Origin of the sequence: uncultured Stenotrophomonas sp., from assembly GCF_913778665.1 — a bacterium.
Classification (GTDB): domain Bacteria; phylum Pseudomonadota; class Gammaproteobacteria; order Xanthomonadales; family Xanthomonadaceae; genus Stenotrophomonas.
The window spans coordinates 332,369-444,447 of the sequence record NZ_CAJYVQ010000002.1; the positions used below are offsets into that span (position 1 = coordinate 332,369).

A 112,079-nucleotide genomic window follows, 5' to 3' on the forward strand; every position below is an offset into this window, starting at 1 on the left:
CCTGATCCACGGCGGCCCGCAGGGCAGCTTCGGCAATGGCTGGAGCTACCGCTGGAACCCGCAGACCTACGCGGGCCAAGGCTACGCGGTCGTGATGATCGACTTCCACGGCTCCACCGGCTACGGCCAGGCCTTCACCGATGCGATCAGCCAGCACTGGGGCGACCGCCCGCTGGAAGACCTGCAGAAGGGCTGGGACGCAGCGCTGAAGAAGTATTCCTTCCTCAACGGTGACAAGGCCTGTGCGCTGGGCGCCAGCTACGGCGGCTTCATGGTCAACTGGATCGCCGGCAACTGGAACAGCCCGTTCAAGTGCCTGGTCAACCACGACGGCGTGTTCGACCAGCGCATGATGGGTTACGCCACCGAAGAACTGTGGTTCACCGAGTGGGAGCAGGGCGGTACCCCGTACCAGAAGGCGGCGAACTACGAGAAGTTCAACCCGGTCAACCACGTGGCGGACTGGAAGAAGCCGATCCTGGTGATCCACGGCCAGCAGGACTTCCGCATTCCGGTCGAGCAGGGCCTGGCCGCGTTCACCGCCGCCCAGCGCCAGGGCATCGAGTCGAAGTTCCTGTACTTCCCGGACGAAAACCACTGGGTGCTGAAGCCGAACAACAGCATCCTGTGGCACGACACCGTCAATGCCTGGCTGAAGCAGCACATCGGCGAATAAGCCGGTCTGGCGCCGCCCCCCCACCGGGGCGGCGCTCTGCCTTTTGTAGAGCCGAGCCATGCTCGGCTGCTTTGTGCTTCCCTTCCCGCCAACAGCAGCCGAGCATGGCTCGGCGCTACATGAGCGCATGCATGCCTTCGACTGCCCTGATCCAGAACGACATCGTCGTCTTCGGTTTGATCGCCGCCACCCTCGGCGCCGTGTTCTGGACCGCCTCGCGCGAGCAGGGCCTGTGGAAGCGCTTCTACACCTTCGTGCCGGCACTGCTGCTGTGCTACCTGATTCCCGGCATCTACAACACCGTCGGCCTCATCGACGGGCAGAACACCAAGCTCTACAACCCGGTCGCGCGCGACATCCTGCTGCCGGCGGCGCTGATCCTGCTGACCCTGGCAGTGGACATCAAGGGCATCCTGCGGCTTGGCCCAAAACTGGTGCTGATGTATCTGGGCGCTTCGGCCAGCATCATGCTGGGCGCGGTGGTGGCCTTCCTGCTGATGCGCGCGGTGCATCCGGAAACCGTGGCCGGCGACACCTGGGCCGGCATGGCCGCGTTGGCGGGCAGCTGGATCGGTGGCGGTGCCAACATGCTGGCCATGCGCGAAGTGTTCGACGTCAATGCCACCACTTTCGGCCAGTTCGCGGTGGTCGATGTCGGCGTGGGCTATGTGTGGATGGCCGCACTGATCTTCCTCGCTGGGCGCGCGGCGAAGATCGATGCACGCAGTGGCGCCGACACCTCGGCCATCGATGAGCTGAAGGAGCGCATCGCGCGCTTCCAGGCCGAGCACGAGCGCATTCCCAGCCTCACCGACCTGATGCTGATCGTGGCGGTGGCCTTCGGCGGTGTCGGTCTTGCACACGCGATCGGGGCGCCCCTGGCGGCCTGGTTCAAGGCGAACGTCAGTTGGGCCGCGCAGTTCAGCCTGGACGCACCGTTCGTGTGGGTGGTGGTGCTGTCGACCACGTTGGGCCTGGGCCTGAGTTTCACCCGTGCGCGCACCCTGGAAGGCGCGGGCGCCTCGCGGCTGGGTTCGCTGCTGCTGTATTTCCTGATCGCCTGCATCGGCATGCAGATGGACTTGCTTGCGTTGCTGGATCGGCCGTGGCTGTTCCTGCTGGGCATCGTCTGGATCAGCGTGCACATTGTGCTGCTGTGGTGCCTGGGCAAGCTGCTGAAAGTGCCGTTCTTCTACTTCGCCATCGGTTCGCAGTCGAACATCGGTGGCCCGGCCTCGGCCCCGGTGGTGGCGGCGGCGTTCCATCCGGCACTGGCGCCGGTCGGCGTGCTGTTGGGCACGATGGGCTACGCCACCGGCACCTATCTGGCCTATATCGTCGGCATCACCCTGCGCGCACTGGCGGGGCAGGGGTGATGGGAGGGTGCCGGCCAGCGGCCGACACTGCCGGCTTTACGCTACCGGCAATCCGCGCTCGATCAACCACGCCTTTGCGTCTCCGGCATCCTGTTCGAACCATGCCTGGGTAGACCCCAGCCGGTACGTGTAGCCCCACGCATCCATGTCGGCCATCAGCTGCTGGCTGCCGACACCGGGCAGCCGTGCGGCCAGCACGATCTGCAGGTAGCAGGTGGCATCTTCTTCCGGCACTGAATCGGTGGCATCGGTGTGCACCTGCGCGCGCCGCTCCGGCGGCAATACGATCAGGTGGCAGGCTTCGTGCAGCATCGAATGCACGGGGGTGTCGTTGCGTACGTACACGTTGCTGGCGATGATGCCGGCCTCGGGCTCGCCCCAGTAGCTGCCGGGAATCGGCTCGCCGTCCGCCACGTGATGCAGCAGCAGGCCATGCGCGGCGAGCAGGCGCTGCGCATCGGCGAAGGCGATATCGCCGACGCGGGTGACGTTCGGTTCGGGCGTGGTGTCGGTCATGCGTCATGCGGCCCCGCCCATGCAGGCACGGGCGGGGCAGGGGATCAGGGTTTGTCCGGGCCTTCCGGCAGCGCCACGGAGATGTCCAGCACATCGTGCTGGCCATCCTTCACCAGGTCGACCTTCACTGCATCGACGTCGATGTTCACGTACTTCTTGATCACTTCCAGCAGCTCGCGCTGCAGCAGCGGCAGGTAGTCCGGGCCACCACGGTTGCTGCGTTCCTGCGCGATGATGATCTGCAGGCGGTTCTTGGCGGTTTCGGCGGTGGTCTTCTTCGCTTTGAGGAAATCAAACAGGCCCATGCTTACCCTCCGAACAGCTTGCTGAAGAAGCCCTTCTTCTCGACGTTGGTGAAGCGCATCGGGCGTTCTTCGCCGAGGATGCGCGCGACGGCGTCGTCATACGCCTGGCCGGCAGCGGATTCGACATCCAGGATGACCGGCTCGCCCTTGTTGGAGGCGTTGAGCACGTCGCCGGACTCGGGGATCACGCCGATCGCCTTCAGGCCCAGCACTTCCTCGACGTCGGCGATGCTCAGCATCTCGCCGCTTTCCACGCGCACCGGGGTGTAGCGGGTCAGCAGCAGGAAGGCCGGCACGTCCTGGCCGGACTCGGCCTTGTGGGTCTTCGAGTCGAGCAGGCCGATGATGCGGTCCGAGTCGCGCACCGAAGACACTTCCGGATTCACCACCACCACCGCACGGTCGGCGAAGTACATCGCCAGGAAGGCGCCCTTCTCGATGCCGGCCGGGGAGTCGCAGATGATGTAGTCGAAGCCGTCGGCGGCCAGATCCTTCAGCACCTTGCCCACGCCTTCCTGGGTCAGTGCATCCTTGTCGCGGGTCTGCGACGCGGCCAGCACGTACAGGTTCTCAAAGCGCTTGTCCTTGATCAGGGCCTGCTTGAGGGTGGCTTCGCCGTGCACGACATTGACGAAGTCGTACACCACGCGGCGTTCGCAGCCCATGATCAGATCGAGGTTGCGCAGGCCGACGTCGAAGTCGATCACCGCCACCTTCTTGCCGCGCCGCGCCAGGCCGCAGGCCAGGCTTGCGCTGGAAGTGGTCTTGCCGACGCCGCCCTTGCCGGAGGTGACTACGATGATTTCAGCCAAAGGACTTCTCCTGATGATTCTGTTGGGGGGCTGCGTCAGTCCAGCGCAGCGATCTTGACCTGGTCCTGTTCCAGCCACACCTGCACGGCCTTGCCGCGCAGGTTGTCCGGGACATCGTCCAGTACCTTGTAGTGGCCTGCAATGGCGACCAGTTCCGCATGGAAATCGCGGCAGAAGATGCGTGCCGCGGTGTTGCCCTGGGCCCCTGCCAGCGCGCGGCCGCGCAGGGTGCCGTAGATATGGATGCTGCCATCGGCGATGACCTCGGCGCCGGCGCCGACCGTGGCCATCACGGTCAGGTCGCAGTTCTCCGCGTACAGCTGCTGGCCCGAACGCACGTTGCCCAGCTGCATACGGCCCGGCTGCGGCGCTGCGGCATCGGCGACCTTGGCCACCGGTGTGGCTGGGGCCGGCTTCGGCTCGGCACGCACCGCGCGGCGCGGCTCCGGTGCGGGTGGCGGCGGCGCGGCTTCGGCCTCGGCGCGCTCGTACTGGGCGCGGAACTTGGCCAGCAGCGGCAGCCCGAGCTGCTGCGAGAGCAGGTCGACCGCACTGGTGCCGTAGGCCAGCGCTACCGGCAGCACGCCGGCGCTGCGCAGGCCGTCGACCAGCGCCTGTGCGGTGGTCACGTCCGGCACCTGGCTCAGGCCGCCGAAGTCGAGGATCACCGCGGCCCGGCCGAACAGCTTCGGCGCGCGGGTCACGCGCTCGCGCATTTCCTGCACGAGGCGTTCGACATCAAGGGTACGGATGCGAAGGTTGGCGATGCCCACCTGGCCGATCTTCAGTTCACCGGCCTGTTCGTAATCGAAATTCACCGCCACGCTCAGGTCCCCGTCGGCCGCTGTGCCTGCGCCGGCAGCTGCCGGGCGCGTGTCCATGCCACATCCGGCAGCTTGCCGCCGTAGGTCTCCTGCACCCACGGGTAGCTGCACAGCTCCTTGGCCAACATGCTGGCGCGCACGTCGACGTGGGGCATGGTGTTCTGGCCCAGTTCGCGGAAGCCGAAGCTGCCGTGGAAGAGCAGGGCGGCATCGGCACCATGGTCGAGGAACACTTCGCAGGTCATCTGCGGGTAGCGCAGTTCGGCAAAGCTCTGTGCATCGGCATAGAACGCACGGCCGACACCGCCGCCACGACGGCGGCTGGCGACCACGATGCGGTCGATGTAGAAGAACGGGGTGTCCAGCTGCTGCTTGAACCAGGCGAAGTTGCTGCTGTCGTGCTGGCTGGCGCTGCCGAAGCCGATCAGGAAACCGGCCAGGTTGCCGTCGCGCTCGGCGACGCGGAAATACTCAGCGGTCTCGTAGAACAGGCGCAGCCGGGCCGCATCCAGGGGAAGGATGGCCAGGCCAGCGTTGTTGTTCAAAGCCAGGACGGAATCGAGCTCGTGCTCGCGCACGTCGCGGATGACAATCGACATTGTGACTCCGTGGGGTAACGCGGTTGGTCCATCACAAGGACCCTGCGCACGATTATTGCATGCCCGGGGCGGGCTGCGGCATGAACAGGCAACCGCGCAGGCATGACTTCCGTGGGGTGCGGTGCACAGGCCGGGCCCGTAGAGTGCAGGCATGTTGGGAGCCCTCAGCCATACACGCGTCCTCCGCCTGGCCGGCCTGTTCACCTGGGTCATGGTCGGCCTGCCGCTGGCTTACTCGCAGTTCGAGAACCTGCACAGCCGCGGCGACATGGGCGGTTGGGCGGTCCTGCTGTTCCTGGCCTACCTTTCCTTCGGCACCTCTTATTACTGGCTGACGCGCATCCTGCGCAGCGACAGCCACACCAGCTGGCTGGACCGTGGGCTGCTGTTGCTGCTGACGATCTCGGCGCTGGGGGTCAGCTTCCTCAGCGGCTCAGGCCTGGGCAGCATCCTGATGATGGTCGCCGCCGGGGTCATTCCGTGGATGCTGTCGGTGCGCCTGGGTGTGCTGTGGCTGCTGGTCAGCCAGCTGGCGGTGGCCCCGGTCTACTACATGCTGCTGCGCTTCCCGTTGTTCGAAGCGGTGATGCAGTCGCTGCTGTACGGCGGCTTCTCCATGTTCATCTTCGTGACCAGCCTGGTTGCCCGGCAGCAGACCGAGGCCCGTGACGAGCAGCGCCGACTGAACTCGGAACTGCGCGCGACCCGCGCCCTGCTGGCCGAAAGCGCCCGGGTCAACGAACGCACCCGCATTTCCCGCGAGCTGCATGACCTGCTCGGCCACCAGTTGACCGCGCTGACCCTGAACCTGGAAGTGGCCGGCCACCTGGCCGAGGGCCAGGCGCTGGACCATGTGAAGCGCTCGCACGCGCTGGCCAAGCTGCTGCTGGGCAACGTGCGCGAGGTCGTCAGCCAGCTGCGCGAGACCGGCGCCATCGACCTGGCCGCGGCACTGCGCCCACTGACCGAGAATGTGCCCTCGCTGGACATCCAGCTGGAGATCGACGATCCGCTGAACGTGGAAGACCCGCAGCGCGCCCATGTACTGCTGCGCTGCACCCAGGAGATCATCACCAACACGGTGCGCCATGCCGGCGCGCGCCACCTGTGGATCAAGGTGTACCGTGAAGCCCCGGACCGGGTGGTGGTGGAGGCCCGCGACGACGGTGCCGGTGCAGAGATGGTCAATGTGGGCAACGGCTTGCGCGGCATGCGCGAGCGCCTGCAACAATGTGGTGGCCAGCTGCAGATCGAGACCCGCCCCGGCGAAGGCTTCCGGGTGCGCGCGACGGTGCCTGCAACGGTGCTGGTGGCCGCCCTTACCAAGGTTCCTGAAGGAGTACGTTGATGATTCGCGTCTGCCTGGTCGACGACCAAACCCTGGTGCGGCAGGGAATCCGCTCCCTGCTGGCGCTCGACGACGGCATCGAGGTGGTGGCTGAGGCCGGCGACGGCCGGCAGGCGGTCGAGCTGATACCGCAGGTGCGCCCCGACGTGGTCCTGATGGACATGCGCATGCCGGTGATGTCGGGGCTGGAGGCGCTGCAGGTGCTGTCGCGGCAGGAACAGCTGCCGCCGACCATCATCCTCACCACCTTCGATGATGACCAGCTGGTGCTGGCCGGGCTCAAGGCGGGGGCCAAGGGGTACCTGCTCAAGGACGTCACCCTGGCGCAGCTGGTCGGTGCCATCCGCACCGTTGCCGATGGCGGCTCGCTGGTGCAGCCGGCGGTGACCCAGCGCCTGCTGTCTGGCCTGGAGCACATGCGCAACGAGTTCGTCAGCCTGGACCGCCCGGACCCGCTGACCGACCGCGAGACCGAGATCCTGCGGTTGATGGCCAGCGGCTTCTCCAACAAGGAAATCGCCAATTCGCTGGGCGTGGCCGAAGGCACCATCAAGAACCACGTGTCCAACATCCTCTCCAAGCTGGGCGTGCGCGACCGTACGCGGGCCGTGCTGAAGGCGTTCGAACTTCAGCTGGTCTGAGGAAAACCTTTTCAGGACAACGACTTGGGTGGCATCCCTTGGCCCTTGCCGGGGTTGCCCTCTACTTCACGGGTATCGGTATGCGGTACCCTTCGAATTCTTTGTCCATACAAATACGCAGCCGGCACGGAAACCGGTGCGCCAATCCCGTAAACAATGCCCGCGAAGCCTGCTAGGATTGGCGCTTCGCTTCAATCAACCCGGCCGTGGGATCGGCCCCGGAGACTCTCTGAATGACCCGTATTATCGAGTTCCTGATCGCCTTGGGGATCGTGGCTGGCCTGTTCGTCATTATTGGCGTCTGTCTGCCGGGCGAGCGTCACATCACCGAAAGCATCGAGACCAACCGCAAGATGACGATCGTGTACGACACGGTCAGCAGCCTGCGCCGCTTCAAGGACTGGAACCCGCTGGTACTGCGCGATCCCGCCGTTGAACTGAAGCTGTCCGGCCCGGCCTCCGGCAAGGGTGCCACCCTCGACTTCACCTCCAAGGACCTGGGCACCGGTTCCTGGAAGATCACCGACGCCGAAGAGAACAAGCGCGTTGCGATCGCCATCGAAGACGCCACCAAGGGTCACGACAAGGTCACCACCTTCACCCTGGAGCCGACCGGCAAGGGCGGCCGTAACGTCAAGATCACCCAGGACTACTCGGTGAAGTACGGCTTCGACCTGTTCGGCCGTTACGCCGGCCTGTATGTCAGCCGCCAGATCGGCGATGACATCAAGATGGGTCTGTCGCGCATGGCTAACATGCTCGCCACCGTCCCCAACGTCGACTACCGCACCCCGGAAGCGCCGTTGACCGATCTGGCCATCGTCGATGTACCGGCCGAAGACCTGCTGGTCGTCAACGCCGGTAACGTGGACCGCGGTCAGGACACGATCACCAAGTCGATCAAGGACAACCAGGAGTGGATCAAGCGCGTGATGGAGGCCAATGGCCTTGAAGCCGCCGGTCCGTTCCGCATCATCACCACCGACTTCGGCCAGGAGAAGTACGCCTTCGACATCGCCCAGCCGGTGAAGAAGAAGGGTGCTGAAGCTGCGACCGGTGGAGAACTGACCGTCAAGATCGACGGTGGCGCTCCGGTCAAGTACGTGCACGTGGCTCCGCACCGTTCGGCGCATGCGGCCTACACCGGCCACATGGCAGGTCTGGACGTGGCCCGCAATGGCCTGCGTGCCTGGGCCGTGACCTCGGGCAACGAAGTCATCGACCGTCCGTACGAAACCTGGAAGGACGGCATCGACAAGTCGTTCACCCCGGAAGGTACCTACGACATCTACTGGGCCGTCAAGTAAGCCTCGGCTGACCCATGTAGTGTTGGACACGAAAACGCGCCGCTCATTGCGGCGCGTTTTTTTTCATCTGGCGCCCGGCAAGGGATGCCGCGCAAGGAGCCCTCATGTTCAATCTGGAACGCCGTGCACGTAAGCCTTCCCTGCTGGCCTGTGTTGGCGCGCTGCTGGCGGCCGCCTCGATCGGCCTGTCTGCCTACGCCTCGCACGGGGTGGCCGATCCGCTGGCGCAGCAGCATCTGAACACGGCCGCGCTGTATGCGTTCGCGCATGGCGCGGTGCTGGTGGCGCTCGGGCCGCGCGCGCAGGGCGCGATCGCGCACCTGGCGCTGTACGTGCTGCTGCTGGGCGTGCTGCTGTTTTCCGGCAGCCTGGTGGGCGGCGCGTTGTGGCAGTGGCCGACGCGGATGGCACCGATTGGCGGCACCAGCATGATGGCCGGATGGGTGCTGCTGGCGATCAATGCATTGAGGCGGTGACGGTAGCGGAGAGCCGCAAAGCACGACACCAGTGTGCTGTCAGATTCTGTAGAGCCGAGCCCTGCTCGGCTTCGAGCGAAGCGATCCGCACCTGCTTCGGGGCCAGGGGCAGTCGACTGACAGTCGACTCTACCGGGGGCGTGACGCGGATTCAGCCGTTGGCCGGCTTCCAGCACCAGTGCCACGGCTCGTAGACGATGCCGTGCGGGTTGTTGCGTGGGTAACTCAGGCTGAAACCATGCGTGCCTGCGTTCGCCTGCAGCCAGGCGAACGCGTCCGTGGCTTCGAAGGTTTCCTCGGCCGGCGCGTCGCCCGGCGTGCCGATGTCCAGCGCGTAGCCGCTGTGATGTTCGCTGAAGCCCGGCGCCGCATTGACCTTCAGGATCTCCGCCACGCTCAGGCCGCGAGCGCGCTTCCGTTCGAAAATGCCCAGTTGGTAGGCGTGGCTGCGGAAGCCGGAGATGGCGTCCAGTGCGATGCCATCCTGCGCTGCGTGCAGGCGCATGCGTCGCCAGCCCTGTGCGGCGTCGCGGCGCAGCCAAAGGGGGCGGGCGAAACGATCACGGCCGGCGAAGTGCAGCAGGCAAGGTTCGGGTTCGAGCGGCAGGCCACTGTCGCCGGCGTAACGCTGCGGGTCCAGGCCGAGCTGCTGCAGGCGCTGCTGCAGCCCGGCCAATGGCAGCCATTGATCTTCCAGCGACGCGGTGAACGGCCGTGCATTCCGCGCATCCAGCAGCGCCAGAGCGTCCTCGGCACCGGGCTCGCGCGGCAGGCGCGGCACCAGCGAATGCACGCCGCGCGCCAGCACCGCTGCCAGGTAGCGGCCATCACGCTTGCGCCGCAGCACCCATTGCGCCTGTGCCAGCAGGCGCGCATCGGTAGTGCTGCGTGCGCGCAGCAGACCAGCGGGCCACAGCTCGATGGCTTCGGTATTGATCAGCAGGGGCGGGCGTCGTTGCATCGCCTCAGCTTACTGCTGTGGTGCCGGTGCGGCCACCTTGCGCAGTGCCTCCAGCAGCGCCTGTGGCCGGTCCAGGCTGAGCAGCAGCGCGCTGCCATCGCGTACCGGCAGCACCAGGACGCGGCTGCGGTCGGTCACCAGGGCAAAGCCCTTGCCGCCGCCCATCAGGCGGAAGTGACCGGAATGGAAGCCGGGCATCGAATAGCCGTTGGTCTTGAAGCGTATGCCATAGCGCCGGTCGCGGCCGAGGTCGACCACCTCGGCCTGGTCCAGTCGCAGCTGCGCCACCGGCACCCGCCGCCGGTACAGCGTCGAGCGCACGTCCAGCACGCCGCCATCCAACTCGACCCGACGCCGGAAGAACGCCGCGCCGAGGCCGATGGCAAGCGCGGCGATCACCAGCAGGCTCCATGCCGCACTGCCGCCCATCCGGAACCACGGCGGCGACAGGGTCACTTCCATCCACGGCGCGTTGGCGCGGGCGGTGTGCAGCTGCGCGTAGACGCTGATGGCGAACGCCAGCAGCAATGGCAGCACCACCCACAGCACACGGAACGGCGAGCTCTCCGCCAGGTCGAAGCGCTTCGGGTCGCTGCCGCTCATGGCTCAGATTTCCTTCTTGAAGACCAGCATGGCCGGGCGCATCGGCGCCGGAATGATGATGTTGACCAGTTCCCAGCCCAGCAGGCCCTGTCGGGTCAGTTCACTCTGGATGTCCTCGGCCTTGAGGACGCCCATCATCGAGGTCTTCACTTCAATCGTCTGGTAACTCCAGCGCGTGCTCATTCCTTGTCCTCCGGCGATGGCGTGGGTTTCGGCAGGCGCCCTGCCTTGCGCAGGGCGTCGCGCAGCACGTATTCGATCTGCGCGTTGAGGCTGCGCAACTCGTCGTCAGCCCAGCGCTGCGCGGCGGCCAGGACATCGGCGTTGATACGCAGCGGGTAGGCCTTCTTCTCACTCATGCAAGCTCCTGGCGGGGCGGTGGGGCGCCCCGTTGCGAGGGTTCAGTACAGCGAACCAGCGTTGACGATCGGCTGGGTGCCGCGGTCCGAGCACAGCACGGTCAGCAGGTTGCTGACCATGTGCGCCTTGCGTTCCTCGTCCAGCTCAACCACGCCGTTCTTCTGCAGTTCGGCCAGCGCCATTTCGACCATGCCGACCGCACCGGCCACGATGCGCGTGCGGGCCGCGATCACCGCGTTGGCCTGCTGGCGCTGCAGCATGGCCTGGGCAATTTCGGCGGCGTAGGCCAGGTGGCTGATGCGCGCGTCGATCACCTGCACGCCGGCATCGGCCAGGCGCTCGGCCAGCTCGTTCTTCAGGTGCTGGGAAATCTCGCTGGCGTGGCTGCGCAGGGCCAGCTGGCCGTCCTCATGCTGGTCGTAGGGATAGCTGGTGGCCATCGCGCGCAGCGCCGATTCGGACTGGATGTGCACGAAGCTCTCGTAGTCATCCACGTTGTAGACCGCTTCGGAGGCGTCGACCACCTGCCAGACGATCACTGCGGCGATCTCGATCGGGCTGCCGTCCAGCTCGTTGACCTTCAGCTTGCCGCTCTCGAAGTTGCGCACGCGCTGGCTGACCCGGCGCTTGGCGTAGAAGGGGTTGTTCCAGCGCAGGCCGTTGTCCTTGACGGTGCCGACGTACTTCCCGAACAGGCTGAGCACCGCCGCCTGGTTGGGCTGGATGGTGTACAGGCCGGCCAGGATGAACACCGCGGCGGTGACGACCAGCACGCCCGCCAGCAACAGCAGCAGGTGGGGCGAGCCGGTGCTGGCCTTGGCTGCCACCCCCAGCACGAACAGCGCGCCACCGGCCAGCGCGGCCAGCAGGGATCCGGCCAGGGTGCCGAGGCCGTTGAGGGAGGCAAGCGACTTCTCTTTCATGGCGATACGTCCTTGAGGGTTCGCAGTGAAGATATCAAAATGATATCAACTGTCCACTACCGTTCGTCGGATGCCCTGGCCGTGCTGCCCGGCCAGCTAGAATGCCCACCCGCCTTCACATCGCTGCTGGAACTGCCATGGCCAAGCTTGGAACTCCGTTGTCTCCCTCCGCCACCCGCGTGCTGCTACTGGGCTCGGGCGAACTCGGCAAGGAGGTGGCCATCGAGCTGCAGCGGCTGGGCGTGGAGGTGATCGCCGCCGACCGTTACGCCGACGCCCCGGCGATGCAGGTCGCGCATCGCTCGCACGTGATCGACATGCTGGACGCGATGGCGCTGCGTGCGCTGATCGCCCAGGAGCAGCCGCACCTGGTGGTGCCGGAGATCGAGGCCATCCACACCGAGACCCTGGTCCAGCTGGAGCAGGAGCAGGGCCTGCGGGTGATCCCGACCGCGCGCGCCGCCCGCCTGACCATGGACCGCGAGGGCATCCGCCGCCTGGCCGCCGAAACGCTGGGCCTGCCGACCTCGCCGTACCGCTTCGTCGATACCGAGGCCGAGTACCGCGCTGCGGTTGCGGCGATCGGCCTGCCGTGCGTGGTCAAGCCAGTGATGTCGTCCTCGGGCAAGGGCCAGAGCACCCTGCGCAGCGAGGCGGACATCGCGCCGGCCTGGGACTACGCGCAGACTGGTGGCCGTGCCGGTGCCGGCCGCTGCATCGTCGAGGGCTTCATCGATTTCGATTACGAGATCACCCTGCTGACCGTGCGTCATGCCGGCGGCACCTCGTTCTGTGCACCGATCGGCCACCTGCAGAAGGATGGCGATTACCGCGAAAGCTGGCAGCCGCAACCGATGTCGAGCACTGCGCTGGCGCGTGCCGAAGAGATCTCGCGCGCGATCACCGACGATCTCGGCGGCTGGGGCCTGTTCGGCGTGGAACTGTTCGTGAAGGGCGACGAAGTGTGGTTCAGCGAAGTGTCGCCGCGCCCCCACGACACTGGCCTGGTGACGCTGGTATCGCAGGAGCTGAGCGAGTTCGCGCTGCACGCGCGTGCCATCCTCGGCCTGCCGATCCCGCTGATCCGCCAGAGCGGTCCGTCGGCGTCGTGCGCACTGCTGGCGCATGGTGAGGGCGTGCCGTACTTCAACAACGTGGCCGCCGCCCTGCAGGTGCCGGACACCGCCGTGCGCCTGTTCGGCAAGCCGAGCGTGCACGGCCACCGCCGCGTGGGTGTGACCCTGGCGCGCGCTGAAACGATCGACGAAGCACGCGCCATCGCGCGTGATGCCGCCGACGCCATCGGCGTCGAACTGCGCCCGTAAACCGATAGCGCCGGGCCATGCCCGGCGGCTTTCTCCGCGCTGTGCGAATCTACTGTAGAGCCTAGCCCGCGCTAGGCTGCTTTTGAATCCGCGCCGCGCGCGGGAGCCGAGCGTAGGAACGGCTCGGCAGAGCAGTGTGCCTTACGGCTTCACATCCACCCACACCAGGTGGTGGTCGCTGCCGTCGGCGATCTTCGCCTCCGGGCTTTCACTGGCCGGCCAGAACACGCCGCTACCGACATACTCGAAGCCGGTCGAGGGCAGCACGTAGTCCAGGCGCATGGTGCCGGACTTCGGGCCGAAATCGCCGGTGGCGTGGAACGGCGCGCCCTTGCGCTCGATGCCCTTGGCCGCATAGGCCAGGCTGGTCTGCTCGCCACCGACGCTGCGCGGGGTGGGGTAGCGCAGCACGCGGGCGTTCTCGATCAGCTCGACGATCGCTTCATGGCGGCCATCGCCGTCGGCAGGGTCGTTGTTGAGGTCACCGAGGATCACGAAGCGCGCGTCCTGCGCCAGGCCACCGCACTGGCCCTTGTCGTCGCACAGCCACGGCTTGTCACCCTCGGACAGGTATTCCTGCCACAGGCGCAGTTCGTCGTGGTTGCGCGCGGCGTTGCGCTTCTCCGGGCCGTCGAACACCGGCGGCGTCGGGTGCGAGACCAGCGCATGCACCACGCCGGCCGGGGTCTTCACCGGCACGTCCCAATGCGACTTCGAGGACAGGCGCAGCTGCGACCACACGTGGTCGTTGTAGAAGCTCTTGCCGGTGCGCGGATCGACCGGGCGGATCGCGCCGGGCATCGCGCTCCACTTCAGCAGCTGGAAGCTGCGCACCTTGGCTTCGTCGATCGGGTAGCGCGACAGCACCAGCATGCCGTACTGGCCCGGGTGCAGGCCGTAGCCCCAGGCATCGTTGCCGCGGCTGCGGCCTTCGCCGCCGACCACGCCGTTGTTGTCCAGGTCCAGGCCGCTGGGCACGCCGGTGTTGACCGGGGCCAGGTAGCGGTAGGCGAAGTGCAGGGGCTTGCCGCCGCCGGGCTGGGCCACTTCCAGGTAGCGCTTCTGGAACAGGTCGGCAGCGCGGTGGGCGTCGTCGAAGTCGAACTCGTTCAACAGCACCAGGTCGGGGCGCACCTGCTGCAGCACCGCGGCGATCTTGCGCGCGTGCTCGCTGTCGCCTTCCAGTTCCTTGATCAGGCCACCGGTCTCGTCGGAGTACAGCGAGGTGTTGTAGGTGGCCAGGCGCAGCGCAGTGGACGGCTTTTCGGTCATCGCGGGGGACGTGGCGAAGGCGGGGGCGGTGGCGCCGCAGAGCAGGGCCAGCGCGAGCATCAGGGGTTTGGCGTTCATCCCCCTATTCTGCACCCGGCCCGGTGTCAGTGGTTTGTCAGCGCCCGTCCAGATCCTTGTCGAAATCGTGCCAGCGACGGCCGTCGTAGGCTTCCAGCGGATGAAAGCGGCGCTTGTAGTCCATCTTCTGGTGGCCCCGGATCCAGTAGCCCAGGTACACGTGCGGCAGGCCCTCGCGGCGGGCCCATTCGATCTGCTGCAGGATCGCGAAGGTGCCCAGCCCGCGCGCGGCGTGGTCCGGGTCGAAGAAGGTGTAGACCGCCGACAGGCCATGCTCGGTGACGTCGGTCACCGCCACCCCCAGCAACCGGCTGGGCTGGCCTTCGTGGCCGGGCAGGCGCATTTCCATGAAGCGGGTGTGCGACCAGCTGCCGATCAGGAACTGCTCGAACTCGTGCGGCCCGTGGTCGTCCATGCCGCCGTTGGCGTGGCGATGGGTGAGGTAGCGGTGATACAGCGCGAACAGGTCGTCACGAGCAGTGGCGGCGGTGATCCGCACCTCCAGGTCTTCATTGCGGGCGGCACAGCGGCGCTGGCTGCGGTCCGGTGCGAAGCGGGCCACGGGAATGCGTACCGCCACGCAGGCCTGGCAATGCGCGCAGTGCGGGCGATAGACCAGATCGCCACTGCGGCGGAAGCCCCAGCTCAGGGCCATCGGGTACAGGCCACCCAGGCGGCGGTCGTGCGGGTCCAGCACCAGGTCGCGCGCGACCCGGTCCGACCAGTACCCGCAGGGGTGCTCGCCAGTCTGGAAAAGCCGCAGTTCGTCGTCTCTGTCGCCATGCATCGCCATGGGCACAGCATAGCCCCAGCCCGTCGCAGTGGCGGCGACTGTCCGCCGGATGAATGGAATCGGACGCGGCGTCAACCGATGTCGCGCCCGGGCGTTGTTGTCCCTGAGGGTGAAGTGATCACCCCGACGCAATTCCCATCCCCAGGAGTGACCTCATGATCCGTACCCCCCTGCTGCTGGCCTTGCTGCTCAGCACTTCCGCTTCCGGTATCGCGCTGGCGGCCGACACCCCGACCGCGCCGGCACAGCGCCCGGTCAAGCTGGATACCAACGGCGACGGCGTCATCGACCGCAGCGAGGCCGCTGCCAACCCGCGCCTGGCCGCGAAGTTCGACGAGCTGGACAAGAACAAGGACGGCAAGCTCTCGCGTGATGAGCTGCCCCGCTGGAAGCACGGCCGCCGTGGCCACGGGGGTGAGCGCTGGGCCAAGCTGGACGTCGACAAGGACGGCCGCATCAGCCGCGAGGAAGCCAAGGCCGATCCGCGCCTGGCCGCGCGCTTCGACCAGCTCGACCTCAACAAGGACGGCTACCTCGACAAAGCCGACCGCGAGCTGCGCATGAAGCAGATGCGCGACGCCTGGTTCGCCGCCGCCGACACCAACAAGGACGGCCAGCTGAGCAAGGCCGAGTTCGATGCAGCCAAGGGCCCGATGCACGGTGGTCCGCGCCACGGCGGCCCGCGCGATGGTGCTGCGCCGAAGCCGCAGCCGCAGCGCTGAGGTTCGAGGCAGTGATCTACGACAACGCCGGCGTATTGCCGGCGTTGTTCGTTACAGGTTTCCGCTGCGCATCAGCGAATACACCACCAGGGCGATCACGAACACGTTCGCGCCGATGATGCCGGTACGGCCATACAGGGATTCGAATTTCCAGTTGGTTCCACTGCGGCCGCGCCTCGCTGAATCACGTGCGATCATCGGTGCCATCAGGCGCTGCAGCGGCACCAGGCACTGGTAGTTGACCACGGCCAGACCCAGTGCCAACAGCAGCAACTGGCTCCACATCGGTACCTGCAGCAGCGTCGCCACCAGCATTACAAGGCACCAGGCCAGGCCGGTGCCGGTGTTGATGCGCACAAAGCGTCGCACCTGCGTACGTTCGCCTTCGGTTTCGGTGTAGGACATCAGGAAGCGCGCACCGAGGTAGCTGCCGATCGCACCGCCGATGACGCCACCGGCGATCGCGCCCCAGTTCTCGGCCGGGATCACGTGCAGCTGGCCCAGCGTAGCGGTCAGCGTGCCCATCGCGGTGCCGCCGGCAGCGCTGGCGCCGCCCAGGCCGAGCTTGCTGCCACCGATGCCGACACCGGTGCTGAGCAGGATCGCGGCACTGGCCGTACCCGGCGCTGCGACCAGCACCATCGACACCACGGCGGTGGCGAACGCGGCGCTCGGTGCACTGCTGCGGGCAAACTCGCCGAAGCGCTGCAGCAGGCCGTCACGCACCAGGGCGCGGGCGCGTGACAGGCGCTTGCGCACCGCCGCGTCGCTGAGCCCGAGCAGATCGGCCACCTGCTGCGAGCGCTGGCCCTCGCGGTAGTACAGCAACAGCACTTCACGGCTGTCGGCGGGCAGGGCGGAAATGATGTCCTCGGCGGCGATCTCCTCTTCCACCCGCTGCAGCCGGTCGGCCGCGCCCGGCGACGGGTCGGCGGCCATGCCCAGCGCGACCTCGGCGGCCTCGCCGGTCAGCGGCCGGCCACGTTGCGCACGCAGCCAGTCACGGGCCAGGTTGCGGGTGATCTGCCGCAGCCAAGGGAGGAAGCTGGTCGAGCTGCGCAGCTGGTGCAGTTGCTGCCAGCCCTTCACGAAGGCTTCCTGGGCGATGTCCTCGCTGGCCTGGCGGTCGCGGGTGATGGCCAGGGCGATGGCGGTGACCGTGTTCTGGCAGGCCAGCACGATGCGCCCATAGGCGTGCTGGCAGCCGCCGGCGGCCGCCGGCAGTTCGCGTTCCAGGGTCTGGTCGATCGATGCGGCGAACGTCGTCATGGCGGCGGCTCTCCTGCTGGGATTGTGTCCCAGGACGGCGCCGCGCGCGAAGTGTGACCGGCCCTCTGCACGGTAGTGCCGGCCGCTGGCCGGCAACCGCAGTCCGCCGGACGGGTTCATGAGGTTGCCGGCCAGCGGCCGGCACTACCCGTCCGTTATTTCGAGGGCTGGATGCGGACCCGGACTTCTTCCTCTTCCGGCGCGGCCTGCGGGGCCGGTTGCGCCTGCTGCGGCTGGGCCTGCGGGGCAGGGGCGGGCGCGGCCGGTGTCGGGGCACCGCGGTGGCGCAGGCCGATCACCAGCGCCACGCCGGCGATCACCACCAGCAGCGCGATGCGGATGCGCCAGGCCCAGCTGCGGCCGCTGCCGCCCGGTTCCGGTGCGTCGCGGAAGGCGAACTCGGCGGTCGGGTGGTCGCGACGGGTGGTGTCGAGCAGGCGTGCTTCGCGCAGGATCTCGCGGGCGCGCGGCTGGTCGTCGGCGCGCACGATCCACACCGCCGGGTAAGCGTTGGCGTTGCCCAGCTCGGTGTAGCTGAACTGGCCGCGGCGGCGGGTCTTGTACGAGCGACCGTTGGTGACCTTGACCTCGATGCCATGCTCGCGCAGGAGCTCGGCCACGCCTTCAACGGTTTCCACGCGCTGGCTGCTGAAAATCTGGCGCATGGGTTTACTCCTTGGCCGGCACGGCGGCGGCCGCAGCCTGGTCCGGAACGACGCGGATCAGGCCTTCCTGCGCGGTGCTGGCCACCAGCACGCCATCCCGGGTGAAGAACTGGCCGCGGGCCAGGCCGCGCGAGTCCTGCGCGCTGGGGCTGTCCAGCGAGTACAGCAGCCAGTCGTCGGCGCGGAAAGGGCGATGGAACCAGATGGCGTGGTCGAGCGAGGCCATCTGCACGTGCGGGTGGTAATAGCTGATGCCGTGCGGGAAGGTCGCCGTGCCCAGCAGATGGAAATCGGACGCGTAGGCCAGCAACGCCTGGTGCAGTTCGGGCGCATCGCCGACCGGCTCGCTCAGGCGCATCCACACCTGATGGTAGGGCGGGCGCTTGGGCGGGTTCAGTTCGTCACGCGGGTAGACATGGCGGAACTCGAACGGGCCACCGCGCGACAGCCAGCGCTGCACCTTGATCGGCAGGCGTTCCAGTACTTCGGCCGGCAGCGGGCGGTTCGGCTCGATGTCTTCCGGCTGCGGCACTTCGGGCATCTTGTGCTGGTGCTCGGCACCGGTCTCGGCCTGCTGGAACGAGGCCGCGCAGAAGAAGATCACCTTGCCGTGCTGGATCGCGGTGACCCGGCGCACCGAGAAGCTGCCGCCGTCGCGGGTGCGGTCCACGTCGTAGACGATCGGGTGGTCGATGTTGCCGGCACGCAGGAAATAGGCGTGCAGCGAATGTACGTGGCGGCCGTTGTCGACCGTGGCCTGCGCCGCGGCCAGCGCCTGGCCCAGCACCTGCCCGCCGAACACGTACTTGGTGCCGATGTCGCGGCTCTGCCCGCGGAACAGGTTGTCCTCCAGCCGCTCCAGCGTGAGCAGGTCGATCAGCTCGGAGACGACGGGTTCGGGCGTGTCGTTCAAGGGGGCGGCCACAGCAGTGAAAGAGGGCCTGATTATACCGGCCCGGGGTCAGATCCCTTCCGCCCGGCGAAAGGGATCTGACCCCGCTGTCGTGGACGGCGCCGACAACGCTCCTGCCGGCTGCTGGCCGGCAACCTCATGATCACTTGGGGCACTTGCGGTTGCCCGCCAGCGGCCTGCACGACCGCTCATTTGCCCAAGCGGGCGGCCAGCGCCTGCAGGGCGTTCTGCGCATCCGGGGCGAACCAGGCCTCGACGAAGCGGTCCAGCTGGATCAGGTCCGGGTGCAGCGCTTCGTGCAGGTCGGTGCGGGCGATGGCGCGGGTCAGCAGCATCGGCTGTCGCGGCTGCTTGAGCAGGTTCTGCAGCCAGGCCACCGCGCGCGCCACCACCAGGTCGCCCTCGGCCAGCTCATCGACCAGGCCGATCTGCAGCGCCTGTTCGGCCGGCACCAGCGAACCGGTGGTCAGCAGCACACCGGCGCGGTGCACGCCCACCACACGGCGCAGCAGGCGCTGGATGCCTTCCGGCGCGATCAGGCCCACCTGTACTTCGTTCAGGCCGATGGCATACGGACGCGACGGATCGGCGCTACGCGCCATCACCCGGTAGTCGCAGCACAGGGCCAGCACGCAGCCGCCCGCCGGCGCATGGCCGGTGATCGCCGCGACCACCGGGATGCGGCTCTCGGCCAGCGTGCGCACCGCGCCAAAGAACGCGTTCCAGGTGTCGAGCAGCTTGTGCTTGTCATCGCCGTGCGAGAGCAGGTGCGGTACGTCCATGCCGCCGGTGAAGATGCGCTCGCTGCCCGACAGCACGATGCCGTGCGCGTCTTCGGCCATGGCCTGCTCGATGGCGTGGATCAACTGCCGGCACAGTTCGGTATCCAAGGCATTGACCGGCGGCCGCGCCAGGCGCAGTTCGCGGATGGGGCCATGGTTGATCACCTCGATGAGCGTCGTCATGCTGCGGTCTCGTTGCGAAGAAGGAACCTGGGCGATGATAACCAAACCATTCGTTGGCGTATTGTTGGTGCTGTGTGCGGCCGCAGCATCGGCTTCCGCCACTGAGGTGAACTGCGTCACCGTCGAGCAGGGCTGGGCGCGGTTGCCGCCGAATCCGGCGATGCCGATGACCGCTGGCTATGGCGTGATCCGCAACGGCTGCGACAAGGCGGTGGTGATCACGGGTGCAAGCAGCGCGATGTTTGGCGATGTGTCGCTGCACGAAACGGCGATTGTTGATGGTGTCAGCCGGATGCGCGCGATCGAGCGCCTGCCGCTGGCACCGGGTGCGCGCGCCGAACTCAGGCCCGGTGGCCTGCACCTGATGCTGATGCAGGGCAAGGGCGCGCTGAGGGAGGGGCAGGCGCTGCTGCTGCGGTTGCAGCTGGAAGGGGGCGGCGAGGCCAGAGCGACGTTGACCGTGCGCAAGGCTGCGAAATGACGATCGGGCAGTGCCGGCCGCTGGCCGGCACTGCCAACGTGGCTTACGACCAGTCGTACGAGAACAGCACCGTGCGGCTCACCGGCTCGTACAACATCACGATCGCATCGGCGCCGGTCGCGCACCAGTTGTAGCCGGCCACGTCGGCCACGGCGAAGAATTTGTTGCCATTGCAGGTGATGATCACCGTTTCGGTATCGTCCGCTGCGTTGCGGTCATCGGCAGCGTCGGTAAAGCCCAGCTCGAATGCCGCGGGAATCTCTGCGGTCTCGGTCCAGTTGCCGAAACCGATCGGTCCCCCCAGCGTATCCAGGTAATCGCGCTCGCTGGGCTCGCCCTTACCGAAGCGCGAGTAGCAGGCGAGGCGACCATGGGTGGCATGGTAATCACGCGCCTTGGCATAGCTCTCGCGCATCTGCGCGATGTGTTCCTGCGCGTGCGTGTCCTGCACCTGGTCGCCGATGAAATAGCCCTCGTTGCCGAGGAAGCGCATGCGGTTGTCGGCGCTCAGTTCGAAGGCCATCCAGTTGGTGCCGGTGAAGTCGTTGTGGTGTTCTTCGGTGGTCTCGCCGATGCAGCCGTCATACGGCTCGATCGGGCACAGCATTGTTGCCACCTGGCCGGCCAGTTCCGGCCGCAGCACGCCCAGGTCGATCTTCAGCAGCGGCAGCAGGTGCTGGCCGAGCCACGCCTGGTCGGCAGGGAAGACATCGGTGGGGAAGGCGACCATGCCGGGCAGCAGGTCGCGCAGTTCGGTGTGGTGGATCATGTCAGTCCTTTGAACAGTGCTGGCCGCTGGCCGACAATCCGGTTGCCGCCGAAGCGTGCCGACCAAGGTCGGCACCTATCCGGAAATTTCAGGTGGACGCGCTGCGGATCGCGTCCGGCAGCGGTGCACTCTTGCCGGTCTGGGTATCCATCCAGACCACCACCACGTTGCCGTCCGAATACAGCTTGGACTCATCCTGCTGGTCGACGATGCGGTGGCCGATGGTCACGCTGCTGTTGCCCAAGCGCTCGACGAACAGTTCAACCAGGATGTCGTTGGGCCACACGATCGGCAGCCGGTAGTTGACGTTGGTCGCAGCCACCACCGGTGCGATGCGGTCGGTCATCGAGACCCCGTCCACGCCCAGCATCCAGCGCACGCGCGCTTCTTCCAGGTAGGAGATGTACTTGGCGTTGTTCACATGGCCCATGCTGTCCATGTCGCGCCAGCGCACGCTGATCGGAATGCGGGCCAGGATCTTGTGTTCGCTGTTCATCAGGCGTCCTTCTTTTTCTTGCTTGCAGTAGCGGTCTTGCTGGACTTGCCGGTGCTCTTGGCAGCCACCGCCTTCTTTGCCGGCTTCTCCGGCTTCACCTTGCGCGGCGGGCGGGCGTCGGGCTTGTTGGCCACGGCGGCCGGCTTGTCCGGGCGCGCGCTGGTCGACGGCAGCATCCGCGCCAGGAACTGGCCGGTATACGACTGCGGGCAGGCCGCCACGTCCTCCGGCGTGCCGGTGACCAGGATGGTGCCGCCGCGATGGCCGCCTTCCGGGCCCAGGTCGACGATCCAGTCGGCGGTCTTGATCACGTCCAGGTTGTGCTCGATCACCACCACCGTGTTGCCTTCGTCGCGCAGCTTGTGCAGCACGCCCAGCAGCGCCTCGATGTCGTGGAAGTGCAGGCCGGTGGTCGGCTCGTCGAGGATGTACAACGTGCGGCCGGTATCGCGCCGCGACAGTTCCTTGGACAGCTTCACGCGCTGCGCTTCACCACCGGACAGCGTGGTGGCGCTCTGGCCCAGCTTGATGTAGCTCAGGCCGACGTCGACCAGCGTTTCCAGCTTGCGGGCGATCGACGGCACCGGTTCGAACAGCTTCAGCGCATCCTCGACGGTCATTTCCAGCACGTCGTTGATGTTGAAGCCCTTGTACAGGATCTCCAGCGTCTCGCGGTTGTAGCGCTTGCCATGGCAGACATCGCACGGCACGTACACGTCCGGCAGGAAGTGCATCTCGACCTTGATCAGCCCATCGCCCTGGCAGGCTTCACAGCGGCCACCGCGCACGTTGAAGCTGAAACGGCCTGGCGAATAGCCACGCGCACGCGCTTCGGGCACCTGCGCGAACAGTTCGCGCAGCGGGGTGAACAGCCCGGTGTAGGTGGCCGGGTTCGAACGCGGGGTGCGTCCGATCGGGGACTGGTCGATGTCCACTACCTTGTCGAACAGGTCCAGGCCGTCGATCTCCTTGTATGGGGCGATCGGGTGCGAGGAACCGTTGATCTCGTTGGCGGCCAGCGAGAACAGGGTGTCGTTGATCAGGGTCGACTTGCCCGAGCCGGACACGCCGGTCACGCAGGTCAGCAGGCCCGACGGAATCGCCAGGTCCACGCCCTTCAGGTTGTTGCCGCTGGCCCCGCGCAGGTGCAGGGTCATCTTCGGGTTCGGCTTGTGCCGGCGCGTCGGAATCTCGATCGCGCGCTTGCCTGACAGGTACTGGCCGGTCAGCGAACGCGGCGCCTCTAGGATGTCCTGCAGCGTACCCTGGCCGACGATCTCGCCGCCATGCACACCGGCGCCCGGGCCGATGTCGAGCACGTAGTCGGCCAGGCGGATCGCATCCTCGTCATGCTCGACCACGATCACCGTGTTGCCGAGGTCGCGCAGGCGGGTGAGGGTGCCGAGCAGGCGCTCGTTGTCGCGCTGGTGCAGGCCGATCGACGGCTCGTCGAGCACGTACATCACGCCGACCAGGCCGGCGCCGATCTGGCTGGCCAGGCGGATGCGCTGCGCTTCGCCACCGGACAGGGTGTCGGCCTTGCGCTCCAGGGTCAGGTAATCCAGACCGACATCGACCAGGAAGCCGAGGCGTTCGCCGATTTCCTTGACGATCTTCGAGGCGATCTCGCCGCGCCAGCCCGGCAGGCTCAGTTCGCTGAAGAACTTCAGTGCCTCGTCGATCGGCAGCACCACCAGGTCCGGCAGCGGGCGATCGGCCACGAACACGTTGCGCGCGGCCCTGTTGAGGCGGGCGCCATGGCATTCCGGGCACGGCTGTTCGCTGATGTACTTGGACAGCTCCTCGCGCACCGCCGGCGATTCGGTTTCCTTGTAACGGCGTTCGAGGTTGGGAATGATGCCCTCGAAACGGTGCTTGCGCTGGGTGCGGCCACCGGCTTCGGTGAAGTAGGTAAAGGTGATCGCCTCATCGCCGCTGCCGTACAGCACTGCCTGCTGCACGGTTTCCGGCAGCGAATTCCACGCCGCGTCGACGTCGAACTTGTAGTGCTTGGCCAGCGAGGCGATCAGCTGGAAGTAGTACGCATTGCGGCGGTCCCAGCCGCGCACCGCACCGGCGGCCAGCGACAGCTCGGGGTGCACCACCACGCGCGAGGGGTCGAAGAACTCGGCCATGCCCAGGCCATCGCAGCCCGGGCAGGCGCCCATCGGTGCGTTGAACGAGAACAGGCGTGGCTCCAGCTCTGGCAGCGAGTAGTCACAGACCGGGCAGGAGTACTTGGACGAGAACAGCGTCGGCGCGGTGTCGGCGTTGTCCAGGCTCTGCACCGAGGCCATGCCGTCGCCGAGCTTCAGCGCGGTCTCGAAACTCTCGGCCAGGCGCTGCTTGATGTCCTCGCGCGGGCGGAAGCGGTCGATCACCGCTTCGATGGTGTGCTTCTGGCGCAGGGCCAGCGGCGGCACAGCATCGATTTCATGCAGTTCGCCGTCCACGCGCACGCGCACGAAACCCTGCGCGCGAAGCTGGTCGAAGACCTGCGCATGTTCTCCCTTGCGGTCGCGGATGACCGGCGCCAGCAGCATGTAGCGCTGTTCCGGGTCCAGGGTCAGCACCTGGTCGACCATCTGGCTGACCGTCTGCGCTTCCAGCGGGTAGCCGTGGTCGGGGCAGCGCGGGGTGCCGACGCGGGCGTACAGCAGGCGCAGGTAGTCGTAGATCTCGGTGATTGTGCCGACCGTCGAACGCGGGTTGTGCGAGGTCGACTTCTGCTCGATCGAGATGGCCGGGGACAGGCCTTCGATGTGGTCCAGGTCCGGCTTTTCCATCACGCTCAGGAACTGGCGCGCATAGGCCGACAGCGATTCGACGTAGCGACGCTGGCCTTCCGCATAGATGGTGTCGAACGCCAGCGAGGACTTGCCCGAACCGGACAGGCCGGTGATCACGATCAGTTTGTCGCGGGGCAGGTCGAGGTCGATGTTCTTGAGATTGTGCGTCCGCGCGCCGCGGATGCGGATGAAATCCATCGCCATGGGGGATCCGGTTGTGGGGGCGTTGGCTGGGTGCCGGGCCAGCAGGGAACGGCAATCGGTCAGCCTACCGAGGTGACCAGATGGGGGCAATGGGCGACAATGCCAGCCCGGCGTCTCACCTATTGAGACCGCCCGACAGGCAGGGGTCAGATCCCTTTTCACAACGTGAAAAGGGATCTGACCCCGCTCCGACCGGGCCGCCCCGACCGTTCAGGGGTTGACTTGACCCGTGCCCGCTGATCTGCGTACAATCCCGCTCCTGTCCGCCCTCGACGGCGGCAGTCCATAGACCACAATAACTACAGAGGAAGTCTGGTCATGTACGCAGTACTGGTCACCGGCGGTAAGCAATACCGCGTGGCGCAGGGCGAAAAGCTCCGCGTCGAAAAGCTCGAAGTCGAAGTCGGCAGCGAGATCAAGTTTGACAACATCCTGATGCTGGGCGACAGCGATGGCGTGAAGCTGGGCGATGCGCTGAAGGGCGCCGCCGTCACCGCCAAGGTCCTGTCCCAGGGTCGTGCTGACAAGGTCCGGATCATCAAGTTCCGTCGCCGCAAGCACCACATGAAGCGTCAGGGTCACCGTCAGTACTACACCGAAATCGAGATCACCGGCATCGCCGGCTAAGCATCAGGAGAAGCAGTCATGGCACATAAAAAGGGCGTAGGCTCCTCGCGCAACGGTCGCGACTCCAACCCGAAGTACCTGGGCGTCAAGATCTTTGGCGGCCAGGCCATCGAGGCCGGCAACATCATCGTGCGTCAGCGCGGCACCCAGTTCCACCCGGGTTCCGGCGTTGGCCTGGGCCGTGACCACACCCTGTTCGCCCTCGTGGACGGCAAGGTGGAGTTCTCGGTCAAGGGCGCCAAGAAGCGTCGTACCGTCAGCATCGTCTCGGCCGACGCCTGATCCAGGCATCGCCGGCACCCATGCCCCGGCATGGTCGTGCGGGAAGAAGAGCACGCTGCATGGAGAGCCCCGCTTCGGCGGGGCTTTTCGTTAGAGTGAACGCAAGACCGGCTGTGCCGGGTTGCCGGCCCGCGGCCGGCATGACATTCAAGGCGACGGCAGGCAGGCCTCGCCCATCGCAGGCATCGAAACAATGAAACTGGTAGACGAAGCAGAAATCGAAGTGTTCGCCGGCAACGGCGGCAACGGCTGCATTGGCTTCCGTCGCGAGAAGTTCATTCCGCTCGGCGGCCCGGACGGCGGCGACGGCGGTGCGGGCGGCAGCGTGTACATCCGCGCCGACGAAAACCTGAACACCCTGGTCGACTTCCGCCATGACCGCATCTTCAAGGCGCAGCGCGGCGAGAACGGCATGGGCCGCCAGGCCTATGGCAAGGGCGGCGAAGACCTGACCATCACCGTGCCGGTCGGCACCGTGGTGATCAACGTCGCCACCGATGAAGTCATCGGCGACCTGACCCAGCACGGCGATCGCCTGCTGGTGGCCAAGGGTGGCCGCGGCGGCCTGGGCAACATGCATTTCAAGAGCTCGACCAACCGCTCGCCGCGCCAGGCGCTGCCGGGTGAGCCGGGCGAGGAGCGCACGCTGAAGCTGGAGCTGAAGCTGCTGGCCGACGTCGGTCTGCTGGGCTTCCCCAATGCCGGCAAGAGCACCCTGATCCGTGCCGTTTCGGCGGCAACGCCGAAGGTGGCCGATTACCCGTTCACCACGCTGTACCCGAACCTGGGTGTGGTGAAGGTGGAGAACTACCGCAGCTTCGTGATCGCCGATATTCCGGGCCTGATCGAAGGCGCGGCGGATGGTGCGGGCCTCGGTGCGCAGTTCCTGCGCCATCTGCAGCGCACCCGCCTGCTGCTGCACCTGGTGGATATCTCGCCGATGGAAGGTGGCGTGGACGGCATCTCGCCGGTGGAGCAGGTGCGTGCGATCGAGCGCGAGCTGGAAAAGCACGATCCGGAGCTGCTGCAGAAGCCGCGCTGGCTGGTGCTGAACAAGGCTGACCTGATGTTCGAGGATGAGGCCAAGGCCGCGGCCGAGCAGATCGTCGCTGAGCTGGGCTGGAAGGAGCCGTGGTTCCTGGTCTCGGCGCTGGGTCGTGAAGGTACCTTCCCGATCATGAGCCGGATCATGGCCTTCTTCGATCGCCAGAAGGAAGACGAGTTGGAAGCCCGCAGCGCGCAGTAGAGTCGACGGTCAGTCGACTGGCGTTGGTAGAAACCCGGCTTCGGCCGGGTTTTTGTTCATCGGTCGTGGGGGCCTCGTGGATCTCACGGATTGCAGGCAACAAAAAACCCGGCCAAGGCCGGGCTTTTGTCTGCTGCCCCAACCCCGAAGGGCGGGGCAGCAACGCCGGATCAGGCGGCCTTGAGGGCCTTGATGCGGTCGTTCAGGCGGCTCTTGTGACGAGCAGCCTTGTTCTTGTGGATCAGGCCACGCGCGCTGAAGCGATCCAGGATCGGCTGGGCAACGGCGAAGGCGGCTTCTGCGCCGGCGGCATCGTTGGCGTCCAGCGCCTTGATCACTTTCTTGACAGCGGTGCGCAGCATCGAGCGCTGAGCCACGTTGCGCGCGTTGCGCACGACGGTCTGCTTGGCGCGCTTCTTGGCGGACTTGATATTGGCCACGGTGGTGGTTTCCTGAAAAAATCGGTGTTATGGGAACAGCAAGCTAGCTAGTATGATGGCGCAAGAAATGCACGTCAAGTCGATTGTCAAGAGGGACGCTGAGTGAGTTCACCCAAGTTGTTGCGGGGCCTGCTGTCGTTCAGCAGCATGACCATGGTCTCGCGCGTTCTCGGACTTGTCCGGGACTTCGTGGTGACCACCACGTTCGGCACCAACGCCATCACTGATGCTTTCTGGGTCGCCTTCAGGGTACCCAATTTTCTGCGCCGGTTGTTCGCCGAAGGCTCCTTCGCCACCGCTTTCGTGCCGGTGTTCACGGAAGTGAAGGAAACCCGCAGCCACGCCGAACTGCGCGAGCTGATGGCCCGCACCGCCGGCACCCTGGGGGGGGTGCTGATGCTGGTCACCGCGCTGGCGCTGATCTTCGCGCCGCAGCTGGCCTCGGTCTTCTCAAGTGGCGTTGATACCGACCCGGTCAAGCAGGGCCTGCTGGTCGACCTGTTCCGCCTGACGTTCCCCTTCCTGCTGTTCGTCTCGCTCACCGCCCTGGCCGGTGGCGCGCTGAACAGCTTCCAGCGCTTCGCGATGCCGGCGCTGACCCCGGTCATCCTCAACCTGTGCATGATCGCCGGTGCGCTGTGGCTGGCGCCGCGGCTGGGCGGTACCCCGGAGAAGCAGATCCTGGCGCTGGGCTGGGCGGTGCTGGCCGCCGGCATCCTGCAGCTGCTGTTCCAGCTGCCCTCGCTGAAGGGCATCAACCTGTTGACCCTGCCGCGCTGGGGCTGGAGCCATCCGGGCGTGCGCAAGGTGATGACGCTGATGGTGCCGACCCTGTTCGGCTCGTCGGTGGCGCAGATCAACCTGCTGCTGGACACGGTCATCGCGGCCAAGCTGACCGATGGCTCGCAGTCCTGGCTGTCGCTGGCCGATCGCTTTCTGGAGCTGCCGCTGGGCGTGTTCGGGGTGGCGCTGGGCACGGTGATCCTGCCGGCGCTGGCCCGTCACCATGTCAGCACCGACCGTGAAGGCTTCTCGCGCTCGCTGGACTGGGGCCTGCGCATGACCCTGCTGATCTCGGTGCCGGCGATGCTGGGCCTGCTGCTGCTGGCCGAGCCGCTGATCGCGACGATCTTCCAGCATGGCCAGTTCAGCGCCTTCGATACGCGCATGACCGCGCTATCGGTGTACGGCCTGAGCTTCGGCCTGCCGGCGTTCGCCCTGCTGAAGGTGGTGTTGCCGGCGTTCTACGCCCGCCAGGACACCAAGACCCCGGTGCGCGCCGGCGTCGCCGCGCTGGTGGCCAACATGGTGTTCAACTTCGCGCTGCTGGCGGTGCTGTACCAGGTGATGGTGCCGGACGAGCTGAAAGCGCAGGGCGTGATGGCGGCCATCGGCAAGCAGCCGGGCCTGCACCTGGCGCTGGGCATCGCCAGCGCGCTGTCCAGTTACCTGAACCTGGGCCTGCTCTGGTACTGGCTGGGCAAGACCGACGTCTACCAGCGCCGGCCGGGCTGGGGCGGCTACCTGCTGCGCCTGCTGCTGGCCTGCGTGGCGATGGTAGCCGCGCTGCTGGCCCTGCTGCACTGGCTGCCGGCGTTCTCGGCGATGGGCGTGTGGGAGCGGATCGGCAGTCTGTCGCTGCTGGTCGGCAGTGGCGGCGCCACCTACGCGGTGGCCATGCTGGCGCTGGGCTTCCGTCCGCGCGACCTGCGCGGGCATTGATCACCGCTTGTGGCGGCTATACTTCAGGGTTACACCATTGAAGCGGCGGCCCCGGGTGGGCCGGAACGAGAGTTGATGAGCAGGCTGTTCAGAAGCGTCGAGGGCGGGGAGCTGTTCCCCAACGGAAGCGTGGTCTGTATCGGTGCATTCGACGGCCTCCACCTGGGGCATCGTGCGCTGGTCCGCCACGCGGTCGCCCGCGCGCGCGCCTTGGGCGTGGCCGCGGTGGCGGTGGCCTTCGAGCCGCTGCCGCGTGAATTCTTCGCCCAGGGCACGCCGCCGCCGCGGCTGACCCTGGCACGCAGCAAGGTCGAGATCCTGCGCGAACTCGGCGTCGATGCGATCGGCCTGCTGCGCTTCGACGCGGCGATGGCGGCGATGCCGGCCGAGGCCTTCGTGCGCCAGCTGCTGGTGCACCGGCTGGGCGCGCGTGAAGTGTGGATCGGCCCGGAGTTCTGCTTCGGCAACCGCCGCCGTGGCGATCTGGCCCTGCTGCAGGCGATGGGCGCAGAGCTGGGGTTCAGCGCCGGCGAGATCGAAGCGGTCGACCTGCACGGCGAGCGCATCTCCAGCACCCGCATCCGCCAGCTGCTGCAGGACGGCGACTTCGCCCGCGCCAGCGACCTGCTCGGCCGTCCGTACGCGATCAGCGGGCGAGTGGTGCGTGGGCGCCAGCTCGGCCGCACGCTGGGCTTCCCCACCGCCAACCTGCGTTTCCCGAAGACGCCGGCGCTGTCGGGTATCTACGCGACCTGGGTGCACGGCGTGTTCGACCAGCCGTGGCCGTCGGTCTCCAGCTTCGGCACGCGGCCGACGGTGGACGGCGTAGAGCCGCTGCTGGAAGCCCACCTGTTCGATTTCCAGGGCGACCTGTACGGCCGCCACATCGACGTGGAGTTCGTCGCCAAGCTACGCGACGAAGAGAAATTCAACGATCTGGCGGCACTGACCGACCAGATGCACCGCGACGCCGAACAGGCGCGCGCCCTCCTTTCCGAACATAGATTGCGAGCCACTGCGTGAGCCAGGACTACAAGACCACCCTGAACCTGCCAGCCACCGAATTCCCGATGCGCGGCGACCTGCCCAAGCGCGAGCCGGGCATTCTGGCGCAGTGGGAAGCGCAGGGGCTCTACCAGCAGCTGCGCGACAACGCCGCCGGCCGCCCGCTGTTCGTGCTGCATGACGGCCCGCCGTACGCCAACGGCCGCATCCACCTCGGCCACGCGGTCAACAAGATCCTGAAGGACATCATCGTCAAGTCGCGCTACCTGTCCGGCTTCGATGCGCCCTACGTGCCGGGCTGGGACTGCCATGGCCTGCCGATCGAGATCGCGGTCGAGAAGAAGTGGGGCAAGGTCGGCACCAAGCTCGACGCCGTTGAATTCCGGCAGAAGTGCCGCGAGTTCGCCGAAGAGCAGATCAACATCCAGCGCGTGGACTTCAAGCGCCTGGGCGTGACCGGTGACTGGGACAACCCGTACAAGACCCTGAGCTTCGACTTTGAGGCCAACGAGATCCGCGCGCTGGCCAAGGTCGTGGCCAATGGCCACCTGGTGCGTGGCGCCAAGCCGGTGTACTGGTGCTTCGACTGTGGCTCGGCGCTGGCCGAAGCCGAGATCGAGTACCAGGAAAAGGAATCGCCGGCGATCGACGTGGCCTACGCCGCGCGTGATGCACAGGCCATCGGCCAGGCGTTCGGCGTGAGCGTGCCGGCCGACGTTGAAGTGGCGGTGCCGATCTGGACCACCACGCCGTGGACGCTGCCGGCCTCGCTGGCGGTGTCGCTGGGTGCGGAGATCAACTACGTGCTGGCCGAAGGCCCGGCCCACAACGGCAAGCGCCGTTGGCTGGTGCTGGCCGCCGCCCTGGCCGAGCGCGCGCTGCAGCGCTATGGCGTGGATGAGGTCGTGCTGCACGGTGAAACCACCGGCGCGGCGCTGGAGAACCAGCTGCTGGCGCACCCGTTCTACCCCGAGCGCGAAATCCTGGTGCTCAACGGCGACCACGTCTCCGACGAGGACGGTACCGGTGCGGTGCACACCGCCCCCGGCCACGGCCAGGACGACTTCGTGGTCAGCCAGAAGTACGGCCTGCTGGACAAGTACAACGCCGGTCAGGTCACGCCGATCGACGGCCGTGGCGTGTACCTCGAATCGACCCCGCCGGCCGGTGACGTAGTGCTGGCCGGCCAGCACCTGTGGAAGGCGCAGGACGCCATCGTCGGCGTGCTGCGCGACAACGGTGCGTTGCTCGCCTTCCACCCGATCCGCCACAGCTACCCGCATTGCTGGCGCCACAAGACGCCGGTGGTGTTCCGCGCCACCCCGCAGTGGTTCATTTCGATGGACAAGGCCCACCTGCGCCGTGATGCGCTGGCCGCCATCGACACCGTCGGCTGGTTCCCGGGCTGGGGCAAGGCGCGCATCCAGAGCATGGTCGACGGTCGCCCGGACTGGACCATCTCGCGCCAGCGCACCTGGGGCGTGCCGATCGCCCTGTTCACCCACCGCCAGACCGGCGAGATCCATCCGCGTTCGGTGGAGCTGATGCAGCAGGTCGCCGACCGCGTCGAAGCCGAGGGCATCGACGTGTGGTATTCGCTGGACGCCGCCGAACTGCTGGGCGCCGAAGCGGCCGACTACGAGAAGGTCACCGACATCCTCGACGTCTGGTTCGATTCGGGCGTAACCCATGAAGGCGTGCTCGCCGCGCGTGGCTTCGGCAAGCCGGCCGACCTGTACCTGGAGGGTTCCGACCAGCATCGCGGCTGGTTCCAGTCATCGCTGCTGACCGGCGTGGCGATCGACAAGCGTGCGCCGTACAAGCAGTGCCTCACCCACGGTTTCACCGTGGACGAGCACGGCCGCAAGATGTCCAAGTCGCTGGGCAACGGCATCGAGCCGCAGGACATCATGAACAAGCTGGGCGCGGACATCCTGCGCCTGTGGATCGCCTCTGCCGACTACAGCAACGAGATGTCGCTGTCGCAGGAGATCCTCAAGCGCAACGCCGACGCCTACCGTCGCCTGCGCAACACCGCACGCTTCCTGCTCGGCAACCTGGACGGCTTCGACCCGGCCCAGCACCTGCGCCCGCTCGACCAGATGGTCGCGCTGGACCGCTGGATCGTGCATCGCGCATGGGAGCTGCAGGAGAAGATCAAGGCAGCCTACGACGGCTACAACATGGCCGAGATCGTGCAGCTGCTGCTGAATTTCTGCAGCGTGGACCTCGGCTCGCTGTACCTGGACGTGACCAAGGACCGCCTGTACACGATGCCGACTGATTCGCACGGTCGCCGTTCGGCGCAGAGCGCGATGTACCACATCGCCGAAGCGTTCACCCGCTGGGTCGCACCGATCCTGACCTTCACCGCCGACGAGCTGTGGGGCTACCTGCCGGGCGAGCATGCCGGCCACGTGCTGTTCACCACCTGGTACGACGGCCTGGCGCCGCTGCCGGCCGATGCCCAGCTCAACGCCGCCGATTTCGACCAGCTGCTGGCTGTGCGCGAGCAGGTGGCCAAGGTGCTGGAACCGATGCGCGCCAACGGTGCGATCGGTGCCGCGCTGGAAGCGGAAATCACCATTGCCGCCAACGAGGAGCAGGCCGCGAAGTGGCAGCCGCTGGCCGATGAGCTGCGCTTCCTGTTCATCAGTGGCGACGTCCAGGTGCGCCCGGCGACCACCGACGAGGTGTTCGTCAGCGCCCAACCGACCGGCAAGGCCAAGTGCGTTCGCTGCTGGCACCATCGCGCCGATGTCGGCAGCAACGCCGACCACCCGGAACTGTGCGGCCGCTGCGCGGGCAACATCACCGGTGCCGGTGAAGTGCGGAGCTGGTTCTGATGGCCACGCCCCGTCCGCATCCGAACGCCCTGATCTGGCTGCTGCTGTCGGTGGTCATCATCGGGCTGGACCAGTGGTCCAAGGCCTGGGTTCTGTCGAGCCTGCCGGAGTTCCAGCCGGTGGTGGTCATCGATGGCTTCTGGAACTGGTACCGCACCTACAACACCGGTGCGGCGTTCAGTTTCCTGAGCGACGCCGGTGGCTGGCAGAAGTACTTCTTCACCGCGCTGGCGATCGCCATCAGCGGCCTGATGGCCTGGTGGCTGCGCGGCACTGCCCGTGGCAACTGGAAGGCCGCGGTGCCGTACGCGCTGATCATCGGTGGTGCCATCGGCAACGTGATCGACCGCCAGGTGCACGGCCACGTGGTCGATTTCATCCAGTGGTACGTGGGCAGCTACACCTGGCCCTCGTTCAACATCGCCGATTCGGCCATCGTGGTCGGTGCCATCGGCATCGCCCTGTTTGGCCTGTTCGACGGCAAGTCCGCCAAAAAGGCGGATAATGCCAACCCGAAACCGTAAGCCGGCCGCCGCCGGGAGACTGAACTGATGGATGTGCTGCTCGCCAACCCGCGTGGTTTCTGTGCCGGTGTCGATCGTGCGATCGAGATCGTCAAGCGCGCGATCGAAACGCTGGGCGCGCCCATCTACGTCCGCCATGAAGTGGTGCACAACCGCTTCGTGGTCGACGACCTGAAGCAGCGCGGCGCGATCTTCGTCGAGGAACTGGACGAAGTGCCGGACAACAACACGGTGATCTTCAGCGCGCATGGCGTGTCCCAGGCGGTGCGCCAGGAGGCCGAGCGCCGTGGTCTGAAGGTGTTCGACGCCACCTGTCCGCTGGTGACCAAGGTCCACTTCGAAGTGGCCCGCCACTGCCGTGCCGGCCGTGACGTGGTGCTGATCGGCCACGCCGGTCACCCGGAAGTGGAAGGCACCATGGGCCAGTGGAACCGCGAAGCCGGTACCGGCCAGATCTACCTGGTCGAGGATGTCGAGCAGGTCGCCACGCTGCACATCAGCCAGCCGGAAAACTTCGCTTACACCACCCAGACCACGCTGTCGGTGGACGACACGCGCGGCATCATCGATGCGCTGCGCGAGCGCTTCCCGGCGATGCAGGGCCCAAAGAACGACGACATCTGCTACGCCACGCAGAACCGGCAGGATGCCGTGCGCGACCTGGCCAAGCGCTGCGACCTGGTGCTTGTGGTGGGTTCGCCGAACAGCTCCAATTCCAACCGTCTGAGCGAACTGGCCCGCCGCGAAGGTGTGGAGTCGTACCTGATCGACGGCGCACACGAGATCGATCCGCGCTGGGTGGAAGGCAAGCAGCACATCGGCGTGACCGCCGGCGCCTCGGCGCCGCAGGTGCTGGTCGATGGCGTGCTGGCGCGCCTGGCCGAGCTGGGTGCCACCGGCGTGGGCGAGCTGGACGGCGAACCGGAATCGATGGTGTTCGCGCTGCCGAAGGAATTGCGCCTGCGTCTGGTCGACTGACCGGACCTGATTCTGGTGGGTGCGAACCTGGGTTCGCACTGCTTCTGGGTGCATTTCATCCACGCATGGCGTGGATCTACCGCTCACGGCCTTGTTGCCGGGTTTGCCGCTTCTGGTGGGGTTCGCGCGCTCCATGACCTTTGGCCATGGGGCAGTGCACGCGACAGGCCTAGCATCGGAGCATTCTCCGTTGTTGGATGCAGCCCGATGAAGACCCGTGCCCTGGTGATGTCCCTGCTGTTCGCGCTGGCGGCCACGCCTGCAATGGCGCAGACCTCACCACCCGCCAACACCATGGCGACCAGCGTGCTGCGCATCGATGTGGACGCGCGCGACCTGGCCCGGCGTATCTTCAAGGTCACCGCCACCGTCCCGGCCAAGCCCGGTCCGATGACCCTCCTGTACCCGCAGTGGATTCCCGGCAACCATTCGCCGACCGGCCCGATCGACAAACTGGCGGGACTGCGCGTCACCGCCAACGGCAAGCCGCTGGCGTGGCAACGCGACCAGTACAACGTGTATGCGTTCAAGGTGGACGTGCCCGAAGGCGTGAGCGAGATCGTCGCCCACTTCGATTTCCTGTCCTCGCAGGGCGGCAGCCAGGGCCGGGTGGTGATGACCCCGGAGATGCTCAACCTGCAGTGGAACGCCAACTCGCTGTATCCGGCCGGTGTCGATGCGCGCCAGCTGCAGGCGCAGGCCAGCGTGACCCTGCCCAAGGGCTGGTCGTTCGCCACCGCACTGGAAACCGCGCGCCGCGACGGTGACACCGTGGTGTTCAAGCCGATTTCCTATGATCACCTGGTTGATTCGCCCCTGTTCGCCGGCGAACACTACCAGCGCATCGATCTCGATCCGGGCGCGAAGGTGCCGGTGCACCTCAACGTGTTCGCCGACGAGGCCAAGTCGCTGAAGCCGACCGACGCGCAGATCACCATGCATCGCGCGCTGGTCCAGCAGGCTGACAGGCTCTACGGTGCGCGCCACTACAACCGCTACGAGTTCCTGCTGGCGCTGACCGACCGTCTCGGCGGCATCGGCCTGGAGCATCACCGCTCCAGCGAGAACAGCGCAGATCCGGGCTATTTCACCGAGTGGGACAGCAACGCCTGGATGCGTGACCTGTTGCCGCACGAGTACACCCATTCCTGGAACGGCAAGTACCGCCGTGGCGCCGATCTGGCGACCGCCAACTTCAACGTGCCGATGGGCGACAGCCTGTTGTGGGTGTACGAAGGCCAGACCCAGTTCTGGGGTCAGGTGCTGGCGGCGCGCTCGGGGCTGTGGTCGGTCGCGCAGGCGCGCGACATGCTGGCCAATGTAGCGGCGACCTATGACCGTGGGCGGCCCGGCCTGGCGTGGCGCCCGCTGCAGGACACCACCAACGACCCGACCATCGCCCAGCGCCGCACCCTGCCGTACCGCAACTACCAGATGAGCGAGGACTACTACTCCGGTGGCCAGATGCTGTGGCTGGAAGTGGAAGGCAAGCTGCGCGAGCTGAGCGGCAACCGCCGCAGCCTGGATGACTTCGCGCGCGCGTTCTTCGGCGTCGGCAACGGCGACTGGGACGTCAACCCGTACACCTTCGACGACGTGGTGGCGACGTTGAACGGTATCGCGCCGTATGACTGGGCGACCTTCCTGCGCGGCCGCCTGGATGGGCATGGTTCGCTGACCGGCGGCCTGGCGCTGGCCGGCTGGAAGCTGGCCTACCGCGATACCCCGAACGATGCCTACAAGGCGCAGGAGAAGCGCGCCAAGGCGGCATTGCTGGCCTACTCGCTGGGCGCGACGGTGCTCGACAGCGGCACGGTCGGTGATGTGATCTGGGACAGCCCGGCGTTCAACGCTGGGCTGGCGCCGGGCATGAAGGTGATCGCCGTCGGTGGCCGCGAGTACAGCAGCCAGCGGCTGAAGGACGCGGTCGCCGGCGCGGCGAAGGACAAGGCGCCGATCGTGCTGCTGGTGAAGCAGTTCGACCGCATCGAGACGATGAACATCGATTACCACGGTGGCCTGCAGTACCCGGTGCTGGAGCGCATTGCCGGCAAGCCCGACCGCTTGGCGGACCTGTGGAAAGCGCGATGAAACCGCGCGTGCGCGACGGCGTGGTCCTGCTGATGGCGGTCCTCGCCATCGTCGGCGCGTTCCTGGAGGGCGACGGGCGCTGGCTGCACTGGCTGGCCAAGCCCGCGACCACACTGCTGATCGTCGCCATCGCCTGGCAGGTGCGTAATCCCGCGCGGCCGTTCTACCGGCGCGCGGTGCTGGCCGGCATGCTGCTGTCGTGCGTGGGCGATATCGCGCTGATGCTGCCGGTCGACGCGTTCGTGCCCGGGCTGGTCGCTTTCCTGCTGGCACACCTTTGCTACATCGTCGCCTTCCGCGACGGTCTGCGCGGGGGCCGTGGACTGCTCGCCGCCGTCGTGCTGCTGAGCGCATTCGCCGTGCTCAACGTGACGGGCCTGTGGCCGCACCTGCCGGTGCCGATGCGTATTCCTGTGCTGGCGTATGTGGTCGTGCTGGCATCGATGGCGGTACTGGCACTTGCACGCGCATGGGTGCGTCCTCGGGCGGCCGCGCCGGAACCGTGCAGTGCACGCTGGGCGGCGACCGGTGCCGTGCTGTTCGTCGCCAGCGATTCGCTGCTGGCCTGTGCCGTGCTGTTCGTCGCCAGCGATTCGCTGCTGGCCTGGGACCGATTCGCCGGTGGCCTGCCGCTGGCCAGCCTGCTGGTGCTGTCCACCTACTACGCCGCACAGTACGCTATCGCCCGCTCGGTGAAATAGCAAAGAAGGTGCTTCGCTCAGCGGAACTGCAGGGTGAGCAGGTAGTAGCGGCCGAGGGGATCGTCCAGGCCGGGCATCTGGCCGCCATTGCCGTCCAGGTAGTTCACCGGTTGTGCGTCCAGCACGTTGTGCACGTCCAGCGCGGCAACGATGCGCGGGCCCAGCCGGCGGGCCAGATGCAGATTCCAGCGCAGCTGTCGCGGATTCATGCAGTGGTTCTGATCAACTTGTGCCTGCGGACACTCGGCGCCCGGCAGCCATGCGCGCGTGCGGCCGACCTGGTTGCCGCGCAGGGCAATGTCCCAGTTGCTGTTCTGCCACTGCACGTTCAACACCGCCGCCATGCTGGGTGTCACATGCCCGCGCAGGTCGATGGCCGGCTCATGGTCACGCTGGCGGCGCAGTTCCTGCTGCTTCAGCGCGTCCAGTGAGAACAGCCACTGGCCGGTGTTGCCGCTGTCGATGCGGTACTCGCCGCGCAGCACCCAGTTGCGGGAGGTGGTGCGGCCGATGTTGTCGAACGACAGACGCACGCTGCTCAGGTTGCCCTCTTCATCCAGCTGCCAGGTGGTGCGGTTCCACACCGCATCGGCCGGCTGCAGCGCAAGGATCTCGTTGCGCAGCTCGACGATGTTGTGGGTCAGCGACAGCGAGAAGGCGTCGTTGGGCGACCAGGTTGCCGCCAGCGAATGGCTGCGCGAGCGCTCGGCCTTCAGTGCCGTGTTCTCCTCCACGTCGGCAGTCACCACGCAGCGGCCGTCGGCGGTGCCCTGCGCGCACGGCGGCAGCATGCTGGAGGCGGGCAGGGTCACGCTGCCGAACTGGCCGGGCGGCCGACGCTGCTCGAACAGGCTGGGTGCGCGGTAACCGCGGCCGCTGGCCAGCAGGAACGACCAGTACGGTGTGGGTGTCCAGCGCAGCCCGGCGCGTGGCGAGAAGGCCGTGTAGCCGCCGTCGTGGTCGCCGCGTGCGGCCAGGTCCATGCGCAGCGCCGGCGTGAGCGGCAGCCCCAGCTCGGCGTAGGCGCCACCGCTCTGCCGCGACAGGCGCCGTTGCTGCTGCGGCAGCCCCAGTGCGAGGTCGCCCTGGCTCAGCAGCGCGTCCGGGTGCGAGGTCCAGCGCTCGTGGCGCAGATCGATGCCGGTGGCCAGTTGCGCAGCGCCGCCCGGCAGCGCCATGAGTTCGCGCTGCAGGCCCCACCACCCCTGCCACTGTTCGGTGACGCCACGGTTGCGGATGGAGGGGAACAAGGACGTTGCTTCCTCGGCCGGCAGGGTGTTGAACCCCGGCAGGAACCGCAGCGATTGCGCGGCCTCGATCAGCGGCGTGGCGCGCACGGTACCTGATGTGGACAGGCTGACGTCGCTGCGCTGTGCGCTGAGGCCGGCATCCCAGCTGCGCCGGCCCTGGTCGCGGCCGATGCCGACGGTGAAATCGGCATCGGTCGCGCGCACGCGTGGCCGCACGTTGCCGGCTTCGCGCAGGACGCTGTTGAAGGTGTAGCCGTACAGGCCGAGCGCAACGGCAGTCGGTCCCAGGTCGAAGCGCTGCCGGTTGTGGCTGGCACGGGCTTCGGCATACACGTAGCGTCCTTCGCCGCGCTCGTGCCGATAGCGCAGGTAGGCCGAGGCGGTGTCGGAGGCGGGTTGCAGTGAGCGTGGGCGCGAGCTGTCGAACCAGCAGGCGCCATTGCGTCGCTTCAGCGGGCCTTCGCAGCGCGAGGCAGGCCAGTAGCGATCATCGCGGAAAGCACCGATCAGGTACTGCGACGTTTCCGCATGCCAGTCGCGCTGGTCGCCGGCCAGATGCTCGATGCGATGCAGGTCGAGGCCGGCGAACCAGCGGTCGCCGCCCTCGCGCAGGCCACCGCTGGCCGCCTGCACGCGGTATTGCGCGGCGTCGCCGCGGCTGCTCAGGCCGGTCTGCAACGTGGCTTCGGGACCGTCGGCCTGGTCGCGCAGGATGATGTTGACCACGCCGGACATCGCGTCGGCGCCATAGATGGCCGAGGCGCCGCCGCGGACCAGTTCGATGCGTTCGACGAAGCTGAGAGGAATGCCACCCAGATCGGTGAGGCCGCCCTGTTCCAGCGACACCATCGGATAGCGTGGCAGGCGACGTCCATTGACCAGGAACAGCGTGGCGCGCGGTCCCATGCCATCGAGGCTGGTGGTGGCCGCGGCACCGACCGGCAGGTACTGCGAATCGCCGCTGCGGGCGCTGCTCATCGCCGGCAGTCCGTTCATGCCGGGCAGGTGCCGCAGCAGGTCGAACAGGCTGCCGTAGCCGCTGCGAAGGATGTCGGCGCGATCGATCGTGGTCACCGGCAGGGTGGTCTGCACCGAGGTGCGTGGCAGGCGGCTGCCGGTGACATGGATCGGCGCCAGGTCCACCTGCGGCAGTCGCGCGGGTGCGGCGCGGGGGCGTGCCGGTACCGTTGCCGGCAGCGGCGGTGCAGGGGGGGCTGCGACGCGCACGCGACGGACGACGAAGCCGCCGGATGGCGTGCGCAGGACGGTGACCGGCATGCCGGCCACCAGCTGCTTCAATGCAGCGGCGGGATCGGCCTGTCCGTGCACGCCGCCGGTGTCCAGCCCGGCCAGTTCGCGGGCATCGAACACCAGCGCGATGCCACTCTGCCGTGCCCACTGTTGCAGCGCGGTCGGCAGCGGCCCGGGATTGATGTGGTAGTTGCTGGCGACGCCGTCTTCAGCGGCAGCGGTGGCTGGCCACATCGTCAGTGGCAATACCAGGCACAGCAGGAGTCGGAGCAGCCCCCACTGCAGCGCGCCCGGTCCTGCCATCACCGCAGGCCTCCTCAATACGTGCGGCGCAGTTCCAGCGCGCCATCCGGGCGCGTCTGGCCAGCGACAGACCAACCCAGTTCCAGCGCGGACAGCAATTCCTGTGCGTCGCCTGCGCGGAACGTTCCGCTGACCGCCAGGTTGGCGATCTCCGGATCGATGATCACCAGCGGTGCATGGCCATAGCGGTTCATGCGTTCGACCACGATCGACAGCGGCGTGGCATCGAACACCAGCTTCCCGTGCAGCCAGGCCTCGGCCGCGACGGTGGACGAGAGCGCCGGGCCGGGCTGGATACGTCCGGACGGCAGCACCTGCAGTTGCTGGCCTGGTGCGAGCGTGTGCTGGGTGGCGCCGTTGCTGACTTCCACTGCACCTTCCAGCAGCGAGACTTCGACCAGGCCGTCGTGCAGGCGCTCGACCTGGAAGGTCGTGCCGATATCACGGATCGTGCTGGTGCCAGCCTTCAGCTGCAGCGCCTTGCTCGACGGTGCAACCTGCAGCTGCAGGCGCCCGCGCTCAAGGTCCAGTTCCCGGTGGCGCCAGCCGAACCGCGCATGCAGCGTAGTGCCGGCATCGAGCGTTGCCACGCTGCCATCGGCCAGGGTCAGTTGCTGCGGCTGGTGGCTGTCGTTGGCGTAGCGTTGCGGGGTGGGATTGCCATCCATAGCGACCATCCAGCCCACGCCGATGGACAGGCAGATACCGGCTGCAGCAGCCACTGCGGGCAGCCAGCGGCGCCGCGCCGGCCGCGCAGCGCGTGCCGCCGCCGTGCGCAGCCAGGGGTCTGCGGCCAGACCCTGGCCCTGCTGGAACAGGTTCTCCGCCTGCACCCAGGCTTTGACATGGGCAGGATCCTCGGCAAGCCAGTCTTCGAACGACTCGCGTTCTTCTGGCGTGCAATCCGGTGCTTCAAGACGTGCCACCCACAGGCTGGCGCGTTCGAACAGCGGGGCGTCTTCCGTGTGCCGTTGGCTGTTCATTCCGTATCCCTGTCGTTGTGCAGTGGTTCCGGTCCCAACTCCTGGCGCAGGCCCTGCAGGGCACGGGCGATATGTTTTTCCACGGTCTTGGCAGTAATTCCACAGTGCCGCGCGATCTGTGCATAGCTCATGCCGGTGATCCGGTTGAGCAGGTACACCTCGCGCGCGCGCTCGGGCAGTTTGAACAGGGCCTGCCGCAGCAGGGTCAGCATCTGCCCGGACTCGGCCTGGCGCAATGGATCCGGCGACGGGCTGGCAGGCTCGTCGCGGCCGTCGTGCTCGGCCAGAGGCAAATGCGGTCGGGACTGCGGCGAACGGCCGCGATCCGCCAGGCGGTTGCGGGCGATACGATACAGCAGCAGGCGCAGCTCGTCGGTGCCGTGCGCGCGATAGCGGATCAGTCGCTCCATGCAGTCCTGCGCGATGTCCTCGGCATCCTCCGGCCCGACCCCCCGCGTGCGCAGGAACGCGCACAGCGGCGCACGTTCTTCGCGCACGAACGCGATGAACGCGTCCGCAGGCACGGACGGCTCCGGCGCGCGATGGATCAGGGGGGACGGGGCGGACAGGGCTGGCCTCGGCTGACATTGGCGGTTGCGTCATCGAGTTTTACGCGACGATGACCCGATGGGGAAGAGTGTGCGTCGGCGTCACATCCATTGTGAATTTGTTCATTTTTCGTGCAGCGGGGCACTGGGGGTGATCACGTCGTTCCAACGTTTGGCTTTTCACCCGCGTGTTGCGGGTGGAGAGAGAGAACGTATGAAGCATTCGAAGTTGAGCCTGGCCCTGGCCGGGCTGATCGGCATGGGCACCATTGCTGCAGCTGATGACGTCATGGCAATGAATTATCACGTGCAGGGAGATCGCATCTTCCTCAGCGGCGGGGTGACCTACGCCGACGTGGTATCGCTGCCGGCGTTGCTGGCCAAGGCGCAGGCCGAGGGCCGGCCGATCCGTGAGGTGGTGCTGCGCACGTCCAATGGTGGTGCGTTGATCGCCGGCGAGTGGCTGCAGGGCATCATCCGCACCTCCGGACTGAACACCATCGTGTCCGGCAATTGCATTTCGTCCTGCTCGATCATGCAGTCCGGTGGCGTCGAGCGCTATCTGGCCGGCGACCTGCCGATCATCGATTCGGTTCAGATCCACGCGGCCAGCAGTGGCGGCAAGGTGATCTACACGCCGTCGCCGCGCATGACCCAGATCTATACCGGCAACTACGGCGGTGGCATGGATGCCGGCCTGCTGCACAAGGCCATGTACGAAGTGGTGCAGCCGAACGGCCTGCTGGTGTTCCGCGATCCGGCGCGTACCACTGGCGCCTCGGTCACCTTCGATCCGGACGGCAGCGGCAGCAAGCTGGAGTCGTTCCCGGGCCAGGACATATACAGCAACCGCATCATCACCGCGAAGGGCTACCGCGATCCGGGCGACACGTTGAACGTCACCGCCAACGTGAGCGGTGACATCAACCCGGGCTATCTGCGTACCGGCCGCCAGCTGCAGACCTTCGTCGATGATGATTTCGCGCGCTGGAATACCAACTGGCAGTCCAGCTACATCAATCTGGCGCAGAGCATCTACAACGCCTCCAGCAACGGTCCGCAGGGTATCGGTGCGAACTCGGTGCAGGACTACCAGAACGATCCGATGTACAAGGCCCTGCTGCTGTCCAAGCTGCGCCTGGCTGACCTGGATGTGTCCACGCTGGACAACTCCATGGGTGTGATCCGAGTAACCAACGGCGCCACCTGGCGCACTGCTGCCACCACCGGTGCGGACTTCATGCTGGTCGACAATGGCACCATCGCCCTGGAAGGGGGCGCGTTGCGTGCTTCGGAGGTGCGGGTGATGGGCGCGGGCATGCTGGTCGGCCATGGTGACGTAGCCGGCACCGCGATGGACCTCAGTGCACTGGCCGGCGGCACGCAACCGTCCTGGCGCGAGGATGGCTTCAACCGCCTGCGCGTGTACGGCACGCTGATGCCGCGCGGTGGCGATCTGGTCACCCACGGCTACGTCAACATCATGCCGGGCGGCAAGGTGTTGTTCGACGTGACCGAGAACGGTGGCGCCGCCAGTGGCCGCATCCGCGTGGGCAGCTTCTTCGACAGCAAGCCGACCGACGGCGCGCTGGTGATCTCCAAGGGCGCCTTCCTCGAACTGAACGTGGCGCAGGGATACTACGGCCAGGATTTCCGTCGCGATCTCGTGCAGGGCCCGATCTACCAAGGCGGATTCGAAGAGGCCGTGCGCCTGGGCGATACCGGCTACAGCGCCAGCATCACCGGGGGTGAGGTGTTCCGGCCGCGCCACAACTCGCTGCTGAGCTTCAACGTGAAGCAGACCGCCGATGGCCTGTGGCTGACCGCCAATCCGGGCTTCGACCAGCTGGGGCTGTTCGCCAACGGCAGCTCCGGCGATGGCCTCGGACGTGCGCTGGCGACCGCGTCCGATCGCAAGGACACGGGACTGAAATCGCTGCTCGGCGCGCTGCAGTTCGCCGACCGTGATGTGATCGCGCAGCAGGCCGGTGCCCTGCGTGGTGACGCGCATGCCAGCCTGCGCCTGGCCGACAGCGCGCTGGTGGGCAGCATCGGCAACGTGGTGCAGCAGCACCAGGCCGCGCTGCGCAGCGGTGGCGACGCCGACGGCCTGGCCGCGCAGGCCGCACAGTCGGCGTCGACGCAGCCGGGCATGCGCCATGGCAGCCTGTTCAACCAGCTGGCCATGCACCTGGTCGAGCCGGCGGCGGGTGGCGGTGAAGGCAGCGGTGATGCGGGACGCAGCCATGGCATCTGGGCGCGAGGTTTCGCCAGCCACGGCCGCATCGATGCCGACGGTGGCGTGGCCGGCTTGAGCCATAACATCGGCGGCGTCGTCGTCGGTGCCGATGCCCGCGTTGCCGATGACCGTGTCACCCTGGGCGTCAGCGTGGCAGCGGCAGATATGTCGACCAAGGGCCGCGACGGCTCCGACTTCAGCGGTGACGTGCGCGCGCTGGACGTGGGCGGCTATCTGGACGCGACCTATTCGCGCGGCTATCTGTCGGCGGCGGTGCGCTATACCGACCTGCGTCATGACACCCGGCGCAGCGTCAGCGGTATCGATGGCCTGCAGCAGCCGCTGCGCGCCAAGTACAACAACGATGCGCTCTCGGCGCGGGTCGAGCACGCGTTCTCGTTCACCACCGGCAAGGGCCTGGTGATCCAGCCGTTGTTGCCGGTGGTGGACTACGCGCGTACCTCGGCCACGCGCTTCAATGAAGGGCAGGGCGCGGGTGCACTGGTGGGCCGCAGCGGCAGCCTGGAGAGCATCCGCGTGGGTGCCGGCCTGCAGCTGTTCAGGACCTTCGAAGGCAACAACGGCGAGCGCATCACCCCGCGCGCGCGCGTGGTCTGGCAGAAGGAACTGGGCGATTCGCAGGCCCGCTACAGCACCGGCTTCGCCGCCGCCCCGGACCTGGTGTTCGGCGCCAGCAGCCAGGCGGTGGGTGAGCAGGTGCTGGCCTGGAACCTGGGCGTGACCAGCCGCGCCAGCGAGCGCCTGTCGATCATGGCCGACTACGTGGGCGAGCGCCGCGACGGGCAGATCCAGAACGGCGTGATGCTGGGCCTGGGCTACCGGTTCTAGGTTTCAAGCGGTAAAAGCACCGGCGATGCCTGCATCGCCGGTGCCATCCCCACAGGCGCGTGGCTGCGGTATGGTCGGCAGGGCATTCCACCCAGGTCCTTCCATGCAGATCGCCGTCTTCAGCGCCCGACCCTACGACCGCCGCTTCCTGGACGAAGCCAACCAGCGCGACGCGGTGGGGGAGGGTTATACGTTCGTCTACTTCGATGCCGCGCTGGATGTGCATACCGCAGCACTGGCACAGGACTGTGCGGCCGTCTGCGTGTTCGTCAACGATCGCCTGGATGCAGCGGTGCTGCACGCCCTTCATGCGATGGGCGTGCGGGCCGTGCTGCTGCGCTGTGCGGGTTTCAACAACGTGGATCTCGCCGCCGCGAAAGCGCTGGACCTTTTCGTCGCGCGGGTGCCTGCGTATTCGCCCGAAGCCGTGGCCGAGCATGCACTGGCGCTGGTGATGACCCTCAACCGGCAGACCCACCGCGCCTACAACCGCGTGCGCGAAGGCAACTTCATGCTCGATGGCCTGCTCGGGCGCACCCTGCATGGCCGCACCGTCGGCATCGTAGGTACCGGCAAGATCGGGCTGGCCACCGCGCGCATCTTCAAGGGCATGGGCTGCACGGTGCTGGGGCATGACCCGTATCCGTCGGCCGCCTTCGCAGGTATCGGCGAGATGGTGGCGCTGGATGAACTGCTGGCGCGCGCTGACATCGTCTCGCTGCACTGCCCGCTGACGCCCGATACCCAGCACCTGATCAATGACGCCTCGCTGGCGCGGATGAAGCCGGGCGCGATGCTGGTCAATACCTCGCGCGGCGGATTGGTGGATACCCATGCAGTGATCCGCGGGCTGAAGTCGCGCCGGCTCGGCCACCTGGCCATCGACGTGTACGAGCAGGAAAGCGCGTTGTTCTTCCAGGACCTGTCCGGCGAGATCATCGACGACGAGGCCTTCCAGCGCCTGATGACCTTCCCCAACGTGCTGGTGACCGGCCACCAGGGCTTCTTCACCGTGGAGGCACTGCAGGAGATCTCGGCGATCACGCTGGGCAATCTGGCCGATTTCGCCGCCGGCCGGCCCTGCGCCAACCGGGTCGAGGCGGGCTGATCCGGGTGGATTGACCGCCGGGGCGCTCAGCCCGTAAAATTGCGCGCTCCGCCGGAATAGCTCAGTTGGTAGAGCGGCGCATTCGTAATGCGTAGGTCGTAGGTTCGATTCCTATTTCCGGCACCAGTTGGATGAAAAGCCCCGGCCCTGGTCGGGGCTTTTTGTTTGTGCGGAATTCGGAACCCATTGATTGGTCAGGAGTTCGTCTCCTCCGGTCACTGAGTGCGCATCCTTGCGTAAAGCTGCGGATGGTTCGCGTCCGTACGGAATGTGGAGCTTTGTCTGGTGGACCGGTTTCAATTTCCCTTACGGTCACCTCGATCCACGAGAGTCGGCGACTCTCAGTGCGGCCATGAATGAGTAGAACTAGCGTGCTGGGGGCTTACGCATCCACCGCATGTTGGCAGGGATAGGCTGCGGACCGGCTCGCAGCACAGCAGCGTTGGTGATGTGCTCCGCATAAAGCGTTGCAAGCTCGGGTTGCTCCAAGGCGGAAAGCTCTTCGCGGACGAGGCCAGGCTCGGGTGCCATGAATCCCAACAGCTTTTCCTTGGGGGTCTGCGAGTAGATTTGCAGCATTCGATCGAAGAACTCCATCGGATCGTCTATCCGACCTTGACGCTGCCTGACATCACCAAAGAAGGTCTCTGGGTATCGTTTCCATGCAATGAACTCATCTTCGGAGAGTAGATTCTGATAGATCGCTCTGCTGCCATCCTCCATTTGCAGGGCAAGCGACACCTGACCGTCTTGCTCATGAACGCTAACGTCTTCCAGTAGCCCGATTTGCCCGTCGTCCATTTGATAGCGATGGCCGATGAGAAGTCGAGAGGTGTCTTGTAGGCCCGGAATCTCACCTTCGAAGGTCGAAGGAACTTCGCTATGCTCGACCATCGAAGCAAAAAGTGTCTCTACTTCAGGGAGACGTTCCCGCAGCTGGATCTTCTGGCGAATAGTAGTGGGCTCCCCAGTTCGGTAGTCGGCGGTCTTAAATCCTTCCAAGATGGCGCCGGCGTCGGCGACAGACTCATCCAGATGATGGTGATCAGGGAAGTTGGTAATAAAAATCAGGGCGCTGGGCAGTCCTTCTGCTTGTTTGCTGCCTTCGAAGCGCCGCAGGTGACTTACCGCCGCCGTCCGCCAGTCATAGGGGCTGTCGGGGGCTCGTGCTTTGGCTGGGGTGTTGATGTCGACAAACACCAAACGGTCAATGTCTGTGTCCTTCAATAATGCGTCACCGACCAGCCCGACGAATTTTCCGAAACCTGATTGTGACTTCGCCCCCATGCTCTGGTTACGCATCTTGCATTCTACTGCGAAGCTTCTTCCAGTCTTGGGATAGGTCGCCGTGAACTCGCAGTGACGCGAAGTGCCGTCGGTTTCATCCTCCCAAATCAAATCAAAGCCAGCTCTCAGGAACATTGCCGCGACGCGGACCTCGTACCGAACGCCTACGAACTGGTCCGGGTGCTTTAGACGATGGAAAAGCCGCTCCTTAATTCCGGGGGTGTGAGCCTGACTTGCATTGTGCTCTAGCGTGTAGAGGTCATAGGCTAGGGTGAGATACGCATTGATTGCTCCCGTGAGCGGAATCCGTTTTATGTGATCGCTGACGCATTGGCTGGCCTTAGCCAAGGTCATCAGTCGCGCATGCCAGTTGAAGATAGGATGGCGAACGGCAGCAGGTTTATCCGCTTCGGCTCGAAACCAGTCTTGACCGATAACGTCCATTGCATAGGTATACAAAAAGTCGTGGAACGTCTTCCAGTCGCCCCAGAGCTTACGAGCTCCGACAACGACCAAGCGCATCTCGCTGGAAACCGCAGAAATGATGCCACGTCCCAAGCCTTGCTGGCGCTCAAGCTGGATGCGGTGGATCGCCGCAAACTGTCGCGCCTGCTCGGCGCCGCTGGACAGTAGTTCCTCTTGCGTTGCATTCGGGCCACCATGGCATCGCTTGAACTTCTTGTTGCTGCCGCATGGACATGGTTGATTTCTCCCGACTCTGCTGTTCATTGACCTAGCACGGATGCACTACGCGATTGGGCCTGTCCACCAAGAGCTTGGTCGGAAGGATGAGTGGATAGTGTCACTGGATAGTTTTGGTTCCAATACATCAGGGGCTGGTTGTCTTTAGGAGGGGTTGATGGTGATTCACTCCAATGCCTGTACTTTTTTCCATGCTTTTTGGCCAATGATTCGGAGCGCATCAAATGCCTCAGACTTAAGTTTGGAGCAATGAGGGACATCGCGTTTGACGGGGCCGTGCTCCGTCTTTGAGAACTGGTCATTCATGTATTTCAGCCAATTGTTAATGCTTTCCGCTAGCTCGCGCTGCCCATCTTTCTCAGTATCTAGTATGAGGAGTATGGCGTTGCCATCTGCTGCGACCTGCTTGGACATATCGTCAAGTGACTGCTGAACTGACGCTCTGCTTTCATTACTATGAGGACGTGAGAGTAGGTCCAATTGAAGCTCGACGTGAGTAAAGAATGAGGCGATTTTAGAGCGCAGATCCTGGAGCCAGCGGAGGCGCTCCGCAGTGACGAGAGTGGCTTGAAGTTTGGCGCGCTCGATTTCCCCCTGACTCTTCGCGCTCCTTGACATACCGATGAAACCCGCCCATGCGGACACCAGTGCACCCAGAAGCGCCGCGACTGCTGTTACGACTGCTACCCAAACGCCAGAGGCGCCCTTGGTGTTTTCGGCGATCTGCCTCAGTAGTTCCAACTCACTCTGGTTTCGACCGACGGTTGGAGCTGCGGATATGGTTGCAATCACTGCATGACTTGATGCCACTGAATTGGTGCCAATGCCTCCGTGAAGCGTGATTGCAAAATATGTCAGAGTAAGTATTCCGAGAATAAATGTAATGGCAAGCGACCAAAATGAAACGTCCAATATTCTTTCAAGTACTTGCGCTGACAGGGTTGTAGGCGCCCCGGCGGAATTTTTGATCCATTTGGCAGAGATGTACTGGAAAGTCAAGGTGATGAACGTGGAGGCGAGAAGTAGGCTCCAAGCCAAGTAAGCTGGCCACGTAAGATAGCTAGTCAAGGGTAGTCCGTTATCCGCGCGGTAGATCTCGCGCAGGAAAACTAAAGGGAGTACCAGTGCGGCTGTCGATAGCCCAGCGATCGAAGTGGCAACTCTCTGATACTGCGCATTGACTGTGTGCTTCCATTCTGTAGACATTTCGTAGCCTCGTTTGTCCTGGTGTGCTGGGTTATATAGGGGAGGGATTGTTAGCTGCATTGTTTGATCATGCTGAAGAAGTGCAAGTCAACAAGACAATCTTGCCCATTGTGTTCTTATCGGGTTACGTTTGGATAGATAAATCCTGCTAGTCGAGGTCTGTCATACGGGTTCGGGTACTCTTCAGTACTAGTGGATCCGACGCGAGGGCAACGAATGGTCGATCTTCCATGGCGGACGATCCGCATCCAGACATCCCCTCGCATCCTGTCCTAAGTTGGCTCTATCGCCACTTATGGACAATCCGTCTGATGTCATTAGCGCTCACCAAGCGCATCGTTCCCACAGCTGAGCCCCGAGAGCGCCCCTATGAGCTCAGGGACGCTCAGGTTCGCGGCCTGATCCTGCGTGTGCAGCCTTCAGGGCATAAGGCTTGGATCGTGACCTGGGCGCACGGTAAGCGCCGTACATTGGGTTCGGTCGAGCACCTGACGCTTGACCAAGCCCGAGATCAAGCCCGGCAGGCGGTAGCTGAATATGTTCATTCTGGTCTGCCTGCCCTCGCGAAGTCCAAGCCTACGAGTTGCACACTCGAGACGCTCCTCAACGATCACTTCGAACCTTGGGCTGTGGCTGAGCTCAAGGGTGGTCGTCAGTACCCGGACCGCATCCGATCGGTGTTCCCGTGGCTGTTACGCCGTCAGATCGTAGAAATAGACGTGCCCACCATGGAGCGATGGTGGCGCGGGCGCGTCATTGGCCCTGACGCCGTCACCAAGGCTACTGCAGCGCGCGACTTTGCTTGCCTGCGGTCTGCCTTGTCGCGGGCCGTTGAGTGGAAGCTGATCGAGACTAACCCCCTCATGGGCATGCGCCGGCGATCAGCGGCGAGCCGTAAGGTCGTCCGGTTCCTGTCCCCTGACGAAGAAGCGATGCTCCGGGCCGCGTTGGTAGCGCGATCTAGCCGTCAAGGAACGACACGAACGTCACGGCGCAGCCAACCGCCTGCCGCTCTTTGCACGCTCAATCGGGAGATTGTAGGAGATTCCCCGGCACGGCTCGCTGTCCCAGATTGCTTCATGCAACTATTGGTAAGCGGAGAACGTCACGGGTCTCAAAAGTCTCCGGGTCATTTGCGGCGCTGCATGTCGTCACCGTCTAAGCATTAGCGCGCTCGCGTCTTCTCGTGTCACTTCCGCCATCTATCGCGTATGCAACAATTCGTGCCGCACCTTCGATGCATCCGAGCCTTTCGGATTTTTCTCATTGAATCGAACGTGCGGGCGTAAACAACATGGCGCGCCACCGAAAGCGGGTGGCCGGGCGTGCAAACCCGAGACAGATGTTACTTACGCTTGCCAGCCGGCGCCGTCCTGAAACGGTGCCGGCTGGCAATCCGTCGGCCTTTATGGCGGGCGGTGCGTGGGGATCTTCGGATCCGCCGGTCAATGGTAACTATCTGCCCCGGTTTGCAACCCGCACCGTCCGCCACCCGCTTTCGCGCGATGGCGCTGTTAAGTACAGCCACGGAAGCCGACGCCATGACCACTCGCAAGAATCCGCCGTTCTCCGTCGATGAACCCATCAACGACAGCAACAATCCCTCCGATGAGTTCAGCACCTTCCAGGGCTGCCTGAAGCGCATCCGCGATGGCGAAGGTTCCGATGGGATGCTGTGGCCGGAAGAGAATCTGTCTGACGGCCGTCGTCAGTCCTTGGCCAGGATCGACCGCGCAGCCGTCGGCATGCTGACGGCGGTGGAAATGCTGCATGCGGCGAGTCGCTGCGAATCCGTGGCGACGCCCGACCGCCATATGGATGAGGGCGTCGTTGAGGGGCTGTTCTTCGCATGCCGCGAACTGGCTGAACTGGTGTGCAGGGAAGTCCGGCCGTCCTGACCTGCCGCGCTTGCGCAACCGCTCACGCCATCCCGCAGTGAATGGCTGTTGCTGAACGCGTTCAGCAGACTTTGCCGGTCCGGTGGCTTTGGCGCGACCAAGCCCGATGCTACGCTGCGTGCCCGCGCTGCCGGACACCCCGCACAGGCGCGGTGCGACAACGTGTCGCAGCCAGAATCGGGCCTTTCCTGCGCTCGATCAATGTCAATGCCTTTCTTAAATGGTGGGTGACGGCCTAAAATTGAAAGGCTGACTCGACCCCACCTCCCTACCTGTCTTCCGGACCGGTGGGACCGGCTTTGGCTGGAACAGGCAGGACGGGGAACGGCATTCCCTCGCAATTGGATCGACCGATGATTCCGTTGAAAACCCTTGGGCGCTGGTTGCGCCCGGGCCTGCTGCTGTCGTTGCTGGTGATGCTCACCGGCTGCGATGCCGTGGCCATCCTCAGTCCGAAGGGCCAGATCGGCCAGGATGAGAAGACCCTGCTGATCACGGCCACCGTGCTCATGCTGCTGGTCGTCATCCCGGTCATCATCATGACCCTGACCTTCGCGTGGAAGTATCGCGCCTCCAACACCAAGGCCCGTTACGAGCCGAAGTGGTCCCACTCGACGGCGATCGAGGTGGTGGTGTGGTCCATTCCCTGCATGATCGTGCTGGTGCTGGCGGTCCTGACCTGGCGTTCGTCGCACGCGCTGGACCCCTACAAGCCGCTGGAATCGGACGTCAAGCCGGTCACCATCGAGGCGATCTCGCTGGACTGGAAGTGGCTGTTCATCTATCCGGAAGAGAAGGTGGCGGTCGTCAACGAAATCAAGTTCCCGGTCAACACGCCGCTGAACTTCAAGATCACGTCCGACACGGTGATGAATGCCTTCTTCATCCCGCACCTGGGCAGCATGATCTACTCGATGGCCGCGATGGAGACCAAGCTCCATCTGATCGCCAACGAGACCGGTGAATTCCCGGGCATGTCCTCGCACTACAGCGGCGCGGGCTTCGCCAAGATGCACTTCACCGCCTACTCGGTCACCGATGCCGAATACCGCCAGTGGCTGGACCAGGTCCGCGCCGGCGAGCAGACCCTGGACAAGGCTTCGTTCAAGGCCCTGGGTGAGGCGCGCAACGCCGAGTGGTACCCGGTCACCTACTTCGGCAAGACCGAAGAGGGCCTGTTCAACTGGGTCATCGCCAAGCACATGGGCGACAACAAGCACTACGGCATGAAGCACGAACATGCCGGTGCCGCCGCTGCCGATGCCGCCAGCCATGAAGCGCACGAGGGCCACGCCCCCAGTGACGCGCATGATTCCAAGGAATCGGGTGAAAACCTGGATGCCACCGAACACGAACACGCTGGCCACGCTGGCCACGCGGGTTCGGGAGAATGAACATGTTGGGAAAACTCTCTCTTGAGTCGATCCCCCACGATCCGATCGTGCTGACCACCCTGGTCGGCGCGGTGCTGGGTGGCCTGGGCGTCATGGCCCTGATCACCAAGTTCAAGCTGTGGGGCTATCTGTGGAAGGAGTGGTTCACCTCGGTGGACCACAAGAAGATCGGCGTGATGTACCTCATCGTCGCCTTCGTCATGCTGCTGCGCGGCTTCTCCGACGCGATCATGATGCGTACCCAGCAGGCGCTCGCCGTCGGCGGGTCCGAGGGTTACCTGCCGCCGCACCACTACGACCAGATCTTCACCGCCCACGGCGTGATCATGATCTTCTTCGTGGCGATGCCGCTGATCACTGGCCTGATGAACCTGGCCGTGCCGCTGCAGATCGGTGCGCGCGACGTCGCGTTCCCGTTCGTCAACTCGCTCAGCTTCTGGCTGTTCGTGTCCGGTGCGGTGCTGATCATGCTGTCGCTGTGGATCGGTGAGTTCGCTGCCACCGGCTGGCTGGCGTTCCCGCCGTTGTCGGGCATCGAATACAGTCCAAGCGTCGGCATGGACTATTACATCTGGGGTCTACAGGTCGCAGGCCTGGGTACCACGCTGAGCGGTATCAACTTCTTCATCACCATCCTGAAGATGCGTACGCCCAGCATGAAGCTGATGCAGATGCCGGTGTTCACCTGGACTGCCCTGGTGACCAACGTGCTGATCGTCGCTGCCTTCCCGGTGCTGACCATCACCCTGGTGCTGCTGACCCTGGACCGTTACCTGGGTACGCACTTCTTCACCAATGACGGTGGCGGCAACGCCATGCTGTACATCAACCTGATCTGGATCTGGGGTCACCCGGAGGTGTACATCCTGGTCCTGCCGGCGTTCGGTGTGTTCTCCGAAGTCATCGCGACCTTCTCGCGCAAGGCGCTGTTCGGCTACAAGGGCATGGTCTACGCCACCGCCTGCATCGGCGTGCTGTCGTTCATCGTGTGGCTGCACCACTTCTTCACCATGGGCTCGGGTGCCAACGTCAATGCCTTCTTCGGCATCACGACGATGATCATCTCGATCCCGACCGGCGTGAAGATCTTCAACTGGCTGTTCACCATGTTCCGCGGCCGCGTGCACTTCACCACTCCGGTGCTGTGGACCATCGGCTTCATGGTCACCTTCGTCATCGGCGGCATGACCGGCGTGATGCTGGCGATCCCGGCCATCGACTTCGTGCTGCACAACAGCCTGTTCCTGATCGCCCACTTCCACAACGTCATCATCGGCGGCGTGGTGTTCGGCATGTTCGCCGGCATCACCTACTGGTGGCCGAAGATGTTCGGCTTCCGCCTCAATGAGTTCTGGGGCAAGTGCGCGTTCTGGTGCTGGTTCATCGGCTTCTACGTGACCTTCATGCCGATGTACGTGCTGGGCTTCATGGGCATGACCCGTCGCCTGCAGAGCACCGTCAACCCGGCCTACGAGCCGCTGCTGCTGGTGGCTGCCTGCGGTGCCTTCATTGTCGGCGCCGGCATCCTGTGCCAGATCATCCAGGTGGCCGTGTCGATCCGCGACCGCAAGAAGACCGTCGACCTGACCGGCGACCCGTGGGATGCCCGTACGCTGGAGTGGGAAACCTCTTCGCCGCCGGCCTTCTACAACTTCGGCACGCTGCCGGAAGTCACCGAACTGGACGATTTCTGGGAGCGCAAGCAGCGTGGTGAAGCCTGGCCGAAGCCGGCCAAGTACACCGACATCCACATGCCGCGCAACACCGGCACGGGCGTTGTCATCGGTGCCTTCAGCCTGGTGTTCGGCTTCGCGATGATCTGGCACATCTGGTGGCTGGCCATCGTCGGCTTCGTCGGCATGATCGCCACGTTCATCTACCGCACCTTCGACCAGGACGTGGACTACTGGGTCCCGGCCGCCGAGGTGGAACGCATCGAGAACGAACACCGCAAGCACCTGGAAGCCCAGGGCCTGGTGAAGTCGGAGCTGAAGGCATGAGCACCAATACCTCGACCCTGAGCCACGGGCACGCCGCGCATGCGGCGGCCCATGGCCATGACGACCACGAGCACCACGACACCGGCGGCAACACCGTCTTCGGTTTCTGGGTGTACCTGATGAGCGACTGCCTCATCTTCGCCTCGCTGTTCGCCACTTACGTGGTGCTGGCAGGCGGCACCGATGGCGGCCCCGGCGCGAAGGACCTGTTCGAGCTGCCGTTCGTGGCGTGGGAAACCGCGCTGCTGCTGACCTCGTCGCTGACCTTCGGCCTGGGCATGATCGCCATGCACCGCAAGCAGATGGGCCAGATGTACCTGTGGCTGAGCATCACCTGGCTGCTGGGCTTCGGCTTCATGTGCATGGAAGTGTGGGAGTTCCAGCACCTGATCCACCAGGGCTACGGTCCGGACCGCAGTGCCTTCCTGTCGGCGTTCTTTGCCCTGGTCGGTACCCACGGCCTGCACGTCAGCGCCGGTCTGCTGTGGCTGCTGGTGATGTTCGTGCAGCTGAAGAAGTACGGCCTGACCCCGACCAACAAGACCCGCATGGCGTGCCTGAGCCTGTTCTGGCACTTCCTGGACCTGATCTGGATCGGCGTGTTCTCCGTCGTCTACCTCAATGGAGCGCTGTAATGGCACATGACAACCATGCACACGACCACGGCACCGGCGGCGAAAGCCATGGCACCGTGAAGTCGTACCTGATCGGCTTCGTGCTGGCGGTGGTGCTGACCGTCATCCCGTTCTGGATGGTGATGTCGGGTGATTTCTCGCGCACCGTCAACGGTGTGGTCATCGCCATCACTGCGGTGCTGCAGATGCTGGTCCACCTGGTGTTCTTCCTGCACCTGGACCGCTCTTCGGAAAGCCGCTGGAACGTCAACGCTGCGGCCTTCACCGTGGTGGTGATCGGCATCATCGTGATCGGTACCCTGTGGGTCATGCACAACATGAACGTGCACATGATGCACTGACGTCCTCGCGACGTTGCCACGCAGAAAGGCCGCCTTCTGGCGGCCTTTCTGTTTTCCTGCGGACGGGCGGTGCCGGCCGTTGGCCGGCAATTGCGGGAAGCCGGCCAGCGGCCGGCTCTACCGGTAGATCCACGCCATGCATGGATGGGGTCAGAGCCCTTGCCTTGGGCAAGGGATCCGGCCTCAACGCAAACCTCATCCCACCCGGCGCAGGAACTCTCCGGCTTCCATTGGCCGGCCCAGGTGGTAGCCCTGCAGCTGGTCACACCCCAGTTCGCTCAGGTACTCGCGCTGCGCCTGCGTCTCCACGCCTTCGGCCACCACCTGCAGCTGCAGGGTGCGGCCCAAAGCAATGATCGACGACACGATGGCGGCGTCCTCGTCATTGCATTCCAGATCGCGCACGAACGCGCGGTCGATCTTCAGTTCGGTCGCCGGCATCCGCTTCAGGTACAACAGGCTCGAATAGCCGGTGCCGAAATCGTCGATGGCGATGTGCACGCCCATCGCGGTCAGGTCGTTGAGGATCGCGAGGCTGGCATCGACGTCCTTCATCGCCGTGGTCTCGGTGATCTCCAGGGTCAGCCGCGCCGGTTCGATCCGGTGCCGACGCAGCACCTCGCGTACGCTGTGCAGCAGCGCCGGCGAGGCGAACTGCAGCGGCGACAGGTTCACCGCCATTGTCCATTCCGCATGCCCGGCATCGTGCCATGCCCGCAGCTGCGCGCAGGCCTGGTCCAGTACCCAGTCACCGATCGGCAGGATCAGGCCGCTGCGCTCGGCGATGGGAATGAAGACATCCGGTGCCAGCAGCCCCAGCTCCGGATGCTGCCAGCGCAGCAGGGCCTCGGCGCCGGTGGCCGGTGCGTCCGCGGCCGGGAACTTGGGCTGGTAGTGCAGGATCAGCTCGTTGCGGGTGATGGCCTTGCGCAGGTCCTGCAGCAGCCGCAGCTGCCGATTGGCGCTGAGCTGCATCGATGCGGTGAAGAAGGTGTAGCCGTTCCGCCCGGTGTCCTTGGTGTGGTACATCGCCGCATCGGCATGTGCCATCAGCTCGCGCTCGTTGCTGGCGTCATCCGGATACAGGGCGATGCCGAGGCTGGCACTGACCTGCAGTTCGGCTGCGTCCAGCGTGAAAGGCTCGCCGGCAGCGGCGATGATGCGCTCGGCAACGACCACCGCGTCATCCGGGGTGTCGATGGCCAGCACGATCACGAACTCGTCGCCGCCCAGCCGCGCAAAGGTGTCCTGCGGGCGCAGCAGCCCGCCGATGCGCTGGGCCACGGCCACCAGCAGGCGGTCGCCGAACTGGTGGCCGTAGGCGTCGTTGACCGCCTTGAAGCCGTCCAGGTCGCAGAACATCACCGCGACCGCATGATGCCGCCGCCGCGCCTTCTCGATGGCCTGTTCGATACGGTCCTGCAGCAGCATCCGGTTGGGCAGCTGGGTCAGAGGGTCGTGCAGGGCGGCCTGGATCAGCTTGTTGTTGGCCTGCGCCAGCGAGTCAGCCAGCAGGCTGGTGCGCACACGCATCTGCCGGTCGAACAGCGACGCCACCAGCGCGATGCCCAGCGTCGCCACGGTGGTGACGATCACCAGGACCGCCAGCCAGCGCGTATCGATGCCGCCGCTGCCGACCGCGCCACAGATGCTGCCGGCCGGGAAGCGCGCGGCGGCCATGCCGGTGTAATGCATGCCGACGATGGCCAAGCCCATCACCAGCGAGGCGAGGGCGCGCAGCAGCAGCGTGTTGCGCTGCTCGGTGCGCAGGCGGAAGGCGATCCACAGGGCGGCACCGGCGGTACCGATGGCCACCGCAATCGAAGCGGCGAACCAGCCCGGGTGATAGTCGATGCCCGGCTGCATGCGCATCGCCGCCATGCCCAGGTAGTGCATGGTGGCGATGCCCAGCCCCATCAGTACGGCGCCGGCCAGCAGCCGGCGCCAGGGCAGGCTGGGGCGGGACACCAGCCACAGCGCGTAGGCAGAAGCGCCAATCGAGACTGCCAGCGAGTACAGGGTGATGCCGAGGTCGTAGCCGACCGGGATCGGCAGGTCGAAGGCCAGCATGCCGATGAAGTGCATCGACCAGATGCCCAGGCCCATTGCCGCCGCGCCCCCGGCCAGCCACCAGCGGGCCACGCGCCCCTCGGCCGTGGCCAGGCGTCCGGCCATGTCCAGCGCCGTGTACGAAGCAAGAATGGCCACCAGCAGGGAGATGATGACCAGGCTCTGACTGTAACTGCCAGTCATGTTGAATCCAGTGGGGGGGAGGAAGGGGCGCCCGCAAGGCGCACGCCCGCGACCCCTATCGGCGCAGGTGGGCAGGACTTGAGTGGTCGCAGCACCTGCGACCCGGCTCGGCTATCCTGCCACGCCTGTTCCCGTTGCTGGAAATCATCCGATGGCAAAAGCCCGCACCGCCTACGTCTGCAATGAATGCGGCGCCGAATTCAGCAAGTGGCAGGGCCAGTGCACCGAGTGCAACGCCTGGAACTCGCTGTCGGAAATCGTGCTGGAGAGCGCGGCGGCGGCCAAGGCGCCGGCGTCGCGCCGGGCCGGCTGGGCCGGCAAGATCGATCCGCCGAAGATCACCGCGCTGAAGGACGTGGAGCAGACCGAGCACCGCCGGGTCAGTACCGGTATCGGTGAGTTTGATCGCGTGCTCGGCGGTGGCCTGGTCGAAGGTGCGGTAGTGCTGGTCGGTGGCGATCCGGGCATCGGCAAGTCGACCCTGCTGCTGCAGGCGGTGGCGAAGATGGCCGCCGAGCTGCCGGTGCTGTATGTCACCGGTGAGGAATCGCTGGCCCAGGTGGCCGGCCGCGCGCACCGGCTGGAACTGCCGCTGGATGGCGTCAACGCCCTGGCCGAGACCGGGGTCGAGTCGATCCTGCAGCACGCTTCCAAGGCTGGCCCGCGGCTGATCGTGGCTGACTCGGTGCAGACCCTGTGGACCGAGAGCCTGACCGCCGCGCCGGGTTCGGTCAGCCAAGTGCGCGAGAGCGCTGCGCGGCTGGTGCGCTTCGCCAAGGAGACCGGCACCGCGGTGTTCCTGGTCGGTCACGTCACCAAGGAGGGCGGCATCGCCGGCCCGCGCGTGCTCGAGCACATGGTCGATGCGGTGTTGTACTTCGAGGGTGAGAGCGGCAGCCGTTTCCGCCTGTTGCGTGCGTTCAAGAACCGCTTCGGCGCGGTCAACGAACTGGGCGTGTTCGCGATGGGCGACAAGGGCCTGAAAGAGGTCTCCAACCCTTCGGCGATCTTCCTGTCCGGCGGCAGCACCCACCAGCCAGGCAGTTGCGTGATGGTCACCCGCGAAGGCACCCGGCCGCTGCTGGTCGAGGTGCAGGCGCTGGTGGATGCCTCGCCGCTGTCGAATCCGCGCCGTGTCGCGGTTGGCCTGGAACAGAACCGGCTGGCCATGCTGCTGGCGGTGCTGCATCGTCACGGCGGCGTGCTGGTCGGCGACCAGGACGTGTTCGTCAATGTGGTGGGTGGCATCCGTGTGCAGGAGACGGCCGCCGATCTGCCGGTACTGCTGGCCGTACTGTCCTCGTTGCAGGACCGCCCGCTGGCGGAGAAGACGATTGCTTTCGGCGAAGTCGGCCTGTCCGGCGAGATCCGCCCGGTGCCCAATGGCGAAGACCGCCTGCGCGAGGCGGCCACCCACGGCTTCAAGCGCGCCATTGTACCCAAGGCCAATGCCCCCAAGGGTGGCTCGGTGAAGGGCATGGAAGTGATCGCAGTGGAGCGCCTGTCCGAGGCCATCGACGCGGCGTGATGCCGGTACCGTAGAGCCGAGCCCATGCTCGGCTCTGCACGTTCCAATGCAGTAACGGTCAGCTTCACTGTGCTAGTTTTTCCCGCTCGACGAAGGCGCCCTCTGGCGTCTTTCCGTGCCCAGGAGTAAACGATTACATGCAGGACACCGCGCTCACCGCCCCCGCCGCCGAAATCCGTCGTGCCGGGGTCGATCTCAACGGACTGATGACGGTGCTGGGCAAGCACCTGTATTCCACCCCCATGGTGGCGCTGCGTGAACTGGTGCAGAACGCGCATGATTCAATCATCCGCCGTCGCATCGAACAGTCCGGGGGCGAGGTGCCTTCGCGCATTTCGGTGCACGTCGATGCCGCTGCCGGCGTGCTACGCATCACCGATACCGGCGCCGGCCTGACCCGCCAGGAAATCCATGACTACCTGGCCACCGTCGGCGTCGGCTATACCCGCGGCCTGCGCCAGGGCGGCGAGGATGACGAAGGCCTGATCGGCATGTTCGGCCTCGGGTTCCTGTCGGCCTTCGTGCTGGCGCGCAAGGTCAGCGTGCGTACCACCTCCTACCAGGCGCCGCAGCTGGGCCACCTGTACGTGTCCAGCAACGCCGAGCAGTACACGGTCAGCGAGGTCCCGGCGCGTGCGGTCGGCACCGAGGTGGAACTGGAGCTGCATCCGGACTTCCTGCCGTTGGCCAACGAGGCGCGCCTGCACGAGGTGCTGGGCCGCTACTGCGCGCTGCTGTCCGAGCCGATCTTCATCGGTGGCGCGGCCGAGGCGCTCAACCCGGAACCGCCGCCGTGGCGCGGCCAGGGTGATGTGGCCCTGCATCCGGTGCAGGCGCGGCGCCAGGCCCTGCAGTTCGCCGCGCGCTTCGAACGTGATTTCGAACCGATCGTCACCGTGCCGTTGCGCGCCGATGGCAGCAGTGATGCCACTGGCATGCTGTGGGTGCAGGACGGAGCGACCTATGGCACCAGCGACAACCGCAACCTGTCGGTATTCGTGCGCGGGATGCTGCTCGACGATGACGCACGCGACCTGTTGCCGCCGTGGGCCGGTTTCATCGGCGGGGTGATCGAATCCTCCCGGCTGACACCCACGGCCAGCCGCGAGGACCTGCAGCGCGATGATCACTACCGCGCCGTGCAGCATGCCTTGCTGGAAGCGCTGATCGACGGCCTGGCCGACGTCGCGCGGCAGCAGCCGGAAGCCTGGCGACGGGTTCTGACCCGCCACAATGAGGCGCTGCTGGGCGCGGCGCTGTGCGATGACCGCCTGTTCGACCTGCTGATGGAGCATGTGCGCGTGCCGACCTCGCAGGGCGACCTGCCGGCCAGCGCGCTGCCGGCCCGCGGCGCGGTGCACGTAATCCTCGACAATGGCGGCGGCTTCGAGGAGATGCTGTTCCGCGCCATGGGCGTGCCGGTTGCGCATGGCCATCGCTACGCGGTGGTGCCGTTCCTGCGGCGCTGGGCGCAGGCCAAGGGGCTGCGCCTGGTCGAGCTGGGCACCGAGCAGGGCAACCGCGCGCTGTTCCGCAGCGACGACAGCCTCGACGAAACCCAGCTGGCCTGGCTGCGCGGGCAGCTGGGCGACGGCGAACAGTTGTTGCCGGCACGCTTCAGCCCCGAGGCGTTGCCGGTGGTGGTCGTGCCCGATCGCGAGGCCGAACTGAAGCAGCGCCTGGAAGACGATGAGAACGACAAGCGGGTGTCGATGGCGGCGCTGCGCCTGGCTCGGCAGTTCACCGCGCGCATCGAATCCCGCGCGCCGTCGCGGCTCTACCTCAACCTCGACAACCCGGCGGTGCAGGCCCTGCTGCGCGCCCAGCGCGAGGGCCATCCGCAGGCCGAGGCCGCGGCGCGCCTGCTGCGTTCGCTGAAGATCATCGTTGCTGCGCAGGGCCGTCCGCTGGCACGCGCGGTGGCCACGCCCGGCCCGGATCTCAACGGCGCCTTCTCCGATATCGCCGGTGCCTTGCAGCAGATGCTGCGCTGAGCACCGCGCCCTCTCATCCAGCCTTCGCTAGACAGGAGTACTTACCCCATGGACATCTGGAACTGGGTCGAAAAACTGCAGGGAGACCTGCGCCAGGCCGGCCAGGCGCAGAACGCGGACCTGCTCAATCGCCTCGCCGACGAGGTCAGTGAACTGCGCGTCGACCGTGTCGATGCACTGCTGCCCGAGGCGCGCGCGCTGGGCAAGGCGCTGGACAACCCCTGGGTCGACGTTTACGTCGGCCACTGGGCGCTGCGCAACCGTGTCGGCAATCGTGTGGAAGGCGAGAGTGCGCTCGGCGAGGCGGTCGCCCTGTTTGAACGTGCGCATCGCGACGACACCCTGGAGTGCCCGCAGTCGATCTGCGTGACCCAGGACCTGGCCGCCTGCTACGGCAACATCGATGGCCCGGGCTGGGTGCCGGAGCGCATCGATGTCTGCGACGAGACACTGGGCCGCATCGACCCGAGCTGGGCCTGCTTCCAGTGCCTGAGCTGCGAAAAGGCCGATGCCCTGCTTGATGATGGCCGCGGCCAGGACGCGCTGGAGTATCTGCAGGCGCAGTCCGATGCGATCGAGGCGTGCGGCAAGGAGGTGTTCGACAGCTTCCCGGAAATGCAGATCAAGATCCTGCTGGGCATGGGACGTGCCGAAGAAGCCTTGGTGCTGATCGAGAAGCGTGAGGCCGAGGTGGCCGCGTCCGGTGAGTACGAACCGGCCAACTGCACGGTACCGCGTCGCCTGTCCAAGGCCTGGGCGCTGGCCCAGCTGGGCCGCGACGAAGAAGCGCTGCAGCAGCTGGTGCCATGGAGCGAGCTGACCCCGACCTATTGGCGGTTGTGGGCGAACACCGCCGCTGCGCTGTGCCAGCGTGACCCGTCGCGCAACACGTGGGATCTGGGCACCCGCTTCAACACCATCATCGAGCACTTCGCCCGGGTCGGTTCGCACCGCCTGCTGATCGAGGTGGCGGCACTGAGCCTGGAGCTTGCCCTGCAGCGTGGCGCGCGCTGGGTGGCGCAGCGCCAGCTGGAACTGGCCCGTACCCATCTGGCGCAGCTGCGCCAGGACCGCGGTGCAGCTGCGCTGGTGGCCGGGCTGGCCGCACGCATCGAGGCATTGCCGGAGGTCGCGCCGCTGCCGGTGCCGGCGGCCGAACTACTGGCCTGGCTGGACGCGCAGGGCGAGCAGAGCCAGTCGCGTGATCCGGAGCGCGAGGCGCAGTGGCTGTTGCACGCACATGCGGAGCAGCCCGACGACGAAGCGCTGGCCGAGATGGCCGCCTCGGCCTTGAGTGCCTGCGGTGCGCAGGCCGAGGCGCGCGCGTTGCTGTGGCGATTCGTGCGCACGCATGCGCAGAGCGATGGCCCGGCCGCCTACACGCTGATGCGCTGGCTGACCGAGCACGGCGATGACGACGGCCTGCAGCAGCTGGCCGACACCTATCGCGACAGCGTGCCGGTGTTCGCATATTGGTGCGAGGTGCAGCGCGCTCGCCGCGTGTCCGACTGGCCGGCGCTGGAGCGGTCCGCGCAGGCGTTGCTGCAACTCTCGCCGGGCTCGCACGGCGCGCGTGGCACGCTGGCGCGCATGTACATGGACAGCGGTCGCTTCAGCGAGGCGCAGGCCTGCTACGCGCAGCTGGTGGAGATGCTGGAAGAGCCGAGCGCCGCGCACTGGGACCACATGAGCGCGGCCAGCGCGGCGCGCGATTGGGACGCGGTGCGTCGCTCGGCAGCAGCGATCGGCATGGAGCTGTCCAGCCAGGACGGTGTGGTCGAGGAGCCGTGGGGCTGGGTGATCATCCGCAGCGAAGAGAATGGCGAACCGATGGAGTACTACGCTCGCCGCAGTGGGCCGGTGACCGCGCGCATCGTCGAGAACGCACCGGCCAACCGCGCGCAGCAGGTGGGCGACTGGGTGGTGTTCGATGCCGCGCTGGTGCATCCGGCTCCGGAGGAGGAGGAAGCGCGCGAGCATTTCATCCCGACCTATGCGCGGGTGCATGTGCTGGAGCGCGGCGGCTTCGCCCGCAGCTGGATGATCGATGGCGCGCACCCTGGCGAAGCGGCCTGGGACGCCTTCGTCGAGGCGGCCGAAGCACAGGGTTGGAAGGTGTGGTCGCACAGCCGCCCGGACTACACCGTCACCGATCCGGATGCGGAGGAGGGTACCCTGCCGGGCCTGCTGTTCACGGTCGCCCAGCCACAGGATCATGCGCCGCTGGCGCTGCACCGCTTCCTGCAGCAGGAAACCGCGACGTGGCCGCACCCGCACTGCTGGCTGCGGCTGGCCGAGGCCTGCGACCAGGATCGGCAGCCGCATTTGGACGTGATCGAGCGGTACGGGCTGTAGGCTTCACTGCGTTGCGCACTCGCCGGGCCTTGCCCGGCGTCCCGACCTCAAGGAGAGAACCATGCGAAAGACAGGGATGTTCGTGGTCGCCGGGCTGCTGCTGGCTCCTGCCGTGCAGGCGTCACCGGCTTGCCAGGAACCCACGGCTGTAGCCCGCGCCTTCTACGAGGCGACGACCGGCAACGGTGATCTGCTGGAGCCGCCGGCCACACTGGTCAGCCCTGACTTCGGCAAGGCGCTGCGCGATGAGCGCGCCTGCCAGCAGCGCGAAGAGGGCATCTGCACGATCGATTCCGATCCGTGGCTGGATGCGCAGGACGGCGACATCGAAACCCCGGTGCGTTACAGCTGGAAAGAGACTTCGGCCACCGCCGGCCAGGTCGAGATGCGCTATTCGGTATGGAAGAAGGCCTACGTGACCCGCCTGCCGATGGTGCGCCAGCGGCAGGGCTGCTGGCAGGTCGATGACATCCTCACCAACAGCGGCCGTTCGGTGCGGAAGATCCTGGCCCAGCCTTGACCTGGCGCCGGTAGGTGCCGACAGTGGGTCGGCACACTGCCTATCGCGAATGCCCGAAGACCAGTTCAATCACGAACTGGCTGCCGAAGAACGCCAGCAACAGCAACACCATCGCGGTCAGCGTCCAGTGCACTGCCTTCACCCCGCGCCAGCCATAGCGCCGGCGGCCGAACAGCAGCACGCCGAACACCAGCCACGACAGCACGCTCAGCACGGTCTTGTGCACCAGTTTCTGCGCCAGCAGGTCATCGACGAACAGCACGCCGGTGACCAGGGTCAGGGTCAGCAGTGCGAAACCCACAGTGATCACGCGGAACAGCAGTGATTCCAGGTCGGCCAGCGGCGGCAGCGCGCGCAGCCACGGGCCGAACTCGCGGCGGCGCAGCGCGCGCTCCTGCAACCACAGCATGATCGCCAGCAGTGCGGCGATGCTCAGCGTGGCGTAGGCCAGCAGCGCAAGCCACGCATGGGTGGCCAAGCGCCAGCCCAGCACCTTGCTCGGTTCATGCCCGTAGCCGTGGTACGCCAGCAGCAGCGCCGCGGCCAGCGGAAACACCACCACGCCCAGGGCCGACATTCGCCCGCGCGCGCCGACCAGCGAGGTCAGCCAGGCCATGCCCAGGCCGACCAGCGACAGGGCGGCGAAGAAGTGCATGTCCGGCCCGCCGTTGGTACGCATCGCCACCATCACGTGGTAGCCGCCGTGCAGCAGCATCGCCGGCAGCGCCGGCCACAGCCAGGTCGGCGCGCCAGAGGTTCCATCGCGGCCGAGCGCGCGCACCAGCAGGGCGCTGGCGGCGAGGTAGAGCAGGACGGCGATGAGAACGATTGTCATCGTTGCAGTTTCGCATACCCCCGCGATGGTGGCGATGGCCGCAGCGTCGCAGCCGGGGGGAGGGTCGAACCGTTATACTGTGTGCCTTATTGTCCCCCGCTTTCAGACAGGTTGCGCCGCATGTTCGAGTCCCTGACCCAGCGCCTTTCCGGCACCATCGAGCGCCTGCGTGGCCGTGGCCGCCTGACCGAGGAGAACATCCGCGAGGCGACCCGTGAGGTCCGCATCGCGCTGCTCGAAGCGGACGTCGCGCTGCCGGTGGTGCAGGCCCTGATCGAGCGCATCAAGGTGCGTGCGGTCGGCCAGGAGGTGCTGAAGTCGCTGACCCCGGGCCAGGCCCTGATCAAGGTCGTGCGCGACGAGCTGACCGCGGTGATGGGTGCCGAAGCCAGCGACCTGAACCTCAATGTTCCCGCCCCGGCCATCATCCTGATGGCGGGCCTGCAGGGCGCCGGCAAGACCACCACGGTGGGCAAACTGGCCAAGCACCTGAAGGAAAAGCGCAAGAAGAAGGTGATGGTGGTGTCGGCCGACGTCTACCGTCCGGCCGCGATCGAGCAGCTGAAGACCCTGGCTGAACAGGTCGGCGTGCTGTTCTTCCCGTCCAGCGCCGACCAGAAGCCGGAAGCCATCGTCCGCGCCGCCATCGACGATGCGCGCAAGTCGTTCGTGGACGTGCTGCTGGTCGATACCGCCGGCCGCCTGGCCATTGACGAAGCGATGATGGCCGAGATCAAGGCCCTGCACGCGGCAGTGAACCCGGCCGAAACCCTGTTCGTGGTCGACGCCATGACCGGCCAGGACGCGGCCAATACTGCCAAGGCCTTCGGCGACGCGTTGCCGCTGACCGGCGTGGTGCTGACCAAGACCGACGGTGACGCCCGTGGCGGTGCCGCGCTGAGCGTGCGCTACATCACCGGCAAGCCGATCAAGTTCGTCGGTGTCAGCGAAAAGCCGGAAGGCCTGGACGTGTTCCACCCGGACCGTATCGCCAGCCGCATCCTCGACATGGGCGACGTGCTGTCGCTGGTCGAGCAGGTCGAGCAGCAGGTCGACAAGGACAAGGCGGCGAAGCTGGCCGAGAAGGTCGCCAAGGGCAAGAAGTTCGACCTGAACGACATGCGTGACCAGCTGGAACAGATGCAGAACATGGGCGGCATTGGCGGCCTGATGGACAAGCTGCCGGGCCTGGGCAACATCCCCGACCATCTGAAGCAGCAGGTCAGCCAGGGCAAGGAAGTGCCGCGCATGATCGCCATCATCAGCTCGATGACCAAGAAGGAGCGGCGCAACCCTAACCTGCTGAATGGCTCGCGCCGCGCGCGCATCGCCAAGGGTTCGGGCGTGACCCCGGCCGACGTCAACAAGCTGATGAAGCAGTACATGCAGATGGAAAAAATGATGAGCAAGATGGCCGGCGGCGGCATGAAGGGCATGCTGCGCAGCATGAAGGGCATGATGGGGGCCATGGGCGGCCGCGGCATGCCGTTCCGTTGATGCAGCGACGGGGGCGGCGCGCAGTGCGATCCGGCCCTGGTCACAATGACTGGCGTATGCTGGGTGGTGACTTCTGCCGCAGGTATGTTGCGTGAACGCATCGGCGATCCTTGAACGCGCCGACACCTTCTGTCGGCGCTTTTCATTGCAGCTTCCGATCCTGCTGGCCCCGATGGCCGGCGCCTGCCCGGTGCCGCTGTCGGCTGCCCTGGCCAATGCCGGCAGCATGGGGGCGATGGGCGCAGTGCTGTCTTCATCGGCCGATATCGGCCACTGGATGGATGACTTCCGCGCTGCCTCGACGGGCCCCGCACAGGTGAACCTGTGGGTGCCGGATCCGGCGCCGACCCGTGATGTCGCCGCTGAAGCCGCCAGCCGCGCCTTCCTTGCACAGTGGGGCCCGGACGTGCCGGCCAGCGCTGCCGACGCCATGCCCGCCGATTTCGAAGACCAGTTCGCCGCGCTGCTGGCCGCGCGCCCGGCGGTGGCCTCGACCATCATGGGCGTGCTGCTGCCGCGCCACGTGCAGCAGTTGAAGGATGCCGGTATTGCCTGGATTGCCTGTGCGACCACATTGTCCGAAGCGCGCGCGGCACAGGACGCCGGTGCAGACGCGGTGGTGGCGCAGGGCGCAGAGGCCGGTGGCCATCGCGGTGCATTCGATCCGGCGATGGCCGAGCGTCAGCTGGTCGGCCTGTTTGCGTTGTTGCCGCGCCTGGCCGATCACCTGCAGATTCCGGTGATCGCTGCCGGCGGTATCGCCGACGGCCGTGGCATTGCTGCCGCACTCACCTTGGGGGCCAGCGCCGTGCAGATCGGCACTGCTTTCCTGCGCACGCCCGAAGCAGCGATCGCTTCGGCGTGGGCTGATGGGCTGGCCGCCAGCGAACCGGAAGATACCTGGCCGACTCGTGCCTTCAGTGGTCGCCTGGGCCGTGGCCTGGCGACCCCCTATGTGCGCGCTGCCGCTGCAGAAGGCGCACCGGCGCCACGCCCGTATCCGGTGCAGCGCGGCCTGACCGCGCCGATGCGCAGGCAGGCCGCGCAGGAAAACCGCCTGGCGGCGATGCAGGCCTGGGCCGGGCAGTCGGCGTGGATGGCCCCGGCACAGCCGGCCGCTGACGTGTTGCGCGGCATGTGGGAACAGGCGCAGGCACTGCTGCAATGACGCTGACCTGCAACGGCCAACCAGCGCAGGTGGAGGATCTGCTGCCTGCACTGGTCAACTATGGCCACTTCACCTCGCTGCAGGTGCGCGGCCACGCCGTGCAGGGACTGGACCTGCATCTGGCGCGGCTGTCGTGGGCCACGCGCGAACTGTTCGGCAGCGAACTGGACGCGGCGCAGGTTCAGGGCTGGATGGCGCAGGCGCTGCAGCAGTCAGGCCTGGCCGATGCCTCGCTGCGGGTGACGGTGTACTCGCGCCGCTTCGATTTCCGCACTCCGTTGGCGACGGTGCCGGTGGACGTTCTTGTGGCAGTGTCCGCACCGGTGGCGCTGGTCGCACCGAAGCGGGTGCGTAGCGTGGTGTGGCAGCGTGAGCTGCCGCAGATCAAGCACGTCGGCACTTTCGGCCTGTTTGCCGAGCGTCGCGCAGCGATGGGCGGGGGCTTCGACGATGCCCTGCTGGTCGGCAGCGACGACTGCATCAGCGAGGGCACGACCTGGAACCTGGCCGTGCACGACGGTCATCAGCTGCTCTGGCCGCGCGCGCCCGCGCTGCGCGGCACTGCCGAGAGCCTGCTGAAGCAGCATTGGCCCGGCCCGCAGGTCACCCGGCCGCTGCCGCGCGCGGCATTGGCCACGGTGAAGGCTGCCTTCGCCTGCAATGCCAGCGGCCTGTGGGCGCTGGAGGCCATCGACGGGCATGCCCTGCCGGATTCCCTGGCCCTGGCTGAACAGGGCAGGGCGGTGCTGGCGGGTGTGCCGTGGCAGGCATTGGGGTCAGATCCCTGTTGCCCTGCAAAAGGGATCTGACCCCGGGGTAGGTGCCTGGGGTTGGCTCGGCCAGGCTCTGCCGCTATAATCGCCCGCTTACCTCGCCATCCTGGCGACTGGGCAATAGGAAAAACACCATGGTCAAGATTCGACTGACCCGCGGCGGCGCCAAGAAGCGTCCGTTCTACCACATCATCGTCACCGACGTGCGCAGCGCGCGCGACGGCCGCAACATCGAGCGCGTCGGCTTCTACAACCCGGTTGCACAGGGTGGCGAGAAGCGCATCGAGCTGGACCTGGCCCGCGTTGACCATTGGGTCAAGAACGGCGCCCAGCCGACCGACAAGGTTCGCAACCTGATCAAGGAAGCGAGCAAGTCCCAGGCCGCTGCGGCCTGATCCTGACGGGCCGCACCCTGGTGCGGCCCATCTGATTGAACGCAGATGAAAGATAACGAGCGCCGCATCCTGCTGGGCAGGATTGTCGGCGCTTTTGGTGTGCGCGGCGAAATAAAGCTCGAGTCCTGGACCGAGCCGCGTTCCGCCATTTTCCGTTACCAGCCTTGGATCCTGCGCAGCCCCAGCGGGCAGGAGTCCAAGCTTGAAGGCGCTCGTGGCCGGGATACCGGCAAGCATCTGGTGGCCCGTTTCCCGGGTATCGAAGATCGCGACACGGTCGAAGCGATGCATGGCACCGAGGTGTACGTGGCCCGCAGTGCGCTGCCGCCGCCGAAGCCGGACGAGTACTACTGGGTGGACCTGGAAGGCCTGGATGTGAAGACCACCGAGGGCGTTGCCCTGGGCCAGGTCTCGCACCTGTTCAGCACCGGCGCCAACGATGTCGTGGTTGTGCGCGGTGATCGCGAGCGGATGATCCCGTTCGTGCAGCCGGACTTCGTCACGTCGGTCGATTTCGAGGCCAACCTGATCGTGGTCGACTGGGATCCCGAGTTCTGAGTGTGAGCATGCGTTTCGACGTCATCACCCTGTTCCCCGAGTTCCTCGCCCAGTCTGCTGGATTGGGCGTGGTCGGGCGCGCGCAGGAGAAGGGTCTGTTCAGCCTGCATGGCTGGAACCCCCGTGATTACGCCGAAGGCAACTATCGCCGGGTGGACGACCGTCCGTTCGGCGGTGGCCCGGGCATGGTGATGCTGATCGAGCCGCTGCAGGCCTGCCTGCAGGCGATCCGCAACGCCGACCCGACCCCGGCGCGGGTGATCTACCTGAGCCCGCAGGGGGCGCCGTTGACCCAGGCCAAGGTGCGGGAACTGGCGGCGCTGCCGCGCATGGTCCTGCTCTGCGGCCGTTACGAAGGCATCGACGAGCGTTTCCTGGAGGCCAACGTCGACGAGGAGATTTCCCTCGGTGACTACGTGTTGTCCGGTGGCGAGCTCGGCGCGGCGGTGATCATCGACGCCGTGGCCCGCCTGCAGGACGGTGCCCTGAACGACGCCGAATCGGCGGCGCAGGACAGCTTCGAGGGTGAACTCGGCCTTCTCGACTGCCCGCACTACAGCCAGCCGGCCCAGCACCCGCTGGGTGACGTGCCGGACGTGCTGCGCTCGGGTAACCATGCGGCCATCGCGGCCTGGCGCCGCCAGCAGTCGCTGGTCCGTACCGCCGAACGGCGCCCGGACCTGCTGGATGAACAGGCGCTGGGCAAAGCTGACCGCAAGCTGCTGGACCAGGGCCGCCAGGCCCGGAAACAGAAGGCCAGCCCCTAGCGCAGGGCTGGCTTTATCGGCTATCATGGCCAATTACCGCCAGCCCCGGCCGGCGCGCGCAGTACCCACAACAAACGTGCAGCACAGTCCGGTGACTGCATGAGCCTACGTTGTCGAGACGACACGCCCACCCGAACAAGAATCGGTGTAACCCATGAGCAAGCTGAACAAGTCCATCGTCGCGGAATTCGAATCCGCCCAGATCACCCGTGAACTGCCGAAGTTCAGCCAGGGCGACACCGTTGTCGTCAACGTGAAGGTGAAGGAAGGCAGCCGCGAGCGCGTGCAGGCCTACGAAGGCGTTGTCATCGCCACCAAGAACGCCGGCCTGAACTCCTCGTTCACCGTCCGCAAGATCTCGCACGGCTACGGCGTCGAGCGCGTGTTCCAGACCCACAGCGCCATCATCGACTCGGTCGAAGTGAAGCGTCGTGGTAAGGTCCGCGCCGGCAAGCTGTACTACCTGCGTGGCCTGGAAGGCAAGGCTGCCCGCATCAAGGAAGACCTGGCTGCCGCCGCTGCCGCCAAGGCTGCCCGTCTGGCCGACAAGGCCTGATAAACAACTTCGGTTGTTGCCGCGACGGCCACCTTCGGGTGGCCGTTTGCGTTTCCGGCATCGCATCGGCCACGATCAGCTGATGAACGACATCAACCCGCGCTATCCGGCTGTGATCCAGTCGGCGCTGCGCTTCCTCGACGGCAAGGGGCTGGCGCGCGTGCAGTCGGCGCCGCTGTTGCACCGCCTGCTCTGGCGCCTGGGCATTGCCCTGCCGCCCCCGATCCTTGCCGGCTTCGGCATCAATGCGCTGGTCCAGGGCCTGCTGTTCGGGGTGTTCTGGACCGCGCTGATGTGGCTGATGCTGTGGCAGGGCAGTGAACGCCCGCTGGCGTTGCTGCTGGTGGCGGGGCTGTTGGCCGGTGCGCTGTTCGGCGTGGTGATGGCGGCCCTGATGCGCGCGCTGCGTCGACACCGCAAGCTGCCCGAGTGGCGCCAGTTCCGCGCGGGCTGGCGGACTGAGCCGATGGCGCACCGCGCCGTGACCGACAGGCGCGCGTCGCGCTAGGCTGCCGGTATCATCCCGATGGAGGTGCAGTGCGATGCCTGCCAAGCGAACCGCACTCTCCGCTGCACCCACGCTGCTGTCCGGCGGCAACCCGCAGATCGCCAAGGGCGAGGGCAATGCTACGGTGCAGGCCTACATTGCTGCCATGCCTGGCTGGAAACGTCCGATCGGCGAACAGCTGGATGCGCTGATCGAACACGCCGTACCGGGCGTGCACAAGGCCGTGAAGTGGAATTCGCCGATGTATGCGGTCGCCCCGGGCGAAGGCTGGTTCCTCAGCTTCCATTGCTTCACCAGCTACATCAAGGTGGCGTTCTTTCGAGGTGCCGCACTCACCCCGGTGCCCCCTCAACCCTCGAAGAGCGCCGATACCCGCTACCTGCATATCGCGCAGGAGGGCGTGCTGGACGAAGCGCGGTTCCTCGACTGGGTGCGCCAGGCCGCCGCGCTGCCCGGCGAGCGCATGTGAGCCCCGCTGTTCCGATTCCTTCCCGACGAGAGCACCCGATGGCCACGCATGCACCCAACCCTGCCGATGCCGGTACAGCGGCCGCCGGCCTGATCGATGCCCGCATCGCCGAGCTGGGCGACTGGCGCGGCGAAACGCTGGCTCGCATACGCGCGTTGATCCATGAGGCGCTGCCGGATGTGCAGGAAACCTGGAAATGGCGCGGCACGCCGGTCTGGGAGCACAACGGCATCCTGTGCACCGGCGAAACCTACAAGCAGGCCGTGAAGCTGACCTTCGCCAACGGCGCGGCGCTGGCCGATCCGAAAGGGCTGTTCAACGCCAGCCTGGAGGGCAGTACGCGGCGCGCGATCGATATTCACGAGGGTGCGATGCCGAACGTCACGGCCTTCAAGGCGCTGGTGCGCGCGGCCGCCAAGCACAACGCGGCGAAGAAGAAGCGGTAGAGCCGGCCAGTGGTCGGCTCTACCGTGGCGGGGCTGACTCCAGCGCCGCATCCGGGTCCGCAACCGGCGATGGCGGGCAGGCCGGAATCTCCGACGGCGTGGCCAGCTCCTCGGCGTGCGACGGTTTGTTGATCATCTTCGCCTTGCGCCATCCGCCCCAGCGGTAATACGCCAGCGACAGCAGCATCGACACGAACGAGCTGACCGGGAAACTCCACCAGATCGCATCGGCGCCCCAGTACGGCTGCAGCAGTTCGGCGAACGGCACGCGTACGCCCCACAGCGAACCCGCCAGGATCAGCAGCGGCGGAATCACCGCACCGGTGGAGCGCACCACGCCGGAAATCACGAAGCTGACGCCGAAGAACAGGAACGAGCCGATCACCACGTGGTTCAGGTGGCGGGCGATGTCCAGCGCCTGGCTGGCCGGCGGCAGGAACAGCGCCAGCAACTGGCGGTCGAATACCACCAGCGGCAGGATCAGCGCGCCGGTCAGCAGGAAGTTGAACAGCACGCCCTGTCGCGCGGTGCCACGCACGCGGTCCCAGCGCTGCGCGCCGACATTCTGCGCCGCCATCGACGAACACGCCGCACCGATCGCCATCGCCGGCATTTGCAGGTAGTTCCACAGCTGCAGCGAGGCGCCGTAGCCCGCGCCGGTAGCCGTGCCGTACTGGTTGACCATGGTCATCAGCAGGATCACCGACAACGAAATCAGCACCATCTGCAGGCCCATCGGCACGCCCTTGAGCACCAGTGCCTTGAGGATGGTCAGGTCGAGCTTGAACAGGCGCATGTCGGCTCGCCCCAGCCACAGGGTATGGCGCTTGTAGCGCATGTACAGCAGCAGGCCGGCCAGCGACAGCGTCTGCGCGACCAGGGTGGCCCAGGCCGAGCCGGCAATGCCCAGCGACGGGAACGGGCCCATGCCGAAGATCAGCACCGGGTTCAGCACGATGTCCAGTGCCACCGACACCAGCAGGAAGCGGAACGGCGTGCGCGAATCGCCGGCACCGCGCAGGGCGGCGGTGAGGAAGGCGAACGCATACAACGCCGGCATCGCCAGGAAGATGATCCGCAGGTAGGCCTCGGCCAACGGCAGCGAGGCGGCCGGGGTGCCCATCGCCGCCAGCAGGGGGTGCGCCATGAACCAGCCGGCGACGGCGATGATCACCGACAGGCCGATGAAGAAGGTGGCGCTTGTACCGACCACGCGCCGTGCCTGGGCGATGTCCCGCGCGCCGATCGCTTGGCCGATCAGGATGGTGGAGGCCATGCCGAAGCCGAACACCGAGCCGATCAGGAAGAACATGATGTTGTTGGCGTTCGCGGTCGCGGTCAGTGCGGCCTCGCCGAGGAAGCGCCCCACCCACACCGCATTCACCGAGCCGTTCAGCGACTGCGCGATGTTGCCGGCCAGGATCGGCAGCGAAAACAACAGCAGATTGCGGCCGATCGGGCCGGAGGTCAGGTCAAGCGGCGCCTTGGCCATGGAGTGGTGATCGAATCCCGGGAGGCGCACACTAGCACCAAGCCGGTTTGCGGGGTGTGGCAATGCATCAACGACTGCAGGTGACGCGGGCTCTGGCGTTGGCCTTGATCGGCGCCGCACTGGCCGCATGTTCGACAGGTGACCGGCTGGGCGATACCCAGGTGCGACCGACCGACCGCCCCGAGTGCCTGGTCGGCAGCCAGCGCCAGGATCTGTCCGCAGGTGTGCCGACCCTGATCGGCGGCACCGGCTGCCGGACCGACCCTGACAATCCGCGTCCCCTTAACAAGCCACCGGAGTAGTGCGCAACGATGCATGAGCTTTCCGCGCTGTCGCCCAGTGTCCGCCTGGACATCTGGCTGTGGGCGGCCCGTTTCTTCAAGACCCGCAGCCTGGCCAAGCAGGCCATCGAGACCGGCAAGGTCAGCGTGGCTGGGCAGCGCCCGAAATCCTCGCGCGCGGTGCGCGTGGGTGAGCAGCTGCAGGTGGAGCGTGGCGAGGAGCATTTTGAGATCCAGGTGCTGGGCCTGAGCGATCAGCGCGGACCGGCACCGGTGGCGCAGCAGCTCTATGCCGAGAGCGAGACCTCGAAGGCGCGCCGTGCCGAGCGGCGTGCACTGCGCATCGCCGCACGCGACGGCTTCCAGCCACCGGAGCACAAGCCGGACAAGCGTGCGCGGCGGTTGATCCGCGCGCTGGGCGACCTGGACGCGCTTTGACGGTCGTCGCCCAACTTGGTGAGCGGTGCGCCCGACTGCCAACCCGGATTGGCGGCCACGGTTCATGGACGCGCCGCGTGCACTCAGCCGCTGTTCGGCTTGCGCCCCGCAGGTTGGGTCTTCCTTCTCATGGAAGACCTTCATGTTCCTGCGCCGCAGCCTGCTGTGCCTGACCCTCGCCACCGCCGTCCCGGCGTTCGCTGCCGACATCACTTTCTGGGATACGCCGCAGCGCGGTGGCAACAGCTTCAACGGGAACCCGCCCGATCGTGCCTACTTCCAGGCGCTGCGCGAGACCGGCGCGACCTGGGTGCGACTGAGTCCGGACAAGTGGAAAAGCGCTGGCGGCCGCGACTTCCTGATTGGCAATGCCGACAATTACCAAGGGTTGGTGCAGGCCGATGTGGCGACCTTGCGCCGTGCGCTGGATGACGCCAATGCCTCGGGCCTGAAGGTGGTACTGGTGCCGTTGTCGCTGCCCCTGCTGCGCTGGAAGCAGAAGAACAATGACGTGGTCGACCAGCGGCTCTGGCAATCGATGGACAACCACCTGCCGGCGCAGCGCTTCTGGCGAGACCTGGCTACGGCGCTGAAGGGGCATCCGGCGCTGGCGGCCTACAACCTGATCAACGAACCTTCACCCGAGTACGGCACTGCGCTGGCCGAGCATGCGTCACGCGCGGCGATGCAGCAGTGGTACGCCAGCGTGGAGGACGGCCCGCGTGATCTGCGATTGCTGTACCGCGAGCTGATCGCCAGCGTGCGCGCGGTGGATGCGGACATGCCACTGATGCTCGATGCCGGCTGGTACGCTGCGGCCGATGCGTTTGACTACTGGCCGGCGCCGTTGGACGACACGAAGCTGCTGTACAGCGTGCACATGTACGAGCCCTATGCGGCGACCAGTGCGCCGAACCAGAAGCGCACCACGCCGTATCGCTACCCGGGCATGGTGCCGTTTGGCGAGCACAGCGAACGTTGGGATGCCCCGCGTGTGCGCAGCTACCTGCAGCAGCCGATGGACTGGGCGAAGACCCATGGCATCGGTGCCAACCGGATGGTGATCGGTGAGTTCGGCTGCATGCGGCGCTGGCCGGATTGCGCGGCCTACCTGCGCGATGTGCTGGAGGTGGCCGAGCAGCATCAGGTGCACTGGGCGTTCTATGCCTTCCGTGAGGATGGCTGGGATGGGATGGATTACGAGCTGGGCGGCAAGGCGCTGCCGTGGTCGTATTGGCAGGCGGTGGAGAAGGGCGAGGCAGTGCAGCCACCGCGCTCGTCGCAGTCGCCGTTGTTTGCGCCGATCCTGCAGCGGTTGAAAGACGGGGCGCCGTAGTCGCCCACCTTGGTGGGCGGCTCTGCCGGATGCCCATGCCAACCAAGGTTGGCATCTACCGGGCCATGGCCGCCGGGCCAGGCCTGGCAGCCCTCTGCATCACATCAACCGTGCAGGTCGTAACGGTCCAGTTCCATTACCCGCGTCCAGGCGGCAATGAAATCCTGCACGAACTTCTTCTCGCCATCGGCGCTGGCATAGACCTCGGCCAAGGCGCGCAGCACGGCGTTGGAACCGAACACCAGGTCGGCGCGGGTGCCGGTCCAGCGTGCGCTGCCATCGCCACGACCGCGGCCTTCATAGCTCTCGCGGCCGGTAGCCTTCCACTGCGTGCCCATGTCCAGCAGGTTCACGAAGAAGTCGTTGCTCAACGTGCCGACGCGCTGGGTGAACACGCCGTGCGTGCTGCCATCGGCATTGGCACCGAGCACCCGCAGGCCGCCAACCAGCACGGTCATCTCCGGCGCGGTCAGGGTCAGCAGCTGCGCCTTGTCGATCAGCAGCGCCTCGCCCGGCACGCTGTACGCGTCCTTGAGGTAATTGCGGAAACCATCGGCCACCGGTTCCAGCACCGCGAACGATTCGACGTCGGTCTGTTCCTGACTGGCATCGGTGCGGCCCGGGGTGAACGGCACGCTCACCTCATGGCCACCGGCCTTGGCCGCCTGCTCGACGCCCACGCCACCGGCCAGCACGATCAGATCGGCCAGCGACACCTGCTTGCTGCCTGCGCGATTGAACTCGGCCTGTACCTTTTCCAGGGCGGCCAGCACCTTGGCCAGCTGCTGCGGCTGGTTGACCGCCCAGTCCTTCTGCGGGGCCAGGCGGATGCGCGCGCCATTGGCACCACCACGCTTGTCCGAGCCGCGGAAGGTCGAGGCTGAGGCCCAGGCGGTGGACACCAGTTCGGCGACGCTCAGGCCGGTCGCGGCAATCTTCTGCTTCAGCGCGGCGATGTCCTTGGCGTCGATCAGCGGGTGCTTGGCTTCCGGCACCGGATCCTGCCAGATGAACTCCTCGGCCGGGATCTCCGGGCCCAGGTAGCGCGCACGCGGGCCCATGTCGCGGTGGGTCAGCTTGAACCAGGCGCGGGCGAAGGCATCGGCGAAGGACTGCGGATTCTCGAGGAACTTCCGCGAGACCTTTTCGTAGGCCGGGTCCATGCGCAGCGACAGGTCGGTGGTCAGCATGGTCGGGCGATGCTTCTTCGACGGATCGTGTGCATCGGGAATGACCGCGTCGGCATTCTTGGCCACCCATTGGTGGGCGCCGGCCGGGCTCTTGGTCAGCTCCCATTCGTTGCCGAACAGGATCTCGAAGAAGTCGTGGCTCCACTGCGCCGGGGTGCGCGTCCACGTCACTTCCAGGCCGCTGGTGATGGTGTCGCCGCCCTTGCCGCTGCCGAAGCTGCTGACCCAGCCCAGGCCCTGGTTTTCCAGGCCTGCAGCTTCCGGCTCCTTGCCCACGTTGTCGGCCGGGCCGGCGCCGTGGGTCTTGCCGAAGCTGTGGCCGCCGGCGATCAGGGCAACGGTTTCCTCATCGTCCATGGCCATGCGGCCGAAGGTATCGCGGATGTCATGCGCGGCCAGGACCGGGTCGGGGTTGCCGTCCGGGCCTTCCGGGTTCACGTAGATCAGGCCCATCTGTACCGCAGCCAGTGGATTCTCCAGCTTGCGCGAATGCACGTCGCCATCGGCGTCGTCATCGGACACCAGCACGCCGTGGTCTTCCTGCACGCCTTCAGAGCCGTGCTTGTAGCGCACATCGCCGCCCAGCCACGTGGTTTCGCGGCCCCAGTACACGTCCTGGTCCGGTTCCCAGGTATCGGGGCGGCCGCCGGCGAAGCCCAGCGTCTTGAAGCCCATCGATTCCAGCGCGACGTTGCCGGTGAGGATGAGCAGGTCGGCCCAGGAAATCGCCTGGCCGTACTTCTGCTTGATCGGCCACAGCAGGCGCCGTGCCTTGTCCAGGCTGACGTTGTCGGGCCAGCTGTTGAGCGGGGCGAAGCGCTGCTGGCCGCGACCGCCGCCGCCGCGGCCATCGCCGATGCGGTAGGTGCCGGCACTGTGCCATGCCATGCGGATGAACAGGCCGCCGTAGTGGCCGAAGTCAGCCGGCCACCAGTCCTGCGAATCGGTCATCAGCGCTTTCAGGTCGGCTTTCAGCGCGGCGTAGTCCAGGCCATTGAAGGCCGTGGCGTAATCGAAGCCTGCATCGAGCGGATTGGAGCGGCTGGAGTGCTGGTTGAGCAGGTCCACGCGCAGCTGGTTGGGCCACCAGTCGCGGTTGGTCGTGGCGTCACCCACCACGGCATGGTTGAAGGGGCACTTGGTTTCGCTTTTCATGGGTATCTACCTGTGGCCTGGCGAAGTGGAAATCCGGTTCAAGCCCACGATAGGCAGGGCCCGATGATCGGTAAATTTGATTGATTCAACCAGTGCGATAGCGGTGGCCTATGGGATCGTCTGGAAGGACGGTCGTGGCCGATCAGCGTTTCAACAGGCCTGCGCCCAGCTTCATCAGGTCGCTGGCCCCGAATTGGCCGTCGCCGTCCTGATCGAGTGCGCCACCGAGCAGGCTGCCGAGGCCGCCGCCAGCGTGCTGGTTTTCCTGGCCGAGTGCCGAACTGAGTTCGCCTGCACTTCCCTGCTGGGCGAAGCGCTGGGCCAGGAACGACATGACGATGGGGGCGAGGATGGCCAGCAGCTTGCCGGTGGTGCCGCTGTCCAGGCCGGTCTTCTGGCCGAGCAGCTCGGCCGCTTGCGGCTGCTTGCCGCCGAACACATGGCCGAGAATGCCGGCGCCGTCGGTGGCGCCACTGCCGCCACCGCCCATCACCGCGCCGAGGATGCCGCCCAGGTCGAAACCGCCACCGCCGCTGCCGCCGCCGAGGTGGTCGCGCTGCAGCGCATTGAGCAGGGACTGCGCGCCCTGCGGTTCGCTGGCGTTCTGGCCCATTGCGCCCAGCAGCAGCGGCAGGGCGCTGCCTACCGCCTGGGTGGTCTGGCTGCTGTCCAGGCCGAGCTGCTGGGACACCTGCTGCAGGCCTTGCCCCTGCTGCAGCTGCTGGAAAAGGGACGCGGCGAGGGATTCGGTGTTCACGGCGGTCTCCGTTCTGTGAAGGAAGGACCGCCCGAGCATAACGCTGGGTACACGACGGAAATGCGAAGGCAGCCGAGCGCGGGCTCGGCTCTACAGCGTCAGCGCCGGGCCATGCCCGGCGGGCGCGGTTACAACAACGTCTTCAACCGGTACAGGGCTTCCAGCGCCTGCTTCGGGGTCAGCTCGTCCGGGTCGATCGCGGCCAGCGCTTCCTGCGCCTTGCTGGCCGGTGCGCTGAACAGGCCGAACTGCTGCGGTGCATCCAGCGCCTGCGGCGAGACCTCGGCAGCATGGCTTCGCTACCGCGCTTCTCCAGTTCGGCGACCCCCAACCGTCAGCAAGGTCGGCTACCCGTCTGCCTACTGAATTTCACTTGTTCAGTTTAATTGCTCGCGCCTATCATGACTTGGCAGTAGACAGTCAGTAGCAGGCAGTCCGCGGCGACGAGATCGCAACTCACCTGAAGTCGCGGTGAGCAAATTCTGGACTGTAGGTAAGGGGACTAAATGGGGAGTACATGAAGTACATATCGCTGGCTATCGGGATTACGATCCTTCTCGCTTACTCGATGGCTCTATGGAAGTGGAAGCGTTCAGAAATCCTTCCATGGTTTCACACCGCGTGTGCAACCGTTGCCTCGATTCTGATTGGCGCCTTCACGGCAATAGCGCTCTTTGACTATCAAGAGTCTTCCAAACAAGAAGCAGACCGGGCGAGGTATCACGCTCTACTTTCGGTCGAGATCTCCGGGATTCGCGCACATCTGCTTAAGCCAACTGGCGCGACGGTTGAGCTGGATAATTTGGAAAATATCGATATTAGAGTTATGCATCTGCGCGCAGAAGTTCTTAGGGATGCGGGTCGTAGCGGCTTGTTTGACATCCAGCAATCGCAGCAGATGCTTGAGTTGGCGCAAAGCGTCGAAGCCTGGAACATGAAGACTGAAGGACTGATTGGTGCATTGAATGCGCAATCAGGTCAGCCGCAATACGGCGCGCGGATTCGCTGGTATAGCAGCAATCTGGAATCATCCAGAGAAGGACTGCTTGAAGGTGTCCGGTGGCTGTCGCAAAACATGGAACTGGAAAACTATCCAGCGAAAATGTACTAGTGCTGCGTTTTACTATTCGGGCTGCGGAGAAGCGCTGAATGACGCGCACGTCGGTGTGCATCTGGCAGGCTTCTGGCCTGCCATGCTTCAGAAACGATTCGTTTGGTGTAGTTACAACAACGTCTTCAACCGGTACAGGGCTTCCAGCGCCTGCTTCGGGGTCAGCTCATCCGGGTCGATCGCGGCCAGCGCTTCCTGCGCCTTGCTGGTCGGTGCGCTGAACAGGCCGAACTGCTGCGGTGCATCCAGCGCCTGCGGCGAGACCTCGGCAGCATGGCTTTCGCTACCGCGCTGCTCCAGTTCGGCCAGGCGACGCCGGGCCTGGGCCACGGTCGCGCGCGGCAGGCCGGCCAGCGCGGCCACCTGCAGGCCGAAGCTGCGGTTGGCCGGGCCGTCCTTCACTGCGTGCATGAACACCAGCGCGTCACCGTGCTCGACGGCATCCAGGTGCACGTTGGCGATGCCGCTGCGGCCGCCTTCGTGCTGCTCGTCGGCCAGCGCAGTGAGCTCGAAGTAGTGGGTGGCGAACAGCGTGTAGCAGCGGTTCTGGTAGGCCAGGTGGCGGGCCACCGCATCGGCCAGGGCCAGACCGTCGTACGTGGACGTGCCGCGGCCGATCTCGTCCATCAGCACCAGCGAGTGGGCCGTGGCGTGGTGCAGGATGTAGCTGGTCTCGGCCATCTCGACCATGAAGGTCGACTGCCCGCGTGCGAGGTCGTCGCCAGCGCCGATGCGGGTCAGGATGCGGTCGATCGGGCCGATCAGCGCACGGCTGGCCGGCACGAAGCTGCCGATGTGGGCCAGCAGCACGATCAGCGCGTTCTGCCGCATGTAGGTCGACTTGCCGCCCATGTTCGGGCCGGTGATCACCAGCATGCGACGGTCCGGATGCAGGTCCAGGTCGTTCGGCTCGAACGGCTGTTCGCGCACGGCTTCGACCACCGGGTGGCGGCCGCGTTCGATCTTCAGGCAGGGCTCGGCCTGCAGTTCCGGGCGCGCCCAGTCCAGCGCCTGCGCGCGTTCGGCGAAGGCGGCCAGCACGTCCAGTTCGCTGAGCGCGGCGGCGCACTGCTTCAGCGGTTCCAGCTGGCTGCCAAGCGTGTCCAGCAGCTGCTCGTACAGATACTTCTCGCGCGACAGCGAGCGGTCGCGTGCGGACAGCACCTTGTCCTCGAAGGCCTTCAGTTCCTCGGTGATGTAGCGTTCGGCATTGGTCAACGTCTGGCGACGGGTGTAGTGCACCGGCGCGCGGTCGGACTGGCCCTTGCTGATTTCGATGTAATAGCCGTGCACACGGTTGTAGCCGACCTTGAGGGTGGCGATGCCGCTGCTTTCGCGCTCGCGCTGTTCCAGGTCGACCAGGAACTGGTCGGCGTGGGTGGACAGGCGGCGCAGCTCGTCCAGCTCTTCGTCGAAGCCGTCGGCCAGCACGCCGCCATCGCTGAGCTTCAGCGGCGGCATCTCGGCGATGGCGCTGGCCAGCAGCCGCGCGCAGTCGTCGTGCTCACCGAGCGCGGCATGCAGGGCCTGCAGGCGCGGCGAATCGAGAGGTGCCAGCAGCTCGCGCACCGCCGGTAGCAGGCCCAGGCCATCGCGCAGGGTGGAGAAGTCGCGCGGGCGCGCCGAGCGCAATGCGACGCGGGTGAGGATGCGCTCAAGGTCACCGAGGCGGCGGAACTGCTCGCGGATATCGGCATCGCTGCCGCGGTCGATCAGCGTCTCCACGGCGTGGTGGCGCTGCACCAGTACCTCGCGCAGGCGCAGCGGGCGATGCAGCCAGCGCCGCAGCAGGCGGCCACCCATCGGCGTCACCGTGCTGTCGAGCACGCCCAGCAGGGTATTGCGGGTATCGCCGTCGACGCGCGTGTCCAGCTCCAGGTGGCGGCGGGTGGCGGCGTTCATCGCGATCGCCTCGCCAGCGGTCTCCATTGCGATCGAGGTCAGGTGCGGCAGGCGCTGCTTCTGGGTTTCCTCGACATAGCCGAGCAGGGCGCCTGCGGCGGCGGTGGCGCGCGGCTTGTCGTCGATGCCGAAACCGCTCAGATCATGCAGTTTGAAGAAGTTGAGCAGCTGGCGACGGCCGCTGTCGGCGTCGAACAGCCACGGCGCACGCCGGCGCACGCCGGTGCGCTGGCGCAGGAACTCCGGCCAGCTCTCTTCGTCGGGCACCAGCAGCTCGGCCGGTTCCAGGCGTGCCAGTTCGGCTTCCAGCGCGTCGTCGGTTTCCACTTCATTGACCATGAAGCGGCCGCCGGCCAGGTCGGCCCAGGCCAGCCCGTAGCCCTGCTTGCTGCGCGACAGCGCCATCAGCAAGGTGTCGCGGCGCTCGTCCAGCAATGCCTCGTCGGTGACGGTGCCGGGGGTGACGATGCGCACCACCTTGCGTTCGACCAGGCCCTTGGCCAGCGCCGGGTCGCCGATCTGCTCGCAGATTGCCACCGATTCGCCCAGCGCCACCAGCCGTGCCAGGTAGCCCTCGTAGGCATGCACCGGCACGCCGGCCATCGGGATCGGCGCACCGCCGGAGCTGCCGCGCTGGGTCAGGGTGATGTCGAGCAGGCGCGCGGCTTTGCGCGCATCGTCGTAGAACAGCTCGTAGAAGTCGCCCATGCGGAAGAACAGCAGCAGGTCCGGATAGTCGGATTTGGCGGCGAAGAACTGCTTCATAAGGGGCGTGTGCTCTGCACTGGCCTTCGATGCAGACGGTTTCGCTTTTGAATCAGTGGTTTGCAAGAGAACTTCCTACGGGTTGTAGCGGTCGATCGCGGCAGCTGACGGCGCGCCGCCGAGGCACCAAGTTTAAGCTGACCCACCGCCAAATCCGCGAACTGAGTGCGCCAAGCGCCCGGTTGTGGGCCGTCGTGCAGGGCGGCCATGTCCCCACAGGCGTTGGCAGCCTGCAGAAGGCCATTGCCGTCGCAGGGCGGCAACAACACCTATTGCCAGGACAACGAAACCGCCTGGATCGACTGGGAACGCGATACCACCGGGGGCCGGCTGGCCCAGTTCGTCCGCAATTTGCTGGCACTGCGAAAGAACCATCCGATCCTGACCCGCGGCCGCTTCCTCAACGGCCAGTACAACGAACAGGCGGATGTGCGCGATCTGACCTGGCTGAATCCCGCAGGCAGGGATATGACCGATGAGACTGGAATGACTCGGGCGCGCGCTCGGTCGGCCTGCTGCTGGAGGGCAGGGCACAGGCATCAGGCGTGCGCGAGCATGCCAGCGACGCCAGCCTGCTGGTGCTCATCAACGCCTATCACGAGGGTGTCAAGTTCCAGCTCCCTGATGACGAGGGGGCCTCACTCAGCTGGTCGATGCTGCTGTCCACCGATGCAGGCCTTGGGGGCGAGCAGGACGTGCTGGGCGCCGGCCACTTCCTGGCCCCACCGCGCAGCCTCACCGTTTTCCGTTGCGGGGTAGCGGCTGCTGGCTGAGCCATGCAGAGAAGCCCCGCTTTCCCGGGGCTTCGATTGTTCACGCCATATCCCACTTGTGCGCGGCGGCGGGCTTCTGTTTGTAGATCTCGCCGGTGAAGTCCACGTGCAGCTCCATCCATTCGCCCCCCTTCTGGCGGGCCAGTACTTCAAAGTGCTTGGGGTGACGCTGCGGCTGCCCAGCAGAAGTCCACCCCGCCTGTTTCACCGCATCCAGCGCGGCGGCGGGATCTGCCTGCACGTGCCTGCCGGCAGGATGGCCCGGCCGGTGGTGTGGCTTCTTGTGCTCGATGTCCACCCGCTTGCCGCCGGTGCGGGCAATGCTGAGCACCTTGATTTCCGAAGGGCGGCGTTCACCCTCCAGGGTAACGGCGAGGCCTGGCTCGAGGGCGAAAGCCTCGGCGCCTTTCGGCCCCAGATCGGCCAGATAAGGCTGGCCATCCGCCAGCAGAGTGAAGCGGTGGGCGAAGACGTGTTCAACAACGCCGGACAGGGCGATCTTTTCATGGTGCGGCATGTATTTCTCCTGAGAGCGCCCATGCTCGGGCGCACGTATCAGGTGGGTGCCGCACGGCGCGCATGCAATGCAGTTCGATGCCGGAGTTCAGCGCAGGTTGCCCCACGCAGATTGCATGATCACTCAACCAACGCCGGTCGGCCCTTCAAGAACCAGCCGTACTTTGCGCAGCAGCTGCTGCCGGTTGAAGGGCTTGTTCAGCACCTCGTACTCCGAACCACCTGCATCTGTACGTTCAATCCCGGCTTCGGCATAGCCCGTCGTCAGCAGCACCTTCAGCTTCGGCAGGCGACGCTTGGCCTCACGGGCCAACAGTACGCCATTCATGCCGCCGGGCATGATCAGATCGGTGAACAGCAGATCGAATACCTCGCCCCGTTCCATCAGCGCAAGCGCCGATGCCCCATCGCTGGCAACATGCGTGTGGTAGCCGCCCGCTTCGAGCAGCATCTGCGCTAGTTCGGCGACATCATCGCGGTCTTCGACAATCAGGACGCGTTCGCTGCCACCGCGGTCCATGGCCATGTTGGAGGGTGCGGCATCCTTGGTCAGCGCATCGGTCGTGGCAGGGAAGTACAGGCTGACGGTGGTGCCCACGCCGGGCTCGGAGGCGATGCGAACGGTGCCACCGGATTGCTTGACGAAGCCATAGACCATCGATAGCCCCAGGCCGGTGCCTTCACCTTCCTCCTTTGTGGTGAAGAAGGGGTCCATCACCCGGCGCACAATGTCCGGCGACATGCCGCTGCCGTTGTCCTGCACCGAAATGCAGACCAGGCGACCCGCCGGCAGATGATCGAGTTCGTTGGCAGCCGCAGCCTTGGAGACCTCCACATTTCGCGTGCTCAGCAGTACGCGCTGGTCCGGACGACCCTTCAGCGCATCGCGCGCATTGATGACCAGGTTGAGAATGGCCACCTCGGCCTGGGTCGTGTCGATCCTGCAGTTCCAGAGCGCGGGCGCGAGGCTCATCTGCAGTTCCACGTCCGCGCCCACACGCTGCGCGGCCAGCTCCACCGTGGAGGAGACGAGGGAATTCAGATTGACCGTGCGGCCTTCCAGTTTCTGCCGTCGCGAGAAGGCCAGCAGCTGCTGGGTCAGCACCGCAGCTTTGTTGGCTGCGGACTGGGCCTGGGTGGCGGCGCGCCTGACGAAGCTGTCGGGCGGAAGCTCCCTGTCAGACGTCCCGGTGATCATCTCCAGGTAGCCGGACATGACCTGCAGCAGGTTGTTGAAGTCATGCGCGATGCCGCCCGTCAGCTGCCCAAGGGCTTCCATCTTCTGTGCCTGTCGAAGCGAATCCTCCGCATCACGCCGGCGCGACACATCAAGCTGCGAACCGAAGAAGTACACCAGCGTGCCGTCGTCGTCGAACACCGGCGACACAAAGAGTGCATTCCAGAAGGTCGAACCGTCCTTGCGGTAGTTCAGTACCTCGGTCGCCGCCTCACGGGTCTCAGCAATGGCGTCCCGGATCTCGGCGATCGCATCGGGGTCGGTTTCCGGTCCCTGCAGGAAGCGGCAGTTGCGGCCAATCAGCTCGTCTCGCTCATAGCCGGTCATTTCGACGAAAGCCCGGTTGGCGAAGATGATCGGATTATCGGGCTGGTGCGGGTCGGTGATGATCATCGGCATCCGCGTGGTTTCCACGGCGCTGAAGAAGATGTCCGAGCGCTTGTCACCTACTGCCGCTTGCTGGTGGCTTCTGACCGCGGGTGCTGGAAATCCCTTGAATTGATCGTTCGACACGCACGTCCTTTGGCAGCGGGGGGCTGCTCCGTCCAATCGCTGGAGCGTTTGAAGGCGCACACGATGCCACAAGCAGACAATCGTGACCGCGTTCATTATTAACAATTCAGAAAGAAGCTTTGGGGCGTCACTGATTACTTGCAGAGTGCTAGCGCTGTGCGGTTGGCGCAGACCGTTGCCTGCGCCAACGCGTCTGGTCAGGCGATACCTGCACCGCCGGTTACGCCGAAGACTTCACCGGTCAGGTAGCTACCTTCCTGACTGGCCAGAAGCACATAGATCGGCGCGATCTCCACAGGCTGCCCGGGGCGCTTCATCGGCACCTGGGTGCCAAACTTGGTCACTGCCTCGGTCGGCTGCCCACCGGAAGACTGCAGTGCCGTCCAGAACGGGCCCGGCGCAACCACGTTGGCACGGACTCCCTTCTCTATCAGCTGTGCCGACAGTGCTTTGGTGTAGGCCACGATGCCCGCCTTGGTGGTGGCGTAATCCAGCAGGATGGCCGAAGGGTCATACGCCTGCACCGAAGCAGTGGTGATGACCGCTGCGCCCGGCGGCAGGTGCGGAACCGCTGCCTGGCAGATCCAGTGCATGGCGTAGAGATTGGTCTTCATCGTCTTGTCGAAGTCCTCTGCGCTCAGCTCCCCGATGCTGTCCCGATACTGCTGACGGGCCGCATTGACCACCAGGATGTCCAGGCCGCCGAAGGCTTCCACGGTGCGCTCGACCATCGTCCTGCACCACTCCGGGTCGGTGATGTCACCCGGCAGCGCCAGTGCCTTGCGACCTTCGGCTTCGATCAGTGCGAACACTTCTTCCGCGTCCGAGGCTTCGGACGGCAGGTAGGACAGGGCAACATCGGCGCCTTCGCGCGCGTAGGCAATGGCAGCAGCGCGCCCGATGCCGCTGTCAGCGCCGGTAATCAGCGCCCGGCGTCCATTCAACTTGCCCGAACCCTGGTAGCTGGTTTCGCCGTGGTCCGGCACGGGGTCCATGTCTGCCGCCTTGCCCGGCACCGGCTGCGGCTGGGCGGGAAAGGGCGGCTGCGGATACTGGCTGCGCGGGTCCTGCATTTTCAGACGATCAGTCATGGTCGATCCTTATCGTGGGGCGGGGAGGTGTGGGCCGCTCAAGGGCAGTCCAGGGTGTCTGCAATGGTGGCCATGGCCATTACCTGGGCCAGATGGCTCAAGCCCTGCGGGGTGTTGCCGAGGTAGTGGCCCGTGGCCGGGTCCACCATTTCGCTGAGCACGCTCTGGCAGCGGCCAAGCGCGCCGTTCAACGCATCCACGCGGGCGCGGGCGTCCTCGACGAAGCCCAGCCGCGCGTAGGCCTCAGCCATCCAGTAGGAGCAGGCGATGAAGCAGCCTTCTTCTTCGGGCATGCCCGAGTAGCGATAGTGAAAGCCGGATTGGCCCAGGTCGCGGTCGATGGCCTGGAGGGTGGCAAGCAGGCGGTCCCTGCCGTCGAAGCGGAAGCGCACTGCCAGTGCGAGCGCCGCATCCAGCTTGCCGCTGCCGGGATACATCTCGAAGGCCTGCAGGGCATCAGACCAGCAATGGGTTTCGATCCAGTCACTGATGCGGTCGCGTTCGCGCTGCCAGCGGTCACGGCACGTCGTCGGCAGCTGGCCCTGATCGGCAAGCTCGACCGCCCGCGCCAGCGCCTGCCAGCAGCTGATCTTGGACATCGTGTAATGCTCCCGCTCGGGCAGTTCCCAGATGCCGGAATCCTTCGCGCGCCAGTGGTCCGCGCAGAGGTCGGCAATGCGGGAAAGCAGCTCCGCACTGGCTCCATCCAGAATGTTGCCAGCCGCCACGAAGCAGAACGCGGTCTCGAAGATGTCGCCGTAGATGCCATGCTGGTGCTGGTCGCCGGCAAGATTGCCTTTCACTACCGGCTGCGTATCGCGGTAGCCGCGCATGGGCAGCTCCTGTACCTGTTCCACGGTCTCGCCATCGAGAGTGAAGACCACCTTCGGCCCGTGGCGGCGCAGCTGGCGGAGCAGCCAGGTAAACGCCGCTTTTGATTCCGCCTCCAGACCTGCGGCCAGGAACGCCTGGATGGTGTAGCCGGCGTCGCGCACCCAGGCGTAGCGATAGTCGAAGTTCTTGTCGCCGCCGATGCGCTCGGGCAGCGAGGTCGTGGCCGCAGCAGCAATGGCGCCAGAGGGTGAATAGAGCAGCAGCTTCAGGGCCAGCGTGCTTCGTACGAACGTGGCCCGGTCCCAGCCGTCGTAGCGTACATTGCTCGCCCACGCCTTCCATTCGCGATCGGTCAGGTCGATGCGGCCGTCGACTTCCTCCACCGACGGCGCCACCAGCGGCTCATCCTCGCCTACCACGAGCGCTACCGTCACCCGCTCGCCGGCAGTGACCGTGCACTCACCGCTGGCACCCTCGTCGGTCCACTGCAGCTGCAGCGCCGGATGATGGATCACAACCCCCAGCAGCCGCTGCACATGGAAGACCGTGTGCTCGCCAATGGACGAACAGTAGGGGCTGGCAGACTGTGCGCGTGTACTCGGCCGCATGTGCACGGTGAAACGCACATTGCCTTCAAGACCTTCAATGCGCCTCGCCAGCTCACACCACGGTAGTCGACCGGCATTGCCGCTGTTCAGTGATTCCGTCAACGAGGCGCGCCCGGATGCCGTTGTAAACACGGTTTCCAGCACGTTGCTTTCATCCCGGTAGCGGCGTTCAACAGTGCAGGGCTCGGTAGGCGCGATGATGAAGTACCCACCGTTGCTGCCGTCCAGCAGGCGATCAAACAGCGGCGGACTGTCCATGTTGGGCGCACACCACCAGTCGATGGACCCGTCGCAACCGGTCAGGGCAACAGAGCGCCCCTCGCCCAGTGCGGAGTACTGTTCGATCGGCAGCGCGCCGTCGCGCCTGGGCTCACTTGCAGCGGATGTCTTGCCCTCCGTCGTTCCATCGAGGGGGAGGGCCTCGGGCAACGTCGGCATCAACGCACCCGCCGGCAGGCGAGCAAGGCGGCCGGAACAGCGACAGGGGGGGACATGGTGGAAATCCAGACAGGGGGTGCATCGAACCTAGAGAGCGACCTGCGCAAACAGGGTGAGGCGGTGTTCAACGCCACGTGATCATTGCGCGGCGTTGACACCTGCATGCACGCCATGTGGACACGCCCACCACCATGCTCGCGCCGCTACACGCTGAGGTCCGCATGCAACGTCCCACGCTTTTCCTCCTGCACAACCTGGGCGCCAGCCACCAGGAATGGGGCGCCGTACAGCGTATCCTCGGCACTCAATTCGAGTGTGTCGCGCTGGACATACCTGGCTTCGGGGGCACGTCCGCAGGCAACACGACCGGCATCGATGCTCTCGTGGACTGGTTCCAGCAGGAAGTGACCGCGCGTGCCCCCACCTGCTGGTTCGCCGTCGGCCACAGCATGGGCGGCAAGATTGCAACGCTGCTTGCCGCGCGCAGCCGCGACGGCGTACAGGGGCTGGCAGGCCTGGCCGGTGTAGTGCTGGTGGCGGCATCACCTCCGTGCCCCGAGCCCATGGAAGAGGCACGCCGCGAGGAGATGCTCGGGTGGTTCGCCGAAGGCGGCCCCACCCGTGCCGATGCTGAAACATTCATCGACGCCAACACGCATCGTCCGTTGCAGGGTGCCGCCCGCGAAGCCGCGATCCGCGACGTGCTGCGGACCGATCCCATCGCCTGGCGTGCCTGGCTGGAACAGGGCAGCCGCGCGCATCGCCAGGAACAGGCGGCCCACCTGCACGTGCCTGCGCTGATACTGGCGGGCAGAGAAGATGGCGACCTGGGTGAAGCCGCCCAGCGTGCACTGAACGCGCCGCACTATGTGCACGCGGCCGTCGACATCGTGGCGGACGCTGGCCACCTGATTCCTGTCGAGCAGCCGGCGTGGCTTGCCCACCGCATCGCAGCCTGGGCACTGCCGCTGGCGGCACGTGCACTGCCGCCGGCCTTCATCCAGTTGTTGGACGCCGAGCGGGTTGCGCCGCGCATGCGGGCCCGCCTGCTGGCCCGACATGCCACGCCGTTGCCGCTGTCCGAGTCGGCCCTGCCGGCACGCCATCTGGCCGTGCTTTCTGCCCTGGCCGCATGCCTGTTACCCGGCGCAGATGCTGATGATCTCGCAGTGCGCGCCGGCCACGCGCTGGTGAACCACGAGAGCGACGGCTGGCGCTTTGCCGACCTGCCGACGGATGCGGATGCGTGGTCACAGGCGCTGGACCAGCTGGATGCGGCTGCCAATGGATTCAGCACACTCGCGCCCACCGAACAGCAGGCACTGCTTAAAAAGGTGCAACAGCAGAGCGCCGCCGCGCCGCCTGGCGCCGTGCTGAACCCCGCGCAGTGGGCCCACTGGTTTGAAGATGCGCGGGCCTTGTTTGCCAGGATCTGGATGAGCCTCCCCTCCACGTGGGCTGCCGTTGGCTATGACGGCTTTGCTGTCGGCGGCAAGGGCGCGCACAGTCCAGGCTATGAGCACATCCAGACCGGGGTGACCGACGCATGGCAGCTGCCATGCTGAATCGCACTCGCCGCCGTGACGGGAAGGACGAGTCGTTCGATGCGGTCATCATCGGCAGCGGTGCTGGCGGCGCCCCGTTGGCAGCCCGTCTGGCCGAGGCGGGTCTATCGGTGCTGGTGCTGGAAGCGGGTCGAACCTTCGCACCGGACGACCACCTTGCCGACGAACTGGCCACCGACATCTACTGGATGGAAGAGCGCCTCAGTGGCGGCCAGACGCCTACCGCCTTTGGCGCCAACAATTCCGGCCAGGGTGTGGGTGGGTCCACCCTGCACTGGGGCGCGTTCTGCCCACGCCCAGACCCCCGGGATCTGTGCCTGCGCTCTATGACAGGGCAGGGAGCCGACTGGCCCATCGCCGACGCCGAGTTGCGAGCATACGTGCAGCGCGTTGAGACCTTCATCGGCGTATCGGGGCCCGCGCACTACCCGTGGGACCCGGCACGTCAGTACGACTACCCGCCCGTGCTGCGCAATGCCTCCGCACAGGCCATGCAGCGCGGATGCGATGCGCTGGGCGTAACTGCCACCGATGCGCCCGCCGCGCTGGTCAGCCGGGCACGGCAGCAAGCGCACTGGGGCCTGCGCCAGGCCTGCAACCACTGCGGCGCGTGCCACCAGGGCTGCAGCAACGGCGCCAAGGCCAGCATGGATACCTCTTGGCTACCGTGGGCGAAGGCGCACGGCGCGGTCATCCGCGACCAAAGCCGGGTGGTTGACCTTGAGCGCGACGCCTTGGGCCGCATCAGCGCGGTCGTCTACCAACGCGACCATCGCCTGCACCGGGTGAAATGCTCCGCTGCCTTCCTGTGCGCCGGCGGCGTGGAAACGCCGCGCCTGCTGCTGAACCTGGGGCTGGCCAACAGCAGTGGCCAGGTCGGTCGCAACTTCATGGCCCACGTGGCCACCCAAGTGTGGGGCTTCTTTGACGCGGACATGTGCATGAACCGCGGCTACCCGTCCTCCCTCATCACGGAGGATTTCGTCCGCCCCTATGGAGCATCGTTTGCCGGCGGCTACCTGGTGCAGAGCCTGGGCGTGCAGCCCGCCACGTTGGCCAACACCCTGGCCCGCGGCGCAGGGCTGTGGGGCCGGCCGCTGGTGGATGCACTGTCTTCCTACCGGCACCTGGCCGGCATCGGCATCAATGGCGAGTGCCTGCCGCAGGAAGGGAACCAGCTGACCCTGAGTGATGAGCGCGATGCGTTTGGCATGCGCCGTGCGCGGGTGGATTTCAGTTATGGCCCCAACGAAAAGGCACTGGACGCGCACGCGCAGAGCCAGCTGACCCGCATCTGGGAAGCTGCAGGTGCCACCGGCATCTTCGTCGCCGCGCGCTCGGCCCACACCCTGGGTACCTGCCGCATGGGCGACTCGGCCGACACCGCCGTCGTGGATGCCGACGGCCGCAGTTTCGACATCCCCAATCTCTTCATCTGCGACAACTCCATCTTCCCCAGTGCCTTGGCCGCCAATCCGGCGCTGACCCAGATGGCGCTGGGCCTGCGCACCGCCGAGCGGTTCCTGCAGACGCTGCCACCACGCGGCACCACCACTTCCTCCCCAACGAAGGACATATCATGGATCTCGGAATAGAAGGGCGCATCGCGCTGGTCAGCGGCGCCGACTCGGGCATGGGTAAACAGACCGCACGCGAACTACTGCAGTCCGGGGTACGCGTTGCCATCACCGACGTGCCTGACGGCACCCTTGATGAGGCCCTCCAGGAGCTGTCGCCGCTGGGCGAAGTCATGGCCGTTGCCGGTGATGTCACCGACGCCAAGGATGTGGAGCGTATCTGGACCACGGTGCGCAGCGAACTCGGTGACCCCGACATCTACGTCAACGCAGCGGGCGTCACCGGCGCCACCGGCGATTTCCTTGATGTGGACGACAATGGCTGGCGGCGTACGCTGGATATCAACCTGATGGGGGCGGTGCGCATGTGCCGCCAGGCCATCCCTGCAATGCGCGCCAAGGGGTGGGGGCGCATCGTGCTGTTCGCCTCCGAAGACGCCGTGCAGCCGTATACCGACGAACTGCCCTACTGCGCCTCCAAGGCGGGTGTGCTGAGCCTGGCCAAGGGGCTGTCCAAGCAGTACGGCAAGGACAACATCATGATCAATACCGTCTCGCCGGCGTTCATCCATACACCGATGACCGACGCGATGATGCACAAGCGCGCCAAGGAAAACGGCACGACGTTCGAGGAGGCCATCCGCAGCTTCCTGGACGAAGAGCGGCCGGGCATGGTGCTGAAGCGTCGCGGACGGCCGGAAGAAGTGGCCGCGGCTGTCCTGCTGCTGTGTTCCGAGCGGGCCAGTTTCATCAACGGTGCCAACATCCGCGTCGACTCGGGCTCGGTCTTTACCTTGGCCGGGTAAAATCCATCTCCGGCCTAGGTAACGCCGGCCACTGGCCGGCAACTCGCCCGATGGACGACAATGCCCCAGGGCAGTACGCCAGTACCAACCATGCCGCGGATGGCGACATGATCGAGCGCATGGTGAGGAGGATGGGGCTGCCAGCGCTACGCTGACCCGCGGCAAGACGGTGGCCCCACACGTGGATGAACACTACGCCGCCGAAGCTTCCCACGTGATGTCGGCGTCGCTGGCAGCCGCCTCGAACTTCGGCCGTGCAAACCAGTAACCTTGCATCAGGTTGATGCCAAGGTCCGACAGGCAGCGCGCTTCGTCCGCCGTTTCTACACCCTCGGCAATCACGTCGATGGACAGCTGGCTGCACATGGCCACCACCCCAGAAATGATCGCGCGTCGTGAATGACTGCGATCAATACCTTGGACCAAGGCCATATCGAGCTTGACGATGTCGGGCTGGAAGTCGGCCAGCAGGTTAAGACCTGCAAATCCCGCGCCGAAGTCGTCGATGGCTGTTTTGAAACCGATGCGCTTGTACTCTGTGAGGATCTCTGCCAGCCATTTGCCATCGTCGATTTTCTCGCCCTCCACCGTCTCGAAGATGATGCGCTCGATCGGAAAACCATAGCGGCGAGCGGCGCCCAGCGTGGAGCGGATGCACACCTCAGGTCGGTAAATCGCGTTGGGCAGAAAGTTGATCGAAAGATGCGAGTGGATTTGCAGTGAGGCCGCCGTCCGGATTGCCTTTTCGCGACAGGCCTGATCAAACGAATACTGGTTCTCCGCGACCACCTGGGAAAGCACGGAGTAGGCCGACTCTCCAGCGGGTCCCCGGACCAATGCTTCGTGCGCAAAGATCCTGTGGGCCTGGGTATCTACAATCGGCTGAAATGCGTAGCTGAACTCGAACGGTAGTGGCTCGGAACCGCGGCACAGGGCACATCCGGTACGAGCGTCATGGGGCGGCATGTGACATATCCCTGTTTCAGACTGGCAAGCTGTTTCAAGCGTCAGGGCAGTATGCCCTCTTGCCTGTCTACGGCCTCTACACAGCATCTTGTGAGGGATGTACGGCCCCTTCTGCGAAGTATCAGCACCCACGGCGGAGCGGATGTGGCGCAAGATTTTGCGCGGCCTCTCTTCTTGCCGGTGCCACCCGCGGTAGATTGGGCCTTGCCTCCCATTGCACACGACTCATGAAGACCGAGGGCTTCCGCTACACCCTGAGTGATGTGATCGGTGATCACCGCTACGTTGTGATCATCACGAGCCCCGTCGATGAGGTCTTTCATTACACGGCAACCGCGGAGGACAAGACTGTCGAAGCGCGCGCAACGGGTGTCATCCGCAACAAAGGCGATGCAGTACAGCTGGCGCTGGCCGCTGTGGAGCGACACAGCGCCGGCCTGCCCCGCAAAGGCGGAAGCGACTCAGATCCCGCGCCTCGTCAGCATCCACGTTGGATACGAGGGGTGCGGCGTGGGGAAGCTGTCCAGCGGCGCTCTGCCATCCAGGTTCAAGCCAAGCGGCCGCAAAAGCTGCCAATCCGCGCGATGCCGGGCATGTCCTGTGCCTCGCAGAGACTTTAGGATGCATCTGATTGCTCCAGGCCCAGGCGCACACTAGGGTGGGGGGCCTGGGCGAGGGGTCTGCGCGTGGCACCTCGGGCGCAACCTGGCGCGTGACGGCTATGGAGTCTGCAGTGAAAGGCAATCGATCCGCGTCTACGCGAAGCCGTGCAACGGGTGGCCTGCAATGGCTGCTTCGCGGCATTGCCTGGGCATCACTGCTGCTGTCCCTGTGTGCAGCGGCCGACGGCGGCAGGCTCACGGTTGCCGCCTTCATCCTTGCCAGCTACGGCCTGCTGTATGCCGTCATGGCCTTGATCGGATCACTGGCCTGGGTCGACCTGCTGCTGGCACTGGTTTCAGTGGTGGTTCTGATCCGGATGGTTTTCTAGTGGCGCAGCCGCGGGTATCCGATCACGCCGGAACCAGGGTGATCTGCCGGTGGCTGGCGAAGATCTCCATCACGATCTCGAAGTAGGTCTGGCCATCGCCGCGTTGCACGGCGGACAGCTGGCGGCTGATGGCGCGGTTGTCGAAATGACCCGGCGCCTGCAGCTTCGCCTGCAGCCAATGCACGGTCGCCTGCTGGCCCAGCGCGCTGCGGCTGTGTTCGATATCGCGCCAGATCACGGTGACCGCCGCGTGCCCGGCCAGCGCGCCATAGCCGCCATGCAGCAGGTCATCGAGGGCATCCAGGCTGGGCCCGAGCTGCCAGTCCTCACTGGCCATGAATACCCGGTTGAGCTCGGTGAAGAGACTATCAATGCCATCGATGGCGCTGCCTTTAATCTGCAGGGTCAGTGGCCTGGAGGGTTCCCGGGCTGGAAAGTCAGAGGTATCCATCATGGACCATGAATACGGGTTTATGGGGGTATTTTCCGAGTATGTATGCACAGTTCCAGATATTCCATGAAGTATATGCAAAAAAGCCATTAAAGATTATCCGGGTCGCGCCGCCACCGATCGTACGGCCATGATCAAGGGAATTGAGATGCTTGCCTTACGCAACCTCCGAGTGGGATCCCGGCTGGGTGCCGGATTTGGTCTGCTGCTCCTGTTCATCGTGGCCATCGTCGGCCTGGTGCTGTATGGAAACCACCTGAAGTCCGCCCAGTTCGAGAAGGTGGTGGACGTCAACATGGTGAAGATGCGGCTGTTGAATGACATGCTCGATACCAACAACGCGATGCTGATGCACCGGCGTCTGATGGTGATCAAGCGCGGCGAGGATTTCGACAAGGACTACCAGCGCGCAGCGCAACTGTCGCAGACCTATGACGGTATCTGGGCCAAGTACATCCAGATTCCGCGTGATGCCACCGGCGATGCGCTGGTGGCGAAGATCGCGGCGGCGCGCAAGGCCACCGATGCGTCCACCTTGCAACTGCATGAGCGTATGAAGGCTGGCGATTTCGATGGCGCGGCCAAGGAACTGCTGGCCGAACACGGCCTGGCGACAGCCTGGAACGAGTCCATCTCGGCGTTGCTACGGCATCAGGAGGCGTTGACCGCGCGCAGCCGCGAGGAATACCGTGCGACTGAAGCCTGGACCGGCACCCTGTCGATCGTGTTTGGTGCGCTCAGTCTGGTGCTGGGGGCGCTGGCGGCGTGGGCGATCACCCGCAGCCTGACCCGCCCGCTGGCCGGCGCAGTGAAGCTGGCCGACGGCATTGCCGGTGGTCGTCTGGACAGCAGCATCGACGCGTCCGGCAACGATGAAGTGGCCCAGTTGCTGCGGTCGATGCAGCGGATGCAAGCGCAGCTGCAGTCGGTAATGGCGGCGCAGGGCGAGCTTGCCCGCCAGCATGATGCGGGCAGCCTCAGCTACCGCATGGATGAGAGTGCCTTCCCAGGCGACTACGGGCGCATGGTGCATGACACCAATGCGCTGGTCGGTTCGCATGTGCAGGTGCAGAACCGCTTGATCGAGGTGATGAAGCACTATGCGCGGGGTGACCTGTCGGTGGACATGGACCCGCTGCCGGGCGAAAAGGCGGCGATCACCCAGGCGATGGACGAAACCAAGTCCAGCCTGTCGGCGATCAACAGCGAGATCCGCCGGTTGGCAACGGCCGCGGCGGCCGGTGACTTCAGTCTGCGTGGAGACGAAGATCGCTTTGCCCATGATTTCCGCGACATGGTGGCCGGGCTCAATCGTCTGATGCAGACCACCGACGAGAATCTGGTGCAGGTTTCCACCCTGTTGCAGGCGATCTCGCGCGGTGACCTGACCGTGCGCATGCACGGCGATTTCCACGGCGTGTTCGCCCGCATGCGCGACGACTGCAACGCCACGGTCGATCGGCTCAAGGAGATCGTCGGGCGCATCCAGGCCAGCGCCTCGAGTATCACTCTGGCGGCGGGTGAGATCGCTTCGGGCAATACCGATCTGTCGCGGCGTACCGAGCAGCAGGCGGCGAACCTGGAAGAGACTGCGGCATCGATGGAGGAACTGACCTCCACGGTTAAGCAGAATGCCGAGCACGCGCGCCAGGCCAACCAGCTGGCAATCGGCGCTCATGGCGTTGCCTCGCAGGGCGGGCAGGTGGTTGGGCAGGTGGTGACCACCATGTCAGCCATCGAAGCGTCGTCGAAGAAGATTGCCGAGATCATCTCGGTGATCGATGGCATCGCGTTCCAGACCAACATCCTGGCGCTGAATGCGGCGGTGGAGGCCGCGCGTGCCGGCGAGCAGGGCAGGGGCTTCGCAGTGGTGGCCAGCGAGGTGCGCACGCTGGCGCAGCGCTCGGCGGGCGCGGCGAAGGAGATCAAGGGCCTGATCGAGGATTCGGTCGGCAAGGTGTCCGATGGCTCGGCGCTGGTGCGCCAGGCCGGCACCACCATGGGCGAGATCGTGGCCTCGGTGCAGCGTGTGACCGATATCATGGCCGACATTTCCGCCGCATCTCAGGAGCAGAGTTCGGGCATCGAACAGGTCAACCAGGCGGTGGTGCAGATGGACGAAACCACCCAGCAGAACGCCGCGCTGGTGGAAGAGGCCAGCGCCGCAGCGCGCTCGATGGAGGAGCAGGCCAACCTGCTGACCGAGGCGGTATCGGTGTTCCGCACAGGCGCGGCCGCGGCCGCCGTATCGGTCCCGCACGCGCTTGCTGCAGTGGCAGCCTCGGTCGCGCCAGTGCGACGGCCGGCGGTGCTGTCGCCACGCATCGAGCAGACGTTGGCCGCCAACGCTGGTGGCTGGGAAGAGTTCTAGCAGTATCGGATGCCGGCAGGGAGATGCCGCCCATCGCGATGACTGATCGCGATGGGCGCACCTTTGTTCCTGAACGCGCGATGGCCGATCAGCTGGAGGACACGCGCATTTCACTTCCGGTTGCCAACACCGGGAGGACACTTGCGGCATACCGGACCTCAGGAGATGGCCATGAAGACCTCGACCCGACTGCTTGTACTGGGCACGCTGCTGGCGGCTTCGTCCGTCGCGGGTGCGCAGACCTACGGGCCGCGCGATGAAGGACGCAAGTTCAACGACGGCAGCCGCGTGGTGTGCAAGAACGTGGAAGTGCAGCGCAACTCACGCGATCCCAACCGCATTGCCGGTACCGCCACGGGCGCGGTGATCGGTGGCCTGCTGGGCAATCAGGTCGGCGGCGGCAACGGCAAGAAACTGGCCACGGTGGCCGGCGCGGTGGCCGGTGGTGCTGCAGGCCGCCAGATCCAGGGCAACAGCCAGCAGAAGAATGGTGATCGCGTGGTCGAGCGCCGCTGCGAGCGCGTTTACCGCTGATCGCCTGCACCCGTAGAGCAACCCCTTCCGCAGCATTGCGTAGTACGTGGCGCAGTACGTGTTTTCCCGAACGCCGGCCCTGTGCCGGCGTTCGTCGTTGAGCGCCCCCCGTTTCGCGGACCGCAGCCCGGTGTCTATACTGCGCCGATTTCAATGGATGAACGCCCTGTGAACGAATCACCCCTGGCTGAGTCGCGCGCGCCGGTTCCCGAGGTCGATCCAGTTCCGGAAGCGACGGCGCGCTTCGGCCGACTGCGCGAGCGTACCGACGAGCTCGAACTGTTCATCTCCGGTCTGCTGGCGTTCGCACTGTTGGCGGTGCCCGGCTACCTGTTCGATGCCTGGGCGCGCAACAGCCTGCACACCGAAGGCATGTACTTCCAGGTCCTGTGGTTCGCTTTCAGCATCAGCGTGGGCATGTGTTACGTGCTGGCCGTGGCGTTGATCGCGCACCTGACCGTGCGCGGTTACTGGATCGGCCTGATCGGGCTGAAATCGCATTTCCCCAGTGGCATCGACTGGGAACGGCTGCCTCAGATGGGCCCGGTATCGCGCGCCTTTCTCAAGGCCCGCGACGGTGGCCTGGACGGCAGCATCGAACGCGCGGATCGTTTGGCCACCATGCTCTTCTCCACCACGTTGTTGGCGGTGCAGACGCTGGCCGGAACGCTGGTGATGGCGGTGCTGACGCTGTGCGTGGCAATGGCGATCAGTGCACTCGCCGGCGGTTCCGATCGCGTGGCCATGATCGTGGTCGGCAGCGTGCTGGCCGTTCTGCTCGCACTCGCGCTGGTGCCTGCGCTGCTGGAGCGCGTCATTGCGCGCCGGCAGCGGCGCAACCAGCCCTATGACGGCCTGCAGCGGTGGCTGCAGCGCTTCCTGGCGGGACTGCAACGGATTCCCCTGTTGCGCCTGATGCAGACGATGCAGCTGACCCTGCAGAGCAACCTGCGCTCGCGGTCGTTCATGGCCGTCTATCTGCTGGCGGTAATGATGGCCATGGTGCTGGGAGCGGTGCAGGTACTGGGTTCGGTGAAGTTCTCGCTGTTCAACCGCTATCAGGTGATGACCGACGAAGCCGTCGAACACGGCATGTTGAGCGCGCATTACGAGTCGATGCGCTCGTCGCACGATCAGCTGCTGCCGTACCCGATGATTCCGTCCGACACGATCAGCGGTTCGCGCCTGCGCGTGTTCATTCCGCATCGCCCCCAGCGCGACAATCCGCTGGCACGGCAGCAGTGCAGTGCTCTGCCCGGCACACGCAACAACGCCGTGGGCGCCCAGGCCGCCAGCGCAGCGGTGGAGTGCCTGTCGCGGTTGTGGCAGGTGCAGCTGGATGGCACGGCGGTCGACCTGCATGAGTTCATGCCGATGGAACGCCGTGATATCGATATGCGCGGCCTGGTTGGCTACCTGCCGATGGCGGGGCTGGCACCCGGTCGGCATGACCTGAGCCTGGTCTGGAATGCCGAAGGGGGCGAACGCGGCCCGGAGCGACGTCGCGAATACCACATCCCGTTCTGGTACGCCCCAGACCCCTGAAAAGGGGACGGAGGGGATTAAATCGCACTCCCCCAGCCTTGCCGTTTACGACTTAACCCGCTCCATCCCCTTTGGGGCGAGGAGGCGCCAGGTGGCGAGGCTGCCGTACAGCAGCAACAGGGCGGTGAGCGTGATCAGCTCGTGGCTGACGTCGGCCAGGCGGGCGTCCATCTGGTTCAGGCGTACCATCAGGTTGATGCCCGAGGTGGTTGGCAGCAGCTGCGCCAGCCACACCAGCGGTTGCGGCGTCATCACTGCCGGCCACGACAGGTTGGCCAGGAAGAACAGTGGGATCGAGGTGGCGATGATGTACTGGAAGGCGCGTTCGCGGGTGCGGAAGAAGCTGCCGACGAACAGGCCGAACGCCACCGTCGCAGCGATGAACAGGGCACCGCCCAGCACCTGGCCCAGCGGATTGCCGCCGCGCGGATAGTCCTGCACCCATGCAGTGAAACCGGCGTAGTAGAACAGACCGAACAGGCCGATCAGGCCGAAGCCCAATGCCATGCCGGTCAACGTCGGCAGGTCGAAGCGCAGGCGGCGGCCCAGCACGAGTCGGCGGCCGCCGAGCAGCACGCCGATGCCCATCAGCAGGGTCTGGTGCACGATCAGCTCGGCCACGCCCGGCACGATGGCGCTTCCATAACCTTCCTGGGTGTTGTACAGCGGGCGCTGCACCAGCGTGACCGGCGGTGCCTGTGGTGCGCCCATGAAGGCGGCCTGGCCGACTACCGCGTCACGTCCGAATGCGCCCAGTGCATCGGCCACGCTGCCCAGCACCCAGCTGGCGCGGCCCAGGTAGGCGCCGTTGCCGAGCAGCACCAGCTTGGCCGGGTGCCCACGCAGGATGTCGCGCTCCAGGTTGGCCGGGATCAGCACGATGCCCTCGGCGTGGCCGGCTTCCAGCTGCTGGCGCGCGCTGTCGATGTCGGCCGGCTGCCCGACCACGCGTGCGACCCGCAACGCATCGAGCTTGCGCAGCAGTCCGCGACTGGTGGCGCTGTGGTCTTCGTCCACCACCAGCACCGGCAGGTTGCCGGCCACCTGATGGCGATACGCTGCCGGATAGAAGAACGAGTACAGGATCACCGCGCCGATCATCACCACGATCGCGTAGCGGTCGCACAGCACCGCCATCAGGGTCTGCTGCAGGCTGCGCCACACTGCACTCATGCGTCTGCCCCTGCCGGCTGTGTGGCTTCGGGCATGCGCGAGAAGGCGATCAGACGCACACCGCCTATGCCACCGGCCACCAGTGACATCAGCAGCAACGTGGCCAGTGGCCATAACGAGACCGGCAGCGGCGAGCCGATGAACTGCTGCTGTGTCTGCAGCTTGATGTAGGCGCTGAGCGGCAGCAGCTGGTGCCAGACACGGGTGAACAACGGACCGTCCAGCACCGGGAAGGTGGCGCTGGAGAACGCCAGCGCGGTGCCGATGCTGAGGCCCACTGCGGACAGTGCGGTGCCCATGTCGCGGGTGACGCCGACGAAGAACAGCGCATACGTGGCGGTGGCGAGGTAGAACAGCGGCTGCGCGAGCAACAGCAGCAACACGCTGCCGGCCACGCCATCGCCGCGCAGCCAGGCGAGGTAGCCCAGCCCGAGCGCGCCATACAGCGAGAACAGCAGGATGTACGGCGCAATCTTGCCGGCAATGGCAGTCCACGGTGTGCGGCCCAGCGAGGCGGGCAGGGTGCCGTCGCGGATTTCGCGGCCGAGGCTGCCGGCCACGGCCAGTGCCAGCACCAGTGACAGCACCGCCGGGAAGATCAGCGGCAGCAGGAACAATTCGTAGCTGCGCGCCGGGTTGTAGAGGATGTCCGACTGCACTGCGATCGGGGCTGCACGCAGCTTGCCCGGGCCGACCTGCAGGCCGATGCGCTCGCGCAGCAGGCGTGCGTTCCAGGCCGAGACTGCATCGCCGATGTCCCGCGCGGCGGACTGGCCGGTGGTCATGTAGGTGGCGTTGTAATAGGCGAACACCGTGCCCTGGCGGCCACGCAGCGCCTGGCGGGTGACATCGCGCGGCACCAGCACGATCGCGAACACGTCCAGGCGGCGCAGCTCCGAACGTGCGTCCTCCATGTCCGCTGGCTGGCTGGCAATGCGTACGCCGGGGCTGGCATCTAGCATGCGCAGCAACAGGCGGCTGTCGCTGCTGTGGTCCAGGTCGACCACGGCAATGGGGATGTCGCGCATCACCGACGGGGTGAACATCCACGCCATCACCGCCAGCATCAGCAGCGGCAGCACGGTGACCAGCATCAGGTCGGCACGGTTGCCACGCAGCGCACGCAGCTCGCGCCGCCACGAAGCGCCGAAGCCACCGGTGCCTGGGCTCAGTGCTGGGGCCATGCGAACAGCACGCTCATGCCGGGGCGGAAGCCCTCGATGCGGCGTACCGGGCGCACCCGCACCTCGAAGCTGCGAACGTCGTAGCCGGACGACTGGCGGGTGGTACGCCAGGTCGCGTAATCGCCGGCGGGGTTGATGAAGTAGACCTCGAACTCGGCGTCCTGCCCCAGCGCGGGGATGCTGCCCTTCAGCTTGCTGCCGACCTTCAGGCCCTGCATCTGCGATTCGCGCAGGTTCATCGCCACCCACATGCGGTCGATGTCGACCAGGGTGAACACCGGGTAGCCGGCCGGCACCAGTTCGCCCGGGTCGGCCATGCGCTTGTTGATCTCGCCCGCCACCGGCGCGCGCCCTTCCACTTCGGCACGCGCGGCGTTGACCTCGGCGACCGCGCCCTGCGCCTGCTGCACCTGGCCCTGCGCGGCACGCTTGTCCTGCTCGCGCGCGCCGGCCAGTGCCATGTCGTACTGCGCGCGGGCGGCACGCGCCAGTTCGCGCGAGCTGGTGGCCTGGGCATGCGCTTCATCGCGCTTCTGCCGGGTCATCACCCCTTCGTTGAACAGGTTCTGCACGCGCTGGTAGGTGGCCTCGGCCAGCGTCGCACCGGCTTCGGCCCGCTTCCAGTTCGCTTCGGCGGCGCGGATGTCTTCGCTGCGCGCGCCTTCGTCGGCCTTGTCGGCCACTGCCTGCGCGGCGGCCAGGGCACCGTGTGCCTGCTGTTCCTTGGCGGCGACCTCGGGGCTGTCGAGCAGGAACAGCACCTGCCCGGGCTGCACGCGGTCACCCTCGCGTACCTTCAGTTCGGCCACGCGCGCGGTGATCTTGGCGGCCACGTTGATGGTGTCCGCATCGGCCATGCCCTGGATCTGGTCGGCCGGGCTGCGCCAGGCCAGCCACAGGCCGAGTACCACCACGACCAGCAATACCAACACCAGGATCGGTCCCAGCCGGCGCTTGCCCGGGGGCGTCGTCGCTTCGTCGTGCAGCACATCACTCATGGTCGATCACCTCGTCCGCACGCCGCCGGAACTCTTCGAAACGGTCCATCTGTCCACTGATCTCCAGCAACTGTGCCAGCGCAATATCGTATTGGTAGGCGGCCTGCGCACGCTCGACGCGGGCGCCGCCCAGGCCGAGCCGTGCGTCGATCACATCCAGCGAAGTCGCTTGGCCTTCGCGAAACGCCAGTTCCTGCAGGCGCAGGTTTTCCTGTGCCTGGGCGATGCTGCTGTCGAGCAGCACGAACTGCTGGCGCGCGGTTTCCAGTTCGTTCCAGGCCTTGCGCACGCCCAGCGCGACCTGGTTCTCGGCCTCGCGCAGGCCCGCTTCGGCCTGGTCCTGTTGTGCACGCGCCGCGCTGATCTGCGCCGGCCGCGAGTTCGGTGACAGGAAGGTGTACTTCAGGCCGATGCCGAACGCCCAGTCCGGATCAGTCAGCATCTCGTCGCGACGGCGGAAGTCGTATTGGCCGAAGGCGAAGATCTGCGGCTTCAGCTTGGCCTGCTGCACACGCACGCCTTGCTCGGCCTGCGTGACCATCGCGCGCAACCGCGCGATCTGCGGTTGCCGTGCCTGTGCGGTGCGTTCAAAGCTGGCGACGGGGGCCAGCGGCGCACGCTGCACGAACAATGGGGACACGGGCTGCACCTCGCCGCCACTGCGCAGCAGCGTGGACAGCGCGGCCTTCAGCGTGGCCAGGTCGTTCACCGTCTTCTGGTATTCGCGCTCGGCCTTGTCGCGGGCAACGGTGGCCTGCAGGCGCTGCGCGCGCGTGGCGAAGCCCTCGCGTTCCAGCTTCTCGGCGTCGGACAGGTGGCGGTTGAGGCCATCGCGTACGTCGCGGCGCACGTCCACCGCCTGTTCGGCCAGGCGCTGGCCGAAATAGGCCTGGGCCAGCTGCACGGTCAGCGATTGGCGCTGTGCTTCGCGCTCGGCGCTGGCCTGTTCGTGGGCGGCGCTGGCGGCGCGCTGCGCGGCTGGGATCACACCACCGGTGTACAGCGGCAGCACCGCAGTCACCACCGGGCGGGTGCGCCAGTCGCGCTCAGTGAACGACAGCGGCGAATCGATGCCGAAGGCTTCGGCCACCGGTGCCAGCGAGCCCAGTGGCAGGGTGAGGGTCTTCTGGAACTGCAGGCGGCGTACTTCGCCGGTGATCTCCGGCAGGCGCAGCAGACGCGTCGCCTCCTGCAGGTCCTGCTTGTTGCGTACTGCCGCATCGGACGCGGCCAGCGCATCGGAGACCTGTTCCAGCCGTTGCCGTGCCTGTTCCCAGTCCAGGGCCGGTGCATCGGCGGTGTTGTCCTGAGCCGGCGCAGCCAGCGGCAGGCAGGCAAGCAGAGCCAGCGCCAGCGCGGCCTTCGCGCAGTGCATCCTTGTACGTCGGCCGATCACGCCCATGCCGTCCCAATGGTGAAGAAGTACGCAAACGGTAGTGCGCGCGGCGTGAAGCCCGGGTCTGCGGTCATCGGTCTGTCCTCAACGAAGGGTGCCGCTGGCCGCTGTGCGCAGCGCCTGGGTGATGTGCTGCAGCGTGCTTGAGCGCACGGCGGCATGCTGCCAGTACAGCGGCACGTCGAGCCAGCGGCGGGATTCCAGTACCACCACGCGGCCTGCGCGCACGGCGGGTTCGACCAGGGTTTCCGGGGCCATGCCCCAGCCGAGCCCGCACGCGGCGGCTTCGACGAAACCCGTGGAAGAGGGGAGGTAGTGTAGCGGCGGCTGCAGCCGCGCGCGGGTCAGGCGCCGCACGAAGCGCCATTGCAGTTCATCTTTGCGGTTGAACACCAGCATCGGTGCGCGCGCCAAGGCTGCGGCCTGCATGCCATCGCTGAAGTACTGGCGTGCGAACCCTGGCGAGGCAATGGCGTGGTAGCGCATGGCGCCGAGCGGGTGTACGTTGCAGCCCTTCACCGGCTGGCTTTCGGCGGTGACCGCGCCGAGCACGCTGCCATCGCGCAGCAGCTGCAGGGTGTGGTCCTGGTCGTCCATGCGCAAGTCGAACAGATAGCCATGGCGCTGGTGCAGGTCGGCGATGGCCGGCACGAACCAGGTATCAAGCGAGTCGTCATTGACCGCCAGCGGGATCGGCGTGCGTGCAGCGTCGTTGCCACGCTCGGGCAGCAGCTCGGCCAAGGCCTCGGCCTCCAGCGCCTGCATCGGCCGTACCCGGCGCAGCAGCGCTTCACCCGCGACGGTCGGTCGGCAAGGTGCCTGGCGCACCACCAGGACCTGCCCGAGCCTGTCTTCCAGGGCCTTGATCCGCTGCGACAGTGCTGATGGGCTGATCGACAGGCGGCGTGCCGCAGCCTCGAAGCTGCCTTCCTCCAGCACCGCGGCGAACGCAGCCAGTTGCGGGTGTACCAGGTCCATCCCGGTGCCTCTTCAGTTTTCCTGCACAGGATAAAGAAAAATCAGTTTGTCTAAACATGGCCGCTGGCCGCACCCTGCGCGTCCCCTCGCTACCTGGCCTGTCCCGATGTGGATTGCCGCTACCGCCGCCGGCCTATTTGCAGGTGCCGGCCTGATCATCGCCATTGGCGCACAGAATGCTTTCGTGCTGCGCCAGGGCCTGCAGCAGCGCCATGTGGGGAGGGTAGTGCTGGCCTGCGCAGGTGCGGACATCGCACTGATCCTTGCTGGCGTGGGCGGCATGGGCGCACTGGTGCTGCAGTGGCCGTTGCTGCTGCAGGTGCTGCGCTTTGGTGGTGCGGCCTTCCTGCTCTGGTATGGCCTGCAGGCGGGACTGCGTGCGTGGCGCGGTGGCAGTGCGCTGGCCGCCGCCGAGGCGCGGGGCGGCAGTGGGCGCCAGGTACTGCTGACCTGCCTGGCCTTCACCCTGCTCAATCCACACGTTTACCTGGATACGGTGGTACTGCTGGGCAGCCTGTCCACGCGCTACCCGGGCGAGCTGCGCTGGGCGTTCGCTGCCGGCGCCTGCGTGGCCAGCGTGATCTGGTTCTGTGCGCTGGGCTATGGCGCGCGCCTGTTGCAGCCGGTGTTCCGCAGGCCGAGTGCCTGGCGTGTGCTGGACGCTGGCGTGGCGATCTTCATGTTCTGCCTCGCGACCCTGCTGCTGTTGCGCCCGCTCTAGGCCGCTTCCACCGCGCACAACGGTGTTTCCCCCGGACGCAGGGTCAGTACGCGCACGCCGTTGCGGGTGACCGCGACGGTGTGTTCGAACTGCGCCGACAGCTTGCCGTCGCGGGTGTAGACCGGCCATTCGTCCTGCTGCTGGCGGATCGCCGGCTTGCCCTGGTTGAGCATCGGCTCAATGGTGAACACCATGCCTTCCTCCAGCGTCATGCCGGTATTGGGGTGGCCGTAGTGAAGGATCTGCGGTTCCTCGTGCATTTCCTGGCCGATGCCGTGCCCGCAGTACTCCTTCACCACGCTGTAGCCGTGGCTGCGTGCGTGGCGGGCGATGGCGTGGCCGATGTCGCCCAGGCGTGCGCCGGGGCGTACGGCGGCGATGCCTTTCCACATCGCCTGGTAGGCGGTCTGCACCAGCCTGCGCGCGGCGTAGTCGACCTCGCCGACCAGGTAGGTGGTGCTGGAATCGGCGATGTAGCCGTTCTTTTCCAGGGTAATGTCGAGGTTGACGATCTGGCCGCTGCGCAGCACGTCGGTGGTGCTGGGCACGCCGTGGCAGATGACGTTGTCGATCGAGGTGTTGAGCACATACGGGAAGCCGTACTGGCCCTTGCTGGCCGGTCGCGCCTGCAGTTCGTCGACGATCATGCGCTCGACCAAACCGTTGATCTGCATCGTGCTGAGGCCTTGCAGCGGCAGTTGATCGAGCGCGGCGAACACCTGCGCCAGCAGTCGGCCGGACTCGGCCATCAGCGCGATTTCGTGCGGCTGCTTGATCATCGCCATCTCAGGCCCGCCCGGGCGCCAGCGCCTGCGGCTGTACCCCGGCCGCGCGCAGTTCGCTGGCGACGATGTCCTGGAAGCTCAGTGTCGGGTTCATCTCGCACAGCATGCCGACCCGGATCCAGAAGTTGGCCTGGGCGTTGATCGACCGGCTGGAGACGGTGCAGGCACGGCGCAGCTGGTCGTGCAGGGTGTCATCGATGTTGACGATGCCCATGGATGGCCCTTGGAGAAGTGGATATACGAAGCGTATATGTTTCGTATATCACTCTCAAGCCGGCGTCGTTCAGTCCGCGTGGGTGGCAAAGCGCAGCCGGTTGCCGTCGGGGTCACGCAGCAGCATCTCGCGGCTGCCCCACGCGGTGTCATGCGGCGGCTGTTCGATCGGCACGTTCGCGGCGTGGACGCCGCGATGCAGGGCATCGACATCCTCAACGATGAAGTACACCGCGCCGCCGACTTCGCAGTCGCCGCTGTGTTCGGTGAGGAAGATCGTCTGGCCGTCGCGGGTGAGCTGGGCGAACAGTGGGAAGCCGGGTTCGAAGCGATGTTCCCAGTCGACCACAAAGCCCAGGCCCTGCACGTAGAAGGGCAGGGTGGTGTCGGCATGGCGCATGCGCAGCTGGGGGATGACGGTCTGGGGCATGGCGAGGGCTCCTGGGGCGGGAGTGCCAGTGTAGGGCCGGCACTACCGGTCAACAGGCCGTCGGCACTGCGGCCACCGCCGCCAGCAGTTCGCGGTTCACCTGCTGGTGCCGGGCCTGCCACACGGGAAGATCGTCGGCACGGATGTCGGGCTGGCCATCCAGCGACGACAACCAGCGCTTGAAGCGGCTGCGGTAATTGGCCAGCGAGACTTCGCCGGTGATGTCACTGCCGACCAGGCCGCCGGCGCGCAACGCCTCGATCACCACCAGTGCGTCTTCCAGCTGGAACCGGCCCTGGTCCCAGTTGCTGCGCGCCACGTCCTCGGCAAACACGTCCTTGTCGATGGACAGGTAGGTGGGTTGTGGCGACTTGGCCTGTTCGGCAGCGAACGCGGCCACCAGCGCTTCAGGATGCTCGAAGCGGCGGAACGCGTGGCCCATGCCGAGACGGTGGCCCCAGCTCACGTCCACGTCCATAGACCAGTAGGTCAGGCGACCGCCCAGCAGCGGGCGCCAGTGGTTTTCCCACGCATGGCCCAGGCCGATGTCGCTGGAGGTGATGCCCAGCACGTGGATGTGCGAGATCTGTGGCAGCTTGCTGGCCGCGTTCACCCAGGAACCGCAATGCATGCCGAACGGAAAGCGCATGTTGTCTGGATGGTTGTCCAGCACCACCAGCTGGAACGGTTGCTGCGGGCGCATGCGCTGCAGTAGCGGCAGGCTGAGATGGTGGAAGTCGCCACTGCCGAGCATCACCGTGCCGAGCTGGGCCGGCAGCGGCGCCAGGACTTCAGCGGCGAAGCGGTCCAGCGTGGCGGTGCGGCAGGCAAAGCGCAGCGGGTCATGCCACTGCAGCAGCGACAGGGTGTGCGCCTGCGGCAACGGCAGCACGCCACCATCCAGGTCCAGGATCAGCGGAGAACGCATCGGCATCGCTCAACCGCCTCCATCAGGTTCGCCCTGCAGATGCGGGGCCAGCCTGCGCAATGCGGCGCGCAGCAGCGGTGAGCGGGCGTGGATCGCGTGCCGGGTGGAGGTGAAGCTCGCGCCCAGTTCGGCCTTGATCCGCGAATCGGTCCAGCCCGCCACGTAGTGACTGAGGCCGCGCTGCAGGGCGTACTCGAGGTTGTGCATCCAGCTGACCGCGTACAGGTTGTGCTCGCGCGATTGCGGATAGGCCAGGCCGATGTACTTGTCCACCAGCTTGCCGGCATGCACGTAGCACAGGTTCCATCCGATCAGCTGGCCCTGGTGGCGATACAGGAACATCCGCCCCTGGCCCTGGCTGTCGGCCAGCAGGTGCTGGAAGTAGGGCAGGTCGAGCTGGTCGAAGTGCACCGCGCTCTGTGCGTATACGCCCAGATACAGCGCATACAGTTCGGCCTGCAGCTGCGGATCGGCCAGGGCCGGGTCACCGGTGGCGATGCAGTCGATCTGCAGCGCGTCGCGCGAGCGCAGCTTGCGCCGGATGTTCTTGCGGCGCGAGGACGACAGGCGGCCGAGATAGCCATCGAGCGAGTCGAAATCGATCGCCACCCAGGCCAGCGGCAAGCCCTCCAGTTCGACGAAGCCGCGCGCCAGCAGCGCCTGCAGGAAGGCGCCGCTGTGTGCATTGGCGGCCTCATCCAGCAGCGGTGAATCGATCGCCAGGTCCTTGACCACCAGCAGCCGGGTATCGCCCATCGCGTGACGCGTCACGTCCTCGGCCAGTGCCTCCGGCGCGACGTGAGCCGGCAGCGGGGTGTACTCGGTACTGGTGGCGCCGACGAAGCGGGTCTGCCAGGTGATCCACGGCCGCCACAGGCGCGACAGCGGCAGGCCGAGCAGCCTGCCGCGCAGGGCGTCATCCATCGTGGTGGTCAGGTCCAGCGGCGCACGGAAGGTCGGCAGGCCGCTCGGCAGGCGGCTCGCCTCGAAACCGAGCGGCGGGTGGGCCAGGAAGCCCTCCAGCAGCGCGGCCGGTTCCAACGCGGTGCTGGAGGCGCGTGACGTCATCTCCATCGGCACGGGAACCGGCAGCGCATCCAGCCTCAGCCCTTGGCCTTGGTCAGTGCCTGGTCGAGCAGGGTGATCGCCAGGTCGATCTCTTCGTAGCTGATGTCCAGCGACGGCGCGAAAGTGATCACGTTCTTGTACCAGCCACCCACGTCGAGCACGAGCCCCATGCGCTTGCCGTCATGCAGCAGGTCGCCGGCCAGGCCGATGTCGACCATGCGGTCCAGCAGTTCCTTGTTCGGCGTGTAGCCGTCGGCTTGGCAGATCTCCGCGCGCAGGGCCAGGCCGAGGCCGTCGACGTCGCCGATTTCCGGATGGCGCTTCTGCAGGCCCCGCAGGCCATCGAGGAAGTACGCGCCCTTCTCCGGCACGGTACGTTCGTAATCCATTTCCTTGCCCAACTTCAGCACTTCCAGGCCCAGGCGTGTGCCCAGCGGGTTGGAGTTGAAGGTGGAGTGGGTGGAGCCCGGCGGGAACACGGTCGGGTTGATCAGTTCTTCGCGCGCCCACAGGCCCGACAGCGGGTTGAGGCCGTTGGTCAGGGCCTTGCCGAACACCAGCACGTCCGGGGTCACGCCGAAGTGCTCGATCGACCACAACTTGCCGGTGCGCCAGAAGCCCATCTGGATTTCATCGACGACCATCAGGATGCCGTACTTGTCCAGCACGCGCTTGAGGCCGGTGAAGAAGTTGCGCGGCGGGATGACGTAGCCGCCGGTGCCCTGGATCGGCTCCACGTAGAACGCGGCGTACTCGGCCTGGCCGACCTTGGGATCCCACACGCCGTTGTATTCGCTTTCGAACAGGCGCTCGAACTGCCACACGCAGTGGTCGGAATACTCGTCCGGGGTCATGCCCTTCGGCCGACGGAACGGGTACGGGAACGGGATGAACATCGCGCGCTCGCCGAAGTGGCCGTAGCGGCGGCGGTAGCGGTAGCTGGAGGTGATCGACGACGCGCCCAGGGTGCGGCCGTGGTAGCCGCCCTCGAAGGCGAACATCAGGCTCTTGCCGCCGCGCGCATTGCGCACGATCTTCAGCGAGTCTTCAATGGCCTGCGCGCCGCCGACGTTGAAATGCACGCGGCCGTCGAGGCCGAACTTCTCGTGCATGTCCACCGCGATGGTCTTGGCCAGCTGCACGCGGGTCGGGTGCAGGTACTGGCTGGCGACCTGCGGCAGGGTGTCGATCTGGTCCTTCAGCGCGTCATTCAGGCGCTTGTTGCTGTAGCCGAAGTTGCAGGCCGAGTACCACATCTGCAGGTCGAGGTAGGGCACGCCTGCACCGTCGAACATGTAGCTGCCTTCGCCACGCTGGAAGATCTTCGGCGGGTCGACGTAGTGGACGGTGTCGCCGAAGGAGCTGTAGCGGGCTTCGTCGGCCAGCAGCTGCGCATCGGAGGCAGCGGCGTCGGCGTTCTTGTCAAAAATGTTCATGCAGTTCGGTTCCGTGAAGGACGTTCGAAAGGGGCAACAGGGGGGGGCGTGCTTGAAAGGAGTGCTCAGGCGGTGGCCAGCAGCAGGGGCAGTGCAGCGGGCTGCGGGCTGGCGTCGATGCGACGTGGCTGCAGCAGGCTGCCATCGAGCAAGCGCGGCAACAGTGCGATTGCATCGTGGAAGGTATCGATGGCGGCATGCTCGATGCCGGCATTCATGCAATGGGTGATAAGGCGACGCTTGGCGAACACGAAGTCGGCCTCTTCGGAGACGCAGAAATCCGAGCTGCCGTCGCCGATCATCAGCACGCGCGGCGCCTCGTGGGCACGCGCCTGCGCGGCACAGGTGCACTTGCAGGTACCGCTGCGGCAGCCTTCGGCCTGGTAGGGCGATTCCAGTTCCCAGTGGTCTTTGCACCAGCGCAGGTGGTTGGCCACCACCGGCAGCCGCGACAGGCCGTGGTTGGCGAGGATGCGGTGGATCGCATAGTCCAGGCCGTCGCTGACGATGCGCAGCGGCAGGCCCAGCTGCTCGGCGCGGGTGACGAACGCGACGAAGCCCGGATCGATCTGCACCTGGTCCAGGTGCGCGTCGAGCGTGGCCGGGTCCAGCTCCAGCAGCCGTACCTGCCCCTGCATGCATTCGCGCGAGCCGATCTTTCCGGCCTTCCACTGGTCTTCCAGCGCCTGCCAGCCCGGATGGCCGTACTTCTCCAGCAGCGAGTCGATGACGTCTTCGAGGCTGATGGTGCCATCGAAGTCACACAGGATGCTCCAGCGCATGGGCGGGTCCGTCGATGAGAGAAACGTCCGGCGTGGTGCCGGGGCAGGCTCAATGTAGGCAGGCCGCCTTTCTCGTTCCTTTCCTGCTGAACGCCTGCGTTTGCAGGCGGGGAAAGTGTTCAGGAAGCGACGTTGCTGAATACGGGTCGCGCGGCGAAACGCCGTGATTCAGGGGGCAGCGTCGGCCAGCGCTTGCAGGATCTGCGCCGTCTCTTCGCCGGTCTGCCAGGCGCTGTTGCCGAGGGTGAGCATGCGTGCGGCGAAGTCGCGTGCATTGGGCACGTCGGCGGCCGGCACGATGCCGCGCAGGTAGGCATAGTCGGGCAGCGCATGGATGAACATGCGGCTGGCGCCGAGGCCGCGCGGCCACAGGTTGTCCAGGACAGCATCGCGGGCACGCTGGCTGGGCAGCATCAGCATCAGCATCGGCCAGGTGCCCCCGGTACCGGCCAGCCCATCGACCACCTCCACCGCCGGCAACGGTGCCAGCTGCATGCGCAGCTGCAAGGCACGCAGGCGCCCGGCCTGCAGGAAGGCCGGCAGGCGGCGTGCGGCGTTGGCGCCGATGTTCTGCCGCCACTGGCTGACCCGGTGCTGCGGAATCTGCAGCGGGAAAATGTCACCGACCGCGTCTTCCAGGTCACCACGCTGCAGCGCCCTGCGCAGTGGATTGCCATACACCAGCGACAGCAGCGATGGCCGATAGCAGGCCGCCAGAGCAAGCAGCTGCACGCTGCGCAGCAGCTCCCAGCGCAGGCTGGAACGCGTCTGTTCGCTGGCATGCGCGGCCAGTGCGGCGCGCAGCTCGTCATCGCGGCTGACCAGCAGGCCGCCTTCATGCAGGCTCAGGCCCTTGCCGGCGGCCAGGCTGAAGAAGCCGATGTCGCCGCGCAGGCCGACACTGTTGTTGCCAACGCGTGCGCCGAGCGCCTGCGCGGCGTCCTCGATCACCCAGGCGCCGGCACTGCGCGCAATCTCGCAGGCAAGCTCGACATCGGCGATGCGGCCACCGAGATGGGTGGGCAGGATCGCCAGCGTGCGCGCGTCGGCCAGCCGCTTGAGCTGGCCGGGATCGAAGTCGAAGTGGCCAGGGCGGGTATCGCACAGCTGCACGCGCAGGCCCAGGCTGTGCACCGCGATCGGTACCAGCGGGCAGGTGTAGGCCGGCAGGATCACGGTGTCACGGTGAGGCGCGCGC

Annotated in this window: 102 protein-coding genes, 1 tRNA gene and 2 pseudogenes (2 of these 105 running past the window's edge); 55 read left to right on the top strand and 50 right to left on the bottom strand. The window is 66.1% G+C overall.

Annotated features, from left to right (window positions below):
* Both QZ853_RS02405 and QZ853_RS02410 read left to right on the top strand, forming a co-directional pair.
* Positions 1-676 carry the final stretch of a S9 family peptidase gene (locus tag QZ853_RS02405; protein WP_295570438.1) on the top strand. The gene continues 1,403 nt to the left of window position 1, outside the view, so 676 of the gene's 2,079 nt are visible here — the last part of the coding sequence; its start codon lies beyond the left edge, outside the window; it ends in the stop codon at positions 674-676.
* Between the two features lie 131 nt (positions 677-807).
* Positions 808-2,052, top strand: a complete 1,245-nt coding sequence (locus QZ853_RS02410) for a DUF819 family protein (RefSeq protein ID WP_295570441.1) — start codon at positions 808-810, stop codon at positions 2,050-2,052.
* 36 nt (positions 2,053-2,088) lie between these two features.
* Here QZ853_RS02410 and QZ853_RS02415 read toward each other — a convergent pair whose 3' ends face one another.
* Genes QZ853_RS02415 through QZ853_RS02435 form a run of 5 tightly spaced genes read right to left on the bottom strand, consistent with a single transcriptional unit; the run spans position 2,089 to position 5,108 of the window.
* Positions 2,089-2,568 carry a hypothetical protein gene (locus QZ853_RS02415; RefSeq protein WP_295570444.1) on the bottom strand — a complete coding sequence of 160 codons (480 nt, stop codon included), beginning with the start codon at positions 2,566-2,568 and terminating at the stop codon, positions 2,089-2,091.
* A gap of 44 nt (positions 2,569-2,612) precedes the next feature.
* Positions 2,613-2,873 (bottom strand): cell division topological specificity factor MinE, encoded by a 261-nt coding sequence (minE, locus tag QZ853_RS02420; protein WP_004148073.1) that lies wholly within the window; start codon positions 2,871-2,873, stop codon positions 2,613-2,615.
* Positions 2,874-2,875: 2 nt separating this feature from the next.
* The gene (gene minD, locus QZ853_RS02425; RefSeq protein ID WP_049445948.1) at positions 2,876-3,685 is read right to left on the bottom strand and encodes a septum site-determining protein MinD; all 810 of its coding nucleotides are present in this window, start codon (positions 3,683-3,685) and stop codon (positions 2,876-2,878) included.
* 35 nt (positions 3,686-3,720) lie between these two features.
* Positions 3,721-4,566, bottom strand: coding sequence for a septum site-determining protein MinC (gene minC / locus QZ853_RS02430; protein ID WP_295570445.1), 846 nt, complete (start codon positions 4,564-4,566; stop codon positions 3,721-3,723).
* On the bottom strand, positions 4,512-5,108 hold the full coding sequence (locus QZ853_RS02435; RefSeq protein WP_295570446.1) for a GNAT family N-acetyltransferase: 597 nt from the start codon (positions 5,106-5,108) through the stop codon (positions 4,512-4,514). The genes minC and QZ853_RS02435 overlap by 55 nt, the downstream gene beginning before the upstream one ends.
* A gap of 151 nt (positions 5,109-5,259) precedes the next feature.
* On the opposite strand from QZ853_RS02435, the gene QZ853_RS02440 reads away from it, so the two are divergent.
* The 4 genes from QZ853_RS02440 (at position 5,260) to QZ853_RS02455 (ending at position 8,880) form a co-directional block, all read left to right on the top strand.
* Positions 5,260-6,456 (top strand): sensor histidine kinase, encoded by a 1,197-nt coding sequence (locus tag QZ853_RS02440; RefSeq protein ID WP_295570448.1) that lies wholly within the window; start codon positions 5,260-5,262, stop codon positions 6,454-6,456.
* A complete protein-coding gene (locus QZ853_RS02445; RefSeq protein ID WP_006424175.1) occupies positions 6,456-7,097 on the top strand; it encodes a response regulator transcription factor in 642 nt (213 codons plus the stop codon). Before QZ853_RS02440 ends, QZ853_RS02445 begins: the two co-directional genes overlap by 1 nt.
* 233 nt (positions 7,098-7,330) lie before the next feature.
* Positions 7,331-8,404 carry an SRPBCC family protein gene (locus QZ853_RS02450; RefSeq protein WP_295570450.1) on the top strand — a complete coding sequence of 358 codons (1,074 nt, stop codon included), beginning with the start codon at positions 7,331-7,333 and terminating at the stop codon, positions 8,402-8,404.
* 104 nt (positions 8,405-8,508) lie between these two features.
* The gene (locus QZ853_RS02455; protein WP_295570452.1) at positions 8,509-8,880 is read left to right on the top strand and encodes a DUF423 domain-containing protein; all 372 of its coding nucleotides are present in this window, start codon (positions 8,509-8,511) and stop codon (positions 8,878-8,880) included.
* Positions 8,881-9,031: 151 nt separating this feature from the next.
* Here QZ853_RS02455 and QZ853_RS02460 read toward each other — a convergent pair whose 3' ends face one another.
* Genes QZ853_RS02460 through QZ853_RS02480 form a run of 5 tightly spaced genes read right to left on the bottom strand, consistent with a single transcriptional unit; the run spans position 9,032 to position 11,727 of the window.
* A complete protein-coding gene (locus QZ853_RS02460) occupies positions 9,032-9,841 on the bottom strand; it encodes a M15 family metallopeptidase (protein WP_295570454.1) in 810 nt (269 codons plus the stop codon).
* A 9-nt stretch (positions 9,842-9,850) separates the two neighbouring features.
* Positions 9,851-10,444: a PH domain-containing protein gene (locus tag QZ853_RS02465; RefSeq protein ID WP_295570456.1), complete on the bottom strand. Its 594-nt coding sequence runs from the start codon at positions 10,442-10,444 to the stop codon at positions 9,851-9,853.
* A gap of 3 nt (positions 10,445-10,447) precedes the next feature.
* Positions 10,448-10,627 (bottom strand): DUF4177 domain-containing protein, encoded by a 180-nt coding sequence (locus QZ853_RS02470; RefSeq protein WP_295570458.1) that lies wholly within the window; start codon positions 10,625-10,627, stop codon positions 10,448-10,450.
* On the bottom strand, positions 10,624-10,803 hold the full coding sequence (locus tag QZ853_RS02475) for an Arc family DNA binding domain-containing protein (protein ID WP_100439285.1): 180 nt from the start codon (positions 10,801-10,803) through the stop codon (positions 10,624-10,626). Before QZ853_RS02475 ends, QZ853_RS02470 begins: the two co-directional genes overlap by 4 nt.
* Positions 10,804-10,845: 42 nt before the next feature.
* Positions 10,846-11,727: an SPFH domain-containing protein gene (locus QZ853_RS02480; RefSeq protein WP_295570461.1), complete on the bottom strand. Its 882-nt coding sequence runs from the start codon at positions 11,725-11,727 to the stop codon at positions 10,846-10,848.
* Positions 11,728-11,864: 137 nt separating this feature from the next.
* On the opposite strand from QZ853_RS02480, the gene purT reads away from it, so the two are divergent.
* Positions 11,865-13,052: a formate-dependent phosphoribosylglycinamide formyltransferase gene (purT, locus tag QZ853_RS02485; protein ID WP_295570464.1), complete on the top strand. Its 1,188-nt coding sequence runs from the start codon at positions 11,865-11,867 to the stop codon at positions 13,050-13,052.
* Positions 13,053-13,193: 141 nt separating this feature from the next.
* Here purT and QZ853_RS02490 read toward each other — a convergent pair whose 3' ends face one another.
* Entirely contained in the window at positions 13,194-14,402 is a 1,209-nt protein-coding gene (locus QZ853_RS02490; RefSeq protein WP_295570467.1) for an endonuclease/exonuclease/phosphatase family protein, read from the bottom strand.
* Between the two features lie 37 nt (positions 14,403-14,439).
* Positions 14,440-15,195 (bottom strand): arginyltransferase, encoded by a 756-nt coding sequence (locus QZ853_RS02495; protein ID WP_295570470.1) that lies wholly within the window; start codon positions 15,193-15,195, stop codon positions 14,440-14,442.
* A gap of 155 nt (positions 15,196-15,350) precedes the next feature.
* Between QZ853_RS02495 and QZ853_RS02500 the strand changes: the two genes are divergently transcribed.
* Positions 15,351-15,917, top strand: a complete 567-nt coding sequence (locus QZ853_RS02500; protein WP_295570472.1) for an EF-hand domain-containing protein — start codon at positions 15,351-15,353, stop codon at positions 15,915-15,917.
* A 51-nt stretch (positions 15,918-15,968) separates the two neighbouring features.
* On the opposite strand, the gene QZ853_RS02505 is transcribed toward QZ853_RS02500, so the two are convergent.
* From QZ853_RS02505 to QZ853_RS02520, 4 genes are all read right to left on the bottom strand, one after another.
* Entirely contained in the window at positions 15,969-17,186 is a 1,218-nt protein-coding gene (locus QZ853_RS02505) for a sigma-70 family RNA polymerase sigma factor (RefSeq protein ID WP_295570475.1), read from the bottom strand.
* Between the two features lie 155 nt (positions 17,187-17,341).
* Complete coding sequence (locus QZ853_RS02510; RefSeq protein ID WP_295570478.1) at positions 17,342-17,851, bottom strand: pathogenicity-like protein; 510 nt, start codon at positions 17,849-17,851, stop codon at positions 17,342-17,344.
* A gap of 4 nt (positions 17,852-17,855) precedes the next feature.
* Positions 17,856-18,764 (bottom strand): acyl-CoA thioesterase II, encoded by a 909-nt coding sequence (tesB, locus tag QZ853_RS02515; RefSeq protein WP_295570479.1) that lies wholly within the window; start codon positions 18,762-18,764, stop codon positions 17,856-17,858.
* Between the two features lie 188 nt (positions 18,765-18,952).
* Entirely contained in the window at positions 18,953-19,729 is a 777-nt protein-coding gene (locus tag QZ853_RS02520; RefSeq protein WP_295570481.1) for an enoyl-CoA hydratase/isomerase family protein, read from the bottom strand.
* A gap of 34 nt (positions 19,730-19,763) precedes the next feature.
* Between QZ853_RS02520 and QZ853_RS02525 the strand changes: the two genes are divergently transcribed.
* The gene (locus QZ853_RS02525; protein ID WP_295571126.1) at positions 19,764-20,210 is read left to right on the top strand and encodes a copper chaperone PCu(A)C; all 447 of its coding nucleotides are present in this window, start codon (positions 19,764-19,766) and stop codon (positions 20,208-20,210) included.
* Between the two features lie 43 nt (positions 20,211-20,253).
* On the opposite strand, the gene QZ853_RS02530 is transcribed toward QZ853_RS02525, so the two are convergent.
* The 3 genes from QZ853_RS02530 to uvrA form a co-directional block, all read right to left on the bottom strand.
* A complete protein-coding gene (locus QZ853_RS02530) occupies positions 20,254-20,979 on the bottom strand; it encodes an enolase (RefSeq protein ID WP_295570482.1) in 726 nt (241 codons plus the stop codon).
* 88 nt (positions 20,980-21,067) lie between these two features.
* The gene (locus QZ853_RS02535; RefSeq protein ID WP_295570485.1) at positions 21,068-21,475 is read right to left on the bottom strand and encodes a thioesterase family protein; all 408 of its coding nucleotides are present in this window, start codon (positions 21,473-21,475) and stop codon (positions 21,068-21,070) included.
* Positions 21,475-24,468 carry an excinuclease ABC subunit UvrA gene (gene uvrA, locus QZ853_RS02540; protein WP_295570487.1) on the bottom strand — a complete coding sequence of 998 codons (2,994 nt, stop codon included), beginning with the start codon at positions 24,466-24,468 and terminating at the stop codon, positions 21,475-21,477. The genes QZ853_RS02535 and uvrA overlap by 1 nt, the downstream gene beginning before the upstream one ends.
* Before the next feature lie 318 nt (positions 24,469-24,786).
* Between uvrA and rplU the strand changes: the two genes are divergently transcribed.
* From rplU to cgtA, 3 genes are all read left to right on the top strand, one after another.
* Positions 24,787-25,095, top strand: coding sequence for a 50S ribosomal protein L21 (gene rplU, locus QZ853_RS02545; protein ID WP_006424709.1), 309 nt, complete (start codon positions 24,787-24,789; stop codon positions 25,093-25,095).
* Between the two features lie 18 nt (positions 25,096-25,113).
* Positions 25,114-25,377 carry a 50S ribosomal protein L27 gene (rpmA, locus tag QZ853_RS02550; protein WP_005415704.1) on the top strand — a complete coding sequence of 88 codons (264 nt, stop codon included), beginning with the start codon at positions 25,114-25,116 and terminating at the stop codon, positions 25,375-25,377.
* 193 nt (positions 25,378-25,570) lie between these two features.
* Positions 25,571-26,623, top strand: a complete 1,053-nt coding sequence (cgtA, locus tag QZ853_RS02555) for an Obg family GTPase CgtA (RefSeq protein WP_295570489.1) — start codon at positions 25,571-25,573, stop codon at positions 26,621-26,623.
* Positions 26,624-26,793: 170 nt separating this feature from the next.
* Here cgtA and rpsT read toward each other — a convergent pair whose 3' ends face one another.
* Positions 26,794-27,063: a 30S ribosomal protein S20 gene (gene rpsT, locus QZ853_RS02560; RefSeq protein ID WP_005408560.1), complete on the bottom strand. Its 270-nt coding sequence runs from the start codon at positions 27,061-27,063 to the stop codon at positions 26,794-26,796.
* Between the two features lie 117 nt (positions 27,064-27,180).
* Between rpsT and murJ the strand changes: the two genes are divergently transcribed.
* The 7 genes from murJ to QZ853_RS02595 all read left to right on the top strand — a co-directional run bounded on the left by murJ (position 27,181) and on the right by QZ853_RS02595 (position 36,930).
* Entirely contained in the window at positions 27,181-28,785 is a 1,605-nt protein-coding gene (gene murJ / locus QZ853_RS02565) for a murein biosynthesis integral membrane protein MurJ (protein ID WP_295571127.1), read from the top strand.
* A gap of 75 nt (positions 28,786-28,860) precedes the next feature.
* A complete protein-coding gene (locus QZ853_RS02570; protein WP_295570491.1) occupies positions 28,861-29,808 on the top strand; it encodes a bifunctional riboflavin kinase/FAD synthetase in 948 nt (315 codons plus the stop codon).
* Positions 29,805-32,636, top strand: a complete 2,832-nt coding sequence (gene ileS / locus QZ853_RS02575) for an isoleucine--tRNA ligase (protein ID WP_295570492.1) — start codon at positions 29,805-29,807, stop codon at positions 32,634-32,636. Before QZ853_RS02570 ends, ileS begins: the two co-directional genes overlap by 4 nt.
* Entirely contained in the window at positions 32,636-33,160 is a 525-nt protein-coding gene (lspA, locus tag QZ853_RS02580; RefSeq protein ID WP_295570493.1) for a signal peptidase II, read from the top strand. The genes ileS and lspA overlap by 1 nt, the downstream gene beginning before the upstream one ends.
* Positions 33,161-33,187: 27 nt before the next feature.
* Positions 33,188-34,138, top strand: a complete 951-nt coding sequence (gene ispH, locus QZ853_RS02585; RefSeq protein WP_295570494.1) for a 4-hydroxy-3-methylbut-2-enyl diphosphate reductase — start codon at positions 33,188-33,190, stop codon at positions 34,136-34,138.
* 207 nt (positions 34,139-34,345) lie between these two features.
* Positions 34,346-36,229 carry a peptidase M61 gene (locus tag QZ853_RS02590; protein ID WP_295570496.1) on the top strand — a complete coding sequence of 628 codons (1,884 nt, stop codon included), beginning with the start codon at positions 34,346-34,348 and terminating at the stop codon, positions 36,227-36,229.
* Entirely contained in the window at positions 36,226-36,930 is a 705-nt protein-coding gene (locus QZ853_RS02595; RefSeq protein ID WP_295570498.1) for a lysoplasmalogenase, read from the top strand. The genes QZ853_RS02590 and QZ853_RS02595 overlap by 4 nt, the downstream gene beginning before the upstream one ends.
* A 17-nt stretch (positions 36,931-36,947) precedes the next feature.
* Here the strand turns inward: QZ853_RS02595 and QZ853_RS02600 are convergent, their stop codons facing one another.
* The 3 genes from QZ853_RS02600 to QZ853_RS02610 are packed head-to-tail and all read right to left on the bottom strand — an operon-like array spanning position 36,948 to position 41,241.
* Positions 36,948-39,734: a TonB-dependent receptor gene (locus QZ853_RS02600; protein WP_295570500.1), complete on the bottom strand. Its 2,787-nt coding sequence runs from the start codon at positions 39,732-39,734 to the stop codon at positions 36,948-36,950.
* 14 nt (positions 39,735-39,748) lie between these two features.
* The gene (locus QZ853_RS02605) at positions 39,749-40,717 is read right to left on the bottom strand and encodes a FecR domain-containing protein (protein ID WP_295570502.1); all 969 of its coding nucleotides are present in this window, start codon (positions 40,715-40,717) and stop codon (positions 39,749-39,751) included.
* Positions 40,714-41,241, bottom strand: a complete 528-nt coding sequence (locus QZ853_RS02610; protein WP_295570504.1) for an RNA polymerase sigma factor — start codon at positions 41,239-41,241, stop codon at positions 40,714-40,716. The genes QZ853_RS02605 and QZ853_RS02610 overlap by 4 nt, the downstream gene beginning before the upstream one ends.
* Before the next feature lie 238 nt (positions 41,242-41,479).
* Here QZ853_RS02610 and QZ853_RS02615 point away from each other — a divergent pair, with 238 nt between their 5' ends.
* The 3 genes from QZ853_RS02615 to QZ853_RS02625 all read left to right on the top strand — a co-directional run bounded on the left by QZ853_RS02615 (position 41,480) and on the right by QZ853_RS02625 (position 45,587).
* Positions 41,480-44,353, top strand: a complete 2,874-nt coding sequence (locus QZ853_RS02615; RefSeq protein ID WP_295570505.1) for an autotransporter outer membrane beta-barrel domain-containing protein — start codon at positions 41,480-41,482, stop codon at positions 44,351-44,353.
* 103 nt (positions 44,354-44,456) lie between these two features.
* Positions 44,457-45,461, top strand: a complete 1,005-nt coding sequence (locus QZ853_RS02620) for a 2-hydroxyacid dehydrogenase (RefSeq protein ID WP_295570507.1) — start codon at positions 44,457-44,459, stop codon at positions 45,459-45,461.
* Between the two features lie 50 nt (positions 45,462-45,511).
* A tRNA-Thr gene (locus QZ853_RS02625) sits at positions 45,512-45,587 on the top strand.
* 240 nt (positions 45,588-45,827) lie between these two features.
* On the opposite strand, the gene QZ853_RS02630 is transcribed toward QZ853_RS02625, so the two are convergent.
* Complete coding sequence (locus QZ853_RS02630; protein WP_295570509.1) at positions 45,828-47,477, bottom strand: SEC-C domain-containing protein; 1,650 nt, start codon at positions 47,475-47,477, stop codon at positions 45,828-45,830.
* 138 nt (positions 47,478-47,615) lie between these two features.
* Positions 47,616-48,656: a hypothetical protein gene (locus tag QZ853_RS02635; RefSeq protein ID WP_295570511.1), complete on the bottom strand. Its 1,041-nt coding sequence runs from the start codon at positions 48,654-48,656 to the stop codon at positions 47,616-47,618.
* A 1,541-nt stretch (positions 48,657-50,197) separates the two neighbouring features.
* Here QZ853_RS02635 and QZ853_RS02640 point away from each other — a divergent pair.
* From QZ853_RS02640 to cyoD, 5 genes are all read left to right on the top strand, one after another.
* On the top strand, positions 50,198-50,554 hold the full coding sequence (locus QZ853_RS02640) for a hypothetical protein (protein WP_295570513.1): 357 nt from the start codon (positions 50,198-50,200) through the stop codon (positions 50,552-50,554).
* A 353-nt stretch (positions 50,555-50,907) separates the two neighbouring features.
* Positions 50,908-51,948 (top strand): ubiquinol oxidase subunit II, encoded by a 1,041-nt coding sequence (gene cyoA, locus QZ853_RS02645; RefSeq protein WP_107230228.1) that lies wholly within the window; start codon positions 50,908-50,910, stop codon positions 51,946-51,948.
* 2 nt (positions 51,949-51,950) lie between these two features.
* Entirely contained in the window at positions 51,951-53,948 is a 1,998-nt protein-coding gene (gene cyoB / locus QZ853_RS02650) for a cytochrome o ubiquinol oxidase subunit I (RefSeq protein ID WP_286071288.1), read from the top strand.
* A complete protein-coding gene (gene cyoC / locus QZ853_RS02655; RefSeq protein ID WP_295570515.1) occupies positions 53,945-54,583 on the top strand; it encodes a cytochrome o ubiquinol oxidase subunit III in 639 nt (212 codons plus the stop codon). Before cyoB ends, cyoC begins: the two co-directional genes overlap by 4 nt.
* Positions 54,583-54,924, top strand: a complete 342-nt coding sequence (gene cyoD, locus QZ853_RS02660; protein WP_125427875.1) for a cytochrome o ubiquinol oxidase subunit IV — start codon at positions 54,583-54,585, stop codon at positions 54,922-54,924. Before cyoC ends, cyoD begins: the two co-directional genes overlap by 1 nt.
* Before the next feature lie 195 nt (positions 54,925-55,119).
* Here the strand turns inward: cyoD and QZ853_RS02665 are convergent, their stop codons facing one another.
* Complete coding sequence (locus QZ853_RS02665) at positions 55,120-57,177, bottom strand: EAL domain-containing protein (RefSeq protein WP_295570517.1); 2,058 nt, start codon at positions 57,175-57,177, stop codon at positions 55,120-55,122.
* A gap of 151 nt (positions 57,178-57,328) precedes the next feature.
* Between QZ853_RS02665 and radA the strand changes: the two genes are divergently transcribed.
* From radA to QZ853_RS02685, 4 genes are all read left to right on the top strand, one after another.
* A complete protein-coding gene (radA, locus tag QZ853_RS02670) occupies positions 57,329-58,705 on the top strand; it encodes a DNA repair protein RadA (RefSeq protein WP_014646395.1) in 1,377 nt (458 codons plus the stop codon).
* A gap of 137 nt (positions 58,706-58,842) precedes the next feature.
* Positions 58,843-60,699: an ATP-binding protein gene (locus QZ853_RS02675; RefSeq protein WP_295570518.1), complete on the top strand. Its 1,857-nt coding sequence runs from the start codon at positions 58,843-58,845 to the stop codon at positions 60,697-60,699.
* Positions 60,700-60,747: 48 nt separating this feature from the next.
* The gene (locus tag QZ853_RS02680; RefSeq protein WP_295570520.1) at positions 60,748-63,054 is read left to right on the top strand and encodes a tetratricopeptide repeat protein; all 2,307 of its coding nucleotides are present in this window, start codon (positions 60,748-60,750) and stop codon (positions 63,052-63,054) included.
* A gap of 61 nt (positions 63,055-63,115) precedes the next feature.
* Positions 63,116-63,574, top strand: coding sequence for a hypothetical protein (locus QZ853_RS02685; protein WP_295570522.1), 459 nt, complete (start codon positions 63,116-63,118; stop codon positions 63,572-63,574).
* Positions 63,575-63,614: 40 nt separating this feature from the next.
* On the opposite strand, the gene ccsA is transcribed toward QZ853_RS02685, so the two are convergent.
* Positions 63,615-64,409, bottom strand: a complete 795-nt coding sequence (ccsA, locus tag QZ853_RS02690) for a cytochrome c biogenesis protein CcsA (RefSeq protein ID WP_295570524.1) — start codon at positions 64,407-64,409, stop codon at positions 63,615-63,617.
* Positions 64,410-64,529: 120 nt separating this feature from the next.
* Here ccsA and ffh point away from each other — a divergent pair, with 120 nt between their 5' ends.
* From ffh to QZ853_RS02740, 10 genes are all read left to right on the top strand, one after another.
* Positions 64,530-65,906, top strand: a complete 1,377-nt coding sequence (gene ffh, locus QZ853_RS02695) for a signal recognition particle protein (RefSeq protein ID WP_005408591.1) — start codon at positions 64,530-64,532, stop codon at positions 65,904-65,906.
* Positions 65,907-65,997: 91 nt separating this feature from the next.
* Complete coding sequence (locus tag QZ853_RS02700; protein ID WP_295570526.1) at positions 65,998-67,074, top strand: nitronate monooxygenase; 1,077 nt, start codon at positions 65,998-66,000, stop codon at positions 67,072-67,074.
* A complete protein-coding gene (locus QZ853_RS02705) occupies positions 67,071-67,883 on the top strand; it encodes an aminotransferase class IV family protein (RefSeq protein WP_295570528.1) in 813 nt (270 codons plus the stop codon). Before QZ853_RS02700 ends, QZ853_RS02705 begins: the two co-directional genes overlap by 4 nt.
* A gap of 98 nt (positions 67,884-67,981) precedes the next feature.
* A complete protein-coding gene (rpsP, locus tag QZ853_RS02710; RefSeq protein ID WP_042612633.1) occupies positions 67,982-68,242 on the top strand; it encodes a 30S ribosomal protein S16 in 261 nt (86 codons plus the stop codon).
* A 45-nt stretch (positions 68,243-68,287) separates the two neighbouring features.
* Positions 68,288-68,800, top strand: coding sequence for a ribosome maturation factor RimM (gene rimM, locus QZ853_RS02715; RefSeq protein WP_295570529.1), 513 nt, complete (start codon positions 68,288-68,290; stop codon positions 68,798-68,800).
* 8 nt (positions 68,801-68,808) lie between these two features.
* Complete coding sequence (trmD, locus tag QZ853_RS02720) at positions 68,809-69,567, top strand: tRNA (guanosine(37)-N1)-methyltransferase TrmD (RefSeq protein WP_295570530.1); 759 nt, start codon at positions 68,809-68,811, stop codon at positions 69,565-69,567.
* A 154-nt stretch (positions 69,568-69,721) separates the two neighbouring features.
* Positions 69,722-70,123 carry a 50S ribosomal protein L19 gene (gene rplS / locus QZ853_RS02725; protein WP_005415736.1) on the top strand — a complete coding sequence of 134 codons (402 nt, stop codon included), beginning with the start codon at positions 69,722-69,724 and terminating at the stop codon, positions 70,121-70,123.
* Between the two features lie 82 nt (positions 70,124-70,205).
* Complete coding sequence (locus QZ853_RS02730) at positions 70,206-70,631, top strand: DUF6404 family protein (protein ID WP_295570531.1); 426 nt, start codon at positions 70,206-70,208, stop codon at positions 70,629-70,631.
* A gap of 34 nt (positions 70,632-70,665) precedes the next feature.
* On the top strand, positions 70,666-71,100 hold the full coding sequence (locus tag QZ853_RS02735; RefSeq protein WP_295570532.1) for a DUF1801 domain-containing protein: 435 nt from the start codon (positions 70,666-70,668) through the stop codon (positions 71,098-71,100).
* A 38-nt stretch (positions 71,101-71,138) separates the two neighbouring features.
* Entirely contained in the window at positions 71,139-71,546 is a 408-nt protein-coding gene (locus tag QZ853_RS02740) for a DUF1801 domain-containing protein (protein WP_295570533.1), read from the top strand.
* A gap of 19 nt (positions 71,547-71,565) precedes the next feature.
* Here the strand turns inward: QZ853_RS02740 and QZ853_RS02745 are convergent, their stop codons facing one another.
* Positions 71,566-73,038 (bottom strand): MATE family efflux transporter, encoded by a 1,473-nt coding sequence (locus QZ853_RS02745; protein WP_295570534.1) that lies wholly within the window; start codon positions 73,036-73,038, stop codon positions 71,566-71,568.
* Positions 73,039-73,100: 62 nt separating this feature from the next.
* Here QZ853_RS02745 and QZ853_RS02750 point away from each other — a divergent pair, with 62 nt between their 5' ends.
* The 3 genes from QZ853_RS02750 (at position 73,101) to QZ853_RS02760 (ending at position 75,093) form a co-directional block, all read left to right on the top strand.
* Positions 73,101-73,340: a hypothetical protein gene (locus QZ853_RS02750; protein ID WP_295570535.1), complete on the top strand. Its 240-nt coding sequence runs from the start codon at positions 73,101-73,103 to the stop codon at positions 73,338-73,340.
* Between the two features lie 9 nt (positions 73,341-73,349).
* The gene (locus tag QZ853_RS02755; RefSeq protein ID WP_295570536.1) at positions 73,350-73,757 is read left to right on the top strand and encodes an RNA-binding S4 domain-containing protein; all 408 of its coding nucleotides are present in this window, start codon (positions 73,350-73,352) and stop codon (positions 73,755-73,757) included.
* A 142-nt stretch (positions 73,758-73,899) separates the two neighbouring features.
* Positions 73,900-75,093 carry a cellulase family glycosylhydrolase gene (locus QZ853_RS02760; protein WP_295570537.1) on the top strand — a complete coding sequence of 398 codons (1,194 nt, stop codon included), beginning with the start codon at positions 73,900-73,902 and terminating at the stop codon, positions 75,091-75,093.
* Positions 75,094-75,197: 104 nt separating this feature from the next.
* Here QZ853_RS02760 and katG read toward each other — a convergent pair whose 3' ends face one another.
* A complete protein-coding gene (gene katG / locus QZ853_RS02765) occupies positions 75,198-77,438 on the bottom strand; it encodes a catalase/peroxidase HPI (protein ID WP_295570538.1) in 2,241 nt (746 codons plus the stop codon).
* 142 nt (positions 77,439-77,580) lie between these two features.
* Positions 77,581-78,234 carry a DUF937 domain-containing protein gene (locus QZ853_RS02770; RefSeq protein WP_295570539.1) on the bottom strand — a complete coding sequence of 218 codons (654 nt, stop codon included), beginning with the start codon at positions 78,232-78,234 and terminating at the stop codon, positions 77,581-77,583.
* Between the two features lie 478 nt (positions 78,235-78,712).
* Between QZ853_RS02770 and QZ853_RS02775 the strand changes: the two genes are divergently transcribed.
* Positions 78,713-79,306 carry a hypothetical protein gene (locus QZ853_RS02775; protein WP_295570540.1) on the top strand — a complete coding sequence of 198 codons (594 nt, stop codon included), beginning with the start codon at positions 78,713-78,715 and terminating at the stop codon, positions 79,304-79,306.
* A 111-nt stretch (positions 79,307-79,417) separates the two neighbouring features.
* Here QZ853_RS02775 and mutS read toward each other — a convergent pair whose 3' ends face one another.
* Positions 79,418-81,973, bottom strand: coding sequence for a DNA mismatch repair protein MutS (gene mutS / locus QZ853_RS02780; RefSeq protein ID WP_295570541.1), 2,556 nt, complete (start codon positions 81,971-81,973; stop codon positions 79,418-79,420).
* Between the two features lie 255 nt (positions 81,974-82,228).
* Between mutS and QZ853_RS02785 the strand changes: the two are divergent.
* Positions 82,229-82,746: pseudogene (locus QZ853_RS02785) on the top strand (glycogen debranching enzyme GlgX); the annotation flags it as partial.
* 40 nt (positions 82,747-82,786) lie between these two features.
* On the opposite strand, the gene QZ853_RS02790 reads toward QZ853_RS02785, so the two are convergent.
* The 4 genes from QZ853_RS02790 to QZ853_RS02805 all read right to left on the bottom strand — a co-directional run bounded on the left by QZ853_RS02790 (position 82,787) and on the right by QZ853_RS02805 (position 87,983).
* A complete protein-coding gene (locus tag QZ853_RS02790) occupies positions 82,787-83,263 on the bottom strand; it encodes a hypothetical protein (protein WP_295570543.1) in 477 nt (158 codons plus the stop codon).
* A gap of 123 nt (positions 83,264-83,386) precedes the next feature.
* Positions 83,387-84,928, bottom strand: a complete 1,542-nt coding sequence (locus QZ853_RS02795; protein ID WP_295571128.1) for a histidine kinase famiy protein — start codon at positions 84,926-84,928, stop codon at positions 83,387-83,389.
* A gap of 281 nt (positions 84,929-85,209) precedes the next feature.
* Positions 85,210-86,103 carry an SDR family oxidoreductase gene (locus QZ853_RS02800; protein ID WP_295570545.1) on the bottom strand — a complete coding sequence of 298 codons (894 nt, stop codon included), beginning with the start codon at positions 86,101-86,103 and terminating at the stop codon, positions 85,210-85,212.
* Between the two features lie 38 nt (positions 86,104-86,141).
* On the bottom strand, positions 86,142-87,983 hold the full coding sequence (locus tag QZ853_RS02805; RefSeq protein WP_295570547.1) for a glycoside hydrolase family 15 protein: 1,842 nt from the start codon (positions 87,981-87,983) through the stop codon (positions 86,142-86,144).
* Positions 87,984-88,156: 173 nt separating this feature from the next.
* Between QZ853_RS02805 and QZ853_RS02810 the strand changes: the two genes are divergently transcribed.
* From QZ853_RS02810 to QZ853_RS02820, 3 genes and pseudogenes are all read left to right on the top strand, one after another.
* Positions 88,157-89,548 carry an alpha/beta fold hydrolase gene (locus tag QZ853_RS02810; RefSeq protein ID WP_295570550.1) on the top strand — a complete coding sequence of 464 codons (1,392 nt, stop codon included), beginning with the start codon at positions 88,157-88,159 and terminating at the stop codon, positions 89,546-89,548.
* A pseudogene (locus tag QZ853_RS02815) lies at positions 89,542-91,074 on the top strand (GMC family oxidoreductase); the annotation flags it as partial. The gene QZ853_RS02810 and the pseudogene QZ853_RS02815, both read left to right, overlap by 7 nt.
* A gap of 53 nt (positions 91,075-91,127) precedes the next feature.
* Positions 91,128-91,931: an SDR family oxidoreductase gene (locus QZ853_RS02820; RefSeq protein ID WP_295570553.1), complete on the top strand. Its 804-nt coding sequence runs from the start codon at positions 91,128-91,130 to the stop codon at positions 91,929-91,931.
* Between the two features lie 192 nt (positions 91,932-92,123).
* On the opposite strand, the gene QZ853_RS02825 is transcribed toward QZ853_RS02820, so the two are convergent.
* Entirely contained in the window at positions 92,124-92,897 is a 774-nt protein-coding gene (locus QZ853_RS02825) for an EAL domain-containing protein (protein ID WP_295570555.1), read from the bottom strand.
* 227 nt (positions 92,898-93,124) lie between these two features.
* Between QZ853_RS02825 and QZ853_RS02830 the strand changes: the two genes are divergently transcribed.
* Positions 93,125-93,517, top strand: coding sequence for a hypothetical protein (locus tag QZ853_RS02830; RefSeq protein ID WP_295570557.1), 393 nt, complete (start codon positions 93,125-93,127; stop codon positions 93,515-93,517).
* A gap of 113 nt (positions 93,518-93,630) precedes the next feature.
* Positions 93,631-93,888 carry a hypothetical protein gene (locus QZ853_RS02835; protein ID WP_295570559.1) on the top strand — a complete coding sequence of 86 codons (258 nt, stop codon included), beginning with the start codon at positions 93,631-93,633 and terminating at the stop codon, positions 93,886-93,888.
* 22 nt (positions 93,889-93,910) lie between these two features.
* On the opposite strand, the gene QZ853_RS02840 is transcribed toward QZ853_RS02835, so the two are convergent.
* Entirely contained in the window at positions 93,911-94,342 is a 432-nt protein-coding gene (locus tag QZ853_RS02840; RefSeq protein ID WP_295570560.1) for a ribonuclease inhibitor, read from the bottom strand.
* 145 nt (positions 94,343-94,487) lie between these two features.
* Between QZ853_RS02840 and QZ853_RS02845 the strand changes: the two genes are divergently transcribed.
* The 3 genes from QZ853_RS02845 (at position 94,488) to QZ853_RS02855 (ending at position 98,789) form a co-directional block, all read left to right on the top strand.
* The gene (locus tag QZ853_RS02845; RefSeq protein ID WP_295570562.1) at positions 94,488-96,710 is read left to right on the top strand and encodes a methyl-accepting chemotaxis protein; all 2,223 of its coding nucleotides are present in this window, start codon (positions 94,488-94,490) and stop codon (positions 96,708-96,710) included.
* 165 nt (positions 96,711-96,875) lie between these two features.
* Positions 96,876-97,244, top strand: a complete 369-nt coding sequence (locus QZ853_RS02850) for a glycine zipper 2TM domain-containing protein (protein WP_005415760.1) — start codon at positions 96,876-96,878, stop codon at positions 97,242-97,244.
* 168 nt (positions 97,245-97,412) lie between these two features.
* Positions 97,413-98,789, top strand: a complete 1,377-nt coding sequence (locus tag QZ853_RS02855) for a hypothetical protein (protein ID WP_295570565.1) — start codon at positions 97,413-97,415, stop codon at positions 98,787-98,789.
* Positions 98,790-98,834: 45 nt separating this feature from the next.
* Here QZ853_RS02855 and QZ853_RS02860 read toward each other — a convergent pair whose 3' ends face one another.
* From QZ853_RS02860 to QZ853_RS02880, 5 genes are all read right to left on the bottom strand, one after another.
* A complete protein-coding gene (locus QZ853_RS02860) occupies positions 98,835-99,962 on the bottom strand; it encodes an ABC transporter permease (protein WP_295570567.1) in 1,128 nt (375 codons plus the stop codon).
* Complete coding sequence (locus tag QZ853_RS02865; RefSeq protein WP_295570569.1) at positions 99,959-101,146, bottom strand: ABC transporter permease; 1,188 nt, start codon at positions 101,144-101,146, stop codon at positions 99,959-99,961. The genes QZ853_RS02860 and QZ853_RS02865 overlap by 4 nt, the downstream gene beginning before the upstream one ends.
* On the bottom strand, positions 101,131-102,144 hold the full coding sequence (locus tag QZ853_RS02870) for an efflux RND transporter periplasmic adaptor subunit (RefSeq protein ID WP_295570570.1): 1,014 nt from the start codon (positions 102,142-102,144) through the stop codon (positions 101,131-101,133). Before QZ853_RS02870 ends, QZ853_RS02865 begins: the two co-directional genes overlap by 16 nt.
* On the bottom strand, positions 102,137-103,546 hold the full coding sequence (locus tag QZ853_RS02875) for a TolC family protein (RefSeq protein WP_295570572.1): 1,410 nt from the start codon (positions 103,544-103,546) through the stop codon (positions 102,137-102,139). Before QZ853_RS02875 ends, QZ853_RS02870 begins: the two co-directional genes overlap by 8 nt.
* A gap of 78 nt (positions 103,547-103,624) precedes the next feature.
* Complete coding sequence (locus tag QZ853_RS02880; RefSeq protein ID WP_295570574.1) at positions 103,625-104,518, bottom strand: LysR family transcriptional regulator ArgP; 894 nt, start codon at positions 104,516-104,518, stop codon at positions 103,625-103,627.
* A gap of 106 nt (positions 104,519-104,624) precedes the next feature.
* On the opposite strand from QZ853_RS02880, the gene QZ853_RS02885 reads away from it, so the two are divergent.
* Positions 104,625-105,239: a LysE/ArgO family amino acid transporter gene (locus QZ853_RS02885; RefSeq protein ID WP_295570575.1), complete on the top strand. Its 615-nt coding sequence runs from the start codon at positions 104,625-104,627 to the stop codon at positions 105,237-105,239.
* Here the strand turns inward: QZ853_RS02885 and map are convergent.
* The 8 genes from map to QZ853_RS02925 all read right to left on the bottom strand — a co-directional run.
* Entirely contained in the window at positions 105,236-106,018 is a 783-nt protein-coding gene (gene map, locus QZ853_RS02890) for a type I methionyl aminopeptidase (RefSeq protein ID WP_295570577.1), read from the bottom strand. The two genes, QZ853_RS02885 and map, sit on opposite strands and share 4 nt — an antisense overlap.
* A gap of 7 nt (positions 106,019-106,025) precedes the next feature.
* Positions 106,026-106,238 (bottom strand): ParD-like family protein, encoded by a 213-nt coding sequence (locus QZ853_RS02895; RefSeq protein WP_006425741.1) that lies wholly within the window; start codon positions 106,236-106,238, stop codon positions 106,026-106,028.
* Between the two features lie 69 nt (positions 106,239-106,307).
* A complete protein-coding gene (locus QZ853_RS02900) occupies positions 106,308-106,667 on the bottom strand; it encodes a VOC family protein (RefSeq protein WP_295570579.1) in 360 nt (119 codons plus the stop codon).
* 49 nt (positions 106,668-106,716) lie between these two features.
* Complete coding sequence (locus QZ853_RS02905) at positions 106,717-107,601, bottom strand: arginase family protein (RefSeq protein ID WP_295570581.1); 885 nt, start codon at positions 107,599-107,601, stop codon at positions 106,717-106,719.
* Between the two features lie 3 nt (positions 107,602-107,604).
* Positions 107,605-108,669, bottom strand: a complete 1,065-nt coding sequence (locus tag QZ853_RS02910) for a GNAT family N-acetyltransferase (protein WP_295570583.1) — start codon at positions 108,667-108,669, stop codon at positions 107,605-107,607.
* A gap of 29 nt (positions 108,670-108,698) precedes the next feature.
* On the bottom strand, positions 108,699-110,099 hold the full coding sequence (locus QZ853_RS02915; RefSeq protein WP_005408663.1) for an aminotransferase class III-fold pyridoxal phosphate-dependent enzyme: 1,401 nt from the start codon (positions 110,097-110,099) through the stop codon (positions 108,699-108,701).
* A gap of 65 nt (positions 110,100-110,164) precedes the next feature.
* Entirely contained in the window at positions 110,165-110,881 is a 717-nt protein-coding gene (locus QZ853_RS02920) for an MtnX-like HAD-IB family phosphatase (protein ID WP_295570584.1), read from the bottom strand.
* Between the two features lie 168 nt (positions 110,882-111,049).
* Positions 111,050-112,079 carry the 3' portion of a DegT/DnrJ/EryC1/StrS family aminotransferase gene (locus QZ853_RS02925; RefSeq protein WP_295570585.1) on the bottom strand. The gene runs 179 nt beyond the window's last position, so the window shows 1,030 of its 1,209 coding nt (coding positions 180-1,209); the start codon falls outside the window, past its right edge — the gene reads right to left on this strand; the stop codon is at positions 111,050-111,052.

Excerpts from the sequence above, each read along its gene's own strand:
- cgtA (WP_295570489.1), top strand. The coding sequence starts at position 25,571 with ATGAAACTGGTAGACGAAGCAGAAATCGAAGTGTTCGCCGGCAACGGC.
- map (WP_295570577.1), bottom strand. The coding sequence starts at position 106,018 with ATGATCAAGCAGCCGCACGAAATCGCGCTGATGGCCGAGTCCGGCCGA.
- QZ853_RS02490 (WP_295570467.1), bottom strand. The coding sequence starts at position 14,402 with ATGAACGCCAAACCCCTGATGCTCGCGCTGGCCCTGCTCTGCGGCGCC.
- QZ853_RS02760 (WP_295570537.1), top strand. The coding sequence starts at position 73,900 with ATGTTCCTGCGCCGCAGCCTGCTGTGCCTGACCCTCGCCACCGCCGTC.
- QZ853_RS02465 (WP_295570456.1), bottom strand. The coding sequence starts at position 10,444 with ATGAGCGGCAGCGACCCGAAGCGCTTCGACCTGGCGGAGAGCTCGCCG.
- radA (WP_014646395.1), top strand. The coding sequence starts at position 57,329 with ATGGCAAAAGCCCGCACCGCCTACGTCTGCAATGAATGCGGCGCCGAA.
- rpmA (WP_005415704.1), top strand. The coding sequence starts at position 25,114 with ATGGCACATAAAAAGGGCGTAGGCTCCTCGCGCAACGGTCGCGACTCC.
- QZ853_RS02505 (WP_295570475.1), bottom strand. The coding sequence starts at position 17,186 with ATGACGACGTTCGCCGCATCGATCGACCAGACCCTGGAACGCGAACTG.
- QZ853_RS02870 (WP_295570570.1), bottom strand. The coding sequence starts at position 102,144 with ATGAGTGATGTGCTGCACGACGAAGCGACGACGCCCCCGGGCAAGCGC.
- QZ853_RS02865 (WP_295570569.1), bottom strand. The coding sequence starts at position 101,146 with ATGGCCCCAGCACTGAGCCCAGGCACCGGTGGCTTCGGCGCTTCGTGG.
- QZ853_RS02450 (WP_295570450.1), top strand. The coding sequence starts at position 7,331 with ATGACCCGTATTATCGAGTTCCTGATCGCCTTGGGGATCGTGGCTGGC.
- QZ853_RS02635 (WP_295570511.1), bottom strand. The coding sequence starts at position 48,656 with ATGTCTACAGAATGGAAGCACACAGTCAATGCGCAGTATCAGAGAGTT.
- QZ853_RS02750 (WP_295570535.1), top strand. The coding sequence starts at position 73,101 with ATGCATCAACGACTGCAGGTGACGCGGGCTCTGGCGTTGGCCTTGATC.
- QZ853_RS02480 (WP_295570461.1), bottom strand. The coding sequence starts at position 11,727 with ATGAAAGAGAAGTCGCTTGCCTCCCTCAACGGCCTCGGCACCCTGGCC.
- cyoA (WP_107230228.1), top strand. The coding sequence starts at position 50,908 with ATGATTCCGTTGAAAACCCTTGGGCGCTGGTTGCGCCCGGGCCTGCTG.
- QZ853_RS02440 (WP_295570448.1), top strand. The coding sequence starts at position 5,260 with ATGTTGGGAGCCCTCAGCCATACACGCGTCCTCCGCCTGGCCGGCCTG.
- QZ853_RS02745 (WP_295570534.1), bottom strand. The coding sequence starts at position 73,038 with ATGGCCAAGGCGCCGCTTGACCTGACCTCCGGCCCGATCGGCCGCAAT.
- cyoC (WP_295570515.1), top strand. The coding sequence starts at position 53,945 with ATGAGCACCAATACCTCGACCCTGAGCCACGGGCACGCCGCGCATGCG.
- ffh (WP_005408591.1), top strand. The coding sequence starts at position 64,530 with ATGTTCGAGTCCCTGACCCAGCGCCTTTCCGGCACCATCGAGCGCCTG.
- QZ853_RS02825 (WP_295570555.1), bottom strand. The coding sequence starts at position 92,897 with ATGCCGCCCCATGACGCTCGTACCGGATGTGCCCTGTGCCGCGGTTCC.
- ispH (WP_295570494.1), top strand. The coding sequence starts at position 33,188 with ATGGATGTGCTGCTCGCCAACCCGCGTGGTTTCTGTGCCGGTGTCGAT.
- QZ853_RS02455 (WP_295570452.1), top strand. The coding sequence starts at position 8,509 with ATGTTCAATCTGGAACGCCGTGCACGTAAGCCTTCCCTGCTGGCCTGT.
- QZ853_RS02510 (WP_295570478.1), bottom strand. The coding sequence starts at position 17,851 with ATGCGCCAGATTTTCAGCAGCCAGCGCGTGGAAACCGTTGAAGGCGTG.
- QZ853_RS02640 (WP_295570513.1), top strand. The coding sequence starts at position 50,198 with ATGACCACTCGCAAGAATCCGCCGTTCTCCGTCGATGAACCCATCAAC.
- QZ853_RS02790 (WP_295570543.1), bottom strand. The coding sequence starts at position 83,263 with ATGCCGCACCATGAAAAGATCGCCCTGTCCGGCGTTGTTGAACACGTC.
- QZ853_RS02630 (WP_295570509.1), bottom strand. The coding sequence starts at position 47,477 with ATGAACAGCAGAGTCGGGAGAAATCAACCATGTCCATGCGGCAGCAAC.
- QZ853_RS02600 (WP_295570500.1), bottom strand. The coding sequence starts at position 39,734 with ATGGCAGGACCGGGCGCGCTGCAGTGGGGGCTGCTCCGACTCCTGCTG.
- QZ853_RS02685 (WP_295570522.1), top strand. The coding sequence starts at position 63,116 with ATGCGAAAGACAGGGATGTTCGTGGTCGCCGGGCTGCTGCTGGCTCCT.
- QZ853_RS02620 (WP_295570507.1), top strand. The coding sequence starts at position 44,457 with ATGCAGATCGCCGTCTTCAGCGCCCGACCCTACGACCGCCGCTTCCTG.
- QZ853_RS02885 (WP_295570575.1), top strand. The coding sequence starts at position 104,625 with ATGTGGATTGCCGCTACCGCCGCCGGCCTATTTGCAGGTGCCGGCCTG.
- QZ853_RS02805 (WP_295570547.1), bottom strand. The coding sequence starts at position 87,983 with ATGCCGACGTTGCCCGAGGCCCTCCCCCTCGATGGAACGACGGAGGGC.
- QZ853_RS02615 (WP_295570505.1), top strand. The coding sequence starts at position 41,480 with ATGAAGCATTCGAAGTTGAGCCTGGCCCTGGCCGGGCTGATCGGCATG.
- purT (WP_295570464.1), top strand. The coding sequence starts at position 11,865 with ATGGCCAAGCTTGGAACTCCGTTGTCTCCCTCCGCCACCCGCGTGCTG.
- QZ853_RS02875 (WP_295570572.1), bottom strand. The coding sequence starts at position 103,546 with ATGGGCGTGATCGGCCGACGTACAAGGATGCACTGCGCGAAGGCCGCG.
- QZ853_RS02845 (WP_295570562.1), top strand. The coding sequence starts at position 94,488 with ATGCTTGCCTTACGCAACCTCCGAGTGGGATCCCGGCTGGGTGCCGGA.
- QZ853_RS02905 (WP_295570581.1), bottom strand. The coding sequence starts at position 107,601 with ATGCCGATGCGTTCTCCGCTGATCCTGGACCTGGATGGTGGCGTGCTG.
- QZ853_RS02830 (WP_295570557.1), top strand. The coding sequence starts at position 93,125 with ATGAAGACCGAGGGCTTCCGCTACACCCTGAGTGATGTGATCGGTGAT.
- uvrA (WP_295570487.1), bottom strand. The coding sequence starts at position 24,468 with ATGGCGATGGATTTCATCCGCATCCGCGGCGCGCGGACGCACAATCTC.
- QZ853_RS02770 (WP_295570539.1), bottom strand. The coding sequence starts at position 78,234 with ATGCTCGGGCGGTCCTTCCTTCACAGAACGGAGACCGCCGTGAACACC.
- QZ853_RS02500 (WP_295570472.1), top strand. The coding sequence starts at position 15,351 with ATGATCCGTACCCCCCTGCTGCTGGCCTTGCTGCTCAGCACTTCCGCT.
- QZ853_RS02435 (WP_295570446.1), bottom strand. The coding sequence starts at position 5,108 with ATGTCGATTGTCATCCGCGACGTGCGCGAGCACGAGCTCGATTCCGTC.
- minC (WP_295570445.1), bottom strand. The coding sequence starts at position 4,566 with ATGGACACGCGCCCGGCAGCTGCCGGCGCAGGCACAGCGGCCGACGGG.
- QZ853_RS02590 (WP_295570496.1), top strand. The coding sequence starts at position 34,346 with ATGAAGACCCGTGCCCTGGTGATGTCCCTGCTGTTCGCGCTGGCGGCC.
- QZ853_RS02740 (WP_295570533.1), top strand. The coding sequence starts at position 71,139 with ATGGCCACGCATGCACCCAACCCTGCCGATGCCGGTACAGCGGCCGCC.
- QZ853_RS02595 (WP_295570498.1), top strand. The coding sequence starts at position 36,226 with ATGAAACCGCGCGTGCGCGACGGCGTGGTCCTGCTGATGGCGGTCCTC.
- QZ853_RS02920 (WP_295570584.1), bottom strand. The coding sequence starts at position 110,881 with ATGCGCTGGAGCATCCTGTGTGACTTCGATGGCACCATCAGCCTCGAA.
- QZ853_RS02860 (WP_295570567.1), bottom strand. The coding sequence starts at position 99,962 with ATGAGTGCAGTGTGGCGCAGCCTGCAGCAGACCCTGATGGCGGTGCTG.
- trmD (WP_295570530.1), top strand. The coding sequence starts at position 68,809 with ATGCGTTTCGACGTCATCACCCTGTTCCCCGAGTTCCTCGCCCAGTCT.
- ccsA (WP_295570524.1), bottom strand. The coding sequence starts at position 64,409 with ATGACAATCGTTCTCATCGCCGTCCTGCTCTACCTCGCCGCCAGCGCC.
- QZ853_RS02735 (WP_295570532.1), top strand. The coding sequence starts at position 70,666 with ATGCCTGCCAAGCGAACCGCACTCTCCGCTGCACCCACGCTGCTGTCC.
- QZ853_RS02535 (WP_295570485.1), bottom strand. The coding sequence starts at position 21,475 with ATGAACAGCGAACACAAGATCCTGGCCCGCATTCCGATCAGCGTGCGC.
- QZ853_RS02410 (WP_295570441.1), top strand. The coding sequence starts at position 808 with ATGCCTTCGACTGCCCTGATCCAGAACGACATCGTCGTCTTCGGTTTG.
- QZ853_RS02895 (WP_006425741.1), bottom strand. The coding sequence starts at position 106,238 with ATGGGCATCGTCAACATCGATGACACCCTGCACGACCAGCTGCGCCGT.
- QZ853_RS02520 (WP_295570481.1), bottom strand. The coding sequence starts at position 19,729 with ATGACGACGCTCATCGAGGTGATCAACCATGGCCCCATCCGCGAACTG.
- lspA (WP_295570493.1), top strand. The coding sequence starts at position 32,636 with ATGGCCACGCCCCGTCCGCATCCGAACGCCCTGATCTGGCTGCTGCTG.
- QZ853_RS02570 (WP_295570491.1), top strand. The coding sequence starts at position 28,861 with ATGAGCAGGCTGTTCAGAAGCGTCGAGGGCGGGGAGCTGTTCCCCAAC.
- QZ853_RS02475 (WP_100439285.1), bottom strand. The coding sequence starts at position 10,803 with ATGAGTGAGAAGAAGGCCTACCCGCTGCGTATCAACGCCGATGTCCTG.
- QZ853_RS02850 (WP_005415760.1), top strand. The coding sequence starts at position 96,876 with ATGGCCATGAAGACCTCGACCCGACTGCTTGTACTGGGCACGCTGCTG.
- cyoD (WP_125427875.1), top strand. The coding sequence starts at position 54,583 with ATGGCACATGACAACCATGCACACGACCACGGCACCGGCGGCGAAAGC.
- rimM (WP_295570529.1), top strand. The coding sequence starts at position 68,288 with ATGAAAGATAACGAGCGCCGCATCCTGCTGGGCAGGATTGTCGGCGCT.
- QZ853_RS02470 (WP_295570458.1), bottom strand. The coding sequence starts at position 10,627 with ATGAGCACGCGCTGGAGTTACCAGACGATTGAAGTGAAGACCTCGATG.
- QZ853_RS02840 (WP_295570560.1), bottom strand. The coding sequence starts at position 94,342 with ATGATGGATACCTCTGACTTTCCAGCCCGGGAACCCTCCAGGCCACTG.
- rplU (WP_006424709.1), top strand. The coding sequence starts at position 24,787 with ATGTACGCAGTACTGGTCACCGGCGGTAAGCAATACCGCGTGGCGCAG.
- QZ853_RS02605 (WP_295570502.1), bottom strand. The coding sequence starts at position 40,717 with ATGAACAGCCAACGGCACACGGAAGACGCCCCGCTGTTCGAACGCGCC.
- QZ853_RS02775 (WP_295570540.1), top strand. The coding sequence starts at position 78,713 with ATGAAGTACATATCGCTGGCTATCGGGATTACGATCCTTCTCGCTTAC.
- QZ853_RS02730 (WP_295570531.1), top strand. The coding sequence starts at position 70,206 with ATGAACGACATCAACCCGCGCTATCCGGCTGTGATCCAGTCGGCGCTG.
- QZ853_RS02915 (WP_005408663.1), bottom strand. The coding sequence starts at position 110,099 with ATGAACATTTTTGACAAGAACGCCGACGCCGCTGCCTCCGATGCGCAG.
- QZ853_RS02525 (WP_295571126.1), top strand. The coding sequence starts at position 19,764 with ATGATAACCAAACCATTCGTTGGCGTATTGTTGGTGCTGTGTGCGGCC.
- QZ853_RS02910 (WP_295570583.1), bottom strand. The coding sequence starts at position 108,669 with ATGGAGATGACGTCACGCGCCTCCAGCACCGCGTTGGAACCGGCCGCG.
- rpsP (WP_042612633.1), top strand. The coding sequence starts at position 67,982 with ATGGTCAAGATTCGACTGACCCGCGGCGGCGCCAAGAAGCGTCCGTTC.
- QZ853_RS02755 (WP_295570536.1), top strand. The coding sequence starts at position 73,350 with ATGCATGAGCTTTCCGCGCTGTCGCCCAGTGTCCGCCTGGACATCTGG.
- rplS (WP_005415736.1), top strand. The coding sequence starts at position 69,722 with ATGAGCAAGCTGAACAAGTCCATCGTCGCGGAATTCGAATCCGCCCAG.
- QZ853_RS02665 (WP_295570517.1), bottom strand. The coding sequence starts at position 57,177 with ATGACTGGCAGTTACAGTCAGAGCCTGGTCATCATCTCCCTGCTGGTG.
- minE (WP_004148073.1), bottom strand. The coding sequence starts at position 2,873 with ATGGGCCTGTTTGATTTCCTCAAAGCGAAGAAGACCACCGCCGAAACC.
- QZ853_RS02820 (WP_295570553.1), top strand. The coding sequence starts at position 91,128 with ATGGATCTCGGAATAGAAGGGCGCATCGCGCTGGTCAGCGGCGCCGAC.
- QZ853_RS02880 (WP_295570574.1), bottom strand. The coding sequence starts at position 104,518 with ATGGACCTGGTACACCCGCAACTGGCTGCGTTCGCCGCGGTGCTGGAG.
- QZ853_RS02680 (WP_295570520.1), top strand. The coding sequence starts at position 60,748 with ATGGACATCTGGAACTGGGTCGAAAAACTGCAGGGAGACCTGCGCCAG.
- QZ853_RS02800 (WP_295570545.1), bottom strand. The coding sequence starts at position 86,103 with ATGACTGATCGTCTGAAAATGCAGGACCCGCGCAGCCAGTATCCGCAG.
- QZ853_RS02445 (WP_006424175.1), top strand. The coding sequence starts at position 6,456 with ATGATTCGCGTCTGCCTGGTCGACGACCAAACCCTGGTGCGGCAGGGA.
- QZ853_RS02675 (WP_295570518.1), top strand. The coding sequence starts at position 58,843 with ATGCAGGACACCGCGCTCACCGCCCCCGCCGCCGAAATCCGTCGTGCC.
- cyoB (WP_286071288.1), top strand. The coding sequence starts at position 51,951 with ATGTTGGGAAAACTCTCTCTTGAGTCGATCCCCCACGATCCGATCGTG.
- mutS (WP_295570541.1), bottom strand. The coding sequence starts at position 81,973 with ATGAAGCAGTTCTTCGCCGCCAAATCCGACTATCCGGACCTGCTGCTG.
- QZ853_RS02900 (WP_295570579.1), bottom strand. The coding sequence starts at position 106,667 with ATGCCCCAGACCGTCATCCCCCAGCTGCGCATGCGCCATGCCGACACC.
- QZ853_RS02415 (WP_295570444.1), bottom strand. The coding sequence starts at position 2,568 with ATGACCGACACCACGCCCGAACCGAACGTCACCCGCGTCGGCGATATC.
- QZ853_RS02705 (WP_295570528.1), top strand. The coding sequence starts at position 67,071 with ATGACGCTGACCTGCAACGGCCAACCAGCGCAGGTGGAGGATCTGCTG.
- QZ853_RS02495 (WP_295570470.1), bottom strand. The coding sequence starts at position 15,195 with ATGGCGATGCATGGCGACAGAGACGACGAACTGCGGCTTTTCCAGACT.
- QZ853_RS02530 (WP_295570482.1), bottom strand. The coding sequence starts at position 20,979 with ATGATCCACCACACCGAACTGCGCGACCTGCTGCCCGGCATGGTCGCC.
- QZ853_RS02460 (WP_295570454.1), bottom strand. The coding sequence starts at position 9,841 with ATGCAACGACGCCCGCCCCTGCTGATCAATACCGAAGCCATCGAGCTG.
- katG (WP_295570538.1), bottom strand. The coding sequence starts at position 77,438 with ATGAAAAGCGAAACCAAGTGCCCCTTCAACCATGCCGTGGTGGGTGAC.